We start from the raw sequence: 115,343 nt of genomic DNA, 5'->3' as shown, positions 1-115,343 counted from the left end.
TTCAGCAAGTCAATCGGTTTCATCGTTCCGCCAGCTTTTAAAACTTGTATCCAGCGCAGAACAGCAGGTTTTCCTTCTTCTTCAATCATTTGTGAAACTAAAGTTGAAGCGGTCAGACCTGCTGAATAGGTGTAAGGATAAAGTCCCATATAATAATGCGGCTGTCTCATCCAGGTTAAGGCTGCACCTTCATCTAATGTCACAGTATCTCCCCAAAACGAAGAAAGCACAGCTCCTTTTTCTTCACATAGCATTTTTGCAGTAATCGGCTTGCCTTTTTCAGCTGATTCATAAACACGGCGCTGAAACTCTCCCTCGAGCAAGTGGGTGACAAAGTTATGATAATACGTTCCCAGCAGCTGCAGAATGACCCAGCGTCTCATCCGTTTATCTTGGGTCTTTTTCAATAAATGCTTACCTAGAAGCATTTCGTTTAAAGTTGAAGGAGCTTCAACAAAATAAGTTGACGGTCTTGTATTCATAATGCGCTGATTTTTATTTGCCAAATAAAAGTGACCTGCATGCCCAAGCTCATGTGCCAGGACAAACGCACCTCGCATCGTATCCTGCCAAGTAATCAGTATATATGGATGAACACCGTATGGGCTTGAACAGAAAGCACCTGTTGATTTGCCGATATTGTCAGCTTGATCCACCCAGCGGTCAGCTAATGCTTTTTTCATAATTTGCGTATATTCAGGTCCCATTACTTCAAGTGCTTCTAAAATGACCGCACTTGCTTCGGCGAATGTCGTTTTTGGGTTAAATTCTGTGTCAAGCGGAGCCTTTAAATCACAAAAGCGCAGTTCATCAAGCTGCAGCACTCTTTTTTTCAAAGCAGCAAACCTGCGCATATGAGGAGAGAGTTCCTTTTGAATAATATCAAGCTGATTATGATACATTTCATTTGTCACATGCTGAGGCTTAAGCAGCATGTCTGTGACTGAATCATATTTTCTTATTCGTGAAAGTGTTACTTGTTTTTTTACTTCAGTAGCATAGGCAGCAGCAAAGGTGTTTTTGTATTTTTTCAGAGTTTCTACAAACGAATCGTATGCTTTTCTCCTTACTAGTGTATTTGGTGTAAACTCATAGCGGTCTTCATATAAAGCAAATGAGTTTGGCAGCTCGTTTCCATTTTCATCTGCAATTGCTGCAAAATCCAAGTCAGCTGATTTGCTTGTTTGATAAATTCTGTAAGGGGAACTGTGAATTTCTCCTAGTGCTGCAAGGACCTCTTCTGTTTCATCTGACAGCTGATGGGGCTTTGATTCAAGCAATTCATCAAGTTTAGTTCGAAACGGCTCTAAACCGCTTTGCTGCTTTATGTATGCTTCAATCGTGCCGTTTGGAAGTGCTGTAATTTCAGATTCAATAAATGATAAATCTGCGTTTGCTTTTGAATAGATTGAAGCAAAAGTCGAGTAATTCCCTTGATGGTCAGCATTCGTACCATCAGCAGATTGCTGCAGGCTAATATATGCTGCTGCTTTCGCCATTTTTTTTGAAAGGTTCTCCTCTGCTTCAAGGCATTTTAAAAGAGAATCTGCTCCATCTCTTAGAGTGCCCTTATATTGACGTATTTGGACTGCGGTTTTTTCAATGGATCTTAATTCAGATTCCCAATCTTCATGTGTTTCAAATAAATCCTCTAAATTCCATGTTAATTTTTCAGGGACTTCACTGCGTTTTAATCGTTTCTCAATTGTTTTTTCCACTTGACATTCCTCCATACTAAAAATGGTGTTTCGTGTTCCTAAATAATTATACATGATTCTAATGGTGTGTAAAAAGATTATTCAAAATTATCGGAAAATATATCTTTATCAAGATTAATAGGTTTCAATTCTAATTCAATGCGGGTATGTATAGGATATGAAATTAAATAAACAGGAGGTAAGATCATGACTATTTATAATACAAATCAAAATAATACGCTTGGTACAGAAACTGGAACCGGAGCTGTCACTCGAATCTCTAACAAAGAGACTAGCTCAGTTAAGGCAGTGCAGGATAAAAACAACAGCAAACTAGTAAAAGGTATTCTCGCAGGAGCAGTAATCGGCGGATTGGTCACATTATTTGACAGAAAAACGAGAAATCAAGTGAAAGACTCAGCTGTAAACCTGAAAGATTCATCAGTTGATATGTTTGCACAAGTGAAAGAAAATCCAGGTGAAGTAAAGAATCAAATGGTATCTCAATTTAAAAGCGCTGCTGATTCTTTAAAAGATGCAATAAATGAAGCAAAAAACCTGTATGATCGATTGAACAAAGACGTAAAGGATAATGTTAATGACGCCGTTGAAATTTCCAATGAAACATTAGCGACAGCGAAGGGGGCACAACAAGATCTTGCATCTATCGGATCTAAAGTGAAGGAAGCGGGCAGTGAACTGACTGGAAGCTCTGGGACATCAAAATCTGTTGCACCAGAAACACCTTCAAATTCAACATCCATTCCGGGAAGCAATGTAGGAAAATTTTAATTAAGCGAGAGCGGGCTTATGTCTGCTCTTTTTTTATGCAATTTTCTAGGAATAGATGTGAATTAATACGGCTTTGATATATGAATCTCAAATTTTATAATACTGAAAAATTAGAACAATATTTCTAGGAATAGATGTGAATTAATACGGCTTGATATATGAATCAAATTTTATAAAACTTAAAAATTAGAACAATATGATAATATAAGAGATATTTAACAGAAAGTAGGGGACCAGAATGTATTTACCATCTTTTAAGCTTGACAGCAAACTCGCAGTTATTACAGGAGCAGGACGAGGAATTGGAAGAGCACTGGCCATTGGCTATGCAGAAGCAGGAGCAGACGTTGTATTGCTTTCAAGGACGAAAGAGGACCTTTTTCAGGTCGCAAATGAAATTAAAGCTATTGGAAAAAATGCATATCCGATTGTTACAGATGTAACAGATAAAACTAGTATTCAGCACGCATTTAATGAAATGAAGGAACACAATCTCTCAATCGACATTTTAGTAAATAATGCAGGAATGAATATTAGAACACCGGCATTTGATGTAACAGAGGAAGAATGGGAAAAAATCATGAATACGAACTTGAAATCTGCTTTTTTTATGTCACAGAAAGCAGGAGAGATGATGCAGCAGCAAGGAAATGGAGGACGTATCATTAATATTTCTTCTGTAGCGGGACATACGGCTTTACGTACTGGAGTAGTGTATGCGTCTACAAAAGCGGCGATGATCCAAATGACAAAGGTGCTTGCTTTTGAATGGGGTCAGCATAATATTGGCGTGAATTCCATTGGGCCATGGTATTTTGAAACACCACTTACAGAAAAAATTCTTAATGATAAAAAGTACGTTGCGGAAATTTTAGCCGTTACACCGTTAAAAAGAATTGGACAGCTGCCAGAGCTGGTAGGACCAGCCGTATTTTTGGCATCAGATGCAGCCAGCTATATTACCGGGCAAACGTTATTTGTAGACGGCGGTATGACAATACACGGTTTTTAAGGGGGAATGAATCTTGGATACATACGCTGTTATTTTTACTTCACAACGTAACGAAAAGGATTCTGCGGGCTATGAGAGAATGTCTGAGTCAATGGTTGAAGCTGCAAAAAAGCAGCCGGGATTTCTTCGGGTTGAAAGTTTAAGAAATTCTGGCGGGTTTGGAATCACCATTTCTTATTGGGATTCATTGGATGCAATCAAAAATTGGAAAGAACACTCTGAACATTTGAAGGCTCAAAAAGCAGGAAAAGAAAATTGGTACGATTCGTTCAAGGTGGAAATATGTAAAATTGAAAAAGAGTATTCCTCATCATAACAAAGAAACTGTATTTCACTTGTTTTTTTGATTGCAATTAAGGGAAATATGGCTTATTGAATAAGCAGAAAATGCCGAAAAACATGTGATTTAAATGGATGATGACTTTATTTTAGAACCTTTGTCGACTTGCAGGAAATTGTTTATGCCCGTCTCGAATGATATAAAAACTAAAATTCAGAAAAGGCGGGGTTTTAATATGGCAAAAACAATAAATATTTCAAAGGTTGCTTCATTATTAGGGGAATCAACTTATATTTTAAAAATGTGGGAGCTTGAATTCGCTGCTTTTTTAGAAATTGAGAGAGATCACAAAAATGCTCGCGTATATACAGCTGAAAATATTGAAATGCTGCGGAAGATTAAGCACTTAAAGGATAGCCAGCTTGACCAGGCCACGATTACGCAAATGCTGAATATGAATAATGGCAAATCAGAGGCCGCTGCAGTTAAAGCTGATCCAGACATTGAAATGTCTGCAAAGAAAAATATAAAGGCTGCTCTTGAAGAAATCTTTAATTTAATTGAAGAAAAAGGGAAACAGGATATTTCCATTTTAGAACTGAAAATGGATCAGCTTGAACTCACTCTTATTGAACAGATGAAGCAAACGGTGAAACAAGAGCTTGCCTCACATTCAAAAGTACAGCTGAATGCTGCTAAAGGACAATTTTCAGCTCTTCATGATAAGCTAGATGTAATCCATGAAACCTCAAGCAGTGAAAGAGACATGTATCAAGAAGAACTCAAGTATGAACGGGAGCTTGCTAAAAAGCATATTGCAGCCCGCGAACAAAAGTTCATTGCGTTTGTTCAACAGCATCAAAAAGTTAGAGATGACAGAGCAGAGCGTAAATATGGCCTTTCAATGCTGAAGCAAATCATGGGATTTGCAAAATAATTAAATGGAGGCATTACCATGAATTCAAAATTGATTAATCATTTTTTATCTCATCGTTCGATCACGTTAGAATTAATTTCAAAAATCCAGCACGATGATCCAGAATTTAAGCCCTCTGAAACTTCAATGCCGACAAAAAAACTTGTGACACACATGCTTACTTCAATGTACAAATTCACAGCAGTCGTCAAAGAGGGAAATGCAAAGCCGCTTTTGGAGAAAGAAGAGATTTCGGAAACAAATCTATTAAAATTAGCTGAAAGCTATACAGAAAAAACAGTGCAAATACTAGAATCCTTGACTGAAGAAGACTTAACTCAAGTGATTGATTTGACAGACGTATTTGGATTTAAGGTTCCAGGATCAGCCCTTATCAAAATGGGGATTGAGCATGAAGTGAATCATAAAGGAAATTTATTTGTTTATGCCCGTATGCTCGGTCATACAGATTTACCGATGTACGTTAAGAAAATCTAATTGAAAAAGCCCGCTGATTTTATAATGTCAGCAGGCTTTTTTTGATTGCCCCTTTTTTACATTTTTGTTGAATTAAATTGGAAAGCGCGCGAATTAATCTGAAATGGCAACGAATTATTCGAATTAACTGAAATAGAACACTTTAAAAGGGACTGGCAATATAAAAAATAACCCATGGCATTGGTATTGTCATCCTCTTTCTTTTTCATAAGTATAAGTATATACTGATGGTATGAAAAGGAGGTGAATGCAGCAGATGATCTTAGAATTTACACATGATTTGACCCCATATTTATCGCTGTTAAGCATATTCTTTACCGTAGCAGCGATGTTTGCTTTCGGCTACTTGCTGAATCAGTCATTAAAGAAGCATCCTTCATTAAAGCCTGTTATGGAAAAAGAGCAGGAAAATCAATTTTCCTCTCAGCGGATGCAAAATGAAACGAATGCAATATCTTTGTGGATTACGATGCAAATGAGGCGTTATGACTCAGGTGATGATGTACCATCTAATATCCTTCTTGGAAAGCTAGCTCAAAATGGAAAACACCAAGGAGGATTTAAATGGAAAAGAAAGCTGCATTCATTTCACGGAAAACATTACTTGCACTGCTCGGTATCTCACTGCTGATTTTACTTGCCGGCTGTCAGCAGTCAAATGGAAACATTCAAGATATTACAGATCAGACGCCTGGTTTTTTTAATCATTATTTTGTGTATCCGTTCTCGGTATTGCTAAAAACGTTTGCCAATTGGTTTCAGGGAAGCTACGGCTTTTCAATCATTCTTGTCACACTGATGATCCGCCTCGTCCTTTTGCCGTTTGCTATGAAGCAATCAAAGGATCAGATGCAAATGAAAAGCAAGATGGAAAAAGCACAGCCTGAACTAAAAGCGCTTCAGGAGAAAATGAAAAAAGCGAAAGATGCTGAAACAAAGTCTAAGCTACAGCAGGAGACGATGAAGATTTACCAAAAGCATAATATTAATCCGCTGGCAACACTGGGCGGGTGCTTGCCATTGCTTATCCAGCTTCCGTTTTTGACAGGTTTTTATTATGCGATTCAAAGAACACCTGAAATTGCGGAACATTCGTTTTTGTGGTTCAACCTGGGAAATCCTGATTTAACTCTGACGCTGCTTGCTGCAGGAATCTATTATTTGCAGTCAAGAGTTTCAATTATCGGACTGGACGAGGCACAAAGAAAGCAAATGGCGATGTTCAGCTATCTGTCACCAATCATGATCGGTGTATTCTCATTGACAGCACCTGCTGCCCTGCCGCTTTACTGGACAATCGGAGGTATATTCGTAATTCTCCAAACGCTGCTTACGAAAAAACTGTTTCAGACAGATGCAGCTCCATTAACTGTTGCAAAATCTTAATGATAAGGCCAATTCTAAGCGAATTGGCCTTTTTTCCTGCTCAATAAAGGATTTAGCGCTTTCAAAACAGAATGTATTAAGGTAACAAAGGTGAATACATATAAAGGAGTTATCATGATGGAAGCACAAACTTTTAATAAAACTGTGACGAAGACTATAGATGTCAAGCTTTCATACCTAATAAAATTTCCTGCCAATTATGAAAACACAGCAGAAAATGTACCGCTTGTTTTATTTCTTCATGGGGCAGGGGAAAGAGGAACAGATCCCGGGCTTGTTAAAAGAATAGGTGTTCCTGAAGTCGTTGACAAGGGAGAATATCCGTTTATTTTGCTCGCTCCTCAATGCCCAATCTCGACAACAAGGAAAGCAAATTGGATTATGGAATTAGATGGAGTTGCTGCCTTGCTTGAAGAAATTGTGGAGAAGCATCGTGTAGATAAAAAGCGCATTTATTTAACAGGGATGAGCATGGGAGGTTATGGGGCATTTGAACTGGCTTCGCGGATGCCTGATGTATTTGCTGCATTGGCACCGATATGCGGAGGGGGTTGTCCTGAAAAAGCAGAACTGCTAAAAGAAATCCCCACATGGATATTTCATGGTGAGAAGGATGATATTATTCCAATTCAAGAGAGTTTAGACATGGTCCATGCTCTTGAAGCATGCGGAGGAAATGTAAGGTTTACTTCATATCCTGAAGCAGGTCACGATTCTTGGACAGAAACGTATCATAACCCAGCCTTTTTTACATGGCTTCTGCAGCAAAAAAAATAAAATAAAAAGGAGACGCTGTAAAAACAGTCGTCTCCTTGCGTTTGAGGCGAAAGACCACATGACCACATTCATGTGTGCAGATAACCGCGTGTCTCTCGGCTTACACAAATCAGCTCATCGCTCTAGTAATATACCATTTAATAAATATATACACAAGCTTTTTTTCTAAAAAAATTAGATTGGAGGTAAAACTTTATGAATTTAAAAAAGTTCACGAAAGACTTTAAGGAGTTTTCACTGGAATACGGCTGGACAGTTGTCATGCATAAAGATCATGAGCTTTTTAGAAGCAAGGATAAATATGCAATTATTGATGGAGAAGATGATGTGTTATTAAAGTTTTACCTTGAAAATGCGGATGTTGTATGTTTTAAAAAGACGATATGGAATTTAGATTGTAAAATAAATAGTGCAAATAAAGTGATTACCGTTTTTAATGAACCGGAAGATTTTGATGAATAAAAAAGCTCTTTCAAAAGAGCCGATAATGGGTCCTCATAGAGCATGAATGAATCCCAATTTTCATGAAATACTCGTATTTGGGACCTCAATGGGAATGAATGAATCCCTTTTTTCAGCAAAGAGCCGATAATGAGTCCTCATAGAGCATAAATAAAATCCCGTTTTTTAGGAAATACTCGTATTGGGGACCTCGATGGTATGAATGAATCCTAATTTTTAGCCAATATTCTTTTTTTGTTTCAATGTTGTAATCACAAATGATTAGTGTTTCGTAGTAAAACTCCATCGTTTTTGTTAGAAACGAGTTCTTTTATACTAAAATTGAAAGACGTCACTCATATAAAATATGTATGCAGAGCAACATTGTATTAGAATTGAGCTTTGTGAAAACTGACAGTAAATAGAAGGTTATGTCGATTTATGTTGACAACATCCAGGCTGGGATGTTTAAATTATCTATAAATTAATGGAGCGTAACGTTGAAAGGAATCATAGTAATCTTATTGTCCCTGTCGCAGAGAGCTGATGGTTGGTGTAAATCAGTACATACAAAAAAGATGAATTTCAATCCTGGAGTTTTAATTCCGACCTTTTGGAAGGGATTAACGGGTTGTCCCGATAAAGACTTTAGAGCCGGAGAATACCTCGTTATTCTCAACTAGGGTGGTACCGCGATGAAAAGTCGCCCCTATATTTTATAGGGGCGGCTTTTTTGCGTTCACATTAATAATAGACAGAATTTATGAGAGGTGCATAATGAAAGAAAGTCAGCAGTGGTCTTCAAAACTTGGATTTATTTTAGCAGCAGCGGGGTCTGCCATCGGTCTTGGAGCAATTTGGAAATTCCCGTATATCGCAGGCGTAAGCGGCGGGGGCGCCTTCTTTTTCATATTCTTATTGTTCACGATCTTGCTTGGATTGCCATTGCTTCTAGCAGAATTCGCAATCGGGCGAAGCACCCAAAAAGATGCGATCGAGTCATATAAAAAAATTGCACCAAAAACAAAATGGGCTTCAATCGGGTATCTAGGCATGATTACATGTTTTATCCTGCTCTCCTTTTATAGTGTAATTGGCGGCTGGATCATTTTATATTTAGTCAAAGCTATGACAGGCGGGCTGAATGGACTTAATCAGCAGCAGTATGGGGAGTTATTCGGTGCTACGATTTCAAATCCGCTGCTTAGCGTGGGAGCACACCTTGTATTTATGATCATTACCATTGCAGTTGTTGCAAAGGGTGTTCAAAATGGAATCGAACGCACAAGCAAATTTATGATGCCGGCCTTATTTCTTTTATTCATAGTCTTGATCGTCCGTTCCCTTGCTTTAGAAGGGGCAATGGAAGGTGTACGATTTTTATTTCAGCCCGATTTTTCAAAATTAACATCAGAAGTGATTCTTGCAGCACTTGGACAATCTTTTTTCACACTAAGTGTGGGTGTTTCCGTTATGGTCACCTATAGTTCATACTTGCCAAAGGAATCAAATTTGCCTCAATCAGCGATCTCGATTGTCGGTATGAATATTTTTATCGTTGTTTTAGCAGGATTAGCGATTTTCCCGGGTGTCTTTTCCTTTGGGCTGAAGCCTGATGCTGGTCCCGTATTATTGTTTAACGTTTTGCCGACTGTTTTTAATCAAATGGCATTTGGTATGGTGTTCTTTACGGCCTTCTTGCTGCTATTCTTATTTGCATCATTAACCTCAGCATTTTCGATGCTCGAAATAATTGTATCTGTGATTTCAAAAGGAGATACGGCCAAACGGGTAAAGTGGTCCTGGATCATTGGAATCCTTATTTTCGCAGTTGGCGTACCATCAGCTTTGTCGTTTGGAATTTGGAGTGAAGTTAGCATTTTTGGAAAAACGATTTTTGATGCAGCAGATTATTTGGTCAGCAACATCTTAATGCCGATTGGTGCACTTCTTATTTCCATTTTTGTTCCTTTGAAAATGAAAAAAAAGATGCTGTACGCAGAATTGGCTCACGGTTCTGCTTTATCTAAAGGTCTCTTCAACTGCTGGTTCTTTTTAATGAGATATGTAGCTCCAATTGCGATTTTCCTTGTCCTTTTGGATGTATTAGGTGTATGGAAGCTTTTATTTAAATAGATAACATCTTTTCAGTCATCCCATCCATATGTTAAAATTGGTAAAATTCAGATTATGGAGGGGAATGTTTTGGAGCAATTATCTTTGTTTGTCATTATGTCAATTTTATTAATCCTATTGCCTGGGCCCGATACAGCTATTGCGACAAAGAACACAATTGCCGGCGGCAGAGCAGGCGGAATGAAAACAGTGCTTGGCACGTTAACTGCACTTATGATTCATACATGTGCTGCAGTATTAGGGTTATCAGCACTTATTGTGAAATCAGCCTTTCTTTTTTCTATTTTGAAGTATGCAGGAGCTTGCTATCTCATATATTTAGGTCTCAAATCATTATGGTCATTAAAGAATAAGGACACATTTCAAGATGGTAAAGTACTAAATCATGAAGCCAAGCGTGTTAACTGTTTTAGACAAGGATTTTTAACAAATCTCCTTAACCCAAAGGTAGCTGTTTTCTTTTTAACGTTTCTGCCGCAATTTTTGGAGCCTGGATCCAATACATTCATCCAATTTATGATTATGGGATTAACGTATACGCTTTTAACATTAATTTGGTTCATCGTTTACATCTATTTGATTCATCAATTAAATGCTTTTATGAAAAAACCTGCTGTTCAAAAGTGGATGGAAGGCATTACTGGAACTGTGCTCATCGGATTTGGCATTAAATTAGCTTTGGAGAGAAAGTAAAGACATCAGAAATGGTGTCTTTATTATATTTGCACCTGCACATCTGAATTGCTCAATGAACCCAATGAAGTTGGGTTTTTTTTATGTTAGGCTGTTTTCGCATTGATTGTTGTTTTGGTTATTCATTGTACCCGTGGATTTACGCTGCAGGCACTTGCTTTCCGCGGGGAGGGATGGGAGCCTCTATTCCCGCAGGAGTCAAGTGCCTTCCGCTTCAATCCACTAAAGGTTTTAACCATTTTTTCTAAAAGCAACAAACTTTACGAAAAGAGCCTTATGTTAAGATATTTGATTTACATAATAATGAACTCTGAAAGGAATAATAATCCATACCAAATAAAAAGCTCGAGGAAAACTGAGGGATTGAATATGTCAAAACAATCTATTGAATTGTCTAAATCTCTAGAAGAAAACATGGCAATGATTAAAGCGAAACTAGGTGACAGTTCAGATATCCGATTTAAAGATATTGTGAATCAGGGCTAACGCTTTTCTATCGTATACATAGATGGGATTGTAGACAGTGAGCAGCTTTAAGAATCGATTTCCGCAAATACCGCATTAATGAGAAAAATAATTAGAGATTCTTCTTTGCGAATTGAAGATCAGACAAACATTAACTCAAATACAATGTTTAAATATAGATAAATAGTTGCAATTCTATCTAGAGAAGAGTAGACTTTGTATCATCAAATCAAATAAGATCGGGAGCTTGTGGAATCAGGCTGAGAGTACGGCTAACTGCCGTAGACCGAATGAACCTGTTGGATAATGCCAGCGCAGGGATGTGATTCAGGGATACCTATGAGCACTTTGCCGCGGCAGAGTGCTCTTTATTTTTTGGGAGGGAAAAATATGATAGAACCGAAAAAGATTGGTGCGATTTTAGAAAAACTAAGAACAGAAAAACCATTGGTGCACAATATTACAAACGTAGTGGTAACGAATTATACAGCAAATGGTTTGTTAGCTATCGGAGCCTCTCCAGTTATGGCATATGCAAAAGAAGAAGTGGCTGATATGGCCAAAATTGCAGGTGCACTCGTATTAAATATTGGCACCTTAAATAAAGAAAATGTAGCATCCATGCTGCTTGCAGGTCATTCTGCCAATCAGCATGGCGTGCCAGTCATTTTTGATCCAGTTGGAGCAGGCGCTACAAAATACCGTACAGAAACGGCACAAAAAATAGTAAAGGAACTGGACATTGCTGCAGTTAGAGGGAATGCTGCTGAAGTGGCAAATGTCGTCGGGGAGAGCTGGGCTATAAAAGGAGTCGACTCCGGTGATGGCGAAGGTGACTTAATCGCACTTGCTGTGAAGGCTGCCAAGCAGTTAAACACAATCGCGGTCATAACAGGAAAACAAGATATTGTTTCAGATGGTGAAACAACATATATATGCAAAAATGGTCATTCTCTTTTAACAAAAGTAACGGGTGCAGGGTGTTTACTAACCTCTGTTATCGGAGCATTTTGTGCAGTTGAAAAGGATTATGTTCTTGCTTCAGCCGCAGCATTATCGGTTTACGGAAGTGCTGCGGAACTTGCAGCTGAAGGAATTGAAGGCCCCGGAAGCTTTCAAATCGAGTTTTTAAATATGCTTTATAATATTTCAGCAGATGATATTCAAAAACTTTCTGCCCTTGAGGAGGTCAGCCATGTCAATTTCTAAAGCACTAACAATTGCAGGCTCTGACAGCGGCGGCGGAGCAGGAATTCAGGCGGATTTAAAAACGTTTCAGGAATTGAATGTATTTGGAATGTCTGCTATTACAGCGGTTACCGCTCAAAACACACTAGGTGTACATGGTGTGTTTCCATTAACTGCGGACGCGGTTGTGCAGCAAATTGAAGCGATTGGTTCAGACCTTGGAGCTGATGCCATTAAAACAGGAATGCTTTTTAATAGTGAAATTATTGAGGCTGTCTCTGACCAAATAAAGAGGTTCAACTGGAGCAGAGTAATTGTAGACCCCGTCATGATAGCCAAGGGAGGTGCATCCCTTTTACAGGATGAAGCAGTCGAAGCATTGAAAAATCATTTGCTTCCTCTTGCTTTAGTCGTTACACCGAACATACCCGAAGCCGAAGTGCTGACAGGAATGAAAGTTAACAATCTCGATGACCGTCAAACAGCTGCTAAAATCCTGCATTCTTATGGGGTTAAGAATGTGGTCATTAAGGGAGGACATGCTGACAGTGAAGAGCAGTTAGTAGATTTGTTGTTTGATGGAACCGAATTTAGCTATTTTACGAGCAGACGTATTGATACAAAAAACACGCATGGCACTGGATGTACATTTGCAGCAGCGATCACAGCAGAAGTGGCAAAAGGAAAGTCAATCTTTGATGCTGTGGAAACTGCGGTGGACTTTATCCAAGAAGCGATTAAAGAGGATATCGGGTTAGGGCTGGGACACGGACCGACAAATCATTGGGCTTACCAAATGAAAAGGCGGGGACAGCAGTATGTGGAATGAAAATGTCCGCGAGAAGCTAAAGCTTTATTTCATTATGGGGAGCATAAACTGTACGCAAGATCCTAAACAAGTCCTGCTTGAAGCTATCAAAGGCGGCATTACAATGTTTCAGTTCAGGGAAAAAGGAACAAGTGCTTTAACCGGAAGAGAAAAAACAAATTTAGCACGAGATTTACAGGAAGTTTGCAGGAAGCATGGAATCCCATTTATCGTAAATGATGATATAGAATTAGCTGTTGCACTAAATGCAGATGGCGTTCATATTGGGCAGGATGATGCGGATGCGAAGCAGGTCAGAGAGAAAATAGGTGACAAAATTTTAGGTGTTTCTGCACATACGCTGGCTGAAGTAAAAAAAGCAATGGCTGATGGAGCGGATTATATCGGTGCGGGACCGATTTATCCGACTCTGACTAAATTGGATGCAGAACCTGTGAAAGGGACCGCTCTCATTGAAGAAGTAAGAAATTCAGGCATTCTAGTCCCAATCGTAGGCATCGGGGGAATTCAAGCGGACAATGCCCATGAAGTGATCGAAGCAGGAGCAGACGGGGTTTCGGTCATAACGGCAATCAGTCTTTCTGAAAATGTGTATGAAAGTGCAGCTGCATTGAAGAAGGCAGTGAAAAACTTATAATATCTATCATAATATCTTGTTAAAAAGAACGAGCAGATTTTTTAATCTGCTCGTTTTTAACGTTATCTGGATTTTTTAACTAATTCGACCGCTTCTTTTGAAAGGTGGAAGGACTCTTTTGTCTGAATGGTAACGCCATCAAGCTCAATTTCTTTTCCATTAAGAATGACGATATTTTTGTTTACAGGAAATTCAGCCGTTGTTTTTCCTTTTTGTACGATAAAAACTGGATTATTTGCATCTGAACGATCATCTTTTATTTTTGCGCCTATTGCTTTAAAAGCAGTTTCGGCATTTACAAACATTTTTTCATCTAATTTTTTTAAGTCAAAGCCCATAGCAGATGCCGCTTTAAGTGCGATGTCCGTATTTTCAACTAATCCTTCTGGCTTACCGGGTCCGTATGAATACATGAAAAGATCTTCACCTGTATGTCCTCCGCTCGTAAATCCTATATTCGCACGGTTTGCAAGCAATTCAACAAGTGTTTTCCCTAAGTTTGCACTTTCATTAATGGCTTTTGTTTCGTCAGCAGAAGGGCTGTCAATTCCATAAAGTGCAGCAACTTCCAGTTTGTTCGATTGATCAGGTTTTAACTGCTTCAAAGCACCTTCAAGCGTCATTTTTGATTTTTTTAAAGGATCAATGTAATCAGCAACCGGAATAGACGGATAAGAAGAGGATGTGTTTTTGTTCCCTATTGATATACCGCTGTTCCCATGATCAGATAGCGCAATAATCATGGTGTTTTTATCTTTTTTGGCATACTCAAGTGCTTCTTTTACTGCAGCATCAAAAGCAAGAGTATCACTAATCATTCCGATAGGGTCATTTGCATGTGCAGCCCAGTCAGGTTTGCTTCCTTCAACCATCAGGAAAAACCCGTCTTTATCTTTAGAAAGAGTTGAAATCCCTTTTTTAGTCATCTCAGCAAGTGTTGGTTCATTTGGATTTGTTGTGGCACGGTCCATGTCATAGGCAAGAGCAGCAGGAGCAAAAGCACCCCATAGCTTGCTTGATTTGGATTTCATCAATTCATCTCGAGTTTCAACAAGATCATAGCCTTTTTCTTCTGCAACTTCAATTAAATTTTCTCCATCTTTCCTATTGTTTTTGGCTTGTCCAGGCAACAGCGAATCTTTTCCTCCGCCTAGAACGACATCCATTTCTTGATAAAGCTGCTGTTCGGCGATATTGTCATACTCACTGCGGTGGGAAACATGAGATGAAAAAGCAGCCGGTGTTGCATGCTGGATTTCAGAAGTCGAGATAATGCCAGTTGCTTTTCCGATTGATTTTGCACCTTCCAGTACGTTAGCCACTGGTTTATAAGCATTTTTCGCAAGTGAGGGGTCTACTCCAGGGCTATTTACTGTTTCAGGAAGAACCCCGACTAATTTGTCATTTGATTTGTTGCCGGTTGCCATGGCTGTACCGGCAGGAGCTGAATCTGTAATGGCTGATTCTGCCGAATAGGTTCTGACACCGCCGCTTAAAATCTCATCCATTGCAAGCGGTTCGCCCTTATACCATCTGGCAAGTGTTGTTGTGCTTGAACTGACGCCATCCATGACAAGAACAATGACGTTTTTAGCCTGTGCCTGATCTTTTTTTGCTTCAACCTTGCCAATATTAGCTGTAAAACCAAGTGAACCAACTGCCAGGGTTCCAGCTAAAGTAACACCAATCATCTTCTTATTGAATCCCATTTTAATTCCCTCCCGATCTTGTACTAACAATCTTAAGGTTAATCATTAATTATAAAACTAGTATGTAAATAATGTTAAGTCCCCTTTTATATAGTATTACTGTTATGTTAAGGTAGTTCGGAAGGAGTGGGTGAAAATACACATATAGATTAAATAAGGATGCGTTTTTATCAATAATATTATTATGTAAACAGTAGTTGGAAAATATTGATTCTTATATTAAACCAAATTGATTGCGAAATCGCAAAAAAATCCATGAAATTAAAGCCTCCAGGAGCTTTCTTATGAAATGGAAGAAGAGGTCCTTAAAATTGCAGACTTGTCTTACATCCTCACTATTTTCGTTTAGGAATAGCTTCGTCATTACTTGCTTATTTGTTGAATATTAAGCTTTTGGTTTTCTTGAAGCAAAGGAATTAGAAGTTGCACCCGAAGTAAATATAACAGTGTTTGAAAAAGTGGGAACAGATTAATCAAAATCTGTTCTCTTTTTTGATTTTTTTAATGAAAATGATTAGGTACGATGTGCTAATTCACTAGAATTTTTCCAGTAAATTCATAGGCAGGAATGACTGATTTTTCAGAAGTCATTGACATTGATAATCATTTTCAATTAATATTCATGTGTACTCACTGACAAGACAGTAAGGAGCTGAATCACATAGAAGACGTAATTGGATTCGATGCCATTATTGATGATAAGGAAATGAAACATCATATTTTACTTCGTCCTGTTAAAATGATCGATTTCGAAGTGTTATACATCTGGATGCAACAGACTCATATCGCACCATTCTGGAAGCTGAACGTAAATAAAGAAGAGTTTCAAGTCTACTTAGAAAGGACATTAAAAGCAGAACACAAACGTGTTTTTCTATGTTTTATAGATCATATCCCTGCAGGTTATCTGATTGCGTATTCCATCGAGCATGATCCAATAAAAGAGTATTATCAGGCAGAACCCGGTGATCTTGGCATGCATTTTTTAATTGGACCAAGGGAATTGTTGAACAAAGATGATGGTTTGATGATAGCAAGGGCAATGACAGCATTTTTGATGAAAAAATACAGCTGCAGCCGAATTATAGGCGAGCCTGATATTAGAAATCGGATAGTCATTCCAATACTAAAGGAAATGGGTGGATATGTTGCTGATACTATCTCCATGCCGCATAAAAAAGCAGCGTTAATTATTGGGGAAAAAGACCGTTTCCAAAAGTATATGTCAAACGTAAATGTGAATTTTGTCAAACTTCCGAACCAAGAGAAGGATTTATTAGCTGAGGAAGGCAGGAGCGTTATGTGAAAACCCATCACCCAATTGATGATGATATGAAACAACTGCTGGAAACGATTAGAGCACGTATGCTTGAACTCAATCATCCTGCTTTGACCGATTTATCCGCAGTGCAGTCAAGATATTTTTATAAAGAAGCACGAACCTTCTTTCAAGCATGTGAAATGAAGGACATCACAGTTTACAACAAAATGATAAAGTCAGCTGATCATACCATTCCTGTGAGAATTTATCAGCCGCAATCAGAAGAAATACTGCCAGTTCTGTTATTCATGCATGGAGGAGGATGGGTATTTGGTGATATCGACAGTGCAGATTCGATATGCCGTTATTTTGCAAGGCACGCAAATTGTCTCGTCGTTTCAGTAGGATACCGTCTTGCTCCAGAGCATCATTTTCCTGCAGCACTGATGGATGTTCTTGCAGTTGCAGAGTGGGCTCCTCAAAATGTGATGAAATGGAATGGTAATCCAGAACACATTTCGATTGGAGGAGAATCTTCTGGCGCTAACCTCGCAGCCGCAGCGGTTCATTGGCTAAATGAACAAGGAAAACAAGTTTTTGAGATGCAGCTTTTAATTACGCCTGTTTTAAATCACAATTTTGAAACAGAATCTTATCAATCTGGTTATTCGTTCAACTTAACAAAAGAAAAAATGGAATGGTTTTGGAATCATTACTTAAGTGAACCGGAACAAGGACTGAATCCTTATGCATCGCCATTGCTTGCTGAAATATTTGAAAATATGCCGAAAGCATTGATCGTGACGGTAGAATATGATCCGTTAAGAGATGAAGGAATGCAGTATGCTGAAAAGCTGGCAGTTGCTAACATTCCTGTTTCACATCTGCATTATGGCAGGCTTGTTCATAGCTTTCCAAATATGATCGGACGAGTAAACCGTACAGATCTTGCCATGATTGACATAACGAAGCAGCTTCAGGGTATGCTGAGAAAAAATTTTTAATTTTTTTAAATGATAATGAGAATTATTTTCAAATAGGAAAGGTGATAGATGATGTTAACGAATGAATTTTACTTAAGCAGCCAGCGCGCACGAGAATCCAATGCAAGATCCTACCCGCGCAGAATTCCAATTGCAATCAGCGAAGCAGAAGGGATTTACGTGAAGGATGTTGAGAATAAGACATATATAGATTGTCTTGCAGGAGCAGGAACACTGGCACTTGGACATAATCACCCTGTCGTGATTGAAGCGATGGAGAATGTGATAAAAGGAAAACGTCCGCTGCATACGCTTGATCTCACGACGCCAATGAAAGAAGAGTTTGTAGAAGAACTATTTGATGCACTTCCAAAGAAGTTTGCAGAGAATGCAAAAATTCAATTTTGCGGTCCTTCAGGATCAGATGCGATTGAAGCAGCAATGAAGCTCGTAAAAACGGCGACTGGAAGGGGAGGCATGCTTTCATTCCAAGGTGGATACCATGGCATGACGAATGGATCCCTTAGCCTGATGGGAAATCTTGGACCAAAAAGCAAAATTCCTAACCTGATGTCAGATGTTCATTTCCTCCCATACCCATACTCATACCGCTGTCCGTTTGGAATCGGCGGAGAGGCAGGAGCATCGATCGGATCTACTTTTATCGAACGCACATTGAACGATCCGGAATGCGGAATTGTGAAACCGGCAGGAATGGTCATGGAAATTGTTCAAGGTGAAGGAGGCGCAATTCCAGCACCAGATGAATGGGTCAGACAAGTCAGAAATATTACAAGTGATCAGCAAATTCCGCTCATCGTCGATGAAGTGCAAACAGGGTTTGGCCGCACTGGAAAAATGTTTGCCTTTGAACATGCAGGCATACAGCCTGATGTTGTTGTTCTTTCAAAAGCGATCGGAGGCACACTTCCGCTAGCCGTTGTTGTTTATCATAAGGATCTTGATCAATGGGAACCAGGAGCACATTCCGGTACGTTCCGCGGAAATCAGATCGCGATTGCGGCTGGCACAGCAACGATGAAATGGATAAAGCAGGAAAAACTTGATGAACAGGCTGCTATCCTTGGTGACTTCCTCATGCTGCGTTTAAAACAAATGAAGCAAGAAGTATCATCCATTGGAGATGTTCGGGGGTTAGGCCTGATGGTTGGTGCTGAAATCGTAGATAATACGGCGGATGCAGATGCGATCGGCAGTTATCCTGCTCATCCAAAGCTTGCGAAGCTTATTCAGCAGGAATGCTTTAAACGTGGCCTGATCCTTGAGCTTGGAGGACGTTTTGGCAGTGTGGTCCGGTTCTTGCCGCCGTTGATTATTACAAGAGAACAGCTTGATGGAGTTTGTGATATTTTCTTCGAATCCGTTAAAGCAGCAGAACAAGCTTTAAGTCCGAGTTTAGTTTAGGATGTGAACCTATTGACAGCCATTCAAGAGAAAACTGACTTTAAACATTTATTTTTAACAAATTCAAGCATTGAAAATTATGAATCACAAATGAATCACGCGATGAATTCTGTTACAGCAATAATGACATCCAGATTTCCATACAGCGGGCACAGTCCTTTAGATGTAAAAGTTGGGATTGAACGAGCTTTTCCTGAATTTCAGCCTATGATTAAGCAAAATCATCAAGCTGTTTTTGAAAAGCTCGCGCATTCCATCGCTGCAAATACAATTCATGTAAGCCATCCGGCATGTGCAGCACATCTTCATTGTCCCCCGATGATTTCAGGGCTTGCGGCTGAGGTGATTATTTCCGGGTTAAATCAGTCGATGGATTCCTGGGATCAAAGCGGTGCGGCAACAATGGTCGAACAGTATGTGATGAATGGGCTATGCAAGATGTTTCAGCTTCCAAAAGGAGACGGCGTGATGACGAGCGGCGGAACGCAATCCAATTTAATGGGATTGCTTCTTGCCAGAGAGAAGGCTGCAGCAAAGTTATGGGGCTGGAATATTAAAAAGCAGGGCCTGCCGAGAGAACACTATCGTCTAAAAATCCTCTGCTCAGAAGTCGCGCATTTTTCAGTACAGCAGGCAGCATCCATTTTAGGTTTGGGAGAAGATGCTGTTGTATTAGTAAAGGCAGATAAAAAGTACCGAATGTGTATGGAAGACCTGGCTTCCTGCATTGGATTGCTGAAACAGCAGGGTGACTTGCCATTTGCGCTGATCGGAACTGCAGGAACAACGGACTTCGGGAGCATTGATCCGCTTGATGAAATGAGCAAATTGGCTAAAGCTCACGATCTCTGGTTTCATGCGGATGCTGCTTACGGAGGAGGTCTTGTTTTAAGTGATACAAAGAAGCAGAGATTAGCAGGTATTGAGCAAGCCGATTCGATTACAGTAGATTTTCATAAAATGTTTTATCAGCCTATCAGCTGCGGAGCATTTCTAGTGAAGGATCGTGACTCATTCTCTTTTATCAAACATCATGCGGATTACTTAAATCCGATTGAAGACGAGGATGATGACATCCCGAATTTAGTATCAAAATCGATTCAAACGACACGGCGTTTTGATGCATTAAAGCCATTTTTGTCATTTCAATTAGTAGGACAGAATGAGTGGGCGGAAATGATTGATCACACGATGGAGGTGACACAGAAAACGTATGAGGTGCTGAGAAAGGATCCTGAGTTTGCTGTCTATCATCAGCCTGAGCTTAGCACGGTCGTTTTCAGATACATCGGAACCGGCATGCTTTCAAAAGAAAAACTGAATCAATTAAACTATCATATTCGCGAAATTCTCTTAAAAAACGGAGAAGTTGTCATGGCAAGGACAAAGGTGGGGGGCGAAGCATGCCTTAAATTCACCTTTTTGAATCCATTAACAACAATAAAGGATGTTCAAACGATTATCAGTAAAATGAAAGAAATTGGAGACTATGAATCAAGGAGGCTGCAGGATGAACAGAATTGAAGCAATCGCACTTGCTGAAAAGGCTACCTTGCAAAGCTATTTAAATTGCTATTTGCGAGAGACAAACAGCGGGAACATTATATCAAGTGAAATAATACCTGAAGAAATAAGCGAGAAGCATGATGGAAAGTGGATTCATATTTCTTTAACCAATCAAAAGTCGAACCTATTTATTCCTGTATTATACGTTTCAGAAACAGAACGTCATTTGTTTGATTACCCGGTGTATTGCGAGACAGCGGCAATCGACTACATAACATGTATAGAAAAAACACTGAAAGAATTGAATGCTGATCAATCTGCATCATGCGGAAAAAATGAAGAGCTGCTTTTGCGGGTCAAGCAAAGCTGTGAATCAATGGCTCACTTTATTCACGAGCGTGCGAAGGACGAGCTTTACCAGACTGCATTTGATTTTATTGAAGCAGAACAATCCCTGCTATTTGGCCATTTGCTTCATCCCACACCAAAAAGCAGACAGGGAATGACAGAAACGGATATGAAAGCATTTTCTCCGGAATTAAAAGGGGCTTTTCCTCTTCATTATTTTAGAGCTCACGTTTCAGCTATTCTGGAAAAATCAACATTATCTCATTCAACAATTGATCTCATTAAACAGATGGTCAAAGACGATCATGAAATCAGTCAGGATTTTAAAAAGAAATACGCTGGTCAAGATGAATATGCATTGATCCCGATCCACCCATGGCAAGCAGTGTATTTGCTTAAAGATCCGAATGTTCAAGCATTGGTGCAGGAAGGTAAACTTGAAAATCTGGGGCAGCATGGACGAGCTTTTTATGCGACATCATCCTTGCGAACCGTCTATCATCCAGACGTAAACTTCATGCTGAAGTTTTCACTCAACATTAAAATAACAAATTCAGTAAGGGCAAACCTTTTAAAAGAGCTTGAACGCGGAGTCGAAGTGAAAGAGCTGATGAGTACTGAACTTGGCCAAGAGTTATCAGACCGCTTTCCTGAATTTGAAATCATACAGGATCCGGCCTTTATCACATTAAAACTGAACGATCAGCAAGAGTCAGGATTTGAAGTGATTCTTAGAGAAAATCCTTTTTACAAGAAGAATGCTAAGCATGCTACGGCCATCGTGTCTTTATGCCAGGACGGCATTCAGCCTAAAACTTCAAGACTAGTAAGCATCATTCGAAACTTGGCGAAAACGGAAAACCGAACAACTGAAGAAACTAGCACGGATTGGCTGCAGAGGTATCTTGCAATCTCGTTAAGACCGATTCTCTGGCTCTATTTTGAAAAGGGAATTGCTCTCGAAGCTCATCAGCAAAATAGTGTTGTACATTTAGAAAACGGATATCCATCCAGATTTTATTACAGAGACAATCAAGGGTTTTACTTTTGTGAATCAAAAGAGCATGAATTAAAATCATACCTGTCTGGAATTGGTTCGAAAAGTGAGACGGTTTGTTCAGATGCTGTGGCAGATGAACGTTTGCGCTACTATTTCTTTTTCAACCATTTATTTGGACTTGTGAATGCTTTTGGCGCAGGAGGATTAGCGGATGAAACGGTTTTACTGAAGCTCATTCGGGAAGAATTGGAGAATCAGTCCATTTCAGCTGAACATCCCTCTAAATTGTTGAGTACACTGCTTGAAGATGAACAACTTCCTTGCAAAGCGAATCTATTAACGAGATTTCATGATTTAGATGAACTTGTAGGACCGCTTGAAACACAGTCTGTTTATGTTCATGTCCGTAATCCTTTATTTATGAAGAAGGAGGCATTTGCCGCAAAATGAATCAACTAGAGATAGGGTTAACCATTTCTTTTCGAAAAGCAGAATTTGAAAAGGACGCTGCGATGCTGCATAAATGGCACCATGAACCACATGTCATCCCTTATTGGAATCAAAATTTTCCATTTAGTCAATTTACGAAGCATTTGAAAAAGCTATTAGCTGATGATCATCAAACACTATGGATCGGGATGATTGACGGAAATCCGATGAGCTACTGGGAATCATATTGGGCGAAAGAAGACGTGATAGGGAAGCATTATGAAACGAAACAATATGATCAGGGTGTTCATTTGCTCTTCGGTGAACCTGCTTATCTTGGAAAAGGCCTTTCACTTCCAATGCTTCGTGAAATGGTAAAGCAGATGTTTACAGACAAGCGGACTGAACGGATTGTTGCTGAACCGGATAGCCGCAATGAGAAAATGATTCATATTTTTCAAAAATGCGGATTCAACCCGCAATATGAAATAAAGCTGCCAGATAAAAAAGCACTTTTTATGATTTGTACAAGGGAAGAATTCGAAAGGAGGCTAAATGATGGTATATGACGTAATCGGCATTGGACTAGGGCCATTCAACTTAGGCATGGCAGCCTTGCTGGATGATGCAGAGGATATAAATGCCCTGTTTTTTGATCAAAAGCCCCAGTTTAATTGGCATGAAGGCCTATTAATAGAGGGGACAACCTTACAAGTTCCGTTTCTGGCAGACACGGTATCTATGGTAAAGCCGACAAGCAATTACAGCTTCCTAAACTACCTGCACCATCAAAAAAGGCTCTATCATTTCTACTTCCTCGAATCATTTCACATCCCTCGGAGAGAGTATAATCACTATCTTCAGTGGATTGCAGCTGAATTGGAAAGCTGCAGGTTCGGAAAACGTGTGACAGATGTTGCCTATGAAAATGAAGTTTATAACGTGTTCGTTGAAGATGTTCTGACAGGAGAGACGGAAAAATATGCTTCCAGACATGTCGTTTTAGGTATGGGCAGTGCTCCATATCTTCCTCAATGGACAGCAAAAGGAAACGTTGAAAGCATTTTTCACTCTGCTGAATTTTTGCATAGGAAAGAAGAGGGCTTAAAAGCAGACTCGATTACCATTATCGGATCAGGTCAAAGTGCAGCTGAAATTTTCCTTGAGCTCCTTCAGGAACAAAAAGAACAAGGCTATCAATTAAATTGGCTGACCAGGTCTCAGGGTTTCTTTCCGATGGAATATTCAAAACTCGGTCTTGAACATTTTTCGCCTGACTATACGGAATATTTCTACGGCCTGCCTCAGGGATTAAAGGATACAATTGTGCCAAATCAGGATTCTCTTTATAAGGGAATCAGTGCCGATACAATTGCGTCTATCTATGACCTTTTATATGAAAGAACAATTGCAGGAAAAAAACCAGATGTGCATTTGCTGGCAAAAACGGCGGTTTCTGATATTACATTAGATGGAACGGATTTACTCGTGCAATGCCATCAATGGGAGCAGGGTGAGTCATTTGATCTTCACTCAGATCTCGTCATTGCAGCTACTGGCTATCAAACAGTGTGGCCGAGAGCTTTTTCAAATCTATCAAACTTAATGAAGTGGGACAGCAAAAACCGTCCAGTTATTTCAAAAGATTATGAAGTAGAGCTTCTCGAAAAGAGTATAAACAAAATCTTTATCCAAAATGGTGAAATGCATACTCATGGAGTAGGGGCTCCAGATCTCGGTTTAGGTGCTTACCGTAATGCAAAGATTATTAATCAGATCGCGGGGAGAGAAGTGTACGAACTCCCTGAAAAAAATGTCTTTCAGCATTTTGGAGCAGGACATATCGTTCGCAGTAAACTAACTGTATAGGAGAGTGAGAGATGTGACTACTAAACAAGTGTGGAATGCAGAGCATTGGAAAAAAGCAAGCAGACGGCTGCTTGCTAAAATGATTTCCGAATTTTTATATGAAGAAATGATTGCGGCAGAGATAATCGATGGGAAACATATGCTTACTTTTGATAGTGGAGTCTCCTATCGATTTATCGCAGAAGAAAGATTGATGGACAGTTTTTGGGTAGACGAGCATTCAATTGAAACGAATAAAAACGGTTTATGGGAGCAAGCAGTCAACCCTATTGAATTTTTACTGGAGCTGCAGAAACAAATCAAAATCAAACCATTTACAGCAGCTTATTTAATAGAAGAATATAAAAGAACATTGCTTGCAGATACTCATATTATTGCTAATCAGCAAAATCGTTCAACCAAGGACTTAATTGATATGGATTATGCGGAGCTTGAAGGGGAAATGACAGGGCATCCATGGATTACATATAATAAAGGGCGGATTGGTTTCTCCTATTCCGACTATCTGCAATATGCACCTGAACAAAAACAGCATACTTCATTAAGCTGGATAGCTGTTTCCCGGGTATGGGGTACATTCCATTCAACGGAAGAAGTTGATTATGAAAGTTTAATAGAAAGCGAGCTAGGGGAATCTGCATCAAAGGACTTCAAAGATCAATTAAAGAATGAAGGGTTGCTTCCTGAAGGTTACTTCTTTATGCCTGTACATGAATGGCAGTGGAATCATGTAATTGTTCCATTATTTTCAGAAGAGCTTTTTGAGAAAAGAATCATCTTCCTTGGCACCGGATCTGATCAATACTTGCCTCAGCAATCCATTCGGACATTTGTGAATATGGATCATAAAGAAAAGTACCATGTAAAACTGCCTATGAGTATTTTGAATACACTTGTTTATCGGGGATTGCCATCAGAGCGGGTGGTCCTGGCACCGGAAATAACAGCCCATATTCAAGGAATCCAGGATAACGATTCTTTTCTGAAAAATACTTGCCGCGTCATCCTGCCTGGAGAAGTAGCAAGCATGAATTACCATCATCCTGATTATGTCAAACTGAATGGCGCTCCATATCAATTTTTGGAAATGCTAGGAGTCATTTGGCGTGAAAGCATTTACTCATTTCTAGACGAAGGCGAACAGGCGATCACACTCGCTGCCCTTTTATATGTAGGGGAGGATGGAAAGTCGTATACACTTGAAATGGTTGAAAAGTCTGGACTTACGGTCAAGGAGTGGACAAAGCAGCTGTTTGACGTCCTATTGTCGCCGCTGCTTCATTATCTCTATCAATATGGAACTGTTTTTTCACCGCACGGGCAAAATACAGTTGTCATCTTAAAAGACTATAAACCGCATCGTTTAGCTGTAAAGGATTTCGTAGATGATGTGAACATCAGCGATCAGCCTTTGCCAGAGCTGAATGCAATTTCTGCAGACCTTAAACATGTGCTGAGAAGTGAAGCTCCGGAAGGATTATGCCAATTTATCTTTACAGGCTTATTTGTCTGTCATTTCAGATATTTATCAGATATCCTTCATAGAAAGGGAAATCTTGACGAGAAGGAATTTTGGAGTTTACTAAGGTCTACGATTCTTTCCTATCAGGAGCAATTCCCGCATCTTCAAGATCGCTTCCGGCTATTTGATTTACTGCGGCCTTCATTTAAAAAGCTGTGCCTGAATCGAAATCGCATGATCGAGTACGGTTACGGTGATGGAGATGACCGTCCGCATGCATCCGAATTTGGAAGAGTGAGGAATCCGTTGTCTGCTCCTGAAACTGTCATTGTATAAATTTAGAAAGGCTCTTTTCGAAAAGTTTGTTGCTTTTAGAGAAATGGTTAAAATCTTTAGTGGATTGTAGCGGAAGGCACTTGACTCCTGCGGGAAATATGGGGAATGGGAGACCCCACAGACATAGCCGAGGAGGTTCCCATCCCTCCCCGCAGAAAGCAAGTGCCCGCAGCGGAAATCCACGGGTAAAATCAAAAACAACAATCAATGCGAAAACAGCCATTAGAAAAAAAGAAGAGGCCTTCAAGGTCTCTTCTTTTTTATGCATAACACTTACCAAACTGCATAAATAACTTACATAACATTATTAAAACTTGAATATATTGTGCATAACAATTATAATCGCTTATAAGAGCTTAAATCTTAAATTATTGTACAAACATTTCTGAAAGTTAGGTGAGCATTTTGTATCAGGAAGAACGGTTAATTTCCATTCTTGACTATTTAAAAGAAAATAAACGAATCACAGCAGATCAAATCTGTTCCCTTTATGATGTTTCAAAGGACACAGCTCGCCGTGACCTTGTGAAGCTTGAAGAACAAAAGCTGATTATCCGCACAAGAGGCGGAGCCATATTGCCAAGTTCGCATAAAGAAATCAAAGATTACCACAATCGCCTTCTAACGGTGTCACATGAAAAAGAATTAATTGGACGGAAAGCTGCAAGCCTTATCCGGGAAGGAGACCGAATTATATTAGATGCATCAACAACTGTTCAGGCTTGTGCGGAATTTATTGACGTTACAAATGCTGCAATTATTACAAATTCAATCAATCAGGCCGATATTCTATCAACAAAGCCTGGGATACAGATTCATTTACTGGGTGGTGAGCTTCAGAAGGAGCATCGATTTTTATATGGATCCTCTGTTGTAGAAAAGCTTTCTAAATATCAGGTTGATAAAGTCTTTATCGGGGTTGTCGGTATATCAGAGAGAGGGTTATCGATTGCCCATGAAGAGGATGGCATGGTTAAACGGAAGATGATTAATCAGGCTAATCAGGTAATTGCGCTCGCCGATCATTCTAAGCTTGGTGTAACAGACTTTTTCTTATATGCAGATTTGCATGAAATTGATTTGCTTATAACAGATAAAGAACCTGAGAAGGCATTTAGAGACTTACTGGATAAAAATAACGTGGAATTGCTCGTAGCAGAGGAGGAAATGGAATGACAAAACTAATAGCCATTGATTTAGATGGAACATTATTAAACAGTCACAATGAAATAAGCGCTGAAAATCTGAAAGCGATAAAAGCTGCACAAAAAGAGGGAATCGAAGTTGTCGTAGCAACGGGGAGAGCGCAGTTTGATGTTGTTGAAATTTTTAAGAATTCAGGGGTTAAAACATGGATTATCGCTGCAAATGGAGCAACGATTCATAATCCGAATGGCGAATTGTTTCATTCTCAGCCAATGGAAAAGGAGACTGCAGGAGAAGCCCTTCAATTCCTGGAAGAAAATGATTATTATTACGAAGTGTTCGGCAAAGATGCCATCTATACCCCTCAAAGCGGAAGAGAGCTTTTAAGCATAGAAATAGACCGGGTGAAAAGTGCGAATCCCAAAACGGATCGAGCCATGCTTCTGCAGGCAGCTGAAAAACAGTATAGTCAGTCAGGCTTTGAGTTTGTCGATTCATTTACGAGTATTCTTGATAAAACAAGCGATATCTATAATATTTTAGCCTTTTCTTTTCATAAGGAAAAACTTGAAGCTGGCTGGGAAAGATTTAAAGACCGCGAAAATGTAACGCTTGTTACATCAGCAGCTCACAACTTTGAATTGGAGCACAGATTAGCTTCGAAGGGGATTGCACTTGAAAAACTGTCTGCACATCTGGGCATTGATCTTAAGGATACGGCAGCAATCGGCGACAGCATGAACGACAAATCGATGCTGGAGATTGCCGGTAAAAGCATTGCAATGGGAAATGCCCGCCCTGAAATAAAAGCGATCTGCCAGGATATTACCCTGACAAATGACCAGGACGGGGTAGAGCTTGCGATTAAACGAATGTTGGATGCTTTGCATCACGTATGACCTAATAATATCGTATTTTGTCGAATCGTCTTTATATTGAAAAATTCGGGCTTTAAATCTGGAATTTGGGGCTTTATATTTAAAAAATTCGAGCATATATTCTAGATTTTGGGCTATATTCAAAATTCCTGGCATAAAAGGAAGCACCTTTTAAACATTAAACCTATAAAAACAAAAAAGACCGGCCTCATGTCAGGCTGGTCTTCGTTATGTCCGCTGAACATCCTCATTTGCTAAAGGATACCGCAACCCTCGAACTGTTGTATGTCGCTGCGCTGTCTTGCTTTATGAGATTGTCTTTGCAAGCTGCAAGGATTCGCTTGTATCTGAAAAGATATTGACAGAGCTGTTTCATGATATTTGGCACAATCCTTTAAAATTTTCACAAGTACATATGTAACTGCAGCTATTCTTGCTGCCTGTAAGGAAAAAGTAAGAGAATGTCAGAACAGCCTTAAATCCTGCAAAACGAGTTAGCCTTCATTGCTTTGATAAATAGGTAGAAAAATTGTAAACGAAGTACCTGAATCAGGTTTACTTTTCACATGAATAGTTCCCTTCATCGCTTCAATGATGCTGTAAGACACCATCATTCCTAGACCTGTACCATTTGTTTTCGTCGAAAAATAAGGTTCTCCAAGGCGAATCACCTGTTCTTCAGACATGCCTTTCCCCTGATCTGAAATAATAATTTTAACGTGTGTGAGCCCTTTTGTTGTCTTCACCTCTAATGTACCTCCGGCAGAGTGGGACTCAATGCCATTTTTAATTAAATTAATCAGTGATTGTTTTAGCTTTAAAGGGTCGCCAAGAACTAGAATGTCATCTGAACAAAAATGTTCTATTAATTGCACGTTTTCCATTTGGGCAAGTGGACTCATAACATTCAGGCAGTTTTTGAGTTCTGAGTGAACATCAATTGGGTCATTATTTTCAGCTTCAGGCCTTGCAAATGTTAAATAGTCTTTAATGATGTTTGTCGCACGATCCAGCTCATTTAACGAAATTTCTATGTATTCTTCTTTTTTTTCCTGACTGATATCATCATCACGAAGAAGCTGCAAAAATCCCTTTGTAGTCGTTAAAGGGTTACGAACCTCATGAGAAATGCTGGCTGCTAAATGGCTGACTACTTCGAGCTTTTCAGCTTTGATGATCCTTTTTAAGAGATTGAAGTTTTGAACAATCGTTTCAAATAAGACGGTACCTATTACTGTGGCAATCAAATGCAAAACGAAGAGTTCAATGTAAAATTCTGAATGGAATGATAATCCATATGACAAATATATTTGAATGATCGTTAGTAGCATAGACAGCAAAACAATGGATACCGCTAGAATTAATTTCTTTCTCAGCCGGCTTTTTAAATAATAGGAAGAAAGCATTGGCACGAAAAGAACAAGCAAACCTGCCATCACAACGGTCGTAATGATGCCATTTCCTCCTATGATCACCCTGGTCGTAGTCGTAACAGCAAATAAAAAGATTCCGAGCGGATATCCACCGTACAATAACCCCATCACTAACGGAATTCTCCTGAAATCAAAGAAAAATTCATCTTCAATCTTAAATGGATAAAGCATGCTTAGAATGACCGCAAGAGCTGGCAATAAAGCAAATAACCATTTGTTCATTTTTTTGTTTGTCTCTTTTCTCATATACAACAGCTGTATAATCAACAGCGGGGAAAAAACGAGTAAAAAATTAAGTAATACGTCCTTCATATCCATTTCGCTTTCACCGTACCTGCATCAGTATAGGAAAATAAATCTATCTATTAAAATATATATCATATTCACTAGAGAATGATAGAATATTCTAAAAGACTTATAAAATCATAATCCAGGAGAGAATAAATGGGCCAACATTTTATAAAGCTGATAGATAAAGAAGAATACTCTCATGCAGCTGTGTTATTACAGACAGATCATGTCTTGAATGCCTTAATCATAGAAGACTTAACAGAAGAACATATGATGATTTACGGTCAATATCAGGAGGGCCATTTGAATGCTATTTTGATGATTTACCCAGAGAAAATCTATTATTACTGCGCAGTTCCAGATCTGCCATTGGGTGATTTTACAGTGATCATTCAGGAAAGCGGCATCCGGAAAATTGTTGGGAAAAAAGAAATAGTCGATCGCTTTAAAGATCACTTCAAAATGGATCTTGAAAGCGAATCCTGCATGCTTCGGTACAGCGGTTCCTATGATTTGCAATTTCCAAAAGGGGTCAAAAAGATTACCAGCCTTGAAGAGTGCAGGAGGCTATATGACTTGTTCATGGAGGTCGATGAATATAAAATGATTGGCCCGAATGAGGATTTCTTTGCCAGTGATCATTTTCAAAACATTGAATCAGGCAAATTAATAGTATTCTACCGGGAGGAAGAAGGAAAAATGGTGTCGACTGCTGGAGTTTTCATCGAAAGCAGTGAAACAGCGATTATTGTTGGTGTAGCTACTCCGCTCGTTTATCGCAGAAAGGGCTATGCATCAGACGTCATACAGGCGATCTGTCATGATCTGGCTGGAGAAAATAAGTCTATATATTTGTTTTATAACAACCCGGAAGCTGAAAATCTCTATAAGAATCTTGGATTCTATGAAGCTGCAAAGTGGAAGGTGCTAAGCATATCAGAAGAGTCCCTAAGCTGAAAATTCAATTGTAGTTTAGGAAATAATAAAAGGTAATAGATTGTGGAAAATAAAATAAAGTTATCTGCGTCGAGCTACCGCGCCAACCTCCCCGGCCAGAGCGGATCTGCCATGCCTGCGCTGACCAAGGCGCCTGCGCTTTTGTTCTGATGGTCTTAGTGTCAGATAATCTGCGATAAAATACTTGCACGAAAGCGAAACTTCAGATATGCTTAAAAACAATTATTCATTTATTTAAAAAATTTAATATTTTTAAGCGATAGGTGCTAATGGCAAGAAGAAGATTCTGTCTTAGCTTAAAAGGGAAGATCGGTGAAAATCCGACGCGGTCGCGCCACTGTAATGGGGAGAATTCTATAAGAGCCCACTGTTTTTCCGAATGAAAAATGGGAAGGGAATAGAATACAATGAACCTGAGTCAGGAGACCTGCCTATCGTATGCACTTCATGCCTACGCGAAATAGGGAGGGTGATGCGATATGTTGAAACCTGTCTTGTGTCTCAACACAAGTTAACTGTGTCCATCAAACTCTCTTCATGCAAGAGAGTTTTTTTATGCACATTGAAGTTGAGTAACGTTAAGAAATGGGGGAACGGCTATGAGCATTGTAAATTCAAATTTAGGCTATCCGAGAATTGGTGAAAAGAGAGAATGGAAAAAGACGCTTGAAACGTTCTGGAGAGGTGATTTATCCGAGGAGCAATTTGAACAATCCATGAAAGAAATCAGACTGACTCATTTGCAGAAGCAAAAGGATAATGGCATTAATCTCATTCCGATTGGAGATTTCAGTTATTACGATCATGTGTTGGATACGGCGGTCTTATTCGGCTTGATTCCAGAAAGATTTAAAGAGAAAGATGCCAATTCACTGCGTACATATTTTGAAATAGCCCGCGGAAGTAAAGAAGAAGTGGCAGCTGAAATGACAAAATGGTTTAACACAAACTATCATTATATTGTTCCTGAGCTTGATGAGTCAAAACCTAAGCTAACAAATAATCGGCTGCTGAAGCTATACCATGAGGCAAAAGAAGAACTGGGTATTAACGGCAAGCCTGTTATTGTAGGTCCGCTAACTTTAATCACTCTATCAAAAGGGACGAATAAGGAATCCGTCCTGGATAAACTAATTCCTCTCTATATCCAAGTGCTTCAGGACCTTGCAGATGCAGGTGCAGAATGGATTCAGATCGATGAACCTGTATTTGTAACACCAGCTGCAGATGCTTCTCTTTTTGCAAAAGCAAAAACTGTTTATGGAACCATTCGAAAAAAGGTAACAAAGACAAAGCTTCTTGTACAGACTTATTTTGAAACTGTTGACCACTTTAGCGAACTAGTTAGTCTGCCGGTAGATGGAATTGGTCTTGATTTTATTCATGACAGCGGAGCGTCGCTGGAAAAGCTGAAAACAGCTGGGTTTCCAAAGGATAAAGTACTTGCTGCAGGCATTATTGATGGACGAAATGTTTGGAAAGCGCCCCTTCAAAATACAGTAAAACTAGTAAACAGCATTCTAGAGACAGTTGACCGGGAACGATTGATCCTTCAGCCTTCATGCAGTCTTATTCATGTGCCGGTGACAGTCAAATCCGAAGAGAATCTTGATCATCTTGTCAAAGAAGGTCTTTCTTTTGCAGATGAAAAGCTTGCTGAACTAGAGCTTTTAACGAGATTTTTAAACTTTGAAGCTGAGGATGGAGCACTTTCCGATTACGATAAGGCGACTGAGAATTTATCTTCTTCTTCACTTAGAAACCAGATCGAAGTTGAGAAAGCGATGAAGCAGTTAGATACGTTCACAACTGAAAGACCCGAAGCTGAGCTTCGCAAAAAGCTTCAAAGCAAGCGATTTAACCTTCCGCTGCTGCCTACAACGACAATCGGGAGCTTTCCGCAAACAAAAGAGGTTCGTGCTGAACGGTTAAAATGGAGAAAAGGAGAACGTTCAGATGAGCAATATAATCATTATATAGAACAAGAAATAAAAAAATGGATTGATATTCAGGAAAATCTGGAATTAGACGTTTTTGTTCACGGAGAGTTTGAACGAACTGATATGGTAGAATTTTTTGGCGAAAAGTTAACTGGAATTGCGATTACAACGTTTGGCTGGGTTCAATCCTATGGCTCGCGGTGTGTCAGACCGCCAGTTATTTACGGAGATGTTTTACTTGAGGAGCCGATGACAGTAAAAGAAACCATTTTCGCTCAAAGTTTGACTGATAAACCAGTTAAAGGAATGCTGACGGGTCCTGTTACAATCTTAAACTGGTCATTCGTGCGAAATGATATTCCTAAAACGGATGTGCTCAACCAATTGTCGCTCAGTATCCGTAAAGAGGTTGAAGCTCTTGAACAGGCAGGAATTGCGATGATTCAAGTGGATGAACCTGCTATCCGCGAAGGTCTCCCATTAAAAACGCAGAACTGGGAGCAGTACTTATCAAATGCAGTAACAGCCTTTAAACGTTCAACTGCGTCCGTTCAGCCGGACACACAAATTCATACTCATATGTGTTATTCTAATTTTGAAGATATTATCGAAGCAATCGATGCTTTAGATGCAGATGTGATTTCGATTGAAACATCAAGAAGTCACGGTGAACTTATTGATTCTTTTGAGAAATACTCATATGAAAAAGGCATTGGACTTGGTGTCTATGATATTCATAGTCCGAGAGTGCCGACAGCAGAAGAGCTGGTCAAAAATATTGAAAGAGCCCTGCAAGTGTTAGATCCCGAGCTCTTTTGGGTCAACCCGGATTGCGGTTTAAAAACAAGGGGAATATCAGAAACTGTTGAAGCATTAAAAGTAATGGTTGAAGCAGCTAAAAGCTGCAGAGAAAAAGCTGGGAAAGCGGCAACTGTATAAGTAAAAAAGCAGCAGGGGTTAGAACCTGCTGCTTTTTTAAATTTATATTCCTAGCCTTTTTTGACATTTATAAAAAGGCCGTTAATTAATTCTAATTAACTGATTTCACCCTTTTTTCTATGCCGGGTTTTTCTTATAGAAGGGTTTTTAGAGAATATGCAGAATTTTTAAGTGAATAGAGAAGAGGGAAGCCGAACATGAAAATAGGATTGATCCGCCATTTTAAAGTGAAAAACAAACCGCCGCGTAAATGGATGACACCAACTGAACTGGACCAATGGTTTAGTGATTATGACACGTCAGATATTGAAATAGGAATAACAGAACCCTGTTCTGAATGGGATATATGCTATAGCAGTGACTTATTTAGAGCTGAAAAAACAGCGCAATCTATATATAAAGGAGAAATAATTACAGCTGAAGAATTAAGAGAAATTCCAGCTTATTCCCTGTTTCATGAGAAAATAAGACTTCCTTATTTTCTATGGATGGTTACGGTCAGAATAGCATGGCTTTTTAATCATAAATCACAGCTTGAGAGCAAAATAAATGCCAATAAAAGAGCTGAAGCCATTATTGATGTGATTTTATCGAAACAAAACAGGAATATTCTCATTGTAAGCCATGGGGGATTCATTCTTTTCATAAAAAGAGTCCTTTTGAAAAGAGGATTTAAAGGTCCTGGCATTCTGAGTCCAATAAACGGAAAGATGTATGTGTTTGAAAAGAAATAAAGCCTGTCCCGATAAGTGGGACAGGCTTTATTTAGGTGCCTTAACGAACACCTTTCATGTAACTTTGAATTTTAGGAGAAAGAATTAACATGAGAACTCCTAAAAGAACGGCAATACCGCCAATGACACCAAAATAGATCATTTCAGTTTCAGGCTTATAAAATTTAACAATTTGTGCGTTAATAGCTTGAGCAGATGCACTTGTCAGGAACCAAAGACTCATTGTCTGTGCTGAGAATGCAGCAGGAGCAAGCTTTGTCGTTGTAGATAGCCCAACTGGTGATAGGCAAAGCTCTCCAAGCACTACCAGGAAGAAGCTAAGTACGAGCCATAATGGGTTAGTCAGTGTATCTGTACCGTTCACGTATGCAGGAATAATCATAATCAAGAATGATAAACCGGCAAAAAACAATCCAAACGCAAATTTTTTCGATGTAGATGGCTGACGGTTGCCAAGCTTTACCCAAAGCCAAGCAAACACTGGCGCCAGGAAGACAACAAATAATGGATTTAACGATTGAAAAAATGATGATGGAATTTCGAAACCGCCAAATGTTAAATCAGTACGAGTATCAGCATAAGCTCCAAGAATAGTAGCACCCTGTTCCTGAATCGCCCAGAACACCATTGCCGCAATGAACAACGGAATATAAGCGATTAAACGAGAACGTTCAACATCTGTTGACTTAGGGCTGTTGTACATCACAATGAAGTATACCGTCGGGATTAGAATACCTAAGATACTAATTATGAATGTGAATTTAGAGATTGTCAGATAGCCGGTAGTAATTGAAATTGCGCCTAAGATAACAATGACGGCAAGTCCAATAGCTAATCTTCCGAAAACTTTCTTTCTCTCAGCAGGAGTCAGGGGATTCGGAACGGCAGTACCTGCCAATCCAAGGTTTTTCTTTTTCGTCAGCAAGAAGACGACTAATCCTAAGAACATACCTACAGCAGCTACACCAAAACCAAGATGGAAATTGTACTTTTGGCCAATTGTACCTACAATTAGCGGTGCAAGCAGTCCGCCCAAGTTGATCCCCATGTAGAAAATACTGAATCCAGAGTCGCGGCGGTTATCATCTTTACTGTAAAGATCACCAACGATATTTGAAATATTTGGTTTAAGCAATCCTGTACCGATTACGATGAAGAACATCGACACGAAGAACGCTGAAATACTTCCTGGGAAAGCAAGTATGATATGACCAAGCATAATGAGAACTCCACCATAAAAAACGGTGCGCGAATTCCCGAGCAATCTGTCAGAAATCCAGCCTCCGATGATTCCGGACATATAAACGAGGGAACCATAGATCGACATAATGGAAAGAGCAGTAGTCTGATCAAGACCAAGTCCGCCATCTTTCATGGAATAATACATATAATACAGTAGAATAGCTCTCATCCCATAATAAGAAAAACGTTCCCAGAATTCTGTGAAGAACAGGGTGAATAGTCCTTTAGGATGACCGAAAAAACCTTTTTGCGGTACACTTTGAACAATTTTATCTTTGTCAATCATTGACATGATGCAAGAAGCCTCCTTTTTACCATGTATAATAATACTACTATTAAAATTGAATTGTCAAAAAAAATGAGAGAAAATGCTATTCTATATGTTTTTTTAATATAATTTAACAAAAATAACAAATACACCAAAAAAATATTTATACATCAGCTGCTTTTCATTTTTTTTATAAGAAAAGCTCGAAATCAGGAGAGTTCAAAGTCAATAAACTTCAATTTCGGACATGATTCTCCTTTACAAACCATTGGTCTGTTTTCTACAATGTAGAAAGGAGGCATAAAAAGATGAAACAATTCGAAAAAAGAGTCCGTTCTGAAAAAATCCTGCTGGAAGCAACTTCAGCTCTAATAGTAGAAATCGGTTGTGCCAAAACGACACTTGCTCAGATCATGAAGCGAACAGGACTGTCGAAAGGGGCAATCTATCACTATATAAAAAGCAAAGACGAACTTCTCGCAAAAGTCCTTGAAACCAGAATTCATGAAACAAATGACCGATTTTTTGAGAGGATGGGCAGAAACAAACAAAAGATGGAGGATCCAATTAACGTTCTATCGGAGAGTTTTGAGGCGCTTCATCATCCAACGAACATTGCAAACCAAATCCTGATGTATTTTATAGGAAGGAAGGATCAGCCTGAAGCAATGAATGCACTTCGTGAATTTGATGAATGGATGTACGAGTTTTCTAAGCTTTGGATACGTTCAGGGCAGAAAAACGGTGTCATCAGTGATCAAATTGATGCCGATCAGACCTCTGAGCTCTTCGTCCTGATGTCATCAGGGTTTCGAATGAGAAGAGTACATAGCGATGACGACTTTTCTTTCCAGACAAGTCAATTTTCGTCTTTTATGAAAGATATATTTAAAGAAAGTCCTGTTTTAATGAAATAATCTTTATATTGAAATTATTGTTTGTACTAATACTTCAGATTTGATAGATAGATAGAAAGACAAAAAAAGAGAACCAGATAAGTTCTCTTTTTCTATTAATCCAGTATTTCAATCTTTACCGTTTTACGGCCCCATTTTCTTGCTTCTGCACTGTTTGGCATCAGAACATCAATCTTGTGATTAATAATGGCCCCGCCAGTGTCACCGGCTATTGCAACACCATATCCTTCAACCCAAACCTTCTTCCCTAAAGGAATGATTTTTGGATCAACTGCAATCAGCTTGATATTCGGGTTTTCTTTTATGTTGATGCCTGTCGCAGTAAAATCACTGGCTGTGTCTTCGTGACTATAAGCTGTTGCGCTTACATAAAAGATATTTCCTTCGTTGCTTTCTTCAGCAGGTTTTTCTTGTACAGGTTTGTTAGAAACTGGTTTTACCGCAGCTTCCTGCTTTTTAGCAGCTGCAATCTTGGCTGCTTCTTCTCTTGCTTTTGCTTCAGCAAGCATTGCTTCCTGTTCTTTCTTTTTAGCGGCTGCTATGCTTGCAGCTCTAGCTTTAGCAGCTTCCTGCTCTTTTTTTATGCTGTCTTCAATCGCTTTCATTTGGGCTTGTAGAGCTGATTTTTCCTGCTGGGCAAGTGTTACTTCAGCAGAGACTTTTTGATATTCCGTCTGCAGTGCGGCCATCTTGTTCTGTCGGTTCAATAACGCTTCCTCGAGCTTAGCTCCGCTCGCAGCAAGAGTTTGCTGCTGCTGCACCAATAGGGTTTCTTGCTTATCAATTTCTTTTTTATCTTCTTCAATTTTTTTTAAATCAGCCTGCTGCTGCTCTAAAATGTCATTGTCCGCATTGAGCAAAGTGGCAACTGCTCCAAGTCTTTCAAAAAAGTTAGAAAAACTTTCCGCATTAACTAACGTATGAATAACAATGTCAGCATGATCATTTTCCTGAAGGGCAACAAGTCTTGCATGCATGATTTCCCCGCGGCTGAATACCTTATCCTGCAATTCAACAATTTCCATTTTCTTTTCTTCGATAATCTGATTCGTCTTGTCGATATCTTTCTGAATATCTGCATATTCTTTTTCATTCTTTGCAACAAGAGATTCCATTACCTGCAGTTCGCTTTGCATTTTTTGAACAGCTGTATGTACAGATTGTTTCTCTTTTTCTTTTTGCTGGAGCACTTCCTGATGTTCATTCAGCTGCTTTTCTGCATGATGTAAAGTATCTTGGTTCGTTTGCGCTAAAACAGTATTATAGCTTGATAGAGTAGCGAAACCAACAGAAAGCGCGGCAATCATACGCATTGAAACTCTCATAAAACAACCCCTTTCTTGTATTTCAGTTATACCACAAAAAGGGGTGCTTTTAGATTACAAATCTGTTAAATAGTTCAAAATGCGACAAAATATCCAAAAGCGAGGCGCCTTGGTCAGCTGGAATTGACCAGGGAAGTCGCTTTTTGCCTTCTCTGGGCAATTGTCTTTTTCACAGCGAGCTAGGTGTAGGAGCTAGACGTAGATACCCTGAATTAGTTCATCACACTTAATAATATTATTTTCATCATATTAAAATGATGAAAAAACCTCTGGCTAAAAGTCATAGGCTGTCGGTTATTGATGCCATTCTCTTAACGTTTGATCGCCCGGAAGGAGGAATGCAAGCATACCTAAAACAGGAAGAACGGAAATGCCGATCATAACGGAAGTTAACCCGAAGGAATCGATTAATGAGCCTAAAGCAACCGATCCAATGGCACCCATTCCAAAAGCGAGGCCAACTGTCAGTCCAGACATCGTTCCGATTTTTCCAGGGATAAGTTCCTGTGCATAAACGACTGTAACAGAAAAACTGGAGCTTAAGATAAATCCAATGACCGCGATAAGCCCATATGCCGCGATTGGACCAGCAAAAGGCAGGATGAGTGCAAATGGAGCTGTAGCAAGCAAGGAACCAAGGATAATCGTACGTTTTCCAAATCGATCGGCAAGCGGACCGCCAGCAAAAGTCCCAAGTGCTCCCATGACAAGGAAGATAAAGATATACACTTGTGACTGGGCGATGCTCACATCATATTTTTCAATTACATAGAACGTATAGAAGTTTGAAATCGCGCTGCCATACCATGATCTGGCGAAAACGAGAAAGACAATGACAATAAGTGCAGAAACAATCGCTCTAGTCAGTTTGACTTCTTTTTTCTTTGATCCATTTTTCTTTTCTTCTTTTCTGATGGCTGCGAGTTTATATGTATACCAGTTAGCGATGTAAAAAAGGAAAATCACCGCGAGTGCAGCTGCAATCGTAAACCAGATGGCTCCAAACTGACCAAATGGAACGAGGATGAGTGCTGTAATGAGCGGCGCCGCAGAAGAACCTGTATTACCGCCCACCTGATAGATTGATTGAGCAAGGCCTCTTCTTTCACCAGCTGCCATATAGGCAACACGGGACCCTTCAGGATGAAATACGGCAGAACCAAGTCCGATAAAAAAGACACTTAATAAAATGGTTGAAAAGGAGGATGCAAAAGCGAGCCCTAATATTCCGAACAAGCTGCTCATCAGCCCAATAGGCAAGGCATAGGGCATTGGTTTTTTGTCTGTATACCAGCCAACAACAGGCTGCATGACTGAGGAAACCATGTTTAGCGTAAAAGCGATAAGGCCGAGCTGTGTAAACGTTAATCCCATCGATTTTTCCAAAATTGGAAACATAGCCGGAATAACCGATTGGATCGAATCATTCAATAAATGGCATAAACCAATAATAAAAAGAATGTTATATACGGTAGGTGATGGATTTTGAATCGGTTTTTTTAAAGAAGCTGCCTGGCTCATTTGCTACGTCCTTTCTCGGGTCTAATATTTCGGAATACGAAGATTATCTACTAGTCATAATATTATCAACGAATTGGAAAAATTCAAGTGAAAAAAGGCAGAAACAGGGCATGATAAAAACTCTCTGTAAAATTGTTAAAGAAATCCTTGATTGTTCCCATAAAAGGAGTAAAATAGATTTTAAAATTTACCTAAAAATTTAAAAATATTAGGGGATGTTCGCATGAAAGTTGTGAAGTTTGGCGGAAGTTCTTTAGCTTCCGGAGAACAGGTCGAAAAAGTGTTTGATATAGTCGTCTCCGATCCTGAACGGAAAATTGTTGTCGTCTCTGCACCTGGAAAACGATTTGCGGAAGATCGCAAGGTGACAGATTTACTTATTGAAATAGGAGAAAAGTGTCTGCAGGGACAAGATGCACCAGAATATACAGCTGCTGTTATTGCCAGGTACGCTCAACTTGCAGAGGAATTGAAATTAGGGCATGAAATCGTTTTCAATATCGAAAAGAACCTTCAGCAGCTTCTAAATGGAAATCAATCAAATCCAGCCAGATACATAGATGCCATTAAAGCAAGCGGAGAAGATAACAACGCAAAACTGATTGCGGCGTACTTTAAAAGCAAAGGAAATGAAGCTTCCTATATAAATCCGAAAGACGCCGGTTTGATTGTAAAAGAGATTGGCGGAACAGCTCAAGTGCTGGAAAAGTCTTATAAAAACCTTCAATCTTTAAAGAATCTCCCTGGTATTTTAATCTTTCCCGGTTTCTTTGGGTATAACGAAGATGGCGAAGTTGTTACATTTTCCCGAAGCGGGTCGGACATTACAGGTTCTATTTTAGCGAATGGCACTGGCGCAGGCCTGTACGAAAATTTTACTGACGTTGATGCAGTCTTTTCGGTTAACCCAAACGTTGTGCCAAATCCAAAAGAAATCCGTGAGCTGACCTATAAAGAAATGCGGGAATTATCTTATGCCGGATTTTCTGTGTTTCATGATGAAGCATTAATTCCGGCCTTTAAAGCAGGAATACCAGTTCATATTAAAAATACAAACAATCCGCAAGCAGATGGAACAAGAATTGTGAACGAACGAAAACATACAAACGGGCCGGTTATTGGGATTGCAAGCGATGATGATTTTTGCAGCATTTACGTGAATAAATATTTAATGAACAAAGAAGTGGGATTTGGCCGAAAACTGCTGTCTATTATAGAGGAGTTTGGTTTAACCTATGAACATAGCCCGTCTGGAATTGATGATCTCAGCATTATTTTAAGGCAAAAACAAATGGATGCAGAAACTGAAAAAAAGATTTTGGAACGCATTTATTCCGGTCTTCATCCTGATGAAGTGAAGGTTGAACATAATTTATCTCTCATTATGATGGTGGGAGAAGGGATGCGTCACAACATCGGAACGGCTGCCAGGGCTTCAAAGGCACTGGCTGATGCTGGAGTCAATATTGAGATGATCAATCAAGGCTCCTCTGAAGTAAGCATGATGTTTGGTGTGAAGGAAGCGCAGGAGAAAAAAGCCGTTCAGGCACTGTATGCAGAATTTTTTGTTGGGGTATATGCTTAATAGTGAGAGGGAGCACTGCTAATGTTGATTAGCAGTGCTTTATTTTATTCTTTTTTAATACCGATCAACATTAGCAGCAAATATGAGGAGACTTATACCTACACTCTTATCCTAATTAAGATATAATAAGAGAATATACCGATAATTCAGAAATAAGGAGTGAGCAGGAGATTGATAAAGAAGGTGGCTGTTATTGGATCTGGAACAATGGGACATGGCATTGCTCAAGTGTTTGCAAGTGCTCAATGTGCCGTTGCGGTTTTTGATTTGAAAGAAGAGCTTGTTATAAAAGCAGAGCGGATGATCGTCAAGAATTTAGATGTGATGAAAAATGAATCTTATATTAGTGACAAGGAGATACAGGAAACACTTAATAATCTTTCTTTTACTGCAGATCTCGAAGAAGCAGTTCAAGATGCCGATCTTGTTATTGAAGCAATTCCGGAAGTTCTGGACTATAAGCTGCAATTATTTAAAACTCTTGAACGATTAATAAAACCAACAGCCATCATAGCTTCAAATACTTCAACGTTTCCAATCACAAAGCTTGTTGCCCAATGTTCGTTTGCTGAGCGTATGCTCATTACCCATTTTTTTAACCCTGCACATTTAGTTAAGCTTGTTGAAATTGTTAAAACAGAGCAAACACTTCCATGGGTACTTGAAGAGGTTTTTATTCTATTAAACGCTGCCGGAAAAGAAGTTGTTGTACTGAATAAAGATATTCCCGGTTTTATTGCAAATCGCCTGCAGGCTGCTGTCATCAGGGAAGCTTTTTATCTGCTTGAGGAAGGAATTGCAAACGCAGATGACATTGATAGAGTCATGACTGAAGGGCCTGGAATGAGATGGGCCTTAAATGGACCGCTGCGCATCGCAGATTTAGGAGGACTTGATATATGGGAAAAAGTTACCGCTCATCTTTTCCCGGAGCTTGATGCCAGAACAGCACCGCCTGACTTTATTGTAGAAAGTGTAAAGCAAGGCAATCTTGGAGCTAAAACAGGGAAAGGCATCTATGAATATAGCGATAGTAAAAACATGACAGCTTTCAAACGAGATAAACAGCTGATCCATTTGCTTAAAATGAGTTTATAAATGTAAGCGTTTAATTACAAGGAGGGGAAAGATTGAACACTTTTTCAGTTTTAAGAACTCCAAAAACCATTATATACGGAAGAAATTCTTTTCAAAAAGCGGGACTAGAATCCACCCAATATGGCAAAAAAGTACTTATTATCAGTGACACAATAATGAAGGATCTTGGTTATGTGAAAGAGGCAGAAAAACTTATTCACGAGTGCGGCGGGGAGAGCAGCGTATACTTAGGTGTTGTTTCAGAACCGACCGACCTCTTTGTTCATGAGGCACTGGAACAATTCGAGAAGGATAATTGTGATGTGATTATGGCTCTCGGAGGCGGCAGCTGCATTGATACGGCCAAAGCCGTCGCCGTACTTGCTGCGAATGGCGGATATATAGGAGACTATATGGGAGGAAAAAAGATCGCAGATCAAGCTCCAATTCCGCTCATCGCTATCCCGACAACTGCAGGAACGGGGTCTGAAGCAACAGATGTTACCATCATTACAAACACAAATAATGATGTAAAAATGATGATTAAGCAGCCTGCATTTATGCCAGCATGTGCAATTATTGATCCGATTTTAACGATCTCATCTCCTAAACAAATCACTGCAGCAACAGGAATTGATGCACTGAGTCATGCACTTGAGGCATACATATCGAGAAAAGCACACCCAATGACGGATATGCTTGCGTTATCTGCCATAAAAAACATTCTGCCTCATATGCGGAATGTTTATGAAGATGGTCATCATATGCAGTCAAGAGAGGCGATGTCTTTAGGTTCTCTTCAGGGCGGAATGGCGTTTTCAAATGCTTCTGTTTGTCTCGTACATGGCATGTCCCGCCCAATCGGCGCGCTGTTTCACGTACCGCACGGCATATCGAATGCAATGCTGCTGCCGGCAGTACTTGAGTTCAGCATGGATCATTGCATTGAAAGACTGGCTGATGTCGGCAGAATTTTTTCAGAAGATAAAATGTCAGACAAAGAAGCTGCACAGCACGCCATCGATGAAATTAAAGCCCTTTGTCAGGAATTAAATATTCCAAACCTTAAAGGCTGGGGAATTCACCAGCAGGCATTTGAAAAGGCAATCCCTAAAATGGCCTATGACGCAATCGCAAGCGGAAGTCCGGGCAATAATCCAAAGGTACCGACATTGGAAGAAATAACGGAGCTTTATAAACAATCTTATACGTATTCCTTTCATTCTACAAAACTAGCTGCAGGAGGGGAAAAATATGAAAACAATTGAAAATTATAGGAACGGTGAATGGGTTGCTTCTCGTACAGGGAAATTTGATGAAGTTCCAAATCCTGCAACAGGAGATATTCTAGCGAGTGTCGCCATTTCTGGTAAAGAAGATGTAGATCTCGCAGTAAAATCCGCAAAAGAAGCATTTGAATCATGGAGCAAAACTCCCGTTCCAAAACGGGCTAGAGTTCTTTTCAGCTATCAGCAGCTGCTGATCAAACACGCAGAAGAGCTTGCAGAATTAATTACCTCTGAAAATGGGAAAAGCTTAGAGGAAGCACGCGGCGAGGTGCAAAGAGGAATTGAATGTGTAGAATTTGCAGCAGGAGCTCCGACTTTAATGATGGGGTCTGTTTTGCCTGACATCGCAACAGATATTGAGTCTGCAATGTATCGTTACCCTGTTGGAGTTGTAGGCGGAATTACTCCCTTTAATTTTCCGATGATGGTCCCATGCTGGATGTTTCCTCTGGCCATAGCGTGCGGAAATACATTTGTGCTGAAGCCTTCAGAACGAACACCGATTTTAGCATCCAGACTGGCAGAGCTCTTTTCAGAAGCAGGACTGCCTGCTGGTGTGTTAAATATCGTCAATGGAGCGCATGATGTTGTAAATGGCATACTGGAGCATAAAGGCATTAAAGCTATATCATTTGTAGGCTCACAGCCTGTAGCAGAATATGTTTATAAAACAGCTGCCTCGCATGGGAAACGTGTTCAAGCACTTGCTGGCGCAAAAAATCATTCGATTGTATTGTCTGACTGTGACATTGAAAAAGCGGTCACAGGGATTATTGGTGCAGCTTTTGGAAGTGCCGGCGAAAGATGCATGGCATGCTCAGTAGTGGCAGTTGTCGATGGAATTGCAGACGAATTCGTAGATAAACTCGTACAATCAGCCAATCAGCTGGCCATGGGAAATGGTCTAGATGATGATGTTTTCCTTGGTCCTGTCATTCGAAGCTCACATCTTGATAAGGTCTTAAACTATATTGAACTGGGAGAAAAGGAAAAAGCAAAACTAGTGAAAGATGGAAGAATCGATTCAAAGAAACATGAGAAAGGCTATTTTATCGGAGCAACCATTTTTGATAATGTCACGAAAGAAATGACCATTTGGAAGGATGAAATTTTTGCTCCCGTTCTGAGTGTTGTCCGAGTGAAAAGTCTGCAAGAAGCAATCGAACTGACAAATGAATCCGACTTTGCTAATGGAGCCGTTCTTTATACGTCAAGCGGCAAAGCAGTTCGGGAATTTCGTGAAAAAATCGAAGCGGGGATGCTCGGAGTAAATGTAAATGTGCCCGCACCTATGGCCTTTTTCCCTTTTTCAGGCTGGAAAAATTCATTTTATGGTGACCTGCATGCAAACGGGAAAGATGGCGTTGAGTTTTACACAAGGAAAAAAGTGGTTACACAGCGCTGGTTTAATTAACATGACTGTATAAGGTGTATCATGTATACTAAATAGTTCAGGCAGGCAAGCTCAGAAACAGGAGCTTGCCTCTTTTAAATGAACGGGGAAGTGGCAAGATGACAACAAGCACGTATTTAAAAGAATGGCAGCAGGCTCTCCAAATGGAGATCGGCTATTTAAAAAAATATGGCAGTACAAAATATCGGGTTACAAATGGTCACCTATTATCAAGTAATGATGCTTTTACTTATTATTTTGAAACAAACGGCTCAATTAAAATTCCAATAGGATCTGCAATTAAATTAGAATGGGACGGTGTCAAGCATGATGGACGAGTTTTGTCCTCTGAGGGAAAAAGCATTATTCTTTCATTTGAAAGAACGTTCGGCGATTTAATCCATGAAGCTTTTCTTTTCCATGATCCGTGGGAACTGCTTGAAGAATTAATTGCACGTTTAGATGAAATAAAGAAAAGCAAGAAAAAGCGCTCCAGAATTAAAAGATTGATGGATCCTTCAATGCCTGCGAAACATCCGGCAGACAAGGTTAAAAGCAATGTCCATGAATTGCTGCTAAGGTCAAAATACAATACTGTCACATTCGTTTGGGGACCTCCTGGTACAGGGAAAACTTATACACTGGCAAGAACAGCTGCAAATCATTATTTCAAAGGAAAACGAGTACTCATTCTATCCCACAGTAATAGCGCAGTTGATGTGTTAATGAAGGAAATCTCTGCTTTTATTCAAAAAAAGGAAAGATTTAAAGAAGGGGAACTCCTTCGCTACGGGTCTGGGAGCGGGGAAACCAGTTTCCCTGTTCCGATTACAACAAGTGACCTGCTGATTCAAAAAGATCCTGCTTTATCTGCGAACAAACAACAGCTTCTTGAAGAAAGAAAGCATTTAAAAAAGGATTTATCAGATTCGTTCAGCAAGAGGGATTCAAATCAGCTGCTTGATCTGGAAACGAAAATAAGCCGAGTGCTTGAGAAAATCCGCAAGCAGGAATCTGAGTTTGTAAAAGAAGCATTTGTAATCGGTGCAACGCTAGCAAAGGCAGCCAGTGATCCAGCTATCTATGAAGATGAATATGATGTGGTGATTGTAGATGAGACGAGCATGGCATACGTTCCCCAGGCGGCATTCGCTGCATCTCTTGCAAAGCGCGTGATCGTATGCGGTGATTTTAAACAGCTGCCTCCAATTGCCTCTTCTCGCCATTCCTTAGTAGAAAAGTGGTTAAAAGAAGATATTTTTATTCGGTCAGGAGTGGCTGATTTTACGAAACACTTGCACCCGCACATGCTTTTATTAAAAGAACAGCGAAGAATGCATCCTGATATATCAGCCTTTACCAATCAATATATCTATCAAAAAAAGGTAGGAGATCATGAAAGTGTAAAGAAAAGCCGAAATAAGATTGTTTCAGAAGCGCCTTTCCCTAACCGTGCTTCAATCCTGCTTGATACGAGCCATACGGGTGAACATTGTATGAAAGAAAAGACATCACATTCAAAATTCAACCTTTGGCAGCTGCTCCTGTCTTTTCAAAGCATTCATGAAACCTATCTTTCAGGAACACGTTCAATTGGATATGTAACCCCATACCGGGCACAGGCTGTTCTCATGCAGCAGCTGTTAGGAGACTTATATCAAGAAGAACTTCAAAATGCTGACATTCTTGCGGCAACGGTTCACAAATTCCAAGGCAGCGAGCGGGATGTAATGATTTTTGATACAGTTGATAGTTTTCCTGAGAACCGAGCAGGGATGCTGACAACCGGCAAAGACAGCGCGAGACTCATCAATGTTGCGATTACGAGAACGAAAGGCAAGTTCATCCATGTCAGTGATGCGGCTTTTATCCGTGAAAAAGTGTATCGCAGCAAACCGCTAAGGCAGCTTGTGGACCATCAGGAGGAAAATCATCAAAGCATTCCTCATCAGCAAATCGGCACATGGGTTAAACATCAGCATCAAAAGCTAAGGTGGATTCATGCTTTAAAAGATGATCAGCTCTTTGCTGACATTCAATCTGCTAAACAATCGGTTATCATTTCATTGCCTAAGTCTATGAACTTCTCAAATAAATGGCTGGAAGAACTTGCAAATGTAAAGCGTTCTATCAGACTTCACATTATTTCTGAAAACGACCCGCAAAATGAATTCAGATGTCAGTGGATACAGGAAAATCTTTCGTTTCCATTTGTCATAATCGATGATCATCTTTTATGGCTCGGTCAGCCCTTTGAAGGAGCAAACCGAGTTAAGCCTCCTTTTGTGTCAGCAAGACTTGAATCTAAAAATACGGTGAAGCATTTTATAAGTCAGATCCCCCTTTCGTGAAAAGAGGAACATTGGATTTTTTCACGAATTATTACCTTTTATAGACGTATTCAAAGGGTGAACTATCAATGGACTACAATGTAAAGCTCGCTGATGTTTCTGAAAAAATAATCGTGGAAAATTTACTGCAATATTACTTTTACGATTTCACAGAGTTTAACTCCGCAAAAGTAAACGAACAAGGCAGATTCAATGACTATCCATATTTCGAAAACTATTGGACCGAAGAAGGGAGATTTCCTTATTTGGTTAAGGTCAATGGAGAATATGCAGGTTTTGTGCTGGTAAGATATGATGCTCCAGGGGATTATTTTTCAATAGCGGAATTTTTTATTATGAAAAAATTCCGCCGATCTGGACTTGGAAAAAACATAGCTCAAGACATTTTTCGTTTGCACAAAGGAAAGTGGGAAGTCTTGCAAATTGAAAAGAACATATCGGCACAGGTTTTTTGGAAGAAAGTTATCCGAGAATTTACAGCTGGCCATTTTATTGAACGTGAGGAAAATGGCAATAGAGTTCAAGAGTTTCAGAATCCAGCAATATAAAAAACTAAATGGTTATTAAACAATCAACACTTCTGGCAAGAAGATTTAGCATTTATTTATAGATAAGGAGTGTCATCTCATGTTCCATACAGTAATTGAACCAAGAGTCTCTGAAACGGATGGAGTCGGCCACATAAACAATACAACCATTCCGGTCTGGTTTGAAGCAGGGCGCAATCAGCTTTTTTCCTTATTTAATCCAGACCTGTCTTTTCATAACTGGAAAATGATCATCCTGAATATGAATGTCGATTTTGTCAGCCAAATTTATTACGGAAAACAGGTAGATGTATATTCTTGGGTTAAAAGAATCGGAAACTCCAGTTTAGAACTCTATGAAGAAATGCATCAGAATGGGCAATTATGTGCAAAAGGCACGGTCATTTACGTTCATTACAATGTTCCACTGAAAAAATCGGAGCCTATACCTGATCCTATAAGGCAGCAATTAGAAACCCATCTATATAGAAACGAATGAAAAGATTAAATTTAAAGCTTGTTTTTTCTGAAATTTCAAAATACACTAGTAACATACCAACTGGTTAGTATTTTTATAATGGAAAGGATTGAAGGTTATGCACTTACGTTTAACTGACGAGCAAAGAATGGTTCAAAAAACAATTCGGAAATTTGTTGAAAATGAATTAATGCCGCTCGAAAATACCGTTCTAAGAAATGAATTAGAAGGAAAACCAAGTCTGTCAAAAGAAAAAATGGTGGAGCTTCAGCAAAAAGCGAAGCAGTCCGGCTTCTGGGGCATCAATACACCAGAAGAATACGGGGGTGCCGACATTGGCCAAATGATGCTTGCGATTGTGCAAATGGAAGTCTCCAAAACTTTCGTCCCATTCCGTTTTGGCGGATCTGCAGACAATATTCTTTATTATGCAAATGAAGAACAAAAACAAAAATATTTAATCCCAACGATCAATGGAGACAAAAAATCATGCTTTGCAATGACAGAACCAGCAGCCGGTTCTGATACAAGAAATATTCAAATGACGGCTGTAAAAGATGGGAATGAATGGGTATTAAACGGTGAAAAAACCTTTATCACTGGCGGTAACGAAGCTGATTTCGTCATGGTTATTGCGATTACAGACAAAGAAAAGCACCGGGCAACAGGCCGTGATGGCGTGACATGTTTTATCGTCGACCGCGACATGGGCTGGACATCTGAATACATTCATACAATGGGCGAATGGGGTCCTGCAAGCTTATTTTTCGATGGAGTCCGAGTGCCGGAAGAAAATATTCTAGGTGAATTGCACGGAGGCTACAAGCTTGGACTTGAGTGGATCGGATTTGCAAGATGGATTGTAGGCGCGACAGCTGTCGGAGCGGCAGAGCGTCTGCTTCAGATGGCGATTGACTATTCAAAAGAACGTGAAACATTTGGGAGACCAATCGCTGATCGCCAGGCAATCCAATGGCAAATCGCTGACTCGGCAACCGAAATCGAAGCTGCCAAATGGCTCGTATTAAATGCAGCTTTCACGCTTGATCAAGGAGAAGACAACCGTCACTTAGCCTCAATGGCTAAATTATATGGCTCAAATATGGGGAATCGCGTCGTTGACCGCGTCCTGCAAATTCATGGAGGCATGGGCTATACACGTGAACTGCCGATTGAACGCTGGTACCGCGAAGCACGCCTTTGGAGAATTTACGATGGAACCGATGAAATTCAGCGCTTAATCCTCTCCCGCAATCTCTTAAAAGGTAATGTAAAGATTGGTCAGTTTATTTAAAAGAGGGGGCGAGGTATCATGTTCAAGCAATTAATTGGAAGCGCTTCCGTTAGTGTGAAAAATACAATTGAAAGAGGAGCCGTCATCAAATTTGCTGATGCAATTGGTGATCTCAATCCGCTTTTTATAAACGAAGAAGCAGGTGCAAACTCGAAATACAAACGAAATCTTGCACCTCCTACATTTCCAATTACATTAAACTACGGAACAATTGAAGGCTTAGAGCTCCCTAAAAAAGGACTTATACATGGCGAACAATCGTTTCGCTATAACATTCCTCTTTTTGTAGGTGATATTGTTTTCTGCTCTGCCAGACTTGTAAACTACAAGGAACGATCGGGCAGCGGAGGAAGAATGGGTATGCTCACAATTGAAAGAATGGGAGAATCCGCTGAAGGCGAACGGATCTTTACAATGATACAAACTGTCATCATTACAGAAGCAGTCAGAAAGGTGATGAACGTATGATGATAGCTGACTTTAAAGTAGGACAACAATTAGAGAACATCACTCTGCCGCCGGTCTCAAGGCTTGATCTCATCAAATATGCAGGAGCTTCAGGCGATTACAACCCGATTCATACGATAGATGATGAAGCAGAAAAAGCAGAGTTGCCGGGTATTATTGCTCATGGAATGTGGACGATGGGCAATTTATCAAAGCTCTTTTCTCCATATTATGATGCAGGTTATATCGAAGACTACTCCATTCGCTTTAAGGGAATGGTGTTTTTAGAGGATGTCATAACGCTGCAGGCTGATGTTTATGAAATAAATGAAACAAAGGCAGCATTTCATGTCAGAGCAATTAACCAAGATGGGGCAGAGGTTGTGAAGGGAACCGCTGTGTTTAGAATCATTTAATAATCAAAATAAATAAGCCTCTTATCCAATGGATGGGAGGCCTTCTTTATCAAAACTGAAAACAGGTTATTTAAGATCAGGCAGCTTATCATCCAGCATAAATTCAGATATCTGCTTTTTTCCATGCTTCCACTTTTTAAATTTCATATACTCCTGAAAATCCTTAAAATCCTCTTTGCTTAGTCCATCTTTTATGGCCTTATTTAATAACGCTTTCCATTCCTCATCAATTGAGACCTCAGAAACACTCTTCTCAGTACCTAGAAGATATTCCAGATCAACATCGAGAGTAAATGAGATTTTTTGCAAAAACTGAATCGATGGGTTTTTTTGAATATCACGTTCAATGTAACTCAAATATGATTTAGAAACACCCGCCAGTTCAGCCAGCTCGCTTATTGAATATCCTTTTTCCTGCCGAAGCTCTCTTAATCGATCACCAACCATTTCTTGTCTCCTTAATCAGAAATAATGTAAATTGCTCTTTCATTATAAAAGACAAATCGTTCTTTATAAAATATCATAATTGTACGATAGAACGAGATATTAAGAGAAATAGAGCGGAAAATGTTCTTTTTAACGAAAAAACAATGAATTTTGGAAGTTTTTACAACTGGGTAAAATAGCATACATTTATAACATGAACTTTTCCTTCAACCGAGAGAAATGTCATTAATAGCAGAAAAGAAAAATAGAAAGAAAGAATATTTACAAAAAATTCATAATAATATAGAACTATTCGCTTGACACGTTCTTTATAAAGAACTAGAATAAAGAACATATAAAAGAAACGGACCAATCATTTTTTTGAATCTTACGTTCTTTATGAAGAACTATTCTTGTTTTGAAAGGTGGAACCTATGAAAAATCCAAATTTCCATGATGAGCCCATAATCTCCGGCAAAGAAAAGGAAATCGATTTAAAAGAGATCTTTACAGTCATCAAAAGGCGTTTCTGGATGATTGCCGTCATAACCATTCTTACAACTTTTGCAGCAGGTTTTTACAGCTTTATGTATACAAGCCCTTTATATGCAACTTCTACACGTATTGCACTAAATACAAATGCAGAGACACTTAATACATTAAATGTCATCATAAAGGATCCGGCAGTGCTTGAAAAAGTGTCTGCAAAGCTGAAACTAAATCGTTCAGGTGAAGCATTAAGCGGTCAAATAAATGTAGAAACGATCGGAACCTCACAAGTTATTAATATCTCTGTCATTGACTCTAATGCTGTTCTTGCAGCAGATATTGCAAACACAATTGCTGAAATCTTTCAGGATGAAATCCCTGATTTTATTGTCATTGATGGAATGAAGATAATGGCTGAAGCAAAACCTAACTATTATCCGATTAATGAAAACCACTCACGATACATCATGATGGGTGTCATTGCCGGCATCATCATCGGAGTAGGACTTGTCTTTTTGCTGGATTCATTGGATGACAGCATCCGCAGTAAGAGAGAGGTAGAAGAGATCTTTGATGCTCCAATTCTGGGTGCCGTTTCAAAAATGTCGAAGAGAAATACAACGAAAGGCAATTTAAAAAAGAAGCAGCCCTTAAGGAGTGAAACCATTGGTTCAAAATCCATTTAATACAGTTCCGCCGAGAAAGAAAAGCTTAATTTCTTACTTCAACCCAAACAGCATGATTTCTGATCAGTATCGGACGATTCTTACAAATCTGCAATTTGCATCCATTGACCAAAAGTACAGGTCGCTTCTTGTTACATCCCCAGGATACGGGGAGGGCAAATCTACAACTGTCACAAACCTAGCCGTTTCCTTTGCTTTACAGGGGGAAAAAGTTCTTCTAATCGATGGAGATTTAAGGAAGCCTGCGATACATAATGCTTTTAAACTTGAAAATAACATTGGATTAACAAACGTTCTTATTGGAAATGCAACACTAAAGGAAACCATTCACCAAACGGAGATCGGCAGGCTGGCCATTTTAACAAGCGGATCAATCCCGCATAATCCTTCCGAAATTATTGCATCCCAAGCAATGAAAGACTTAATGATAAAGCTGCTTGATCAATATGATTTAGTCTTGTTCGATTGTCCGCCAGTTTTGGATGTTGTGGACACCAAAATTTTAGCAAATGAATGTGATGGAGTTGTTTTAGTCGTAAATAATGGAAAAACAGATAAAGAGGAAGCTCTTGAAGCAAATAAGATTTTAACAATGGCCAGAGCTACATTGCTGGGAGTCGTCTTAAACGAATATAAATAAAAAATTTTACCATAATCGTTCTTGATAAAGAATAACTGGTGATGTCTCCTATCCACTATCAATGGAGGCACTCGATCACGCTGTGGGTTTAAAAACCTTAGACGCAAGTCGTCGGTAGTGTGGTGTGAGGAGGGGTTAAATGCCCCAATTAATATAGATTTTAACTTTATGCTTTTCGTTAGAAGAACATAAAGTTAAAACCTATATCCAATTAATAGCAGAAAGGAGTGTACACCTGGTGAAAGAGTTTGATACCTATCCGAAGTCATTAAAAAAAATGGTTCGCTATATAAAACAGGATGCAAGCTTGGAACAATTATATGAAATAAAGAAGCTCATTGATGGTTCGATTTATAAAAGATCCTTAATGCTTGAAAAAGGGATCCAGCGAAAAAAACAATATATAGGAGGGTAAGCTGATGACCTATCATCGGAGGCTGTCATTATTAATTATTATTGATTCCGTTATTGTTCTTTCAGCCATCTTCTTTAGCCGCTTTCTTCTAGAGGCAGATCTGCATGTTCTTACATGGCCATTAATCATCAGCTCATTGACCCTGTTAATAAGTCATCATATTTTTTCTTTTCTATATAAGCTTTATAACAAAGCATGGGAATACGCAAGCATCGGAGAACTTTTCATCATTTTTAAGGCGATTACCTTTTCCATTTTAACAACGGCTGTCATGCAGCAGCTTATTGAACAAGAAGCCCATTTCAGGCTGCTTGCAGTAACCTGGATGATACACATGCTGCTGATTGGGGGTTCGCGTTTTTTCTGGAGAATGTATCGGGACACTTACATAAACCGATCAAGCAGCAAGAAAAGAACGTTAATTATCGGGGCAGGTTCAGCGGGAACGATGGTTGCAAGACAGCTGAATAAGAGTGCAGATGCAGATATGCATCCTGTCGCATTTATTGATGATAATGTAAACAAACAAAAGCTCGACATACTTGGCATACCAGTTGTTGGCGGTGTCGCCACCATAGAAGAAAAGGTCCGCGATCTTGAAATTGAGAATATTATCATTGCCATTCCTTCTCTAAGCAAAAAAGGATTGCAGAACATTTTTAATGAATGCTTAAAAACAAAAGCAAAAACACAAATTATCCCGATGCTGGAAGATTTAATTACCGGTAAAGTTTCGGTTAATCAAATTCGCGAGGTTCGTGTTGAAGATCTTTTAGGACGCAAGCCAGTTGAACTTGACATAGACAGCATCTCTGAAAACATATCAGAAAAGACAGTGCTCGTAACTGGTGCTGGAGGGTCAATAGGATCTGAGATTTGCAGACAAATCATAAAATTCAGACCTAGCAAACTAGTTCTTCTGGGACATGGAGAAAACAGCATTTATTCGATTGAAATGGAGCTACGTGGCGAGGCAGAAGAACAAAAAATTGAACTAGTCACCGAAATCGCCGATCTTCAAGATGAGAAAAAAATGTATGACGTCATGAGCAGACATCAGCCTTATATCGTCTACCATGCAGCTGCACATAAACACGTGCCGTTAATGGAACGAAATCCTGAAGAAGCTGTGAAAAATAATGTGATCGGCACGCGCAATGTAGCAAGTGCTGCAAGATGGGCAAATGTTGGAATATTCGTCATGGTTTCAACGGATAAAGCAGTAAATCCAACAAGTGTAATGGGTGCTACGAAAAAACTGGCAGAAATGCTTGTTCAGCACTTCGATCAAATCAGTAAAACCAAATTTGTAGCCGTTCGCTTTGGAAATGTATTAGGCAGCAGGGGAAGCGTCATCCCTCTTTTCAAGAAGCAAATAGAAAAAGGCGGACCTGTAACTATCACTCATCCTGACATGGTTCGGTATTTTATGACCATTCCCGAAGCTTCAAGACTTGTCTTGCAGGCAGGAGCACTTGCACGAGGCGGGGAAATATTCGTACTTGATATGGGAGAGCCTGTGAAAATCATTGACCTTGCTAAAAACCTAATAAAAATGTCAGGTCACACACTGGATGACATTGACATCGAAGTAACAGGGATGAGACCAGGAGAAAAACTATTTGAAGAATTACTGAAGGATGATGAAGTTCATGATCATCAAGTATATCCGAAAATCTACGTCGGAAAAACGGCTACTCTTTATATAGAAGAAATACAGCATATCATTGATTCATTTTCAAAAATGGAAAAAAGTGAACTGCGTGAAAAACTTCTTAATCTGGCAAACCAAAGGGTGCCTGAAAAAGAACTATTGTCGATACCTAGTTAAAAAGGAGAGTACCTATGAAAGTCAAAAAAGCCATTATTCCAGCCGCTGGATTGGGGACAAGATTTCTTCCAGCAACTAAAGCAATGCCAAAAGAAATGCTCCCAATTGTAGACAAACCAACAATCCAATACATTGTAGAAGAAGCAGTAGAATCTGGGATTGAGGATATTATCATCGTAACAGGCAAAGGAAAACGAGCCATCGAAGATCACTTCGATAACTCATTTGAGCTCGAGCAAAACCTCCTTGAAAAAGGAAAGCTGGAGCTATTAAATGAAGTTCAAAAATCTTCAAAACTAGTAGATATTCATTATATCCGTCAAAAAGAACCAAAAGGATTAGGACACGCCATCTGGTGTGCCCGCAAATTTATCGGAAACGAACCATTCGCCGTTTTGCTTGGAGACGATATCGTGACAGCCGAAAAGCCTTGCCTAAAACAAATGATTGAACAATACGAACGCTATAACGCCTCTATTATCGGAGTACAGCATGTACCGGACGAAGAAGTTTCAAGATATGGCATTGTAGACGGATCCAAAATAGGAGAACGATTCTATAACGTCAACCACTTAGTCGAAAAGCCAAAGCTTGAGGAAGCACCATCTAATTTGGCCATCCTGGGCAGATACATTTTAAGCCCAAGAATCTTCGACCTATTAAACAATCAAAAACCAGGTGCAGGCGGAGAAATTCAGCTTACCGATGCCATTGCAGCACTCAATCAGATTGAAGCCGTATACGCCTATGACTTCGAAGGAATCCGCTATGATGTTGGCGAAAAGCTCGGCTTCATCAAAACAACCATTGAATTTGCCCTAAAACATGGCGAACTGAAATATGATTTACTTCACTACTTATCCGATCTCATGGAAAAAGAATTATCAAAAAAATAACGAAACGAAAACACTCCATTTTATGTGAGTGTTTTTCTTTCAAGTAGGGTGATAAACATGCCGAAAAAAGTGCTGTTCTCTGCAACGGTTGATTACCACTTTAAAAGCTTTCATCTTCCCATCTTAAAATGGTTCAAAGAACAAGGCTGGGAAGTTCATGTCGCTGCACTCGGTAATATCGAACTCCCATACGTTGATCAAAAATTCAACCTGCCGATTCAGCGGTCACCATTTAATAGAAGAAACTCAGCAGCATTTCGCCAGCTAAGGGACATTATCAATCAAAATCAATACAAAATCATCCATTGCCATACCCCAGTCGGAGGTGTTCTCACCCGGCTTGCTGCAAAAGAAGCAAGAAAACAAGGCACAAAAGTAATCTACACCGCACACGGCTTTCACTTTTGCAAAGGAGCACCCCTTCAAAATTGGCTGACTTATTATCCAATTGAAAAATGGCTATCTAATTATACGGATTGTCTGATTACGATTAACGAAGAAGATTATCAGCTGGCAACTGAGCGCCGATTTGGAGCGGGATCAGTTGAGCATGTCCATGGGGTTGGGGTGGATACTGAAAAGTTCAAACCTATATCGGAAGCAGAAAGAGCAGCTAGAAGGGAATCCTTCGGATATAAATCGGATGATTTCTTACTTTTTTATGCAGCGGAATTTAACAAGAATAAGAACCAGCAACTCTTGCTGAATGCAATTTCACGAATAAAAGAAAAGCTGCCAAACGCCAAACTTCTATTGGCTGGCGAAGGCACTCTATTAGATGAATGCAAACAGATGGCTAAAACGAAAGGCATTGAGAAAATGGTTCATTTCCTAGGATTTAGAAATGATATCGATACCATCTTGCCGATGTGCGACTTAGCCGTTGGATCAAGTCTTCGTGAAGGGCTGCCAGTGAATATTATGGAGGCTATGGCTTGTGGGCTGCCAGTTGTGGCTACTGAGAATCGGGGGCATGGGGAACTGGTGGAGGATGGCGTGAATGGATACCTTATTAAAAATCAAGATATTGACCTGTTTTCAAGGAAAATCAATGACATCTCACAATCAAAACTATTACACAGGAATTTAGGATCGATGAGTATAAAAAGAGTGAAAAATTATCAAATATCAAGTGTCAGTATAGAGCTTTCAGAAATCTACGCCAGATATATGTTGAGGGATACCAATGAAACCAAAGATCAGTATAATCGTGCCTATCTATAATGTGGAAAAATATTTATCCAGATGCTTGGACAGCCTTCTTTTGCAGTCATTTAAAGATTTTGAGATTATAGCCATCAATGATGGTTCAACAGATTCAAGCGGATGTATTTTAGATGAATATGCTAAGAGGCATAATGAAATTATTGCTATACACAAAAAGAATAATGGAGTATCCTCAGCTAGAAACGATGGATTACAAAAAGCAACGGGAACATATATAGGATTTGTTGATCCGGATGATTGGATTGACGAAAACATGTACCAAGTACTTTATCAAACTGCAGAAAAAGAACAAGCTGATATTGTCATGTGTTCGTACATTCGTGAATTCGGTACCCATTCAAAAGAGAAGATATTCGAAGTTGCTGACAATAGAAAATATGTGAATGAGGAATTGAAAACGAATATACTAAGAAGGCTTATTGGACCAATTGAAAAAGAAGTATCAAATCCAGAATATCTTGATGCCTGGGGTACTGTTTGGTCGAAGCTATATAAATCGGAACTGATTAAAGAAAATAAACTAGAGTTTGTCGATTTAAATGAAATTGGAAGCAATGAAGATACATTGTTTAATATCCAAGTTTTTTATCATGCCACTTCTTTTGTATTCCTTAATCAGCCCTTATATCATTACTGGCGTATGAACGAGACATCTGTAACATCAAAGTATAATCAAAAACTTGTTCATCAATTTGGAACTCTCTATACTAAAATGGAGATTTTCCTTCAAGAAAAAGAACTCAAAGGTGTATTTCAAACAGCATTAACGAATAGAATAAGCATAAATACACTAGGACTAGGGTTAAATACAATCAGCATAGGGAATAAAAGCTCAATTATAAAAAAAATAATTGAGTTAAATCATATATTAAAAAGCAAGCATATAAAACGTTCTTTAAACCAATTTGACATGCAGCACTGTCCAATTGTTTGGAAAACGTTTTTTTTCTTTGCAAAAAAACGCATTGCATTAGGATTATTTATGATGTTAACATCCATAGAATTTCTAAGAAAAACGGTGCGTTAGGAGGGAAAAGATGAAACCGATGCGTGTTTTGCAGGTAGTTACTATCATGAATCGCGGTGGACTTGAGACTATGCTGATGAATTATTACAGGAAGATGGATAGGAACAAGATTCAATTTGATTTTATGGTACATAGAAATGAAAGAGGAGATTATGATTCGGAGATTGAGAAATTAGGTGGAAGAATTTACAGATTGCCTTCTATAAGACCTGGAAATTACAAAAAATATTTTAAATCCTTGGACCAATTTTTTATAAAAAACTCTGGCTATAAAATAGTTCATTCTCATATAAATGAAAACAGCTCATTTGTATTAAGAGCAGCAAAAAAAGCAAACATTCCTTGTAGAATTTCTCATAGTCATTTGGCAGGTTTGCCAATAGATTATAAATATCCTTTTAGATTATTCGCCAAAAGATACTTAAATGAAAATGCAAATAAATATTTTGCTTGTTCAGATGAAGCAGGCAAGTGGTTGTTTGGAAAAGGTATTAATTCTATCATATTTAAAAATGCAATCGACTGTACCGAATTCGAATTCAATCAAGATACAAGATTGAGAATGAGATCTGAGCTAAATATAGAAGATAAATTTGTTATTGGACATGTAGGAAGATTTAATCCTCAAAAAAATCATAAGTTTCTAATAGAAGTTTTCAATGAAATTTATAAGAAAAATAAAAAGGCAGTTCTCATGTTAGTTGGTGAAGGAGATCTTCTAAATGATTCAAAAAGACAGGTCTCTAAGTTGGGGCTTGATAAAGTAGTAAGGTTTTTAGGTTTAAGAAATGATGTTGCCAATTTAATGCAATCAATGGACCTATTTTTATTTCCTTCGTTATATGAAGGCTTAGGTGTCGTGTTAATAGAAGCACAAGCAAACGGCTTACACTGTATTACCTCTACAGGAACACCTTTAGAAGCGAAAGTAACAGAATCTATAGAATTTCTTAGTTTAAACATGACAGTACATGAATGGGCGGAACACATTATTAATATCCGAACAAAAAGATATATTCAGAAAATTAATATTGCAGACAGAGGATATGATGTCAACGATAATGTAAAATGGTTAAGTGAATTTTACACCCAGCAATCAAACTTAAGTGAGGTGAATTGAATTTGGCAACTCTTACAATTTTCACACCAACTTATAATAGATCGTACACTTTATACAAATGTTATGAAAGTTTGTTAAGACAAAGCTCTCATGACTTTGTTTGGCTTATTATTGATGATGGATCTACAGATGATACAGGAAAACTTGTAGATGGATGGATAAATGAAAATAAGATAAAAATAACTTACTTCTACCAAGATAATCAAGGGATGCATGGAGCTCACAATACTGCATATGAAAAAATAGAAACCGAATTAAATGTTTGTATTGATTCAGATGATTATTTGGCTGATGACGCTGTTGAAAAGATTGTTGAATATTGGAAGAAGTACGGTGGTGAAAAATATGCAGGACTTGTCGGTCTTGATGCTACTCCTGATGGGGAAATTATCGGAACTAAAATGCCTGGTAATTTAAATGAGTCAACATTATCTAATTTGTATGCGAAATATAAAGTAAAAGGGGATAAGAAATTAGTTTATAGAACTGAACTTATCAAAAAGACACCTCCTTATCCTATCTTTCCGGGGGAAAAATATTGTCCGTTAAGTTACAAGTACGTGCTTATTGACCAGATGTATCCATTATTAGTTATGAATAAAATTTTATGTCATGTTGAATATTTGCCAGATGGTTCTAGCATGAACATGATGAGTCAATATAAAAGAAATCCCAAAGGGTTTGCTTTTTATAGGAAAATTGGTATTCAATATTCACCGACTTTTAAAGACCGTTTTAGAGAATCGGTCCATTACGTTTCGAGTAGCTTGATGATAAAAAATAAGAGGTTTCTTATAGATTCACCGAGGTTTCTAACTACACTTTTAACCGTACCACTGGGTATAGTCTTGTATTTTTATATTATAAACTCTGAAAAAAGAATATTTTAATAAGGGAATTATTATCGAAAGGATGTAGATATGACAATATTGTGGATAAATTTAACTGCTGTATACATTTTTTCTTTTTTTGCACGATATTTTTCTAAACCCCTTTCATTTAATAATACATATCAAAAGCTCAATCCATTTTTAGTAATACTAACAATTTCTTGTTTAGTAATTGTATCTGGACTTAGAAATAATATTGGTGACACTCCATTTTATGTGCACTCTTATATCCTTTTCAATTATAGTCTCTATGAACTAGATTATACTGGTGACTTCGGCTTTAGTATTTTACAACTTTTATTGAAAAATATTTCTAATGATCCTCAAATACTATTATTTGTTACAGCTCTTATAACGAACAGCTTAATTGTAATAGTTCTTTATAGATATTCACGAATCTTCGAACTTTCAATATATGTATACATTACTTCTGGTATGTACACCGTTTCCATGAATGGTATTCGTCAATATTTCGCTGCAGCAATAGTTTTCTTGGGTACAAAATTTATATTGAATGGAGAAATAAAAAAATATCTATTAACAATAATTATTGCTTCAACTTTTCATAAGAGTGCCATAGTGTTATTACCTATTTATTTTATAGTAAGAAGAGAAGCTTGGACTAAAATGACTGTTAGTATTCTTTTAACTTCTATTCTAATAGTTATTGGTTACAATGAATTTTCAACAATTCTATTTACAGCGCTTAAGACCACACAATATGCCCATTATAGTGAATTCCAAGAAGGAGGAGCTAGCTATCTTCGGGTAGCTGTAAATATTGTACCTCTAATCATTGCTTATATAGGAAAAGAGAAACTTAAATCTCTATGGCCAAAAAGTGGCTATATCGTAAACTTATCAATTATTAATTTTTTATTCTTAGTAATCTCTACCCAAAACTGGATTTTCGCAAGATTTAGTATTTACTTTGGACTATATAATTTAATTTTAATATCATGGTTAATAGTTTTGTTTAAAAATAGAAATAAAAGAATAATATATTATTGTATTTTGATATTTTATATAATTTATTTTTATTACGAACATGTTTTAGCACTTGATGTTTTTTATGAGAGCAACTACTTATGACAAATAATTTAGGGAGAAAAATATGGTTCAAAAAAAAATTAAGGTCGTACAAGTTCTTGGAGGGTTATTTTGTGGTGGTACTGAAGCTTTTGTAATGAATATTGCTAGAAATATTGATAGAGAAAAAACAGAAGTTGATTATATTATTCATGATGCATCTAAAGGACATTATGATGATGAAGTTTTATCCTTGGGAAGCAAAATTATCAGAATTCCGGATAGGACTGAAGTAGGGGTGTTTAAATACTTCAAAGTTTTGTTTAAAACTCTTAAAGAGATTAAACCAGACGTCGTTCATGCACACGCAATGTTCAATTCGGGTGCAGTAATGCTAGCGGCTAAATTAGCAGGAGTAAAAATACGTATTTGTCATGCTCATGGTGGAGGAGATGAGGGAGAAAAAAAGATAAGCAGAAAAATTCATAGGTTTTTTATGAGGAAGTTAATAAATTTTTGCTCTTCATCTAGAGTTGCTTGTAACGAGAAATCTGCTTACTTTTTATTCGGAAAACACAGTCTACTAAAGGATGTAAATTTTTTATCCAATAGTATAGATGTTGATAGGTTTACAATAATAGATAATAATTCAATAACCAAACTTCGAAAAGAATTAAATATTTCAGAAGATAAATATGTTATTGGATTTGTTGGAAGATTAGTTGATGTAAAAAACATACTATTCTATGTAAAGCTTTTTGACAAAGTAAAATCTTTAAACGAAAAAAGTGTATTAATAATCGTTGGTGAGGGACCACATAGATCAAAAATAGAGGAGATATTGATTAGTAAAGATTTGCAAAGTAATTCAAGAATCTTAGGCAATCGTAGTGATGTTCCTGATTTAATGGCTCTATTCGACCTTCTAATTCTTCCTTCTCGTTTTGAAGGTATTCCTTTTGTTGCTATTGAAGCACAGGCTAAAGGAATACCTTGTTTAATTTCAAGTAATATTGAAAAAACAGTTGATCTGGGATTAGGATTGATAAATTTTTTACCATTGGAAAAAAGGGATGAATGGATTAAATATTCAACTGGATTTTTAAAAAAGGAGAAAGATGTAAAGAGAATAAAATCCGTCTTTGAGAAAGAGGGCTATGATTTTAGTAAAACTTTAAAGCAAATTTCAAGATTATACGAACTAGAAAGATAGATGCCCACGGTCTTAAAGAATTAATACAAAGTAAAAAGCAGATGATTAGAGCCTTAATTGAAAATCATACAAGAAGGGAGCTATATATGACTAGTATTGAAACGTTAGATTCAGCTGCTAAGATTCCTAAGATAATCCATTATTGTTGGTTTGGTAAAAAAGAAAAACCAGCAATTATAAACAAATGTATTGAAAGCTGGAGGAAGAATTTACATGGTTATGAAATTATAGAGTGGAACGAAGATAATTATGATATTAATTCTTATTCATACGTAAAAGATGCATATCACGCAGGGAAGTATGCATTTGTAAGTGATTATGTGAGATTATACGCACTTTATCATTTTGGCGGAATATATTTAGATACTGATGTTGAAGTTTTTAAACCATTCGATGATATTCTTTATCATGAATCATTTTGGGGATTTGAGCAAGAAAACTTCATAGCTACCAGCACTATAGGAGCTGTTAAGGGAAACCGTTTCATTAAGAATTTTTTAGATTCATATGAAAGTAAGAAGTTCATAAAGCAAGATGGATCATTTGACAGCTTAACAAACGTTGCTGTAGTTACAAAATTATTAGAAAGTAAAAAACTAATGCTTAACGGAGAGTATCAAGTAATAGACGGAATAGGTGCCTTTTTTCCTCAAACATATTTTTCACCTTATGACTATATAAACGGAAGAAAATTCTTAAGTGAAAACACATATGCAATCCATTATTTTTATAAGAGTTGGCTACCACTAAGGGTTAAAGTTAAGGGAGTTATCAAAGGGAATATTGTAAAAGTATTAGGAGGAAATAACTTTGCATATCTTAGAGAACTTATTACTAGAAGTGGGAGATAAAGATGAGAAAAGTATTGTTCACTTCGTTTGATATGGAAATTGGCGGTGTAGAGAGAAGTTTAATTAGTTTATTGGATAACTTTAATTATCAAGATAATCAAACTGATCTAATGTTATTTAGACATAAAGGTGATTTACTGAATTTGGTTTCAAAGAATGTAAATATGTTGGATGAAATACCCAAATACACTTCTTTTAGAAAATCTATTATGGAAGTATTTAGTGAAAGGTACTATTCACTTGGATTCATGAGAATTATTGCAAAATTGATTGCTACGAGCAAATCTAGAAAAATGACTGACTCTGGATATTTACAGATGCAGCTTATGTGGAAATATTCATTGCGATTTCTTCCAAAGTTAAATAAAGAATATGATGTTGCAATAAGTTACCTTTGGCCACATTATTTTGTAGCAGAAAAGGTTAAGGCTAAAAAAAAGATTGCTTGGATTCATACTGATTATTCCGTCATTGAAACAGATATAGACTCAGATATCAAAATGTGGAAAAAATTCGACTGTATTGTAGCAGTTTCTGAAGACTGTAAAAAAGCATTCTTATCTAAATACAAAGAATTTGCTGAAAAAATTATAGTTATAGAAAATATAAATGAACCAAATTTTGTAAGAAATTTAGCGGGAGAAACGGTTAATAATCCAATGCTTTTAGATAATCGTTTTAAAATTGTCACAGTTGCAAGGTTATCTCATGCTAAGGGAATTGATATGGCTGTTGAAGCATTAAAAAGAGTAAAAGAACAAGGTAATAACGACATCTGCTGGTATGTCGTAGGATACGGCGGAGATGAGAAAAAAATAAAAAACTTAATAAAGTTATATAATTTAGAAGACAGTTTTATCTTATTAGGAAAAAAAAGTAATCCATACCCATATATTAAAGCTGCGAATTTATATGTTCAGCCTTCAAGATATGAAGGTAAAGCTGTTACTGTGACAGAAGCGAAAATATTAGGTAAACCGATTCTCATTACTAAATATCCTACAGCATCTAGTCAAATTCTAAATGGCGTCGAAGGAATAATATGTGATCTAAGTATTGAAGGTTTATCCGACGGAATAGAAAAACTTTATTCAGAAACAGACATCCGTAATGAATTTATAGAAAACGTTTCAAATCGTAATTACGGTAATACTATAGAATTAGAAAAACTATATAAAATAGTAAGTGCATAAAGGTGAGATTTATATGAAAATTAAAGTGAGTGTTATCATACCTGTCTATAATGCAGAAAAATATTTAAGTGAATGTATTGATTCACTTCTAAATCAGTCCCTTAAAGAATGTGAATTTATTTTTGTGAATGATGGCTCTCATGACAAGAGTAAAGAAATAATTGAAAGTTATAGAATTATTTCAAATAAAATCAGACTTATTAACCAGAAGAATAGAGGAGTAAGTGCAGCAAGAAATGTTGGTTTAAAAATAGCTTCAGGTGAGTATATAGGGTTTGTAGATGCTGACGATTCCATTAATACAGACATGTTTGAAACTTTATATAACAAAGGTTCAATAAGTAATTGTGATGTTGTCATTTCCAATATAATAAGCCAAATAAATGATAAAAAATTAATAACTAAGTATTCTTTTCCTGAAAACACTATTATAAATGAAAAATTTATTAAAAATGAAATTTTAACTCATCTTATAAAATCCGACAACTTCAATAGTGTAGTTAATAAAATATTTAAAAGCAGTATTTTGAAAAGTAGAAATGTAATGTTCCCGGAAAATGTAGTATTAGGAGAGGATGGATTATTTAATATTAATTTCTTTAAAATTGCATCAAGTGCAATATACATAGATTACGCCGGGTATAACTATAGAGAGGTAGAAGGCAGTGCCACAAGAAATATTTCAGAAAAAGATTACTTTAAAAGAGTTTTAGAAATATACAGTGATAATATAACGGAATCTCTTTTACCGCATTTGGAAAAAGAAAAGATCAAGAAATTGAAATCAATGAAATTTATTAATAATATTTTATCAATTATTCATATTTATCTATCACCCAGTAAAGATATTAACTTAATTAAAAGATATAAATATGTAGAAAATATGATAGGGAATAGTTCTACTATAGAAGCATTGTCTATTTTTTATAAAGAAAATTATGATGCATTAGGAAGATATGAAAAATTTATTATTAAAATGATAGAGAAAAAATTTACTCTTGGGATATATTGTGCTGTATTTTACAGCAGATTCAGAAATCGATACTAAAGGTGGTAATACTCATGGAAATCATGATGTTTGCTCATGGTGGCAGCACTAACAGAGGCTGTGAAGCAATAGTTCGTTCTTCAACAACAATAATAAAAGAAAAAATAAATGATTCTAGAGTTTACTTAGCATCTTATAGACCGGAGACAGATACAATAATAAATAATCTAGATGGTATATATGATGGTTCTAATAGTCCGATTAAAAAATTTTCATTTGATTGGGCTGTTTCCTCATTGAAAGTAAAATTATTCAGAGATGAATCTTATGCTTATGGGAAGATTCATCAGAAAGTCATCAAACTGATAAAAAATAAAGATGTCTGTCTTTCAATTGGAGGAGACAATTACTGCTATGGGGAACAACCTGGCTGGTATGAGGTGAATAAAAGAGTAAAAGCTCAAGGGAAAAATCTAGTCTTGTGGGGATGCTCTATTGGTGAAGAGGATATGTCTTCTAGAAAGTTAGAGGATTTAATGCTTTTTGATCTTATTCTTGCCAGAGAGTCTTTAACATACAAAATGTTACTCAGGAAAGGCCTTAAAAATGTTAGATTATGTGCGGACCCAGCTTTTACAATGGAAAAAGAAGAATTAGAATTACCTGCAGGTTGGCAAGAAGAAAATACTGTAGGCCTGAATTTCAGTCCCCTTGTAATGAATCGAAATAAACAGTCTAAATCTTCAGTAAGAGAATTAATTGAACATATTTTATCGACAACTTCAATGACAATCGCATTAACACCTCATGTAATTGATCAAGGAAACAATGATCATGAAATATTAAACGAGTATTATATGGAATTTGAAAGCTCTGGCAGAGTCATTCTTTTACCGGACCATTTAAATGCAATCCAATATAAGGGGTACATAGCAAGAATGAGATTTTTCATTGGAGCCAGAACACATGCTACAATTGCAGCTTATTCCAATTGCGTACCCACAATCGTATTAGGATATAGTGTCAAATCGAAAGGAATTGCACTAGATTTATTTGGAGAAGAAAAGCTAGTGTTAAATCTAAATGAAATATCAAATAGCAAAAAATTAATTACTGCTTTTAATGAAATGGTAAATGAAGAAAAAGAACTGAAAAACAAGTTACAAGAGACGATTCCTAAAATAAAAGAAATGTCGTATAAAGCTGTTGATTACTTATATGAGATTTCTAAGTAACTGAGGATGCCCATGAAAAAGAACTTATTATTTGTTATCCCGGGTTTAGATGCTGGAGGCGGAGAAAAGAGTTTAGTAAATTTATTAACTCAAATTGATTATACATTATACAATGTTGACTTATTATTATTTAACCAAAACGGGATTTTTATGAAATATCTCCCTAAAGAAGTTATCATATTGCCATTGCCAAAAGAGTATATCGATTTTGCATTGCCAGCAACTGAATCTATAAAAAAATTTTTCTTGTCTGCAAATTTATATATGGCCTACCAGAGGATATTATTCGCAATAACTAATAAAACTATAAAAAACATTTCCAGAAAAGAACAATATAGTTGGAAGTATTTTTCAAAGTCATTTCCGATAATTAACAAAAAATACGATGTAGCCATAGGGTTTTTAGAAAAATCATCGACTTATTTTTGCGTGGATAAAGTCCAAGCATGCAAGAAAATTGGGTGGGTGCATATTGATTATGACAAGCTGGGAATGGATCCTAAATATGATATAAGCTATTTTGAACAATTAGATCATATCATTACAGTATCAGAAGAGTGCAGCAATATTTTGTCATCAAGATTTCCAAGTCAAAAAGAAAAAATTGGTGTGATTTATAATATCGTTTCCCCTAAAGTGATTATGGATATGTCTTCTCAATTAGTAGATGATGATTTGTTCAACAAAAAAGCTGATGAAATATCTATCCTTTCAATTGGAAGGCTTCACTATCAAAAAGGATTTGATTTGGCGATCGAAGCCTGCAAAATTTTAAAAGATAGAGGAATAAATATTAGATGGAATATCATTGGAGAAGGTGAAGAAAGAGATAAACTTGAAAAGTTGATAAAAATAAATCAATTAGAAAAACAATTTATTCTATTAGGATTAAAACCAAATCCTTATCCTTATATTAAAAAAGCTGATATTTACGCACAAACATCAAAATTCGAAGGTAAATCAATTGCTATAGACGAAGCAAAAATACTAAAAAAACCAATTATTGTCACTAATTTCAGTACTGCAAAAGATCAAATAGAAAATGAATTTGATGGTCTGGTAGTAGATATGAATTCAATGGCAGTAGCAGATGGTATAGAAAAATTGATAGAATATCCAGACCTAAGAAACAACTTATCAATGAATCTATCTCAGCAAAAACTCGGCACTGAGAATGAAATTAATAAACTTTACAATTTAATTAGGATGTGATTATTTTGAAAAAAATGTTATTCGTTATGAATAATTTAAGCTCAGGAGGAGCAGAGAAGTCTCTGAGTTCGTTATTAAGAAATATTGATTTTTCAAAATATGAGGTAGATTTGTTGTTGTTTAAATCTGGAGGGATATTTTTTCAAGACCTTCCCAATAAAATTAATATACTTAATGAACCAGAAGAATATAAATTTTTTGATATGTCTATAAAAAAAGCTATTAAAGATAGTATAAAAATGGGTAGAGCAGACATTGCATTTTTACGTGCTAAAGCAAGCTATATTTTTAGAATGGAACAAAATAAAGCTAGATGTGAGCAGCGTGCATGGAAGTATGTAGGTGCCACTTTAAAAAGAATGGATAAAAGATATGATGTGGCGATTGGCTATTTAGAAAAATCTTCAATATATTACGTTATTGAAAAAGTAAATGCAAAAAAAAAAATTGGGTGGATCCACACTCACTATACAAATTCAGGAATGGACAGAAAAATAGATGTTCCTTACTTTCAACAACTTGATCATATAGTTACAGTTTCCGAAGAATGTGCAAATTCATTATATGAGAACTTTGAGTATCTTAAACCAAGAATAAAGGTAATAAAAAATATAGTATCACCAACTACTATTAAGGCATTATCTAAAATTGAAAAAAATTTACTGAATTTTGACCCTAGATACATAAACATTGTTACTGTTGCAAGATTGAGTTTTGAAAAAGGGATTGATATGGCGGTTGAGTCATGCAAAATACTAGTTAATAAAGGGCTAAAAATAAAGTGGTATGTGATTGGTTTTGGAAATAATACAGAACTTGATGAAATTAACAAACTGATTGCTCAGAAAGACTTGAAAGAGTCATTCTTATTATTAGGTGTGCATGGAAATCCTTATCCATATATAAAAAACGCAGATATTTATGTTCAGCCATCAAGATATGAAGGAAAATCAATTGCGATAGATGAAGCTAAGATTCTTGAAAAACCAATAATTGTTACTAATTACTCCTCAGCGAAAGATCAAATCGAGAATAATGTAAATGGAATGATAGTAGAGATGTCTGCTAAATGCATAAGTGAGGGTATTAATACTCTTTTAAAAAATAAGAACAAGATGGATTTTTTTTCAAAATCATTATCAAAAGAAAATTTAGGTACTGAGTCTGAAATAAAAAAGCTGTATGAAATTAGTTAAAAAGTTAAACTAATTTTACAGGGAGGAATTATATTCCATATGGATTTATTATTACTAAGCATTGTAATATTGGTTTTTATTATTCTGTTCATTGACATTTTCCCCATACTAAAAAATTGGACATTAAGAATTCACATAGGAAGATATAATAACTATGATGAATGGGAAAATGCAATTACAGAAAGAGGAATAAAATGGCTTTCTAAAACACCGAAAATAAAATTAAAAGATCAGTCTAGATTAATATTATTGGATATCATAAGAGGGAATTATTCCAAAGATGCTATACAGCATTGGCAGCAGGCAGCATTATTACTAGGATTAACAGAAAATTACAAATTAACAGATAATAATAAAATTTATGTTGAAATAGTCCGATTTTTAGACATGAATTTTGACAAAGATGGTAACTGGATAAAAAAACCTGAATATGTGGATGCTGCAATTCTTTCATATTCCGTTATGAACTTAGAGAATGTTGACTTAGATAAATATAAACCTGGATTTGATCAAATATGGGAAATGATTAACTCTCATATTGGAGAAGACGGAACGGTTAAATACAGAATATTTATGAGTAATTACAGGTATGTTGATACTATTGGTTTTATTTGTCCATTTTTAATTAAATATGGAACAAAATTTAATAAAAATGAGTGTATTGATTTAGCAATAAATCAAATTAAAAAATTTAACGAATATGGAATGGTTGATTCTTTTAAACTGCCATTTCATGTATATAAAATAAACGACGATAAAGCACCTATTGGAATGATGGGGTGGGGGAGGGGACTAGGATGGTATGCAATAGGATTAATTGATGCATGGGGTGAACTATCGGCTGGCAGTGAAAATAAACCAATACTAGAAAAACTCATAATTGAATTTGCTAACAAAGCTCTTAAACTTCAGCAGAAAAACGGAAGTTGGAATTGGACGGTAACCAGAAATGAATCAAGAGCGGATTCTTCTGCAACAGCCACTATTGGATGGTTTATGATAAAAGCTTCTGAAATTGAAATTGAGGAAGTTTCAAAAGAATGCTTAGAAAGTGCAGAAAGAGCGATATCATACTTGATGCAAGTTACAAGAAAAAATGGATCTGTGGACTTTTCTCAAGGTGATACAAAAGACATTGGAGTATATTCATCCTCATTTGATATCTTACCATTTACACAAGGATTTTGTATGCGATTAATTAGCTACTACAATAAAAAGAAAAAACATGAATATGAAGCTGAAAAAAGGTTCTTACAACTTAAAAAATAAAATCATATTCAAATTAAGCATCAAATAATAATGAAGGTGCTACAAACATAGATAAAACAATGAGTACTTTATCATTTTTATGTCATACTTAAAATCGGAGAATATATATGAGAGTAAAAAATTCATTAATAAATATATCCGCAGGCCTAGGAAATCAAGTCATAATTACTCTACTAAGCTTTTTTTCAAGGACTGTTTTTATCTATAGCTTAGGAATAGAGTACCTTGGTTTGAATGGCTTACTAACTAATGTTCTTGGAATGCTGACATTGGTCGAGGCTGGTTTTGGGGCCAGCATTATGTACAGCTTATATAAACCTGTAGCAGATAATGATCAAAAAAAGATAAGTGCATTAATGAATTTATACAAAAGAGTTTATTTAGTGATAGCTTTTGTGGTTCTTGCTCTTGGTTTGCTGCTTCTGCCGTTTTTAAGTTTTATTATTAAAGATATAAACATTGAAAACGTTACGTTAATCTATCTCATTTTTCTTTTAAATACTGTTCTGCCATACCTTTATGTACATAACAGCTCTTTTCTGAATGTTTGCCAAAAGAACTATATTGTTACTGGTTTTTATACAGTTTCAGCCATTATATCTACATTGCTCAAAATTCTGATTTTGCACTACACACAAAATTATTTGCTGTTTTTAGGGATAGAAAGTGTTATTACATTTGTTACATCGGTTTCATTAGCTTTGGTAGTAAATAGGATGTACCCTTTCTTAAAAAGTAAATCAAGCCAGAGAATTGATAAGGATACAAGTGATCATATTATTAAAAATGTTAAAGCTATTATACTCCAGAATATTGGTGTTTTTCTTATTTTCGGAACAGATAATATCATTATTTCTTCCTTTGTGAGTGTAGCTGCTGTCGGATTGTACTCTAATTATCACATGCTCATCGAAATTTTCAGAACATTCACTTATCAAATCTTTAACAACCTTTATCACAGTGTAGGAAACTTGGTGGCGAATGAAAGGAAGGAAAAAGTATATCAAATCTTTAAAGTTACTATGTTTTTGAATTTTTGGCTGTATTCCTTTTTTTCAATAATAATGTTTATCCTCATAGAGCCTTTTATTTCTTTGTGGATAGGGTCTGAGTATTTGTTGGGAACAGGGGTTTTAATCGTTCTCATTATCCTTTTTTACGAAAGAGGTATGAGAAACTCAATAACTACTGTGAAGACAACCGCAGGGATTTTTCATGAAGATCGATTTGCACCTCTTATTCAGGCTTGTATTAATCTTTTCTTTTCAATTTTGCTTGTTAAACATTTAGGGCTAATCGGGGTTTTTATAGGAACGTTAATTAGTACAGTACTTGTTCCTTTCTGGACTACGCCGTACCTTGTTTATAGAAGGTTTTTCAAAATTTCCATTTGGAAATATTACAAAAGTTATACTTTTTTCACTTTAATTGCAATTGCTGCTTTCTTTCTAACTTATACCTTATCAAGCTTTATTAAAGCAGATACCTTTTTAATGCTCGCTCTTAAAGGAATCGTTTGTTTTATCGTACCAAATGCTTTGTACATTATATTATTTAGAAAAAGTGAGGAATATATTTATCTGTCTAATATCTTAAAAGGTTTATTTTACAAGCTTTCAAGAAAAATAAAAGGAAATGTGAAAAATTCTCAAATCAGCCAAAGGTTAGATGTGTAGGAGGACGAAATGAAAAAGATGATCTTTGATGTTACTTTGGCATTTATTTCTCTTATCTTTCTTTTTTTAGCAATAATCATCATTGCAGTATTGGTTAAGTATAAACTTGGTTCTCCTGTTATCTTTAAACAAGTAAGGCCAGGTTTAAATAATAAACCATTTTCTCTTTATAAATTCCGCACGATGACGGATGAAAAAGATGAAAATGGTTTATTATTATCTGATGAAGAGAGGTTAACATCTTTTGGGTTTTTCCTGAGAAAGTATAGTCTGGATGAATTGCCTCAATTGTTTAATGTTCTTAAAGGGGAACTAAGTTTAGTCGGTCCAAGACCTTTGCTGATGGAGTATTTGCCTTTGTATACGGAGGAACAAGCAAAAAGGCATCTAGTGAGGCCGGGTATTACAGGATGGGCCCAAGTTAATGGCAGAAACGCAATTTCATGGGAAGAAAAATTCGATTTGGATGTTTGGTATGTAAACAATAAAAGCTTATTACTGGATATAAAGATTTTGCTATTAACGATAATGAAAGTAATTAAATCTGATGGAATCAATCAAGCAGGTTTTGCAACCATACAAAAGTTTAAAGGAGCAGGACATGAATGAAAAAGTGAAAATTGCTGTTATTGGCCATGGGGGACACAGTAAAGTTGTCTGTGACATTATAAAGGAGCAAAATATCTACCAGATTGCTGCAGTGCTTGATGATAAATTTAAAACGACTAAAGAATTTGAAAGTGTAATATATGGTCAGCTCACAATCTATTATACACTTTTAAGCGAGTACCCGGATATTAAATTTATTGTTGCTATTGGAAATAACAATATTCGTATGAAGATTGTAAGAGAGTTAAACCTGAACTCAAATCAATTTGCAACTCTCATTCATCCTGCTGCAATTGTAAGTCAATCTGCTGAAATAGGACCAGGAACTGTATTAATGCCGGGCTGCGTTGTAAATGCAGACACAAAAATTGGTGAACATTCCATAATAAACACAGGGTCTATCATAGAACATGATAACTTTATTCATGATTTTGTGCACATTTCACCCAATGCAACTTTAACAGGCAGTGTGTCTGTAGGAACGGGTTCTCATATAGGAGCTTCAGCAACCATTATACCAAATAAAACGATTGGAGAATGGGCTGTTGTAGGAGCCGGGTCAGTAGTGATTCATGATATCTCAAAACACAGAACAGCTGTGGGGAATCCGGCGAGGTACCTTTCAAATAATGGCAGAAAGGAGAATATATATGAAGAAGAGAATCTACTTGTCTCCTCCGCACATGAGCGGACGTGAGCAAAAGTATATAAACCAGGCTTTTGAAAGCAATTGGATCGCGCCTCTAGGACCAAATGTAGATGCATTTGAAAAGGAAATGGCAGACTATGTGGGGGCCAAGAGTGCTGTAGCACTGAGTTCAGGAACAGCTGCAATCCATTTAGCCCTTAAATTATTGGAAGTGAAAAAGGGGGATTATGTTTTCTGCTCTACACTTACATTTGTGGCGAGTGCAAATCCAATCCTTTATGAGGGCGCCATCCCAGTTTTTATAGATTCTGAACCTGACACTTGGAACATGTCTCCTGAAGCATTAACACAAGCACTTATTGATGCAGAAAAAAGAAATCAATTACCTAAAGCTATCATTGTGGTAAATCTTTACGGACAAAGTGCAAAAATGGATGAAATTACTGCCATTTGCGACTTTTACGCTGTTCCAATCATTGAAGATGCAGCAGAATCACTCGGCTCCACTTATAAAGGGAAAAACAGCGGCACTTTTGGTAAATTCGGCATTTTTTCCTTTAATGGAAATAAGATTATTACCACATCGGGTGGGGGTATGCTTATTTCTGATGAAGCTGAGTTGCTTGAGAAAGCTAGATTTCTTGCTACTCAAGCTAGAGACACTGCTCCTTACTATGAACACAGTGAGACAGGATACAACTATCGTTTGAGTAACATTCTTGCTGGTATTGGGAGAGGACAGTTAGAGGTTTTAGATGATCGAGTGAGGTCAAGAAGAGAAATCTTTGAATTTTACAAGGAACAACTTTCTGAACTCCCAGGAGTTCATTTAATGCCAGAGTTAGCTGAAACAAAATCAAATAGGTGGCTTACAGCTATAACCATTAATGAAGAAGAATTTGGAAAGAATGCAGCGGCATTAATTCAATTGCTTGAAAAAGAAAACATTGAGGCGAGGCACATTTGGAAGCCATTGCATATGCAGCCATTATTCTCAGATGCATTATTTTATCCTCACAGTGAAAAACAAATTGTCTCCGAAGAACTTTTTAACAGAGGAATTTGTCTTCCCTCAGGATCGGGAATGGCGAGAGAAGATCAATTGATCATTATTAACTGTATCAAATCAGCTATAGTTACAAGTTCTATTGCCGGATAAAAATATATGATCTATACATTTTTCAACATGTCATATTTGATGAGATGTTTATTTGCATTTGCTGGAAGGAGCGAGAGTATTGAAAATTTTAGTGACAGGCGGAGCTGGATATATCGGATCTCATATTTGTGTGGAATTGCTGGATGCCGGGTACGACATAGTTGTAGTTGACAATTTCTGCAATAGTCATCCTGAGGCCCTTGATCGTGTAAAGTTGATTACTGGCAAAGATTTTGTAAGTTATGATTGTGATTTAGGTCATAAGGAGGAAGTAGAAAAAGTTTTTTCTAAGAATGATATAACTGCTGTAATCCATCTTGCAGGGTTAAAAGCAGTTGGTGAATCCGTTACAATACCTTTAAAGTATTACCAGAATAACCTGATAAGCACGCTTAATCTTTGTGAAGTGATGGAAAAATATGAAGTCTATAATCTGGTTTTTAGTTCTTCTGCAACTGTTTATGGTACAAATGTTAGTATGCCACTTAAAGAGGAATTACCTTTGCAAGCAACTAATCCATACGGACGAACAAAATTGATGTCAGAAGAAATTCTAAGAGATTTGGGAATTTCAAATAGTAGATGGAGTATTTCAATTTTAAGATACTTCAATCCTGTTGGTGCACACATCAGCGGCCTAATAGGCGAGGACCCGAATGGTTTACCAAATAATCTTGTTCCATATATCACACAAGTAGCAGTTGGAAAGCTGAAAGAATTAAGCGTATTCGGCAACAATTATCCAACCCCAGATGGCACTGGCATTAGAGACTATATCCATGTTGTTGACTTAGCTGAAGGTCACTTAAAAGCTTTAGAGAAAACATTAATAACTAACGGTGTTGAGTCCTATAATCTTGGTACTGGAAGCGGATCAAGCGTTTTAGAAGTAATAAATGTATTTGAGAATGTATCACAAAAGAAGATCCCCTTTACTGTTACAGATCGCAGAAAAGGAGATATTGCCATTAGTTATGCAAATTCAGAAAAAGCAGAAGCAGAGTTAAACTGGAAAGCAGCTAAATCTCTCCATGATATGATTGAAGATTCTTGGAGGTGGCAAATAAGGAATCCCAATGGATACTCAGACCCAGTAAAAGTATTACAGTCTTAATAGCTGTGCAAAATTATTGCTTTTTAAACATCTTTTCTACAAAAAAACGTTGTGTTCTTTTTAAAAGTATAGTATCGTTCTTAATATAGAATATATTTAATATTCGAGTCTTTAGTACTATGGGAAATAGTTGGTTAGTTGTCTCAAATGTAAGTAATTAAAATCTTTTTGTTCTCTATTGAGAATGAGTTAAGGGTGTAATAATGAGCGCTATCACAGGAATTTACCAGTTTAATAATGCTCCGATCAAACATAATCATGTGAGAGTAATGATGGCTGGATTCAATAATTTTCCATCTGATGATATCCAAATATGGATAAATCAGCATATATTTTTGGGATGCCATGCTCAATGGATAACTCCAGAGTCGATATGTGAAATTTTACCTTATTATGATTCAACAAGAAAACTGGCGATAACAGCTGATGCGATCATTGATAATCGTGAGGATTTATTTAATAGGCTTGGAGTAAAGCAAGACCAAAGAAAAACGATGACAGATAGTGAATTAATCTTACTTTCCTATGAGAGATGGAAGGAGGATTCCCCAAAATATTTGGCAGGTGATTTTGCCTTTGTCATCTGGGATGAAAAACAGGAAATGATTTTTGGAGCAAGGGATTTCTCAGGAAGCAGAACTCTTTATTATTCTCACAGTAATAATGAATTTTGCTTTAGCAGTACCATTAAACCTTTAATAAAAATAAGCCAAAATAAAAAGAAACTTAACGAGCAATGGATAGCTGAGTTTTTGGCTATTTCAGGCATGGTTGATACAGTAGACAATTCAATCACTCCCTACCAAAATATTAATCAATTGCAGCCATCGCACAGTTTCATAGTTAAGAATGGAAAGGTCTATACTCATCAATTTTGCACTTTGAGTGATTTTAAAACCATTCGCTATAAAAACGACAAAGATTACATTGAATCATTTAAGGAAGTTTTTCAGGAAGCGGTTTCATCACGTTTAAGATCACATAAGGAAATTGGCGCTCAATTAAGCGGTGGATTAGATTCTGGAGCAATTGTAGGATTTGCTTCTAGAGATTTAAAAAGGACTGGGAAAAAACTTTATACATATAGTTATGTACCTCCTGAAGATTTTGTTGACTTTACACCGAGTAACCTAATGCCAGATGAAACGCCTTTAATCAAATCAACTGTAAATTTTGTAGGCAACATTAAAGACTACTATCTTTCTTTTGAAGGAAGGGATCCCTACTCAGAGATAGATCCTTTTTTAGATGTTATGGAAATGCCTTATAAATTCTTCGAAAATTCATTTTGGCTTAAAGGAATGTTTGAAGAAGCTGCAAAAAATAATGTTGGAATTCTTTTAAATGGGGGAAGAGGGAATTTAACCATTTCATGGGGTTCTGCAATGGATTACTATTCCAGCCTTCTTAAGAAGTTAAAATGGATTAAATTAATGCGGGAACTTCATTTATATAGTCTAAACGTAGGGGGCAGCAGGTATAAAAGAATTCCCAGTATTGCTCAAACTGCATTTCCTGCACTTAATAAAATCTTACCAAGTAGATCACCTTATGAAATTCCTAATCCTCTGAATGATGACTTAGCCATTAAAACAAGAGTATATGAAAAACTTAAACATTATGGATTTGGAGATAATGGCTGGTTTCTTGATGATAATATTTTTAATCAAAGAAAAAGCCACTTTAAAGAGGTTTTTCATTGGAATGCTAGCAACACGCTTGCTTCTAAGTTATCTATGCATTACTCATTGTGGAAGCGGGATCCATCAAATGATTTGCGAGTAGTTCGCTATTGTTTATCTCTGCCGGAAGAACAGTATGTACAAAACGGTTTAGACAGAGCTTTGATCAGAAATGCTACAAAAAACTATTTGCCAAATGATATCCGATTAAATCAAAAAGTAAGAGGTGTACAAGGGGCAGATTGGGTACACCGCATGAATAGTCAATGGAAGAAACTAAGAATTGAAATAGATGAAATGGTAAATGACCATAGTACAGAACACATTTTCAATGTTCCTGTTCTTAAAGAAGCCGCTGAGAATTTGAATTTTGGACCAATTCCAGAAAAGGCAATTGATCCAAATTATAAATCTTTAATGAGATGCTTAGTTGTATACCGGTTTATTAAAAATTTTATTTGAAGGGAGGTGAGAAAATGAAAAAAGAGTGGCAAGCTCCTGTATTAGAAGTTCTTGATGTGAAAATGACTATGGCTTCAACTGTACATGGCCCATATACTGATGAGGCTTATGTTCCAGGTACTCCTGTGGATCCTAATAACCAAGGAACATGGAAGAGATTCACAAGCTAATACTAAATATTTTAAATACTTATAACTAGCAATAATAGGTTTGGAAGTCCCCTGGTAAAGTTTTTAGGGGACTTCATTCACAAAATAATTAGATAATATTGGAGTGAGTCATTTGAGTGAAGTAATAAGATATTTAGCTTTCGGATATACAATCTATAGTGATATTAGATTTGAGGAACTTCCGATTAATAAAAATCAAATTAACTTCCCTGAACTAAATATCTTATTAGTTGACTTAAGCTGTGAGATGAAAAGGTTTATTGAGAATGAAGAAATTCAGTTTCTTATAAACGAGGAGCAAGTGTGGCTTTTCATTCCAAACATAGCCGTTTTTTACATAGCGCGTGCCTGTACAATAAAAGTCCATATCTTAGATGAACAGAGAATGGATGTTGTAAAGATGTTTATTTTGGGAACTTGTATTGGCATCTGTCTGCTGCAAAACAAAATCCTGCCTCTACATGGAAGTGCCATTGAAATAAATGGAAAAGCTTATGCGTTTATTGGCCATTCCGGAGCTGGTAAGTCAACTCTTGCTTCTGCTTTTATTCAAAAGGGCTACAAACTTATCTCGGATGATGTAATACCTGTGAAATTAGATGACAGAAATATACCTGTTGTAATTCCAGCATATCCGCAACAAAAACTCTGGAAAGAAAGCTTAGATCAATTTGGAATTGATTCAATGCGCTTAACTCCTCTCTTTGAAAGGGAAACAAAGTTTGCAATTCCTGCAGGTGATCATTTTTTAAACAAAGAGGTTCCATTAGGCGGAGTTTTTGAGCTAACCAAAACAGCAGAAAATAATGTAATAGGAATTAATTCAATAACTAAATTACTTGCATTTAAAACACTTTATGTGCATACGTATAGGAATTTCCTACTCAACGACATGTGTCTGTTAGAGTGGCACTTTAAGTTTACTGCAAACATAATAGAGAGAACTTTTGTTCATCAAATCATCAGACCGATTTCAAGGTTCACACCAAATGAACTAGTGAATCAAGTTTTAGCAAATATACCTAAGGAGGAAATGCAAGTTGCAAACATTTAATCTTGAACTGCAAAGCATTGTCTGTCAAAAGCCTGGTTTTATAGTAAGTGATATGGATGGAGATAAAGTCATGATGAGTGTTGAAAACGGAAAATATTATAGTCTCGGATATGTAGGCGGAGAAATTTGGGATATTATTTCTGAACCAATCGTAATAGAAACAATTATTGAAAAACTTACTTCAAGTTATAAAGTTGAAGCTGCTCAGTGTAAAGAGCAAGTCGTTTCCTTTTTATCATCTCTGCATATGGAGCATCTAATTATTGTGAAAAATTAGGGGATATAAATGAATCGAGTAAAAAACATATTAACACTTAATAGACAAATGAAATTATTAATAGTGGAAGCTTTTATTTTTTTAGCGTTTGCCAGAGTAATTAAATGCCTGCCATTCTCCAAAACTTCTAAATACCTAGGTGAAAGGAATAAAGAATCTTCAATAACAAATTATGAGGCGAATTTAGATACTTTGAAAAATATATCTAGTGCCATCCATGTAGCTTCTAAGTATGCTCCATGGGAAACCATGTGCTTAGTAAGGGCAATTGCTTCTATGAAAATGCTACAGCGCAGAGGGATTGAAAGTACATTATATTTGGGCACTTCTAGAAACCATTTAAAGGAACTAACGGCTCATGCTTGGCTTCGGAGCGGAAAATACTATGTTACAGGGGCAGATGAAAGGCATCTTTTTACTATTACATGTACATTTGCAAAACGATTTGGCTGAAATTAGGTGAAAATATGGAGAAAATAAAATTAAATACTGATCAACTATCCTATGAACTGACATTAATTCTTCAAATCATAAAAAATGAAAATGATATGCTGAGAATTGACCCTGCCAAAAATATTGACTGGGACCTATTCGTCGAATTGGCTCTGCACCATCGTGTTTATACACTTCTTTATCCAAAGTTGAAATTAATTGACGGAGTTCCTACTAATACTTTGAATACCTTAGCATTTTTCTTCAAACAAAATTCAATTAATATGCTGCATCTTAGTGGACAAATGAAAAAAATCAGTCAATATCTTCTTGAAGAAAGTGTAAATGTGCTTTTTTTGAAGGGACCTGTATTGTCAGTAGATCTATATGGAGATCTTTCCCTTAGGACATCCAGCGATATTGATATACTTATCCCAATAGGTGATTTGCAAAAAGTTGACATGTTACTTACTAAAATAGGTTTTATAAAAGATGAATATATTACTAGTATTCTTGATGATTGGAAATGGAGACACCATCATGTCAATTATGAACACCCAGACACCGGAGTGAAATTAGAAGTGCACTGGAGACTCAATCCTGGCCCGGCTAAAGAGCCTCCTTTCTTCAATTTATGGGAAAGGAAAAGAAAAAGCAGTTTAACAGATTATCCTATTTATTATCTGGGCAGAGAAGATCTTTTTATGTTTCTTTTAACTCATGGTGCAAGACATGGCTGGTCGAGGTTAAGATGGTTAATTGATATTGACAGGCTTTTAAAACAAAACGTGGACTGGATATTATTATTGAAGTTGTTAAGAAAGTACCAATATTCACATATTTGCGGTAAAGCGATTATTTTAGCAAACTCTCTTCTTCAAACTCCTGTACCTAATCAATCTAGACAATTAATTACTAAACACACATTGAAATTATCTGATCTTACTATATTCTATCTAGAGAGAATGGTTAACCTCCATTCACCGCCTTTACCTGAGGCTGTAGAAAAGTACCATGCCAGGTATCTATTTTTAATTAAGTCTCTCAGTCACAAAGCTCTTTATTTAGTAAGCTGTCTATTTCCATACCCTAAGGATAAGGAAGTAATCAAGCTGCCGTCCTGCATGCACTTCTTGTATATTCCCTTGAGGCCTATAATATGGGCTATGAGAAAAAGCAGAAAAATTGCTTGAAGAGAGGAGGGGATTTTTATGGAGTCTGTGTCTTACTTTATGAAACAGCTTCACAAATTTGCAGGCAGATCCCTCTATTACAGTTTTTTTGGAATGATTGTCATAGGCTTTTTAGATAGTATAGGAATTTTTTTACTAATTCCTTTATTATCAATAACAGGAATTTTTAATATGGAAACCAATCAGTCATTTCCCTTGTCAGATTTTTTTACCTTCTTTCAAACTTTTCCGCCAAAGTATAGTTTAATCATTGTATTGGGATTATACATATCTATTATCCTTGCGCAAAATATTTTTCAGCGTCAGCTGTCTATGCTAAGCACAAGTATACAACAGGGTTACCTAAGGCATTTAAAAGAAGAGGTTTATAGAGGGCTATTACAGGCTAGGTGGAAATATTTTCTTTATAAGAGAAAATCAGATTTGAATAATATTATGGCCTCAGAAATCAATAGAGTAGCTGGGGGGACTCATTTTTTTCTTCAGTTCATTGCTTCGCTTTTATTTACAGCAGTACAAGTAGCTATAGCCTTGTGGTTATCGCCTTTGTTAACTGGGCTTGTCATATTTTTTGGAATTATATTAAGCTTCTTCTCCCGAAAATTGATTAAACAGTCCAAAAATCTTGGCGGGGAAACATATGAGCTATCAAAAGCCTATTTCGCAGGTATATCCGATCATATGAATGGAATCAAAGATATTAAAAGCAATAACCTTGAAGGATTTCATTACAACTGGTTTAGAAATATATCAATTAAAATGGAATCAAATGTTAATGAATTGGCAAAAGTCCGGGCAAATTCACAATTTCTTTATAAAGTGTCTTCTGGCACTTTGATAGCAATATTTATGTACTTTGCTATATCGCTGTTTTATGCGAAAACAGCAGAATTGATGCTTATCGTTCTGATTTTTTCAAGGCTATGGCCAAAATTTACTGGAATTCAGTCAGATTTAGAGCAAATTGCTGCCACTATTCCTTCTTTTAAAGCTCTCATTTCACTTTTGAAAACATGTGAAGAAGAAAGAGAAATTCTAAATTGGGATCAGAATTCAGAACATTCCTTGGAAGTTAATATAGAAATAAAATGCACAAACGTAAGTTTCAGATATCATGAAAATGATTCTGAATACGCATTACGTAATATTAATCTGTCGATTCCGTCTAATCAAATGACTGCTATTGTAGGCCGTTCCGGTGCGGGCAAAAGTACACTTATCGATATCTTAATGGGATTAATGACTCCGAAAGAAGGTCTGGTGAGCATCGATGGTACTCCTTTAGGCGATAAAAACTTGTTGATGTTAAGGAGAACCATAAGTTATGTCCCTCAAGATCCTTTCTTATTTAATACAACAATCAGGGAAAACCTGCTGCTTATTCGACAAGATGCTACAGATGTAGAAATATGGGAGTCGCTAGAATTCTCTTCTGCAGCTGATTTCGTAAAAAAACTGCCAAATGGGTTAGATACAATGATAGGTGATCGAGGTATCAGGCTATCAGGAGGAGAGAGACAAAGACTCGTTTTAGCTAGGGCCATATTAAAAAAGCCTTCCATTTTAGTTTTAGATGAAGCAACGAGTGCTCTTGACACTGTTAATGAAGCCAAAATACAACAAGCTCTTACAAGAATAAAAGGAAAAATGACAATTATTGTAATCGCTCATCGAATGTCCACCATTAGAAATGCCGACCAAGTTATAGTTTTGGAGAACGGAGAAGTTATACAGACCGGGGGATATCACCAGCTTTCTCTGGATAAAAAAGGTATGTTCCGTCAGCTTCTAGGAAATCAGTTAAAGGCTAATTCTTAAGGCACTCAAATAAGAGTGCCTTTTACTTTAATAAATATCTTTTGTCCAATCACCTTATTATTAAATTCATATTTTATATAAACTACTTTAATAAGGATTGATATGTTAACTATTCTTATTTTGAAAGGGAAATTTGTATGTATTTAATAGAATTGGTGAGATGGAACATTACACAAGGAATTCCTAACAAACCTTATACTAATGCAGACTATGTAAAAGCAGACACTAATATACAAGGCATTAACAACGCTATTCAGTATGCAAAAAACAACGGTTACTCTGGTGTTATCCTACCAAAAGGCACATATGCAATTTGCTATCCTAGAGTAATAAAAATGGTAAGTAACTTAACATTTGATCTTAACGGATCTACGTTAAAGGTTATTTACGATTCAGATAGAAAATCTCCCTTTGATACAAGAACAACTTCTGATTACTATAATTTTAAAGGTAATAGTATCGAATTCGACAATGTTAGTGATGCCCATTTGACTGGAGGAACTATCATTGGCTGCAGAGATGATAGAAGCTTCTCAAATGCTGCTCAGGAGCGGCGTATGGAACACACATATGGTGTGGTCTTTACGAAGAGCACAAGATATTGTTCAATTAAAAACTGTATTGTAAGAGATTATATGGGGGACAATGTTACATTTACAAGTTCATCTATAAGAGAACTAGCGGAATTTAATCTAGGCCTAACTTTAAATAACTTAGACTATACCTCTGGACAACCGATTTCTTCCTCGAACACTTTAGCCTCTTCTTTTATCACTATACCAATTGATGCAACATTTTCATCGTTCCTTATAGCTGGAGCTGGATATACGAGATTGACTGCTTTAACAACAAAAGATGTAGATGTCTTTTTTTACAGATCAGACAATTCTTTTATTGGCGTTTTGAAAAAAAGAAAGATATACAATGACATCTCAATACCACTTGGTGCCGCTAAAATGAGATTTGTCTTTTTTAATGAAACCAATCCTCTTAAAAACATGCAAATTACCCTTAAATTTGGTTTAATTCCACATCATAACATTGTTGAATACAACGAAATCTTTAACGGACATCGTGGAGGAATCTCTCTTGGAGGCAGTTACAATATTGTTCAGCACAACACAATACGAGATAATGGGAAGGGCACCAACAGTTTCTTGGATGGAAAACCCATCTTTAGTGATCCTACAAGATATGGAATTAATCAGGAAGACTCATACGGGGATAATTGTATTATTAGAAATAATTTAATTTATGGAAGCAATCATGGCATTTTAGCAGGCTGTTATTCGATACAAATTGAAAACAACCATATTTACAATATGGACGGGATTGGGATTAATTTGTATAGTTTACTGTTCGCAAATATTAAAGGAAATGTAATATATAATTGTACAACCAATATAGGTCTTATGAGCTCAAACTTTGGAAATGCGTTTGTAAACATTAAAGGAAATAGTTTTACAGGCGGCAACCTGTCATTTTTCGGAAACACTTCTTACCAAGTGAATTTTACAGATAACAATCTTATAGACGTGACTAATGTAAATATGGGTACTAATATTGTAAATAATGTCTTTAGAAATAACCGATTAAAGTTTACAAATGTTTCTGGAACCCCTTCGATTACTGCTAATGTGATAGAAGATTGTATCATTGACTCAGCTGTTCCTAGAGATTTTCTGTTGCGTGTATACAAGTACAAAAATTGTATATTTAATAATTTAAGAATGACTGTTCAAACGGTTAATGGTACTACAGTTAGTGAGAAGGTTAAAATTAACGACTGCGAATTCTTAAATTGCACTCTTACAAATTTAGTGTTTGGGACGAAAGATCGAGAAATGCATATAATCAATTCAAAACTTACTGATACAATTGTTAAAGTTGGAAATATAAATACTCAGGGATTTCCAGCACAAACATTTCTAGATAAATGTGAAATCATTTCAAACTCACTGACATATCTATTTGCTACAGACTTTAACCAGCCTAATGGTTTGATCAAAATTGTTGATTGTTGGATTACTATTTCAAATTCTTCTTTTTCTTACTTCATCCACCACGATAAACCAACTGTATGGTCAGTGTTCACCTTTTTCATGAAAAATTCAAAAGTGCATTATACAGGTTCAAACTCGTTATCTCCCAATTATTACAATAACCCAAGACCGATAATTAATTTTATTTCTGCAAACAACAGCTACAATAATATCAATCTCCCACCAGGAGAAGCTGGTATCTATATAGGATATGATGTGGACGACACGTATAAATCAGCCATTTCTTTACTGCCTGATGGTAATGGGTTTTCAGCTACCGTTAATCATAATCTTGGTTCATCAGAATTGTATGTAATATGTTTGTCATCGTCTAATGAAATCGTTTATCCTGCTATCACCTTATTAAATTCAAACTCATTATTAATCAAATCATCTACAAATATTCCTCTGAACCTTACTGTCAAAAAAATATAAATTTATCTCACTCACTTGGTGAAAGGGAGTGAATTCTTTTGGTATAAAACTCTTTAACAGTTCTAAATCTATGTTTTCCATTTTCATAACTAAGATATTCAAAGTCGAAAAAATCCAAATAAACCCTCAAACTCCGATACTCCCGATCCCTAATCTTCTTATATTCCCACCATTTACCGTAATTCTTTGGTACCGATAGTTGTTCTGGATATTTTATTTCACCAAATACCCTATAAACGATTCTCAACGTTCTCTGAACTCTTTTCAAAGTTTTATCTTTTTTTGCTTGTATAAACAGAGATTCAAAGCAAATCTTGTTAGCTAAAACGTACACCGTTTGAATCACATCAATAAAATGCCTCAGTGAATCTAAATTATGACGCCATGCATGAAGCACAATCATATAAAAAGCTTGCTGGTGGGAGAGTTCTTTAATATGCTGATAAGCCATTATAGGAACCGCATCATTCCAAAACTCAATAATGTCCAGATCTGAGGTATTTTCTTTTAATAGGTTCCAATGTATTTCGACTCTTAATGGAATGGAGGAACCAGGAAAATCCAATCTGTAGATGCAGTGAAAGTGATCTTTAGGACCCTCATCTTCATAGATAAATCCTCGGTTTCTTAGTATTCCATCAACCGTTTGTCTGTCTTTTTGATGGATCAGTAAGTCAATATCAGAAGTAGATCTTGCAGCGATATGTCCAAAGTATTTTTCCGCAAAATAGACACCTTTTAAAGGGATGGTGTCTATTTTTTGAGTTTCAAATAATTTTAATATCTTTTCCATTTGCACTTTAATAAAAAGGTTTTGAAGCAAGATTTGATCTGTTGCTTTCTTTAAGTAGTCAGTGAAAAAAGCAGGTGTTTCATTCAGACGGTCATGTTGTTTTAATAGATGATAAACTTGAGGTTCAATTGAAAAGTGATGGATGTCTTCTATTAAAATTTGATAATCGCTTTCTTTTTTTGGTAATTTAGTTTGATTATATAATGATTGTAAAAAGTGTATGATCATCTTTCATCCACCCCTTATTGAGAGATTGCTTGTAATGAAGGTAGCTTTTCTTTTGCTTTAAATTGCAGGTGTGATAATTTCCTATATAGACCATCTTGAGTAATCAACTCCTCATGTCTCCCCATCTGAACAATTTTTCCCTCATCCATAACAACAATTAGGTCTGCATCCTGAATCGTTGATAATCGATGGGCGATAATGAGTGTCGTTTTGTTTTTGATTGCGGCTAATGCTACTTTGACAAATTGTTCACTCTCACTGTCCAAAGCAGAGGTTGCTTCATCTAATAACAGAATAGGTGCATTTTTCAGGATGGCTCGTGCGATAGAAAGTCTTTGTTTCTGCCCTCCTGAAAGGCGGACGCCTCTTTCTCCGACTTGCGTGTCATATTGATTTGGCAATGTCATGATAAAATCATGGATATTTGCTTGTTTTGCTGCAGTGACGAGTTCTGAATTTGAAATACTTGGCTTAGCGAGCAGAAGGTTATCTTTGATTGTTCCAGAGAAAAGGAATGTTTCTTGCGCAACAAATGCGAAAGAACTTCTTACCACAAAGGGCGGAAGGTGTTCTGCTGGAGTGTGATCCAGCATGATCATTCCACTTTCTGGCTTATAGAACCCTTGGATGAGGTGAAAGAGTGTTGATTTTCCTGCACCGCTTGGACCGACAATCGCAACTGTTTTTCCTTCAGGTATGTCTATTGTGAAGTTTTCTATTGCCTTTTTTTGCTGCTCGTAGCTAAAATGAACGTTTTTTAGTTGTAAAGATCCTTTGATTGACTTAGCTGAAACATATTCTGGCAGGTTTTCTACTTCAGTAGTCTCGTTTAATATGCTTGAAAGTCTTTCAACTGCTGTTGCTGAACTTTGGAAGCTGCCCCAAATTCCTGCTAAACCAGTAAGCGGGGAGATCAGATGATGCATCAGAGTAACGAAGGTGAGCAGCGAACCAACTGTAATCATTGATTTAGAAACAAAATAAGCACCTAGGCAAAGTCCAGTTATATAAGTGATGGAAGTAATGGCTTCTCCGCCAATATAAAAAAAGCCGCGAAGCTTCGTATTTTTCATTTCTAATTCAAAGAGTTCCTGGTTTTGGGTGTTTTGCTTTAGAGACATCTTTTTCTCTAATAGAAAAGATCGAATAACGGATAACCCCTGAAAGATTTCATTAAGAGTACTGTTTATGTCACTGATTTGAGTAAACATTTTTCTGCTGCTGTTTCGGAGAAGGATGCCAAAAACAGCTCCGATAACAATAGCCAGTGGAATAACGGTGAATCCTATAAAAGCTAACTGCCAGTTGATCATAAACATGTAAATAGAAACAGCCGTAAATGTTAAAGGGAGCTGAATGAGGTACAGCAGGTTGCTCCCGATGACTCCTTCGATACAGTTGACATCGTTTGTGAAATGAGTCATAAGGTCTCCTGTTCGCATGCTTGATGTTTTTTTTACAGGCAGAAGGAGAATGTGTTTTAATAATAGTTCTTTAAGTTCAAGCTTAACTGTATTGATTGTCTTGGACTCTAGATAAGTATAAAAATAGGAAGCTGCTAGGCTTACACCTATTAAGCTGATGCCAATCGGCACGAGCCATTTAAGTTTTTCTGCCTCGTTTTGAACAGCAGCATCTGTAATGGTTCCGAAAAACCATGCAAAACCGATTGTAAGAAAGATTTGAGCGAACATAATCAAAAAAAGACATGCATAGGATTTTTTATACTTTAATAGATAAGGCCCTAGCAGAGTATATGTTCTATGAATATCTTCTATTAAAAACATGTTTTTGAAAGTAATTAATTTCTTAATAATCATGAGAGATCCCCAAGTTTTCTTCTTAAATAATACCGAAAAAGCCGTGCTGAAAAAGGGAAACCAACAATTACTTTACTAAGCAGGGAAGCAAAAGGCTTATGCATACTCATCATTTGTTTTTGCTTTTGAACAGACTCCAAGTATCCTATAACTTGAGAAGGCAGTACTGGCTCATCCAGGCATTCGTTTGTATCGCCTTTAAGTAAGAGCTGACCTTTATCCACTCGGTAGAATCGGTGAGCAATCAACTGCCCTAATTTTGTGTGAAAAAGAAGGATATCACCTTTTTTTAATGCGTTATCATTAAATTTCGTAAATCTGCAAATCTCACCTTTCTGAATAAAGGGATACATGCTGAAGCCTTCAGCAGGAAGGTCTATCCATCCATGCTTTTCAATTGTCGCTTTCAAGAGATTAATTGTTTTCTGGTCAAACTGCATGTTCAATCAGTCCGCATTCTACTAGTTCTGAAAGAAAGCCCTGAAGCTCATTTTTTGTTTTATGATTGTTCTTCTTATACTGATTTTCATAAGACAGAACCAGTTCGTCAATTGTGAGTGCTTCTTTTAGCAATGACCAGCAGAATCCGCCAGTTTCATTTAACTTCGTAATGGTGAATTGTTCGGAGTGCAGAATCATCCATTCGCCATCGACTTCTACTGTCTCGCAATCCGGTGCTTGTTTATAATGTGTTGTCATGAAATCATCTCCCAAAATTGATTATTCTTTTGAAAATAAAGATCATAGATGTCAACTTGTTCTACAAGAAATCGCAGCATGGTTAGAATTCTTTTCGTTTCTTCTTTATTGCTGGGCCAATAGAATACTTTATCAAATAGTGCTAAAAGGGCAGATGATTTATCAACCCGGTTTCTTTTTATTGAAAGAGATTGATGGAGAAGGTCAATGCTCAGCAGTTTAATATTAGAAACAGGAGCGTGTCCATACAATTCGCTTCTGAATGGTGAGTCATAGGCTAGAATTCTGTCTTTATCAATTTTTATAATGGTTGCCTCATCTGACAAAAGAGGGCGGGGAGCTGATAGTTTGGCTGCTGTTGATTTTCCTGCACCGGAATGTCCTGTAAAGATGTGAGCCCCGTCATTTTCAAGGACACAAGATGAGTGTAGAAGTATGCCCCAGTTTTTATAAACGATAAAAGAGCTGTAAAGATTCATTATGGCATGTTTCAAAGCTAAATCGCTGTGAGCTAATATTTGGGCTGATTTGTATGCATAATCAACATTAATTTTGTAATCCGCTCTTATAAATTCAATTATATTTGAGTGGTTTTGTATGTAGACGTCATAACTTGTAAAAGGCAGTTCAGATCCTTTATGAATTGTTATCGTCATGTCTAAAAAAGGATTTCCATTAAAAGGAGTAAATTGTTTTGTTAACAGATTAAATATTTTCTCTTCTATCCATACAAACTTTATATAGTGATCTCCGATTCTAACGTTTAAGTCTTTCATAAGCAGCTCCTTGGATTAAAAATAGAAAAGGCCAAGATAAAACTTGCCTTTTCTGATTTCATTTTGTTACTTTTTACCATGACCTTTACCCGGAGTTCCCGCGCCACCAGGGGGATTTGGATTCCCCGGTGGAAAGTTAATACCATCATTTCCTGTCCCAGGATGATCTCGATTTCCTCTGCCGGGATTCCAACTCTGAGCAGTCTCAAATCGAACCGTTTGATGACTCAAAACCATTGGACGAGAAACAGTTATCCCATGTTTATCACTCATACTTGGTCCTCTTTTCTGTAATAAAATTCTTTATAAAGAACAAACAGAGCAAACATCATTAAGTAAAATAAATGAATCCATCCTATTCGTTCTTTATAAAATCAATTATAGTTCTTAAAAACGTTCATTGGTAGTGTTATTATTCGACAAATAAGACTAATTTCAAGAATTAATGTATTTCATGGTTCTTTATATAATAGAACAATCTAAAAGTTTGACCATACAATCGAACTCCTGCTATATTAGCTTATATAATCGAACTTTCAGGAGGTACCCCACATGCCCCAACACCCAGCATCAATCTTCATCATGGACATCCAAAACTCCTCCCAGGAAGGAATTGGAGAAGAACTTTCTGCCTATTTAGAAAAAATGGTAAAATGGATAAAGACATGGACAACCGATGATCTTATCGTCAAACACCGCAGGGGAGATGAAATCATCTTGATTGCTGATGGATATTCTGCTGCCTATACAATCGCTCATTTCATCAGTATCATCTGGAAATTTCCAAACAATCCGCCATATTTCGGACTATCTTACGGAGAGATAAACAAAGAGCTGAAGGATATTGATATCGAGGCCTGGATTCATCCTATTATCAAACAGGCTCGCGAAGCCAATGAAACTTTGAAAAGTGAGGCAGCCAACAGAGCCCAATTCAGGTTTCATTTAAATGAAAAACAAGCTGAATTTCAAATGTTAATTAATTCTCTGTTGATTTTGCAGAAAAAACTTATCAATGAACAAACAGACATACAGAGGTTCGTTTTTTCCTTATTTGAGATTTTCAACCAGCAAAGAAAAGTCGCCAGTTTCCTGGAAAAATCACCATCCACCATTTCAAGTCATTTCAAAAAAGGCAGCGGCGAGGAATTATTAATGATTTTCAACAATTTAATTAGTGTCATGCAATCCATGCAAGTAAAAGCTTTCCCAGATTCTAGTTCCAATCATGATTCACTTCAAAACTCAATCCGAACCCATTTACAGCAGCATATCAACGAAATATATCCAAAAGAGTAACGAAAGGGGAACCTATGATTTTATTAAGTCTCATTCTGGCTCATTTAATCGCTGATTTTTTTCTCCAATCGGATGAGATGGTGAGAGAAAAGCTAAAGAATTTGAAAAAGCATATGCTGCATCACTTTATTGTGCTATTGCCAGTAACTATCCTGTTTTGGGGTCTGTCATTTGATTTTGTTAATCCCCTGCAATACGTTGTGCTGCCAATTCTGTTCTTGTTAGGTACTCATTTTATAATCGACTTTCTAAAAATAAAACTGCTGGACAAGACAACAGACCAGCAAAACATGAAGAAGCTGCTTTATTTCATAACGGATCAGTTTCTTCATTTAGTCATGATTATTTTAGCTTGTCATTTGTTCTTCATGCTTCCGATTAATCGACTGCTGGAAAAGGGAATTGCGCTATTAACAGAGAATTCTTCTTTAAGTGTATTCAATTCTGTTCTTTTTATTTTCATCATTGTGATTCTGGTGACAAGTGTGAGCGGTCATATTATCCGCATTTTGCTTGGGACGCTGCCGACTCAGCTGCTTTCGTTTGAGGGAAGATATGCGTTTAAGAATGAGAGAAGAGAGGAGCAGATGAATTCTGCCGGCGGGCTGATTGAAGAGTACAATTATTTTACATTCAATAAGCATGATCTTTCACGCGGAAAGCTGATTGGATACATCGAGAGGCTGCTTGTGATTATTTTGACTTTTTATAGTGCATATCCTGCCATAGCGTTTATTGTGACGGCTAAGTCGATTGCCCGTTTTAAACAGATGGATGATCGCAATTGGGCTGAGTATTTTCTTCTTGGGACTTTGACATCCATGCTGCTCGGCATTTCCCTGGGCTTGTTGCTGAGGGAGGTTTTGAATTAACAAGAGGAGATGGTGTGAGTGAGGCAGATAATTGCGATGGGCGGCGGAGGTTTTTCGATGGAGCCTGAAAATCCTTTGCTTGATGAATACATATTGAAACAAAGTATGAAGGATCTTCCGAAAATTTGTTTTGTGGCAACGGCAAGCGGTGATCAAACTCAATATATTGAGCGGTTTTATGATGGCTTTCATTCACTGCCTTGTGTTCCTGATCATTTAGCATTATTTGATCCTCATTTTAAGGATTTGGAGGACTTTGTGCTGTCACAGGATATTTTATATGTAGGCGGCGGAAGTACGAGAAACCTGCTAGTTTTATGGAAAGAATGGGGCTTGGACCTGCTTTTTAAAAAGGCCTATGAGAACGGGATCATTCTTGCAGGACTGAGTGCAGGTGCGATTTGCTGGTTTGAAGAAGGGCTGACAGATCCAATGAATGCTCCGCTGTACAAATTAAATGGACTTGGCATTTTAAATGGCAGCTGCTGTCCGCATTATGACGGAGAAGAAAAACGCAGACCTGCTTTCCACGATCATATTTTGTCCGGGAAAATAAAGAATGGCTACGCTCTTGATGATGGAGCCGCCTTGCATTTTATCGATGAGCAGGTTCATAAAGTAGTCAGTTCTAGGCAATCTGCAAAAGCATTTTATGTAAAAAAATCAGAAGATTTCATTTTCGAAGAAGAAATCAATCCAATATATTTGGGAGATGGCAAGAGATAAAATAAAGGCTAGTTTACCTAGCCTTCACATTAAAACGATTCATTAACTTCCCAAGCCTCGACCAATTGATAAGCGGCGTTGTAATCGTAACCTTTTCCGAGCAGAAAGGACATGGCGGCAACTTCCATTAAAGCATGTTCATATGAAGTGAAGTGCGCTTCTTTTAAACCATGCTGGACAAAGGGCAAAACGGCAGATAATGTGGACTTTTTTAACTGTTGCATAATTGGCTCAGGGTATCGCTGGTATGAATATGGCGAGTAATAATACATGAAATGACCTCCTAATCATAGTCATCATTAGAGTATGCAGGTTATATAACTAGGTTCCTTCAAAGATCCGTATTATTTTTATTGAATAGTGCAGATACTATCAGAAAAATGATAAGGATGTTGTTGAAAATGGAAAAAACTATGATTAGGTGGCTGTTTGCACTTAATGCCATCCTGTTTCCTTTTGTGATCCGCAAGCCAAATATAAAGGAGATGCTTATTGTCTTTTTTGCAAAAGGAATTTTATCGACGGTAATTGATGCGTATGTGGTGAATACGAAGCGAGTAGCATATCCTGTTCGTCCTTTTCCTAAGATTTTCAAAACGAATATTCTATATGATTTGGTGTTTTTTCCATTGCTTAGTGTTGTTTGGGTTCGCCAATCATATAGGGATAAATTACCGATGATATTATTGAAAAGTTTAACTTGGAGTGTGCCAATGTCATTGACACAATGGTATTTTGAAAAAAACACTCGCTTGTTTAAATGGAAAAAGTGGTCTGTTTTTCATACGTTCGCAAGTATCAGTTTTACTCTTCTCACGATTAGGGGTCTCGTAGCCTTAGTGAAGAGAAGTCAAGATAATTTGGAAAAGTAATAAAAGAGGAAGTTACAAAAAATGGAATGGTAGATGCCTGCAATTACAATTACGGCTGCTTCAAGCGAACGAGGAAAAAGGCGGGGAGCTTTTCCGATCATTAAGTAAGGTCGCTAAATCATCAAGAGAAGAGAATGGCTGTATTCAATATGTCCTGCACCGTTCTTTAGAAGATGAAGATGTCTATGTATTATATGAGACATGGACAGATGAAGAGGCATTACATAACCATATTCAATCTGCTCATTACCAAACATACCGATCAGAAATTGAGCCTATTGTGAAAGACAGAAGCGTTTATAAGCTGGAGAAGCTGGGATCTTAGGCAGACCCCAGCTCTTTTTTTACTGCAGAAGCATTCATTTCTTCTTTGCGGTCAATCGTTAAATTGAAGACTAATCCAAATAATACAAGCAAGCCTCCAATTATTTTCCCCATTGATAATTCTCCTAATGTAATGAAATCGATTACGATTCCGGCAAACAGCTGTCCAATAAAGATGAATAACGTTAAATAAAAGGCAGAAACTTTCGGTGTTAGGAAGCTTGACATCAAAATCACAATAACCCCTGCAGCTCCTCCTAAATAGGCCCATACCGGTACATCAAGCCATGCTGAAGAAAAAGTGATAGCCTCGCTGCTGAAAAAAAGAAAGATGCACGATAAGAGCAGTCCGGTTACAAAATTGATGAGCGTGCCTTCAAGCAAGCCAATTTTTTCTGCCAGGTTTGAATTGATGATTCTTGCGATAACAATAGATACGCCAGCTAAAATAGAGATGATCAGATAAACCGCCATATTAACTCCTCCTAGAATAATGTCATAACTGCGCTGCCTAACAAAATGAATGCTAAACCAATGGATTTTGTTTTATTGAATTTTACGACCTTCATTCCCATCAGTCCGTAATGATCAATGATAATCGCCGCAAGAGATTGTCCGAGCAGTCCAAGTGCAATCGTGACGGATACTCCAAGGGATATGAAGCTTATGTTTGAAAAGAGAACGGTCAGAACTCCAATTGCTCCTGCACTATACAAATAGAGGGGGAGTCCTTTTTGGAACTGTAAAGGCTTTTTAATGAATAAAATCACAAACGCAATTGCAAGAAGTCCAACGAGATGAATGATAACGCTTGATGTATAATTACCGATACCATTTGATAGCGCCCCATTAAATACAATCATGATTGCAATAATGGCGCCGACAGCAGCTGAAACCAGGTTGTACAAAAATGCTCACTCCTTTTACAAATGTCTTATTTCATTATCCATATATAGAAAGGGTATAATGATGACATATGTCATATCAAACGAGGTTTTCATGAAAAAAATAAATAACGAGCAAAAACTTAATAACTATCTTTCTTTAAATAAGATTGAGGATTATTTTACTGCAGACATGAAAAATTGGATGGAGCTTTTCCTCTTTACGAAAAATGAGCATTTATGCAGAGAAGGCGAGGAGATGAATTATCTCTATTTTTTTGTGGAAGGAAGAGCTAAGGTATATACAACACTGAGTAATGGCAAATCACTGCTTTTATCTTTTTATGAGGGATTTAAAGTTCTTGGTGATGTTGAACTTTTCCAGACTCATGGAGCTGCTTCGAGTGTTCAAGCTATAGATGATACTTATTGCGTGGGTATCTATATTCCTGCCGTTCGGGAATACTTGCTTCAGGATTCAGTGTTTTTAACCTTTATGGGTAAAGCATTATCCGAAAAACTGAACATGCTTTCAAAAAATAGCTCCATCAATTTGTACTATCCGCTTGAGCATCGGCTTTCAAGTTATATTTTGGCAACTGGCGTAAAAGCGGAACGTATCATTTTTAAAGAAAACCTAACGTATCTGGCCGAATTGCTGGGCACGAGCTATCGTCATCTTTTGCGCTCACTCGATATGCTATGCAAAAAAGGAATGTTACGAAAAAGAGAGAATGGTTATGAAGTGATCAATGAAATCGAGCTGCGGAATCTTGCAGGGGATATATATAGGTAGGGCTTATTTGCGAGTATAAGGTTAAATAGCCGTAATAAAATAGATCCTCCACTGAAGAAGGATCTATTTTTCATGATAAAGCAAATAATTTAACACGATATTCAACAGAAATATCAATAAAATAAAGGCAACTCCCGGTCCTAACACAATCCAAGGTGCTGTCATCAAATCAAACTTGCTTTGCCCAATCATGCCAGCCCATTCACCAGATTGTGACAAGGATCTGCTGCTTTCTTCATCTCCAAAAATCCCGCCTGGTTTATCTCCGCCAATAAAGAGTTCGAAGACGCCTAAATAGATTAACAGCAGCAGCACCTGAATGATTTGCTGAAAAAAGAGAATAAAAATTCTTTTTCTTAATACAGGCAATATATGTTTGAACATAATATGTTTATTGCTTGCTCCTAAATGATAGGAAACTTGTATGTATGGCTCCTTAAGAGTTTGCTGGATTTCACTGGACATAAGCAGCATAACCGGAACAATTCCGACTAAAACAATGACGAAAAACTGATAGATAATCATTGGTGTGTACCCAATATCATTCTTTATTAGTTCCATTGGCCAAATCAGGACAAGAACCAAGATGAAGGAAGGGATATATTGATAGGGAATAAAAAAGGGCTTCGCCATGGATTGCAGGGTTCTCGGTAAAAATGTAAAGAAAGATCCAGCGAATACTCCAGCCACTATTCTGAGAATGGCAGCTCCTAAAGCAAATAAGATGGTATATTTCGCTCCCTCCAATAATCGAAGACCTAAATCATTTGCATTTCTGTCGGTGCCAAACGGCTGCAGCAGAGAAGGCGGAAATGGGGCTCTGCCTGCTAATTCACCATTCTCATCATATTTAATCATCTCTGGTTTCACCTGGTTTTTAAATCCAAACTCATATACAAAACTTGCAAGAAGCAGCAATGCAATAAGAATACAAGGGACAATGACAAATAGAATCTTTTTTTTATTCATAGGAGCTGCCTCTTATGACCAAGGAATAACATGTTTTAGAAAGCCACATGATGAAGCCGAATGGAATTAGAATAAGCAAAATACCTATTGCAATAACAGTTTGTTCTTTGTACGCATAAATAAATCGTGTGATGCCCTCCATCTGAAACAGAAATTCGACGACCACAAGGCTTGACAGCATAAACCAATAAATGGCGGACATGTGCTGGTGCATAGAGAGGACTACATTACGCAGCACATGCTTAATGAGAATCTGGAAAGAAGAAATTCCTTTTGCTTTTGCAAACTCAACATATAATTTCTCGTGCTCCTCTTCTAAAATATTGATAAGAGAGCGAATCATCATGGCCGCAGGAACTACACTGAGACATAAAATAGGAAAAAGATAAACCTTATCTTCTAGACCATAAATTTGCAGCATTTTATATCCTGTTTCTTTAAAGATTGAGATAACACCATATTGCAGGGCTAAAATTAAGATAACATCTGGGATTGATTCAAAAAACATCAAAATACCTCGAAAGATTTTTCTCATCGGAGAGGGAGAAAGTATGTATAAAATGGAACAGCAAAATGCAGCCATTAGTGCAAGACTAAACGCACAGAACAAGATGCAGATGGAATAAAAATAGGCTTCAAGGATAAATGGAAATAAGCTCATTTCACCGCCTCTGCTCATGAATGTTAAGTCAAATGGGGAGATAATCTGACAGACGATTTGAAAAAGGGATTTGAAATATGCTACAGGAAATAGTCCAAATTCTTCCGGAAAACCTTCCATCTCGGTAAATACCAAAGAAGGCAATGCCGCAATGCTGCTGATGCCTACTAAAATAAGGGAAATTTTTAACAAGAGTAACCATGATTTTGTTATTGCAGTATTTTTTGACATAAATGGAATACACATCCTTTGGTAATTTCCATTGTATCAAATTTACATGTGAAATACCGTAATAATTCATATTGTGATAGAATGTAAATTGTATAGTATTGCAGCAATTTTCATTCTTAAAACCCATTTCGATGTCCTTTACTTAAGATTTAGATAGATACATAAGATTTATTTGCAAGAAATAGGGGTGCTTTTACATATGCCGGCTTCAAAAGAATTAATTCGATTTTTAGATGAAAACATCTCTACCTTTATTGCCGATTGGCGGCAGAAAGTAACAATTTCAGAGGATGATCTTCATAAGGAAGAAGTAGAGAAAAATGGGATGAGGATGTATGAACTTGTAAAGAAAACAATCCAAAACCCTTTAAGTTCAGATGAAATAGATTTTCTTGCAAGTAAAGTAGCTTTAGAAAGAGTAGAAGCCAATGTGAATCTTGGAGATTTTATTAATAATGTGAACCTTGGAAGGCGTGAAGTCATTCGGTATATCGTCAGCTCAGGTATTCTTTCGCATGAACTTCAGCCGTATATTGAAGAAATAAATGTCTTATTTGATCAATTTTCTTATTTTGCCGTAAAAAAGTACACTGAGGTCAAAGAAGAAATTCTGCAGGAGAAAATCTCTTTCATTGACCAAAGTCACAAAGAGAGACTGACTATACTGGGACAGATGTCTTCAAGCTTCGTGCATGAATTCAGAAATCCGCTGACATCGGTAAAAGGATTTATCAAGCTTATGCAGAATGATCATCCTGATCTAAAGTATTTGGATATCATCAGTCATGAAGTGGACCAGCTGAATTTTCGGGTTTCCCAATTTCTCCATGCTTCCAAAAAAGAGACCATTGAGAGTAAGCGGGAAGTTTTTGATCTGAATGAATTATTAGATGAGGTCCTTTCATTTATGTATCCTAGTCTTCTGGATGGCAGTGTGAAAATCGAACCGATCTCTCAAAGAGAAACCCGTGTTTTCGCCAGCAAGGATGAACTGAGGCAGGTATTTTTAAATCTTTTACTCAATTCAATAGATGCACTTCAAAAGGTTGAAACGAATAGAATCATCACGATTGAAATTGAAGTCATTGAAAACGATGTACATATACATATTTCAAACAACGGACCAATCATACCTCCTAAACAAATCGAAACGATTTTTGAACCATTTTTTACGACGAAAGAATTAGGCACTGGAATCGGCCTTTACGTCTGCAGAAAAATTGTCGAAAGCCATCAAGGGACGATCGAATGTTCGTCAGACGAGCAATCTACCTGTTTCTCGTTATCACTTCCGCTTATCACCGCATAGGATTAGACCTGGATACGTGAATCCAGGTTTATTTTAAATTTTTGACTAGTTTAGATGTTAGGAGAGCCATAAATAAAGTACTGATAATAAATCCAGTCAGCATTTCAGACGCTGCAATTATATTGGATAACATTCCAATAGAAGTAATATCCCCAAATCCTGTCGTTGTGAACGTTGTAATACTATAGTACATAAAGTCATTTCCTGAAAGCTCTTCTCCCGAAAATTTAAATGCTTTCTCACCCTTCATTCTGTAAACTTGCAGATAGAGGTTTGCGTAGGTTGTGATGATTAAACTAATAAGAAGGCCAGATCCAGTAAAGATGCTTTGCAGACTCTCCTCTGTTTTCGGAATGGAAATTATGAATTCAAACAGAAGATAGATGCAGACACTTAATAATACAAACAAGATGAATAGGAAGAACACAGGGATGTTCATGTGAAGAAATGTTTCAGCGAGCAGAAGTGCTATCATGACTAAGTTAAGAGCAACGTAAATAAAAAGCTTCTTTTTATTGAATTCTCTTTTTCCAAACATAGTTCCCTCGGCAATATGTATTTTTCATTATTTTCTCCTCATATGAAAAATCTCATACAGTATACTTTTTATCACTATCTATCATAAAAGTTCGTACTTGTTAAATGCGCTTATTTATCTAATAATATTATTATCAAGGTAAGAGAAAGAGAGGGGTTTTATGCAACTTAGAGTATCAGCTGTTCAATATGATCTTCATACAATAAATTCCTTTGGAGAATTTGCAGATCAAGTGGAGCATTATATGAAAACAGCAGAAGAATTCGGATCTGATTTTGTGCTTTTCCCTGAGTTTTTTACAACTCAGCTTATGTCCATAGGAGATGCAGAGGGAAATGCTTTAACTATAAACGATTTGCCTGATTTTACAGATCAGTATCGGGAATTATTTATGAATCTTGCAAAAAAAACAGGCATGCATATTATTGGCGGTACACATGTTATTAAAAGAGAAGATCGCCTGTATAATGTTGCTCACTTATTTTATCCGGATGGAAGAGTGGCTGAACAGGCAAAGCTTCACATTACACCGACTGAAGTTTATGAGTGGAATATGACGCCTGGAGATGATCTTGAAGTATTTGAAACAGAAAAAGGAACAATTGCCATGCTGACTTGCTATGACATCGAGTTCCCCGAAATCGTCCGTATTGCAAAAGCAAAGGGGGCAGATGTTATTTTTTGTCCGTCATGTACCGATGATCGTCACGGTTTTCATCGGGTTCGTTATACAAGTCATGCCCGGGCAATTGAAAATCAAGTATATGTTGTAACAACTGGTACTGTTGGATCTCTTCCAACTGTTGACTTTATGAGAGGAAACTTTGGTCAAGCTGCTGTGATTACGCCGAATGATGTACCTTTTCCTCCAAAAGGGTTAGCGGCTGAAGGTGAAATCAATCAGCCTATGATTGTTACGGCAGATCTTGATCTTGAGCTTCTTTATAAAGTTCGTGCGAGCGGTTCAGTTACAACATGGCGTGATCGCCGCACAGATTTATACCCTGATTGGGAAGCGAAGCAGGGGGATCGGACTCTGCTATAAGGAGGAGTTCACTTGTATTTTAAAGAATTTTTTGTTTTTGATAGTGACAAGCCTGTAAAAGCAGTCGTTCGAAACTACACGGAAAAGGATTTTGATGCATTAATCCTCATTCAGCAAGAGAGCTTTCCTCCTCCATTTCCACCTGAGCTTTGGTGGAATGAAGAACAGCTGAAAAACCATATCACGCTCTTTCCAGAGGGAGCACTGTGCATTGAAATAAATGGGGAAGTCGCGGGTTCAATGACAGGACTGCTTGTACAGTTTGATCCAGATCACCCTGAACATACATGGGAAGAGATCACCGACAATGGGTATATCCGCAATCATGGTCCAAATGGAAATACTCTTTATGTCGTTGATATTGGTGTTCGTCCCGCATACAGAAAGTTAGGACTTGGAAAATGGCTGATGTTTTCCATGTATGATGTGGTTGTACACAAAGGTTTGGATAGACTCCTTGGCGGGGGAAGGATGCCTGGTTATCAGCAGCATTCAGATAAATGGTCGCCAGAGCAATATCTTGAACGTGTGGTAGAGGGAAATGTAAAAGATCCAGTTCTCTCATTTCTGCTTCGATGCGGAAGAACGCCTGTCCGAGTTGTACCCAATTATTTAGAGGACGAGGAATCGTGCAATTATGGCACGTTAATGGAATGGAAAAATCCTTTTAAAAAATAGGAATGGGGAAGTATGGAATATTAAAGAATAAATAGCATTACCAAATCCGTTGTTCAAGTCAATGCATGAATGAATGCAATAAGTATTCCCTCCTGAGGAAGTACTAGAATTTATCTTTGGAAAGAACCGCTTGAAGATTCGGGTATTCGTGTTTTAGCTGCTGTTCACAATGGAGAGGTTGTGGGTGCAACAGAATACCGTTACGATGAGGATTTTAATGTTGCTATGACTGATTTTACGATTATTGGACAGCATGGCCTGGGCATTGGACCATTTTTGGCTCAAAAGCGACTGGCAGACCTTCAAACATTAGCAGCAGAAAACGGAAAAACCTTAGCTGGGATGTTTGCCGAAATCTATGATCCTTATCAAGTAGAAAACTACGAGTTTGGCGGTGTTAAGCCTATGGACCCTTTTGTGCGCCGCGAGGTATTAAGTCACCTAGGATACAAACGTCTGGATTTTACTTATGTTCATCCATCTTGGAACAATGATGGTGAAGCTGTCACAGGACTCGATCTAGGATTTCTTCCAATGACAGAAAGAAGTGACGTAGAGACAGATCTTATCGTAAGCTTTTTAAAACGGTATTATACTGTGCTTTCAAACAAACCTCAAAAATGGGTAGTAATGATCGAAAATTTGAAGGCAAAAGAAAAAGCAGACTTACTTCCATTATAATGAACAAAAAATCCTCGTTTGATGACGAGGATTTTTTTGTACTAAAACGTGTTATAAATATTATCACATTCACCAGCTCTAGGCTGATAAAAACAATGCAGCTTGTAGCGCGCTACGAGCGGCTGATTATACCATGTAGGAGGGCAGTCTCCAGGCGGCCTGAAATACCATAAGCTGAATTTTGCAGGCCAATACCGTTCTCCCGCAATACTCCGCCTCGCCAGCCTCTTTTCCTTTTCTCTTGCTCTTTGGTAAAAATAACCGTGCTGTACAGCTTCAAAGGCGTGTTCTTGATACACCATTTGAGGAATGGTCCGAATGTTTTTAAAGTCCGAACAATTTGCTCTAACCCGATTAACCCCTACATTTCCCACCAGCTGCATGCCTCTAATTCCTTCGCCTTCAGCTTCGGCTCGAAGCAATCTGGCCATTAAATCGATATCTGAGTTATTTGCTTTTACAACTGCCATGATTTCGCCTCCATCTTCTTGCATATTATTATATTCCAGTAGGCTTGGGGGTTTACGTGTCAATTACATTTTTCAAAAATAGGGAAAAACAAATAATTCACTTTTTTGAAAATAAGCATCTTAGTTTACAAAAATCAATACAAAGAGTATGGTTAAAAGATGGATTTAATCCGACTAATTTTATAAGAAAAGGAGATTATAACGATGGCAGAAACAACTTTAAACAAGGCTGCTGCTTTTAAACCTAGAACAACGGTTGTATCGGAATTAAATCCGATGCAAAAACCGCTTGTTGCGGCAGGTTTATTTGCAGCAATTATTTTATTCATTGCGATTTTTAGTACAACTAATATGACTCAAGCTGTGTTATATGTTATTGGAATTTTGCTTGGTGTTACCTTGCTGCATGCCCGTTTCGGATTCACATCCGCTTTCCGGCGCCTGATGTCTGTAGGAAACGTTCAAGGTCTCCAGGCACACATGCTTATGCTTGCAGTTGCTTCAACATTATTTGCTATTATTTTAAGCACCGGCTTTAGCTTTACTGGAACAACTCCAGCTGGATATGTATCGCCTGTTGGGGTAAGTGTTATTTTCGGTTCATTTATCTTTGGAATAGGAATGCAGCTTGGGAATGGATGTGCTTCTGGCACCCTTTACTCTGTTGGCGGCGGTTCCTCCTCAATGATTTTAACGCTGATCTCATTTATTGCGGGTTCTGTCATAGGAGCGTACCATTTTACATTCTGGATGGAAGATATGCCAGCACTTCCGCCTATTTCACTCGCCACTTCAACAGGACTAGGCTATTTCGGCGCACTTCTCGTCCAGTTAGCAGCATTTGCAATCATCTATTGGATTACCGTACAGATTGCTAAAAAGAAAAATCCGCCAATGATGAAGCCTCTTCCAACTACTCAAGGCTGGAAAAAAATCATAAGAGGTTCATGGCCGTTGTTCGCAGCAGCTATTATATTGGCACTATTAAATGCATTAACTCTATCAATTAGAGGCAATCCGTGGGGAATAACTTCAGCTTTTGCTCTATGGGGAGGGAAGGCGTTAATGGCTTCAGGTGTTGATGTTTCAAGCTGGGGTTATTTTGCAGGTGCGAATGGAGATGCACTTACGAAAACAGTGCTAGCTGATTCCACCAGTGTTATGAATTTCGGCATTATTCTCGGAGCATTCATTTCCGCAGCTGCTCAAGGGACATTTAAGCCTGGTAAAATTAAGCCGGGAGTTGCAGGTGCTTCAATTATCGGCGGATTACTAATGGGTTATGGAGCACGTCTGGCATTTGGCTGCAATATTGGAGCGTACTTCGGCGGAATTGCTTCCTTCAGCCTTCATGGATGGATTTGGATGGTAATGGCAATGTTAGGAACATTCCTCGCTTTATTCATTCGTCCACTGTTCGGATTGAAAAATCCTAAATCGACTGATTCAATTTGCTGATTAAATGAGAGCTCTCTTTGGAGGGTTCTTTTTTGTATGGAAAAATTCACTCGGTTCATTGGATTGTTATTTCGGCTGATTGACTGTACATTTTGGCCTGTTGATATTTATATTGGCTCGTTGGAACCCGATGGTGGCTCGTTGGGAAAACATAGTTGAAGTGAAGGCATTTATTTTGAAATGATAATGAAAAAGAGCCTTCTCTAAATGATAAAAAGATATTAAATACTGTTTAAAAGGGATTTATATGTCAAAGAGTCTAATTACGCAACTTTCTCACCTTAAAAATCGATCTTTGTGTAAGTCTATCAAGGCTTTAGTTTTCTTTCTTGGATAATGGGACAAATTTGTTTGTTGACATAAAAACACCTAATTCTTTGGTATAGTGGAATTGCAGAGAAACAATAACCACAAAGAATAGGTGCCTTACTGATGCGACCCTATTTTCGTCCAAGAAGAGCGATTTTTTTCCAGGAAAGGATATCCGGTTTTTAAATCACTCTGAATTGCTTGGCGCAATTTTTTTACGCACTTTAGTGCAGATTTCATTCAATAAGTCGGTGTTCCTGCATCGAAAGGCCGTCCTAAAGTGCTTATCATCGATGAAATTTGAGTGAATAAATAAAATAATAAGGATTTTACTTGTTCAATTTAATAAAAATGTTGTTCTGTGGAGTTGGATTTTTTATTAGATTGCTATTTTTATCAAACACAGGCGATAAATAATCATCTTGGTTATGATTACCTAAAGCTTCATACCTTGAGGCCAAAGTAGAGTCCCAAAGTGAATATTGAGTGAAGTGAACAACCAATAAACCTTGGGGATTGATCAGATTATCGAGCTCCATAATCTGCCGTTCAAACTTTTCAAAAGGATAGATTTTTTTTAGACTACTTATGCCTTTTTCTGCAATATAATGCGGTTTTCGTTGCAAAACAGCCATGCAGAAAATCGCATCGAAATCCCCATATTTTTGGATTTCACTAATTGTAGAATATATAAAAGTAATTTTCTCGTCTACAGGAAGCTTTCTACATATTGCAAGGTTATGTTTATTAATATCTGCGCCTATTATGTGCGCATTAGGGAAATATCTACGAAGTGTCAGAACTTCTTCGCCTGTCGAGCATCCATAAGAAAGTATCTTTAGATCTTGTTTGCCATCAAAATAGTCACGGCATGCTGAAAAAATAGTAGGATACCGATCCATATAGGTAAGGGAGGTCGTTTGATGAACATTTTTAGAATTTAACAACTCTAAAAGGAAGATTGAGCGAAAACCCTTATCTCCACATATCCGTATCGCAGTTTTGGTTGCACTCCACAAAACATACAAGATTGATACTACAAGTCTAATAATTGGACTTTTGGAAGAACGGTATTCCTTAACCGTCTGCTTCGCAGTTCCAATAATTTGCATACCTATTTTAGCATTCATATCCCCAAATCCCTTCTAATTTTAAATAAAACCAGAAATACAATTATTAAGTTTTTATATAAGTAACTCCCTATATATAGATAACTAATTTTACCATTGTTCTTAATTAAGAACAATAGAAATAAATAAATGTTAATAATTGTGTGCTGAAAAGATACAAAATATACTAAAAAATCATTAGAGGTAACACATAGTTTATTAAGAAATATGATGTGGTATTTCTACCACAGATAACATGTCAATTCATATTATTTCTATATTCGAGTTTTGGTTTATAACGGCCAAACATAACAGGAAGAATAACTTAGTAGAAAAAGGGAATGGAAAAATAAAGTATATTTCTTTATAAAGAACATGATATGATATTAAAAAGAACGGTTAATCAAAAGCATAAGCTTATATTACTTTCTGATATAGGTAAAGGTTACTTTTGACGCATTTGTGAATTGAACAGGAGGAGGAAGGCGGAAAAATGAGGAAGTTTTACTGGAATTTCTCTAAGACAAACGAATTGTTAGAGGGGAATGTATCAATTTATTTAGACTTAATTAGAGGAATATCGGCTATTTTAGTAGTAATGGAACATTTGAGTTCTCGATTGTTTGTTGGATACGGTGATATAGAAAATCAGAGTTTATTAGCTATGCTTCTCTATCTACTAAATATTCTAGGAGGTCCAGCAGTAATCATATTTTTTGTTCTTAGTGGCTTATTCATCTCAAGGTCCGTTCTAAAAGCAGTATATGAAAATAAATGGTCATGGAAATCATATTTGATCAACCGTTTTTCAAGACTGTTAGTTGTGTTAATTCCTGCATTAATACTTACGTTTATTTTGGATAGTATTGCCGCCAGCTTCTTTGGATACGAAAGTTATACTAACGCTTATAGTAATCTAAAAGATTTTATAGGGAATATATTTTTTCTGCAAAATGTATTTGTAGGAGTATATGGTTCAAATGCACCTTTATGGAGTCTTAATTATGAGTTTTGGTATTATATGCTATTTCCAATATTGTTACATTTATTTTTTAATAAATAGGGCAAAATTGTTAAGCTCGTTTACTTATTGATAGTCTTCTTTATTATTACATCAGTTGGAACACGAATGAACTCCTATTTTTTAATATGGTTAATAGGAATGATTGTCCTGATAATACCAAGAATAAATTTTTTAGTACGAGGGTACATTCCCATCCTTGCTCTTATATTAGTATTTTTAGCTATGCTTGTTAGACCTCTTGTCATGACTGGAAGGCTATTTACAGAGAATTGGACAGAGGATTTATTCGCTATAGACCTTTTTATAGGATTAACCTTTGGTTTTTTAATTTATGCGTTACTACATAGTTTATCAGATAGATTAAGGAAAGCTGAACTTAGAAGGCTAGGAAAGATTTCTAAGTTGATTGCTCGTTTTTCATTTAGTCTTTACCTAATTCACTATCCTATAATAAATACATTATATTATTGGATTGCTAAAAATGGTTTTTCAGGCTTACAGCCTAATTTAATATCAATAGTTGTGGAAATACTAATTGTTATACTTATTTGTATTTTCGCGTTTTTCTTCTCCAAAGTTACGGAAGCTCAAACCCATGATGTTCGGAAGTTTCTTCAGACAAAAACTAATTCACTTATTAATAGTCGTCGTAATAGAGTACTAAACAAGCAAAATGAAGTAGGATAACAAAAGGGAATTGCACCGACATTTAAATATGTCGGTTTTTTATTTATAAGTATAATCCTGTTCTTACTTCGAAGGACCTTCCTAAAGTCCATATCATCAATCACAAGACGTTTGATATTAATCGAGGTAAACAGGTCGAGTTGTATACCTTTTTTAAATGCTTAAAACTGGTAAGATATCAAACGTTCCTGCCAAACGACTTCTCTTTATCAGTTCAAAAATATCGTATTTAATTGGATCAATGAAGAAGTATTTAAGCCGTGAATAAACGCCGCAAGGAGGCGTTACGGTCCCTAATCACAACCCTGCGATCCGGAAGTTGCAAAATTATTTAAAAAAATGAATCTTATTCATTTACGAAATCGCTTTCTTCAACTACTATACAAAGGAAGGCAATAAAGGGGAGGAACCAAAATGACATATCAAGCAAGTTCAGAACGTTATCAAACTATGAAATACAATCGATGCGGCAATTCAGGTTTGCTTCTTCCGGCTATATCACTTGGATTATGGCATAATTTCGGAGGGGTTGATTCGTTTGAAAATGGACGTGCCATGCTGCGCCGTGCATTTGATCTAGGGATAACGCATTTTGACCTGGCCAATAATTATGGACCGCCTCCAGGATCTGCAGAAGAAATGTTTGGACAACTATTAAAAACGGATTTTGCCCCGTATCGGGATGAATTAATTATTTCTTCAAAAGCAGGCTACCATATGTGGGATGGTCCTTATGGGGAATGGGGATCAAAGAAATATTTGACCGCAAGTTTGGATCAAAGCTTGAAGCGTATGGGTCTGGATTACGTTGATATTTTCTATTCTCATCGTCCTGATCCGAATACACCTCTAGAAGAAACAATGAGTGCTTTAGATCAAATCGTCCGTCAAGGAAAAGCTTTATATATAGGAATTTCAAGCTACACGGCTGAACAAACGGAAGAAGCAGTGAAGATTTTGAACCGTCTTGGCACTCCTCTTCTTATCCATCAGCCGAGCTATTCCATGCTGAATCGCTGGATAGAAAATGGCTTACAGGATGTGCTGCAGGAAAAACGAGTTGGCTCCATTGCTTTTTGTCCGCTTGAACAAGGATTATTAACAAGTAAATACTTATCAGGTGTACCATCTGATTCAAGAGCTGCTAAATCAACTGGTGCATTAAATCAAGATCGTGTAACGGAAGAAATGATCCAGAAAATCAAACAGCTGAATGACATTGCATCACAGCGGGATCAGAACCTTGCACAAATGGCATTAGCATGGGTTCTTAGAGAAGGCCGTGTTACATCTGCTCTTATCGGTGCCAGCAGAGTAAGCCAGATTGAGGAGAATGTGGCTGCTTTGAATCATCTTGAATTTTCAAATGATGAACTAGCCAGGATAGAAAGCATTTTATCTGATAAATAAGTCAACCAAGCCTTGCTTTCTAGCAAGGCTTTTCTTTATAAAATCTAGTCAGAAAGATACAATTCAAAAAATAGTTACCCGAAAAAGAGGATTTTTCAATTGAAAGACTAATTAGTGATTATAATGACAGTACTTTTATAACAACTACTATTATTAGAAAGCTGGTGATCTGAGATGAAAGAAATTCGAGTTGGGATGATTGGCTATAAGTTTATGGGAAAAGCACACAGTTTAGCTTATCGAAATGTTCCTTTTTTCTTTCCAGGAGTGGCGAAACCTGTACGTAAAGCAATTGCTGGACGAAATAAAGAGGGTGTGAAGCAGGCAGCGGAAGAGCTTGGATGGGAAAGCTATGAAACAGACTGGCGTAAAATGATTGAAAGAGACGATATTGATTTAATAGATATTGTCACACCAAATAATTCTCATGCTGAAATGGCTATTGCAGCTGCAGAAGCGGGAAAGCATGTGATCTGTGAAAAGCCGTTATCATTAAATGCCGAACAGGCAGAAAGAATGCTTGAGGCTGTAACTAGAAATAAAGTGATTCATATGATTTCTCATAATTATCGATTTGCTCCTGCCGTACAATATGCAAAGAAACTAATTCAGCAGGGACGCTTAGGAAGAATTTATCATGTTCGGGCGACATATCTTCAGGACTGGATTATGGATCCCGATTTCCCGATTGCATGGAGATTAAAAAAAGAGGTAACAGGTTCAGGTGCACTAGGTGACATTGGTGCACATATCATTGATCTTTCAAGATTTTTAGTAGGTGAAATTTCAGAAGTTGTCGGTTCAATGGAAACCTTTATTAAAGAAAGACCAATTGATGAAATGTCTGATAAAAAAGAAAAAGTGGATGTAGATGATGCAGCTTCATTTATTGCCAAGTTTGAAAATGGGGCAATGGGAGTATTCGAAGCGACACGATTTGCAGCAGGAAATCGAAATCGAAATAGTTTTGAGATCAATGCTGAATTTGGTTCGATTAAATGGGATCTTGAAAATATGAACAATTTACATGTCTACTTAACAGAGGATGATAAAGGTCTGCAAGGTTTTAGAGTGATTAATTGTACTGAAGAAGTGCATCCGTATGCTGATGCATATTGGCCAGCTGGTCATATCATTGGCTATGAGCATACCTTCGTCAATTTAATGTCTGAACTTATGAAAGCGATTTCAAATAATAACCTTCCGTCCCCTAATTTCTACGATGGTTTACAGAACCAGCTCATACTCGATGCGATAGAACGATCATCAGCAGAAAAAAGATGGATCACCATCTCAAAGAAAATAGAACAGCTGCAGTAAAGCGGGAGGAAACCCATTTTTTTATTAATTATATGAATATTCCTAGTTTTCTTATAAAAATGCTTTTCTAAAGAAGGATTAGTTGTTATATTGAATATATCAACCGTTGAAAGGTGACGCTATGACAACTTTTAATCCTCTTTATCTAAAAGTATACAATGTACTATTAAATCAAATACAGAGCGGGAAACTAAAACATGGTGATAAGGTTCCTTCAGAAAAAGAATTAGCAGATCAATTCGAGGTCAGCAGGATTACATCGAAAAAAGCATTGGATTTGCTTTCAGAAGAAAAATTAATTGAAAGAATACAAGGCAAGGGCTCGTTTGTTATTCATTCAAATGCTGAGATAGATGCTTCTTCCAAAACAAAGTCAGCTATAGCTAATCGTAAATTAATCGGATTTATTTTACCTGGATTTGATGACAGTTATGGGATGGAGCTTGTAAAAGCGGTTGAACAGAGGTGCAGTGAACTCGGAAGTAATTTGCTGTTAAAATTCAGCTATGGAAGCAAGGAAGTTGAAGAACAAGCAGTGAACGATTTTTTGCAAATGGGAGCAGAAGGACTTATTGTCTTTCCTGTTCACGGTGAGTACGTAAATAACAAGCTCCTAGAATTAGTTTCAAGGAATTTTCCAATTGTATTGATCGATCGATTCATTAAAGGAATTCCTGCTTCATTTGTGTGTACCGATCACAGAAAAGCAACGATTGAGATAACGAGTTACTTATTTCAATTAGGACATACAGAGATTGGTTTCATTTCACCGCCTTATGAGGGTACTACGGCAATAGAGGAACGAGTGATGGGGTTTCATATCGCTCACTCGGAGCATGGCATAAAGCTAAATAGAGATTACATCCTGACTGAAATAAAAAATAGTTTGCCGGTTCATGAAAAGACCAATACTCTTTTGAATGAGGAACGGGTTGTTTTAGACAGATTCTTGAAGAAACATCAGAGCATTACTGCAATTGTGGCCTGTGAACATTCAATTGGGGAACAAGTAATGGCAAGTTTGTCAAAGCACGGGAGAAGTGTCCCAGATGATGTATCTATAGTTTGTTTTGATTCTCCAGCGAATTCAAAAATTTTGTTTACTCATATCAAGCAAGATGAGCGGAATATCGCTTTAAAAGCTGTCAATCTTCTGCATGAAAAAATATCTAACTCAGCGTCTACTGTACAGCAGATTTTTATATCCCATTCCATTGCAGAAGGGGAAACAACTAAATCTTTTGCTCTAAAATAGGTCTGAATAATCAGGCCTATTTTATTTATTTTTAAAAATTCTGAAAAATATATTGACTTGCAAATTCATAAGATATTAATATAGTACCTATAAAACATAACAACATGACATGTCATTATGTTATTTGTAAGCGCTTTATTTCTAACTTATTGGAAAGGAGGACTCGGTTTTATTAATCATCATCACATATAAATTAAAGGGGGATTTTTCATGAGGCACTTTAAAAGCATTATTTTATTAGCCGTTTCATTTTTGCTCCTTTTGGCAGGCTGCAGTTCAGAGTCATCATCAAGCAAGGAAACCGCAGATGGCAAAACAACGATCACATTCTGGCATCCAATGACAGACATTACTGGAGATGCAGTCAAAGAAGTGGTAAAAGCATTTGAAAAAGAAAATCCTGATATTAAAGTGAAATCGGTTTATATTGCCAATCAAGGTGAAGGCTCAAACGAAAAACTCCTATCTTCCATTGCCGGCGGAAACCCTCCAGATGTCGCTTACTTCGACAGATTTGAGATTGCATCGTGGGCAGCACAAGGCTCTCTTGAAGATCTGACTGATCTAGCGAAGAAAGATAGCATCACTAAAGAAAACTTTTACCCATTTGCCTGGGAAGAAGCAACCTACGAAGATAAACTTTACGGATTACCCACAACGACAGATTCCCGCTTAGTATACTACAACAAAAAACATTTCGAAAAAGCTGGACTAGATCCAGAAAACCCTCCTAAGACTATTGCAGAACTTGAAGAAGCAGCTGAAAAACTCACAATTAAAAAAGGTAAAAGATTCTCGCAGATCGGATTAATCCCTTGGCTTGACCAAGGCTGGTTCTACGGCTGGGGCTGGGCATTCGGAGGAGACTTTTACAACCCTGAAACACAAGAAGTAACAGCTGATGATCCTAAAAACGTTGAAGCGCTTAAATGGATTACAGATTACGCAAAAAAATACAATATTGAGGACATCACAGCTTTCACAAATTCACAAGGAACAGGTGCGATGGATCCTTTCCTTACTGAACAAATCAGCATGAAGGTAAGCGGTCCATGGACTGTATCAGCGATTAATAAATTCAAGCCTGATTTAGAGTATGGTGTATTCCCGATGCCTACTCCTACAGGCGATAACTTTACAACCTGGTCTGGCGGCTGGTCGACAGTTATCCCAAAAGGTGCAAAAGAAAAAGAAGCTGCCTGGGAATTTTTGAAGTTCTTTAGCGGAGAAGAAGGACAAAAAATATTCAGCGGAATTGCAAAAGACTTTTCTATTATTGATTCTGTGAATGAGGAATTAGGATACAAGGATGATCCAATTCTTAAAGAGTTTGTTGATATTCTTCCTTCAAGCAATCACAGGCCGGTTATGACACAGGGAAGCTTGTATTGGAACGAACTGGCAAGTGCTGTCGAAAATGCAACAAGAGGAAACGGCACACCTGAAGAACTTCTGAAAAAGGTAGATGACAAAGTGACGAAATCATTGAAATAAGGCTGCAGAGGGATTCTCCATCTGGGGAATCCCTGATAAAAACCAAAGGAGGTATGTTTCATGCAGCAGCCAGTGATAAAGGAGTCAGCCAGCATAAATGAAATTCCTGTTGTAAAAAAGAAAAGGTGGAGAAATAAATCTTCCTTATATGGTGTCCTTTTTGTCACACCCTGGATTTTAGGACTTATTATTTTTTATGCTTTTCCATTAATATCATCCATTTACTTCAGCTTTACAACATATAGTATCCTTCAGCCCGGTGAGTTTGTCGGATTGCAGAATTATAAAGAGCTGATGAGTGATGACCTCTTTTGGAAGTCGGTATCTAATACCATATATTTCGCTGTCTTTTATGTCCCTCTGAGCATCATTTTCGGAGTATGTTTGGCAATGATCCTGAATTTGAAAGTGAAAGGCATGACGGTTTACCGCACAATTTTCTTTTTGCCTACACTAGTGCCGCAGGTAGCTCTAGCGGTGCTTTGGATGTGGCTCTTAAATCCGCAGTTTGGTTTAATCAATGGCATGCTGGATCTTATCGGAATTCAAGGGCCTGCATGGTTAGGCAGTGAAACCTGGTCGAAGCCATCGATCGTTATAATGTCCCTTTGGGGAATTGGGCAGGCTGTCGTCATCTATTTGGCAGGATTAACGGATATTTCCGAGGATTACTATGATGCTGCTGAAGTAGACGGGGCAAATTGGTTCCAGAAAACGATACATATTACCTTGCCGTTATTAACTCCCGTCATCTTTTTCAACCTCGTTATGGGTGTTATTGGCGCTTTCCAGCAGTTTGCATTGCCGTACGCGCTGACTGGCGGACAGGGAACTCCAGCAAATTCATTAACCTTTTATGTCATGTATTTATATGACAATGGATTTAAGTTTTTTAAAATGGGATACGCCTCTGCGATGGCATGGATCCTCTTTGCTATCATCATGATTTTAACAGCGGTTATTTTCTCTACTTCAAAAAGATGGGTTCATTATCAAGGAAAATAAGGAGGGATTCGAATGAGAACGAAAACGTCAAAAAGCATATTCGCCCATACATTTCTGATATTGATATCCATTCTCTTTTTAGTTCCATTTTTCTGGATGCTGTCTACCTCTTTAAAGGATCAAACACAGATTTTTTCGTTTCCGCCTGAATGGATTCCCTCACCGTTTAAGTGGAGCAACTATCAGGAGGCTGTCGACTATATACCATTTTTCAGCTATTTGAAAAACACTGTTGTGATTACTGTGTTCAGTACAATTGGAGCAGTCATTACATGCCCGTTGGTAGCATACGGGTTCGCGAAATTAAGATTTAAAGGCAGCAATGCTCTATTTATTGTGACGATTGCCGTCATGATGATTCCGGGACAAGTCACAATGATCCCGCTGTTCATCTTGTTTGAAAAACTTGGCTGGGTCGGCAGCCCGCTTCCGCTGATCATACCTGTCTTTTTCGGAGTTCCTTTCTATATCTTTTTACTGCGCCAATTCTTTCTCGGCTTGCCGGATACGTTAATGGATGCCGCGAGAATTGATGGAGCAGGTGAGTTTCGCATCTACTGGCAAATTATGCTTCCACTGGCAAAACCGGCTGTACTTGCAGTAGGACTGTTTCAATTTATGGGAAGCTGGACTGATTTTTTAGGACCGCTGCTTTATTTAACAGACGAGACATCCTATACCCTTTCACTCGGCCTGCAGCAATTCCAAAGTCAAAAAGGAACAGAATGGGGATTAATGATGGCGGTCTCAACATTAATGACGCTTCCAATTATTGTTTTGTTCTTCTTCCTGCAAAAAACATTTATTAAAGGGATTACATTTAGCGGTATTAAAGGATGACAGGAGATGAGTTAATGTGAATAAGATTAGAATTGGTTTTATTGGCTCTGGAGGAATAGCCCATTACCATGCCTCACATTTAAGAGAATTAGAGAATGTACTCATTGCTGCAATCGCCGATCCGAATCCCGAAAGCAGACACAGCTTTATTCAAACACAGGATGTTGAAGCTCTAGAATTTGATGATTTTGAAGAAATGCTGAATCATTCAGAATTAGATGGAGTTATTATTTGCTCTCCGCACACTCTGCATTACCAACATGCAAAAACGGCTCTTTTAAAAGGCTGTCACGTATTACTTGAAAAGCCGATGGTGTGTTCTGTCGAAGAAGCGGAAGAACTTATCGCGCTTTCAAAAGAGAAGAAATGTGTGCTGCAAATCTCGTATCAGCGGCATTATCAGCCTGAATTCATCCATATTAAAAAGCTGATCGAAGAAAATCAAATCGGAATTCTTACTAGTGTAAATGCTTCTCTCTATCAGGATTGGATTTACCTATCAGCAGGAACATGGAGGCAAAAGCCAGCTTTGTCAGGAGGGGGTATGCTGTTTGATTCGGGAAGTCATATTTTAGATGCCATTCTATGGATTACAGGACTTACCCCGATAGAATCCAAATCATTTATCCATCAGCGCGGTACAGAGGTAGATATCGATTCATTTACAACTGTCAAATACACACAAAATGTAATGGGTACAATCACCATTGCAGGCATGTCACCTTGCTGGCATGAAACGTATTCTTTTATAGGAGATAAGGGAGCCATTTTCTACGAAAACGGTCAGGTTTCTCTCGTTCGAAATGGAGAAGCTCCAGTAAATCAAAGTATAGAGGTTGCTGATAATAATACAGATAAAAGCTTCATAGATGCCATACTTGGGATAAAAGAGGTTGAGGTTCCTGGTGAATTTGCCATACGGGTTTTAAAGTTTACAAAAGAAATCTATGAAGCAGACAGTGCAAACTTGCAGAAAAAATAATAATTCTGAGATTGAGAGGGATAAATGTGAACAATCCAATCGGCATGAGAATACCCCCGCATTTTGGAAAAGAAGGAATTGAGTACACAGCAAAATGGGCAAAAGAAAATGGAATTGAAGTTCTAGATCTTCCTATCCTGGATGAATCAGTAAAAAATATATTATCAAGCTATCAAATCGGCATTGGTTCCATAGATGGAAAAGGGTGTGTTGGAAACACCGATATTTTAAGCGAGGATGAAGGCAAGCGCTGGAATGCAGTGCTCTCATTAAAGGAGCAGTTCGAACAAGTTTCAGCATTGGGAGGCAGCGTTATTTTTATGTGCCTCGTACCTGAAAACAGCCTTCTTCCTAAAAAAAGAAGCTTAGAAATTTGGAAAGAAACGTTTCCGGAGGTTGTCGGCTTAGCAGAAAAAAACAATCTTTATATTGCATTGGAAGGGTGGCCGGGTCCTGCACCTGCATATCCAACGCTCGGAACCACTCCAGAGGTGCTCAGATATATGTTCAATGAGGTGCCGTCAAAGCATTTCGGGGTAAATTATGATCCTTCGCACTTAGTCAGACTGGGAATTGATTACCTGAGGTTCCTAGATGAATTTGGAGAGAAAGTGCTTTACTGTCACGGAAAAGATACTGCGTTATTGGCTG

The 115,343-nt window shown here is 37.3% G+C and carries 108 protein-coding genes, 2 pseudogenes, 2 riboswitches and 1 other annotated feature (1 of these 113 cut by a window edge); of the genes and pseudogenes, 89 read left to right on the top strand and 21 right to left on the bottom strand.

Annotated elements, in window-relative coordinates; genetic code table 11:
• On the bottom strand, positions 1-1,718 hold the 5' portion of the coding sequence (gene pepF / locus CYJ36_RS07495) for an oligoendopeptidase F (RefSeq protein ID WP_101566370.1). Its footprint begins 97 nt before the window's first position; 1,718 of the gene's 1,815 nt are visible here — the first part of the coding sequence; its start codon is at positions 1,716-1,718; its stop codon lies beyond the left edge, outside the window.
• 186 nt (positions 1,719-1,904) lie between these two features.
• Here pepF and CYJ36_RS07490 point away from each other — a divergent pair, with 186 nt between their 5' ends.
• The 14 genes from CYJ36_RS07490 to thiE all read left to right on the top strand — a co-directional run bounded on the left by CYJ36_RS07490 (position 1,905) and on the right by thiE (position 13,747).
• Positions 1,905-2,489, top strand: coding sequence for a YtxH domain-containing protein (locus tag CYJ36_RS07490; protein WP_101566368.1), 585 nt, complete (start codon positions 1,905-1,907; stop codon positions 2,487-2,489).
• A gap of 238 nt (positions 2,490-2,727) precedes the next feature.
• Positions 2,728-3,501 carry an SDR family NAD(P)-dependent oxidoreductase gene (locus CYJ36_RS07485; protein ID WP_101566366.1) on the top strand — a complete coding sequence of 258 codons (774 nt, stop codon included), beginning with the start codon at positions 2,728-2,730 and terminating at the stop codon, positions 3,499-3,501.
• Between the two features lie 13 nt (positions 3,502-3,514).
• The gene (locus CYJ36_RS07480) at positions 3,515-3,817 is read left to right on the top strand and encodes an antibiotic biosynthesis monooxygenase family protein (protein ID WP_101566364.1); all 303 of its coding nucleotides are present in this window, start codon (positions 3,515-3,517) and stop codon (positions 3,815-3,817) included.
• Positions 3,818-4,016: 199 nt separating this feature from the next.
• Positions 4,017-4,718, top strand: a complete 702-nt coding sequence (locus CYJ36_RS07475) for a helix-turn-helix domain-containing protein (RefSeq protein WP_180850134.1) — start codon at positions 4,017-4,019, stop codon at positions 4,716-4,718.
• Positions 4,719-4,730: 12 nt separating this feature from the next.
• Positions 4,731-5,195, top strand: a complete 465-nt coding sequence (locus CYJ36_RS07470; protein WP_101566359.1) for a DinB family protein — start codon at positions 4,731-4,733, stop codon at positions 5,193-5,195.
• Between the two features lie 256 nt (positions 5,196-5,451).
• The gene (locus CYJ36_RS07465) at positions 5,452-5,826 is read left to right on the top strand and encodes a hypothetical protein (protein WP_142382687.1); all 375 of its coding nucleotides are present in this window, start codon (positions 5,452-5,454) and stop codon (positions 5,824-5,826) included.
• Positions 5,760-6,581: a membrane protein insertase YidC gene (yidC, locus tag CYJ36_RS07460; protein ID WP_101566355.1), complete on the top strand. Its 822-nt coding sequence runs from the start codon at positions 5,760-5,762 to the stop codon at positions 6,579-6,581. Before CYJ36_RS07465 ends, yidC begins: the two co-directional genes overlap by 67 nt.
• Before the next feature lie 117 nt (positions 6,582-6,698).
• Positions 6,699-7,358 (top strand): prolyl oligopeptidase family serine peptidase, encoded by a 660-nt coding sequence (locus CYJ36_RS07455; protein ID WP_180850132.1) that lies wholly within the window; start codon positions 6,699-6,701, stop codon positions 7,356-7,358.
• Between the two features lie 195 nt (positions 7,359-7,553).
• Positions 7,554-7,820 (top strand): hypothetical protein, encoded by a 267-nt coding sequence (locus tag CYJ36_RS07450; RefSeq protein WP_101566350.1) that lies wholly within the window; start codon positions 7,554-7,556, stop codon positions 7,818-7,820.
• A gap of 470 nt (positions 7,821-8,290) precedes the next feature.
• Positions 8,291-8,513: a binding site (T-box leader), on the top strand.
• Between the two features lie 63 nt (positions 8,514-8,576).
• Positions 8,577-9,935 (top strand): sodium-dependent transporter, encoded by a 1,359-nt coding sequence (locus tag CYJ36_RS07440; protein ID WP_101566346.1) that lies wholly within the window; start codon positions 8,577-8,579, stop codon positions 9,933-9,935.
• 54 nt (positions 9,936-9,989) lie between these two features.
• Positions 9,990-10,628, top strand: a complete 639-nt coding sequence (locus CYJ36_RS07435; protein WP_101566344.1) for a LysE family translocator — start codon at positions 9,990-9,992, stop codon at positions 10,626-10,628.
• Positions 10,629-11,322: 694 nt separating this feature from the next.
• Positions 11,323-11,431: riboswitch (TPP riboswitch) on the top strand.
• A 52-nt stretch (positions 11,432-11,483) separates the two neighbouring features.
• Positions 11,484-12,302 carry a hydroxyethylthiazole kinase gene (gene thiM, locus CYJ36_RS07425; RefSeq protein ID WP_142382685.1) on the top strand — a complete coding sequence of 273 codons (819 nt, stop codon included), beginning with the start codon at positions 11,484-11,486 and terminating at the stop codon, positions 12,300-12,302.
• Positions 12,289-13,110, top strand: coding sequence for a bifunctional hydroxymethylpyrimidine kinase/phosphomethylpyrimidine kinase (gene thiD / locus CYJ36_RS07420; protein ID WP_101566340.1), 822 nt, complete (start codon positions 12,289-12,291; stop codon positions 13,108-13,110). The genes thiM and thiD overlap by 14 nt, the downstream gene beginning before the upstream one ends.
• Positions 13,100-13,747 (top strand): thiamine phosphate synthase, encoded by a 648-nt coding sequence (gene thiE, locus CYJ36_RS07415; RefSeq protein ID WP_101566338.1) that lies wholly within the window; start codon positions 13,100-13,102, stop codon positions 13,745-13,747. The genes thiD and thiE overlap by 11 nt, the downstream gene beginning before the upstream one ends.
• 62 nt (positions 13,748-13,809) lie before the next feature.
• Here the strand turns inward: thiE and CYJ36_RS07410 are convergent, their stop codons facing one another.
• Positions 13,810-15,456 carry an alkaline phosphatase gene (locus tag CYJ36_RS07410; RefSeq protein WP_101566336.1) on the bottom strand — a complete coding sequence of 549 codons (1,647 nt, stop codon included), beginning with the start codon at positions 15,454-15,456 and terminating at the stop codon, positions 13,810-13,812.
• Positions 15,457-16,162: 706 nt separating this feature from the next.
• On the opposite strand from CYJ36_RS07410, the gene CYJ36_RS07405 reads away from it, so the two are divergent.
• From CYJ36_RS07405 to CYJ36_RS07355, 10 genes are all read left to right on the top strand, one after another.
• Positions 16,163-16,762, top strand: coding sequence for a GNAT family N-acetyltransferase (locus tag CYJ36_RS07405; RefSeq protein WP_101566334.1), 600 nt, complete (start codon positions 16,163-16,165; stop codon positions 16,760-16,762).
• Positions 16,759-17,721: an alpha/beta hydrolase gene (locus tag CYJ36_RS07400; protein WP_257962416.1), complete on the top strand. Its 963-nt coding sequence runs from the start codon at positions 16,759-16,761 to the stop codon at positions 17,719-17,721. Before CYJ36_RS07405 ends, CYJ36_RS07400 begins: the two co-directional genes overlap by 4 nt.
• A 48-nt stretch (positions 17,722-17,769) precedes the next feature.
• Entirely contained in the window at positions 17,770-19,125 is a 1,356-nt protein-coding gene (locus CYJ36_RS07395; RefSeq protein WP_374702788.1) for an aspartate aminotransferase family protein, read from the top strand.
• Positions 19,126-19,137: 12 nt separating this feature from the next.
• On the top strand, positions 19,138-20,649 hold the full coding sequence (locus CYJ36_RS07390) for a pyridoxal phosphate-dependent decarboxylase family protein (RefSeq protein ID WP_101566330.1): 1,512 nt from the start codon (positions 19,138-19,140) through the stop codon (positions 20,647-20,649).
• A complete protein-coding gene (locus CYJ36_RS07385) occupies positions 20,636-22,429 on the top strand; it encodes an IucA/IucC family protein (protein ID WP_101566328.1) in 1,794 nt (597 codons plus the stop codon). The genes CYJ36_RS07390 and CYJ36_RS07385 overlap by 14 nt, the downstream gene beginning before the upstream one ends.
• Positions 22,426-22,977, top strand: a complete 552-nt coding sequence (locus CYJ36_RS07380) for a GNAT family N-acetyltransferase (protein WP_374702787.1) — start codon at positions 22,426-22,428, stop codon at positions 22,975-22,977. Before CYJ36_RS07385 ends, CYJ36_RS07380 begins: the two co-directional genes overlap by 4 nt.
• Positions 22,967-24,277: a lysine N(6)-hydroxylase/L-ornithine N(5)-oxygenase family protein gene (locus tag CYJ36_RS07375; RefSeq protein ID WP_257962415.1), complete on the top strand. Its 1,311-nt coding sequence runs from the start codon at positions 22,967-22,969 to the stop codon at positions 24,275-24,277. The genes CYJ36_RS07380 and CYJ36_RS07375 overlap by 11 nt, the downstream gene beginning before the upstream one ends.
• A 13-nt stretch (positions 24,278-24,290) precedes the next feature.
• Positions 24,291-26,075 (top strand): IucA/IucC family protein, encoded by a 1,785-nt coding sequence (locus tag CYJ36_RS07370; RefSeq protein WP_224773289.1) that lies wholly within the window; start codon positions 24,291-24,293, stop codon positions 26,073-26,075.
• Between the two features lie 405 nt (positions 26,076-26,480).
• Positions 26,481-27,251, top strand: a complete 771-nt coding sequence (locus tag CYJ36_RS07360) for a DeoR/GlpR family DNA-binding transcription regulator (protein WP_101566322.1) — start codon at positions 26,481-26,483, stop codon at positions 27,249-27,251.
• The gene (locus CYJ36_RS07355) at positions 27,248-28,120 is read left to right on the top strand and encodes a Cof-type HAD-IIB family hydrolase (RefSeq protein ID WP_101566320.1); all 873 of its coding nucleotides are present in this window, start codon (positions 27,248-27,250) and stop codon (positions 28,118-28,120) included. The genes CYJ36_RS07360 and CYJ36_RS07355 overlap by 4 nt, the downstream gene beginning before the upstream one ends.
• Positions 28,121-28,593: 473 nt before the next feature.
• Here the strand turns inward: CYJ36_RS07355 and CYJ36_RS07350 are convergent, their stop codons facing one another.
• Positions 28,594-29,778 (bottom strand): ATP-binding protein, encoded by a 1,185-nt coding sequence (locus tag CYJ36_RS07350; protein ID WP_257962428.1) that lies wholly within the window; start codon positions 29,776-29,778, stop codon positions 28,594-28,596.
• A gap of 198 nt (positions 29,779-29,976) precedes the next feature.
• Between CYJ36_RS07350 and CYJ36_RS07345 the strand changes: the two genes are divergently transcribed.
• From CYJ36_RS07345 to CYJ36_RS07335, 3 genes are all read left to right on the top strand, one after another.
• Positions 29,977-30,780 (top strand): GNAT family N-acetyltransferase, encoded by an 804-nt coding sequence (locus CYJ36_RS07345; protein WP_101566316.1) that lies wholly within the window; start codon positions 29,977-29,979, stop codon positions 30,778-30,780.
• A 244-nt stretch (positions 30,781-31,024) separates the two neighbouring features.
• A riboswitch (cobalamin riboswitch) is annotated at positions 31,025-31,229 on the top strand.
• A 150-nt stretch (positions 31,230-31,379) separates the two neighbouring features.
• Positions 31,380-33,659 (top strand): 5-methyltetrahydropteroyltriglutamate--homocysteine S-methyltransferase, encoded by a 2,280-nt coding sequence (gene metE, locus CYJ36_RS07340; protein ID WP_101566315.1) that lies wholly within the window; start codon positions 31,380-31,382, stop codon positions 33,657-33,659.
• A 197-nt stretch (positions 33,660-33,856) separates the two neighbouring features.
• A complete protein-coding gene (locus tag CYJ36_RS07335) occupies positions 33,857-34,393 on the top strand; it encodes a histidine phosphatase family protein (RefSeq protein ID WP_101566313.1) in 537 nt (178 codons plus the stop codon).
• A gap of 40 nt (positions 34,394-34,433) precedes the next feature.
• On the opposite strand, the gene CYJ36_RS07330 is transcribed toward CYJ36_RS07335, so the two are convergent.
• A complete protein-coding gene (locus tag CYJ36_RS07330; RefSeq protein ID WP_101566311.1) occupies positions 34,434-35,927 on the bottom strand; it encodes a peptide MFS transporter in 1,494 nt (497 codons plus the stop codon).
• A 284-nt stretch (positions 35,928-36,211) separates the two neighbouring features.
• On the opposite strand from CYJ36_RS07330, the gene CYJ36_RS07325 reads away from it, so the two are divergent.
• On the top strand, positions 36,212-36,820 hold the full coding sequence (locus tag CYJ36_RS07325) for a TetR/AcrR family transcriptional regulator (protein ID WP_101566309.1): 609 nt from the start codon (positions 36,212-36,214) through the stop codon (positions 36,818-36,820).
• A 95-nt stretch (positions 36,821-36,915) separates the two neighbouring features.
• Here the strand turns inward: CYJ36_RS07325 and CYJ36_RS24630 are convergent, their stop codons facing one another.
• Positions 36,916-38,145, bottom strand: coding sequence for a 3D domain-containing protein (locus CYJ36_RS24630; protein WP_101566307.1), 1,230 nt, complete (start codon positions 38,143-38,145; stop codon positions 36,916-36,918).
• Positions 38,146-38,439: 294 nt separating this feature from the next.
• On the bottom strand, positions 38,440-39,666 hold the full coding sequence (locus tag CYJ36_RS07315; RefSeq protein WP_101566304.1) for an MFS transporter: 1,227 nt from the start codon (positions 39,664-39,666) through the stop codon (positions 38,440-38,442).
• A 223-nt stretch (positions 39,667-39,889) separates the two neighbouring features.
• Between CYJ36_RS07315 and CYJ36_RS07310 the strand changes: the two genes are divergently transcribed.
• The 10 genes from CYJ36_RS07310 (at position 39,890) to CYJ36_RS07265 (ending at position 50,523) form a co-directional block, all read left to right on the top strand.
• Entirely contained in the window at positions 39,890-41,251 is a 1,362-nt protein-coding gene (locus tag CYJ36_RS07310; protein ID WP_101566302.1) for an aspartate kinase, read from the top strand.
• Positions 41,252-41,422: 171 nt separating this feature from the next.
• Entirely contained in the window at positions 41,423-42,349 is a 927-nt protein-coding gene (locus CYJ36_RS07305; RefSeq protein ID WP_101566300.1) for a 3-hydroxyacyl-CoA dehydrogenase family protein, read from the top strand.
• 32 nt (positions 42,350-42,381) lie between these two features.
• Positions 42,382-43,596 carry an iron-containing alcohol dehydrogenase gene (locus tag CYJ36_RS07300; protein WP_101566298.1) on the top strand — a complete coding sequence of 405 codons (1,215 nt, stop codon included), beginning with the start codon at positions 42,382-42,384 and terminating at the stop codon, positions 43,594-43,596.
• Positions 43,583-45,031 carry a CoA-acylating methylmalonate-semialdehyde dehydrogenase gene (locus CYJ36_RS07295; RefSeq protein ID WP_101566296.1) on the top strand — a complete coding sequence of 483 codons (1,449 nt, stop codon included), beginning with the start codon at positions 43,583-43,585 and terminating at the stop codon, positions 45,029-45,031. The genes CYJ36_RS07300 and CYJ36_RS07295 overlap by 14 nt, the downstream gene beginning before the upstream one ends.
• 98 nt (positions 45,032-45,129) lie before the next feature.
• Complete coding sequence (locus CYJ36_RS07290) at positions 45,130-47,361, top strand: AAA domain-containing protein (protein ID WP_101566294.1); 2,232 nt, start codon at positions 45,130-45,132, stop codon at positions 47,359-47,361.
• Positions 47,362-47,429: 68 nt separating this feature from the next.
• Positions 47,430-47,909, top strand: a complete 480-nt coding sequence (locus tag CYJ36_RS07285; RefSeq protein ID WP_101566292.1) for a GNAT family N-acetyltransferase — start codon at positions 47,430-47,432, stop codon at positions 47,907-47,909.
• A gap of 79 nt (positions 47,910-47,988) precedes the next feature.
• On the top strand, positions 47,989-48,387 hold the full coding sequence (locus CYJ36_RS07280; protein ID WP_101566289.1) for an acyl-CoA thioesterase: 399 nt from the start codon (positions 47,989-47,991) through the stop codon (positions 48,385-48,387).
• 97 nt (positions 48,388-48,484) lie between these two features.
• Positions 48,485-49,660, top strand: a complete 1,176-nt coding sequence (locus tag CYJ36_RS07275) for an acyl-CoA dehydrogenase family protein (RefSeq protein WP_101566287.1) — start codon at positions 48,485-48,487, stop codon at positions 49,658-49,660.
• Positions 49,661-49,678: 18 nt separating this feature from the next.
• Complete coding sequence (locus CYJ36_RS07270) at positions 49,679-50,128, top strand: MaoC family dehydratase N-terminal domain-containing protein (protein WP_101566286.1); 450 nt, start codon at positions 49,679-49,681, stop codon at positions 50,126-50,128.
• Positions 50,128-50,523: a MaoC/PaaZ C-terminal domain-containing protein gene (locus tag CYJ36_RS07265; RefSeq protein WP_257962414.1), complete on the top strand. Its 396-nt coding sequence runs from the start codon at positions 50,128-50,130 to the stop codon at positions 50,521-50,523. Before CYJ36_RS07270 ends, CYJ36_RS07265 begins: the two co-directional genes overlap by 1 nt.
• Positions 50,524-50,589: 66 nt before the next feature.
• Here the strand turns inward: CYJ36_RS07265 and CYJ36_RS07260 are convergent, their stop codons facing one another.
• Positions 50,590-50,970 carry an XRE family transcriptional regulator gene (locus CYJ36_RS07260; protein WP_101566282.1) on the bottom strand — a complete coding sequence of 127 codons (381 nt, stop codon included), beginning with the start codon at positions 50,968-50,970 and terminating at the stop codon, positions 50,590-50,592.
• A 413-nt stretch (positions 50,971-51,383) separates the two neighbouring features.
• Here CYJ36_RS07260 and CYJ36_RS07255 point away from each other — a divergent pair, with 413 nt between their 5' ends.
• The 31 genes from CYJ36_RS07255 (at position 51,384) to CYJ36_RS07115 (ending at position 85,128) form a co-directional block, all read left to right on the top strand.
• Positions 51,384-52,124 (top strand): YveK family protein, encoded by a 741-nt coding sequence (locus tag CYJ36_RS07255; protein ID WP_101566281.1) that lies wholly within the window; start codon positions 51,384-51,386, stop codon positions 52,122-52,124.
• Positions 52,096-52,764: a CpsD/CapB family tyrosine-protein kinase gene (locus tag CYJ36_RS07250; protein ID WP_374702786.1), complete on the top strand. Its 669-nt coding sequence runs from the start codon at positions 52,096-52,098 to the stop codon at positions 52,762-52,764. Before CYJ36_RS07255 ends, CYJ36_RS07250 begins: the two co-directional genes overlap by 29 nt.
• A 238-nt stretch (positions 52,765-53,002) precedes the next feature.
• Entirely contained in the window at positions 53,003-53,179 is a 177-nt protein-coding gene (locus CYJ36_RS23575) for a hypothetical protein (protein ID WP_180850128.1), read from the top strand.
• Positions 53,180-53,183: 4 nt separating this feature from the next.
• Entirely contained in the window at positions 53,184-55,010 is a 1,827-nt protein-coding gene (locus CYJ36_RS07245; protein ID WP_101566279.1) for a polysaccharide biosynthesis protein, read from the top strand.
• Positions 55,011-55,024: 14 nt separating this feature from the next.
• Positions 55,025-55,906, top strand: a complete 882-nt coding sequence (galU, locus tag CYJ36_RS07240; RefSeq protein ID WP_101566277.1) for a UTP--glucose-1-phosphate uridylyltransferase GalU — start codon at positions 55,025-55,027, stop codon at positions 55,904-55,906.
• A gap of 57 nt (positions 55,907-55,963) precedes the next feature.
• Positions 55,964-57,130: a glycosyltransferase family 4 protein gene (locus tag CYJ36_RS07235; protein ID WP_101566275.1), complete on the top strand. Its 1,167-nt coding sequence runs from the start codon at positions 55,964-55,966 to the stop codon at positions 57,128-57,130.
• Positions 57,093-58,160: a glycosyltransferase gene (locus tag CYJ36_RS07230; protein ID WP_101566273.1), complete on the top strand. Its 1,068-nt coding sequence runs from the start codon at positions 57,093-57,095 to the stop codon at positions 58,158-58,160. The genes CYJ36_RS07235 and CYJ36_RS07230 overlap by 38 nt, the downstream gene beginning before the upstream one ends.
• Positions 58,161-58,170: 10 nt before the next feature.
• Positions 58,171-59,280 carry a glycosyltransferase family 1 protein gene (locus CYJ36_RS07225; protein ID WP_101566270.1) on the top strand — a complete coding sequence of 370 codons (1,110 nt, stop codon included), beginning with the start codon at positions 58,171-58,173 and terminating at the stop codon, positions 59,278-59,280.
• A 2-nt stretch (positions 59,281-59,282) separates the two neighbouring features.
• Positions 59,283-60,170, top strand: coding sequence for a glycosyltransferase family 2 protein (locus CYJ36_RS07220; RefSeq protein WP_101566268.1), 888 nt, complete (start codon positions 59,283-59,285; stop codon positions 60,168-60,170).
• A gap of 30 nt (positions 60,171-60,200) precedes the next feature.
• Positions 60,201-61,262, top strand: coding sequence for an EpsG family protein (locus tag CYJ36_RS07215; RefSeq protein ID WP_101566266.1), 1,062 nt, complete (start codon positions 60,201-60,203; stop codon positions 61,260-61,262).
• A gap of 22 nt (positions 61,263-61,284) precedes the next feature.
• On the top strand, positions 61,285-62,412 hold the full coding sequence (locus tag CYJ36_RS07210; protein ID WP_101566264.1) for a glycosyltransferase: 1,128 nt from the start codon (positions 61,285-61,287) through the stop codon (positions 62,410-62,412).
• Positions 62,391-63,263, top strand: coding sequence for a glycosyltransferase family 32 protein (locus CYJ36_RS07205; RefSeq protein ID WP_308315273.1), 873 nt, complete (start codon positions 62,391-62,393; stop codon positions 63,261-63,263). The genes CYJ36_RS07210 and CYJ36_RS07205 overlap by 22 nt, the downstream gene beginning before the upstream one ends.
• A gap of 2 nt (positions 63,264-63,265) precedes the next feature.
• A complete protein-coding gene (locus CYJ36_RS07200) occupies positions 63,266-64,456 on the top strand; it encodes a glycosyltransferase (protein ID WP_101566260.1) in 1,191 nt (396 codons plus the stop codon).
• A 13-nt stretch (positions 64,457-64,469) separates the two neighbouring features.
• Positions 64,470-65,504 carry a glycosyltransferase family 2 protein gene (locus CYJ36_RS07195; protein ID WP_101566258.1) on the top strand — a complete coding sequence of 345 codons (1,035 nt, stop codon included), beginning with the start codon at positions 64,470-64,472 and terminating at the stop codon, positions 65,502-65,504.
• A 14-nt stretch (positions 65,505-65,518) separates the two neighbouring features.
• Entirely contained in the window at positions 65,519-66,679 is a 1,161-nt protein-coding gene (locus tag CYJ36_RS07190) for a polysaccharide pyruvyl transferase family protein (protein ID WP_101566256.1), read from the top strand.
• Between the two features lie 12 nt (positions 66,680-66,691).
• Positions 66,692-67,891, top strand: coding sequence for a glycosyltransferase (locus CYJ36_RS07185; RefSeq protein ID WP_101566254.1), 1,200 nt, complete (start codon positions 66,692-66,694; stop codon positions 67,889-67,891).
• Between the two features lie 2 nt (positions 67,892-67,893).
• Positions 67,894-69,087 carry a glycosyltransferase gene (locus tag CYJ36_RS07180; protein WP_101566534.1) on the top strand — a complete coding sequence of 398 codons (1,194 nt, stop codon included), beginning with the start codon at positions 67,894-67,896 and terminating at the stop codon, positions 69,085-69,087.
• A 39-nt stretch (positions 69,088-69,126) separates the two neighbouring features.
• Positions 69,127-70,356: a glycoside hydrolase family 88 protein gene (locus CYJ36_RS07175; RefSeq protein WP_101566252.1), complete on the top strand. Its 1,230-nt coding sequence runs from the start codon at positions 69,127-69,129 to the stop codon at positions 70,354-70,356.
• Positions 70,357-70,463: 107 nt separating this feature from the next.
• Positions 70,464-72,032, top strand: a complete 1,569-nt coding sequence (locus tag CYJ36_RS07170) for a lipopolysaccharide biosynthesis protein (RefSeq protein ID WP_101566250.1) — start codon at positions 70,464-70,466, stop codon at positions 72,030-72,032.
• Positions 72,033-72,050: 18 nt separating this feature from the next.
• Positions 72,051-72,641: a sugar transferase gene (locus CYJ36_RS07165; RefSeq protein WP_257962426.1), complete on the top strand. Its 591-nt coding sequence runs from the start codon at positions 72,051-72,053 to the stop codon at positions 72,639-72,641.
• A gap of 4 nt (positions 72,642-72,645) precedes the next feature.
• Positions 72,646-73,338, top strand: coding sequence for an acetyltransferase (locus CYJ36_RS07160; RefSeq protein ID WP_180850149.1), 693 nt, complete (start codon positions 72,646-72,648; stop codon positions 73,336-73,338).
• Entirely contained in the window at positions 73,292-74,449 is a 1,158-nt protein-coding gene (locus tag CYJ36_RS07155; RefSeq protein WP_101566244.1) for an aminotransferase class I/II-fold pyridoxal phosphate-dependent enzyme, read from the top strand. Before CYJ36_RS07160 ends, CYJ36_RS07155 begins: the two co-directional genes overlap by 47 nt.
• 79 nt (positions 74,450-74,528) lie before the next feature.
• On the top strand, positions 74,529-75,563 hold the full coding sequence (galE, locus tag CYJ36_RS07150) for a UDP-glucose 4-epimerase GalE (RefSeq protein WP_101566242.1): 1,035 nt from the start codon (positions 74,529-74,531) through the stop codon (positions 75,561-75,563).
• A gap of 203 nt (positions 75,564-75,766) precedes the next feature.
• A complete protein-coding gene (locus CYJ36_RS07145; RefSeq protein WP_101566241.1) occupies positions 75,767-77,707 on the top strand; it encodes an asparagine synthase-related protein in 1,941 nt (646 codons plus the stop codon).
• 14 nt (positions 77,708-77,721) lie between these two features.
• Entirely contained in the window at positions 77,722-77,877 is a 156-nt protein-coding gene (locus CYJ36_RS23375) for a paeninodin family lasso peptide (RefSeq protein WP_142382684.1), read from the top strand.
• 112 nt (positions 77,878-77,989) lie between these two features.
• Entirely contained in the window at positions 77,990-78,931 is a 942-nt protein-coding gene (locus CYJ36_RS07140; RefSeq protein WP_101566239.1) for an aldolase, read from the top strand.
• The gene (locus tag CYJ36_RS07135) at positions 78,918-79,208 is read left to right on the top strand and encodes a lasso peptide biosynthesis PqqD family chaperone (protein ID WP_257962412.1); all 291 of its coding nucleotides are present in this window, start codon (positions 78,918-78,920) and stop codon (positions 79,206-79,208) included. Before CYJ36_RS07140 ends, CYJ36_RS07135 begins: the two co-directional genes overlap by 14 nt.
• 9 nt (positions 79,209-79,217) lie before the next feature.
• Positions 79,218-79,661 (top strand): lasso peptide biosynthesis B2 protein, encoded by a 444-nt coding sequence (locus CYJ36_RS07130; protein WP_101566237.1) that lies wholly within the window; start codon positions 79,218-79,220, stop codon positions 79,659-79,661.
• Between the two features lie 14 nt (positions 79,662-79,675).
• Positions 79,676-80,833, top strand: a complete 1,158-nt coding sequence (locus tag CYJ36_RS07125) for a nucleotidyltransferase domain-containing protein (protein ID WP_101566532.1) — start codon at positions 79,676-79,678, stop codon at positions 80,831-80,833.
• A gap of 18 nt (positions 80,834-80,851) precedes the next feature.
• Complete coding sequence (locus CYJ36_RS07120; RefSeq protein ID WP_101566235.1) at positions 80,852-82,651, top strand: ABC transporter ATP-binding protein; 1,800 nt, start codon at positions 80,852-80,854, stop codon at positions 82,649-82,651.
• A gap of 137 nt (positions 82,652-82,788) precedes the next feature.
• Positions 82,789-85,128: a right-handed parallel beta-helix repeat-containing protein gene (locus tag CYJ36_RS07115; RefSeq protein ID WP_142382683.1), complete on the top strand. Its 2,340-nt coding sequence runs from the start codon at positions 82,789-82,791 to the stop codon at positions 85,126-85,128.
• Between the two features lie 7 nt (positions 85,129-85,135).
• Here CYJ36_RS07115 and CYJ36_RS07110 read toward each other — a convergent pair whose 3' ends face one another.
• From CYJ36_RS07110 to CYJ36_RS07085, 6 genes are all read right to left on the bottom strand, one after another.
• Positions 85,136-86,149 carry a nucleotidyltransferase family protein gene (locus CYJ36_RS07110; RefSeq protein WP_101566233.1) on the bottom strand — a complete coding sequence of 338 codons (1,014 nt, stop codon included), beginning with the start codon at positions 86,147-86,149 and terminating at the stop codon, positions 85,136-85,138.
• A gap of 14 nt (positions 86,150-86,163) precedes the next feature.
• Positions 86,164-87,969: an ABC transporter ATP-binding protein gene (locus tag CYJ36_RS07105; RefSeq protein WP_101566231.1), complete on the bottom strand. Its 1,806-nt coding sequence runs from the start codon at positions 87,967-87,969 to the stop codon at positions 86,164-86,166.
• Positions 87,966-88,409 (bottom strand): S24/S26 family peptidase, encoded by a 444-nt coding sequence (locus CYJ36_RS07100; RefSeq protein ID WP_219621074.1) that lies wholly within the window; start codon positions 88,407-88,409, stop codon positions 87,966-87,968. The genes CYJ36_RS07105 and CYJ36_RS07100 overlap by 4 nt, the downstream gene beginning before the upstream one ends.
• Positions 88,399-88,668, bottom strand: coding sequence for a PqqD family protein (locus CYJ36_RS07095; protein WP_101566227.1), 270 nt, complete (start codon positions 88,666-88,668; stop codon positions 88,399-88,401). The genes CYJ36_RS07100 and CYJ36_RS07095 overlap by 11 nt, the downstream gene beginning before the upstream one ends.
• On the bottom strand, positions 88,665-89,444 hold the full coding sequence (locus CYJ36_RS07090) for a hypothetical protein (RefSeq protein ID WP_101566225.1): 780 nt from the start codon (positions 89,442-89,444) through the stop codon (positions 88,665-88,667). Before CYJ36_RS07090 ends, CYJ36_RS07095 begins: the two co-directional genes overlap by 4 nt.
• Positions 89,445-89,510: 66 nt before the next feature.
• Positions 89,511-89,717 carry a hypothetical protein gene (locus CYJ36_RS07085; protein WP_101566223.1) on the bottom strand — a complete coding sequence of 69 codons (207 nt, stop codon included), beginning with the start codon at positions 89,715-89,717 and terminating at the stop codon, positions 89,511-89,513.
• Positions 89,718-89,996: 279 nt separating this feature from the next.
• Between CYJ36_RS07085 and CYJ36_RS07080 the strand changes: the two genes are divergently transcribed.
• The 3 genes from CYJ36_RS07080 to CYJ36_RS07070 are packed head-to-tail and all read left to right on the top strand — an operon-like array spanning position 89,997 to position 92,341.
• Positions 89,997-90,743 carry a hypothetical protein gene (locus CYJ36_RS07080; protein WP_101566221.1) on the top strand — a complete coding sequence of 249 codons (747 nt, stop codon included), beginning with the start codon at positions 89,997-89,999 and terminating at the stop codon, positions 90,741-90,743.
• Between the two features lie 14 nt (positions 90,744-90,757).
• Positions 90,758-91,615, top strand: coding sequence for a DUF3307 domain-containing protein (locus tag CYJ36_RS07075; protein WP_101566219.1), 858 nt, complete (start codon positions 90,758-90,760; stop codon positions 91,613-91,615).
• A gap of 18 nt (positions 91,616-91,633) precedes the next feature.
• On the top strand, positions 91,634-92,341 hold the full coding sequence (locus CYJ36_RS07070; protein WP_101566217.1) for a peptidase E: 708 nt from the start codon (positions 91,634-91,636) through the stop codon (positions 92,339-92,341).
• A gap of 29 nt (positions 92,342-92,370) precedes the next feature.
• Here CYJ36_RS07070 and CYJ36_RS07065 read toward each other — a convergent pair whose 3' ends face one another.
• Positions 92,371-92,613, bottom strand: coding sequence for a hypothetical protein (locus tag CYJ36_RS07065; RefSeq protein ID WP_101566215.1), 243 nt, complete (start codon positions 92,611-92,613; stop codon positions 92,371-92,373).
• 129 nt (positions 92,614-92,742) lie between these two features.
• Here CYJ36_RS07065 and CYJ36_RS07060 point away from each other — a divergent pair, with 129 nt between their 5' ends.
• Positions 92,743-93,213: a CBO0543 family protein gene (locus CYJ36_RS07060; RefSeq protein WP_101566213.1), complete on the top strand. Its 471-nt coding sequence runs from the start codon at positions 92,743-92,745 to the stop codon at positions 93,211-93,213.
• A complete protein-coding gene (locus CYJ36_RS07055; RefSeq protein WP_308315272.1) occupies positions 93,197-93,538 on the top strand; it encodes a putative quinol monooxygenase in 342 nt (113 codons plus the stop codon). The genes CYJ36_RS07060 and CYJ36_RS07055 overlap by 17 nt, the downstream gene beginning before the upstream one ends.
• Here the strand turns inward: CYJ36_RS07055 and CYJ36_RS07050 are convergent.
• Together CYJ36_RS07050 and CYJ36_RS07045 are read right to left on the bottom strand one after the other, a co-directional pair.
• Entirely contained in the window at positions 93,535-94,011 is a 477-nt protein-coding gene (locus CYJ36_RS07050) for a DMT family transporter (protein WP_101566212.1), read from the bottom strand. The two genes, CYJ36_RS07055 and CYJ36_RS07050, sit on opposite strands and share 4 nt — an antisense overlap.
• 11 nt (positions 94,012-94,022) lie before the next feature.
• Positions 94,023-94,445: a DMT family transporter gene (locus CYJ36_RS07045; RefSeq protein ID WP_101566210.1), complete on the bottom strand. Its 423-nt coding sequence runs from the start codon at positions 94,443-94,445 to the stop codon at positions 94,023-94,025.
• A 91-nt stretch (positions 94,446-94,536) separates the two neighbouring features.
• Between CYJ36_RS07045 and CYJ36_RS07040 the strand changes: the two genes are divergently transcribed.
• Positions 94,537-95,217: a cyclic nucleotide-binding domain-containing protein gene (locus tag CYJ36_RS07040; protein WP_101566528.1), complete on the top strand. Its 681-nt coding sequence runs from the start codon at positions 94,537-94,539 to the stop codon at positions 95,215-95,217.
• Between the two features lie 63 nt (positions 95,218-95,280).
• Here the strand turns inward: CYJ36_RS07040 and CYJ36_RS07035 are convergent, their stop codons facing one another.
• Positions 95,281-96,186 carry an ABC transporter permease subunit gene (locus CYJ36_RS07035; RefSeq protein WP_101566208.1) on the bottom strand — a complete coding sequence of 302 codons (906 nt, stop codon included), beginning with the start codon at positions 96,184-96,186 and terminating at the stop codon, positions 95,281-95,283.
• Complete coding sequence (locus tag CYJ36_RS07030; protein ID WP_180850126.1) at positions 96,179-97,078, bottom strand: ABC transporter permease subunit; 900 nt, start codon at positions 97,076-97,078, stop codon at positions 96,179-96,181. Before CYJ36_RS07030 ends, CYJ36_RS07035 begins: the two co-directional genes overlap by 8 nt.
• A 199-nt stretch (positions 97,079-97,277) precedes the next feature.
• On the opposite strand from CYJ36_RS07030, the gene CYJ36_RS07025 reads away from it, so the two are divergent.
• A complete protein-coding gene (locus tag CYJ36_RS07025; protein WP_101566204.1) occupies positions 97,278-98,387 on the top strand; it encodes a histidine kinase N-terminal domain-containing protein in 1,110 nt (369 codons plus the stop codon).
• A 28-nt stretch (positions 98,388-98,415) separates the two neighbouring features.
• Here the strand turns inward: CYJ36_RS07025 and CYJ36_RS07020 are convergent, their stop codons facing one another.
• Positions 98,416-98,925, bottom strand: coding sequence for an ion channel (locus CYJ36_RS07020; protein WP_101566202.1), 510 nt, complete (start codon positions 98,923-98,925; stop codon positions 98,416-98,418).
• 160 nt (positions 98,926-99,085) lie between these two features.
• Between CYJ36_RS07020 and CYJ36_RS07015 the strand changes: the two genes are divergently transcribed.
• From CYJ36_RS07015 to CYJ36_RS07005, 3 genes and pseudogenes are all read left to right on the top strand, one after another.
• Complete coding sequence (locus tag CYJ36_RS07015; RefSeq protein WP_101566200.1) at positions 99,086-99,970, top strand: carbon-nitrogen hydrolase family protein; 885 nt, start codon at positions 99,086-99,088, stop codon at positions 99,968-99,970.
• A gap of 12 nt (positions 99,971-99,982) precedes the next feature.
• Positions 99,983-100,648, top strand: a complete 666-nt coding sequence (locus CYJ36_RS07010; protein WP_101566198.1) for a GNAT family N-acetyltransferase — start codon at positions 99,983-99,985, stop codon at positions 100,646-100,648.
• Positions 100,649-100,721: 73 nt separating this feature from the next.
• Positions 100,722-101,329, top strand: a pseudogene (locus tag CYJ36_RS07005) (GNAT family N-acetyltransferase).
• 41 nt (positions 101,330-101,370) lie between these two features.
• Here CYJ36_RS07005 and CYJ36_RS07000 read toward each other — a convergent pair.
• Positions 101,371-101,799 carry a cell wall hydrolase gene (locus CYJ36_RS07000; protein WP_101566196.1) on the bottom strand — a complete coding sequence of 143 codons (429 nt, stop codon included), beginning with the start codon at positions 101,797-101,799 and terminating at the stop codon, positions 101,371-101,373.
• A gap of 204 nt (positions 101,800-102,003) precedes the next feature.
• Between CYJ36_RS07000 and CYJ36_RS06995 the strand changes: the two genes are divergently transcribed.
• On the top strand, positions 102,004-103,257 hold the full coding sequence (locus CYJ36_RS06995; protein WP_101566194.1) for a YeeE/YedE family protein: 1,254 nt from the start codon (positions 102,004-102,006) through the stop codon (positions 103,255-103,257).
• Between the two features lie 638 nt (positions 103,258-103,895).
• Here the strand turns inward: CYJ36_RS06995 and CYJ36_RS06990 are convergent.
• Positions 103,896-104,696: a class I SAM-dependent methyltransferase gene (locus tag CYJ36_RS06990; protein ID WP_101566192.1), complete on the bottom strand. Its 801-nt coding sequence runs from the start codon at positions 104,694-104,696 to the stop codon at positions 103,896-103,898.
• Between the two features lie 472 nt (positions 104,697-105,168).
• Between CYJ36_RS06990 and CYJ36_RS24335 the strand changes: the two are divergent.
• From CYJ36_RS24335 to CYJ36_RS06940, 9 genes and pseudogenes are all read left to right on the top strand, one after another.
• Positions 105,169-106,386: pseudogene (locus CYJ36_RS24335) on the top strand (acyltransferase family protein).
• Between the two features lie 414 nt (positions 106,387-106,800).
• Positions 106,801-107,796: an L-glyceraldehyde 3-phosphate reductase gene (gene mgrA, locus CYJ36_RS06975; RefSeq protein ID WP_101566186.1), complete on the top strand. Its 996-nt coding sequence runs from the start codon at positions 106,801-106,803 to the stop codon at positions 107,794-107,796.
• Positions 107,797-107,970: 174 nt separating this feature from the next.
• Positions 107,971-109,116 carry a Gfo/Idh/MocA family protein gene (locus tag CYJ36_RS06970; protein WP_219621073.1) on the top strand — a complete coding sequence of 382 codons (1,146 nt, stop codon included), beginning with the start codon at positions 107,971-107,973 and terminating at the stop codon, positions 109,114-109,116.
• A 106-nt stretch (positions 109,117-109,222) separates the two neighbouring features.
• A complete protein-coding gene (locus tag CYJ36_RS06965) occupies positions 109,223-110,371 on the top strand; it encodes a GntR family transcriptional regulator (RefSeq protein WP_219621072.1) in 1,149 nt (382 codons plus the stop codon).
• A gap of 210 nt (positions 110,372-110,581) precedes the next feature.
• Positions 110,582-111,865 carry an ABC transporter substrate-binding protein gene (locus tag CYJ36_RS06960; protein WP_101566183.1) on the top strand — a complete coding sequence of 428 codons (1,284 nt, stop codon included), beginning with the start codon at positions 110,582-110,584 and terminating at the stop codon, positions 111,863-111,865.
• A gap of 60 nt (positions 111,866-111,925) precedes the next feature.
• The gene (locus CYJ36_RS06955; protein WP_101566181.1) at positions 111,926-112,870 is read left to right on the top strand and encodes a carbohydrate ABC transporter permease; all 945 of its coding nucleotides are present in this window, start codon (positions 111,926-111,928) and stop codon (positions 112,868-112,870) included.
• A 12-nt stretch (positions 112,871-112,882) separates the two neighbouring features.
• The gene (locus CYJ36_RS06950; protein WP_101566179.1) at positions 112,883-113,710 is read left to right on the top strand and encodes a carbohydrate ABC transporter permease; all 828 of its coding nucleotides are present in this window, start codon (positions 112,883-112,885) and stop codon (positions 113,708-113,710) included.
• 16 nt (positions 113,711-113,726) lie between these two features.
• Complete coding sequence (locus CYJ36_RS06945) at positions 113,727-114,692, top strand: Gfo/Idh/MocA family protein (protein ID WP_101566177.1); 966 nt, start codon at positions 113,727-113,729, stop codon at positions 114,690-114,692.
• Between the two features lie 26 nt (positions 114,693-114,718).
• The coding region (locus tag CYJ36_RS06940) for a sugar phosphate isomerase/epimerase family protein (RefSeq protein ID WP_101566175.1) at positions 114,719-115,343 on the top strand (625 nt) is incomplete at its 3' end.

Source organism: Bacillus sp. UMB0893, from assembly GCF_002858905.1.
Classification (GTDB): Bacteria; Bacillota; Bacilli; order Bacillales; family Bacillaceae; genus Bacillus_P.
This window is presented reverse-complemented; position numbering and strand designations above follow the sequence as displayed.

Bases quoted from the DNA above. Each gene is read 5' to 3' on its own strand.
- CYJ36_RS07025 (WP_101566204.1), top strand. From the start codon at position 97,278: ATGCCGGCTTCAAAAGAATTAATTCGATTTTTAGATGAAAACATCTCT.
- CYJ36_RS07165 (WP_257962426.1), top strand. From the start codon at position 72,051: ATGATCTTTGATGTTACTTTGGCATTTATTTCTCTTATCTTTCTTTTT.
- CYJ36_RS07085 (WP_101566223.1), bottom strand. From the start codon at position 89,717: ATGAGTGATAAACATGGGATAACTGTTTCTCGTCCAATGGTTTTGAGT.
- CYJ36_RS07405 (WP_101566334.1), top strand. From the start codon at position 16,163: ATGAAACATCATATTTTACTTCGTCCTGTTAAAATGATCGATTTCGAA.
- CYJ36_RS07035 (WP_101566208.1), bottom strand. From the start codon at position 96,186: ATGAATAAAAAAAAGATTCTATTTGTCATTGTCCCTTGTATTCTTATT.
- CYJ36_RS07175 (WP_101566252.1), top strand. From the start codon at position 69,127: ATGGATTTATTATTACTAAGCATTGTAATATTGGTTTTTATTATTCTG.
- CYJ36_RS07255 (WP_101566281.1), top strand. From the start codon at position 51,384: ATGAAAAATCCAAATTTCCATGATGAGCCCATAATCTCCGGCAAAGAA.
- CYJ36_RS07290 (WP_101566294.1), top strand. From the start codon at position 45,130: ATGACAACAAGCACGTATTTAAAAGAATGGCAGCAGGCTCTCCAAATG.
- CYJ36_RS07350 (WP_257962428.1), bottom strand. From the start codon at position 29,778: ATGAGAAAAGAGACAAACAAAAAAATGAACAAATGGTTATTTGCTTTA.
- CYJ36_RS07265 (WP_257962414.1), top strand. From the start codon at position 50,128: ATGATAGCTGACTTTAAAGTAGGACAACAATTAGAGAACATCACTCTG.
- CYJ36_RS07410 (WP_101566336.1), bottom strand. From the start codon at position 15,456: ATGGGATTCAATAAGAAGATGATTGGTGTTACTTTAGCTGGAACCCTG.
- CYJ36_RS07465 (WP_142382687.1), top strand. From the start codon at position 5,452: ATGATCTTAGAATTTACACATGATTTGACCCCATATTTATCGCTGTTA.
- CYJ36_RS07105 (WP_101566231.1), bottom strand. From the start codon at position 87,969: ATGATTATTAAGAAATTAATTACTTTCAAAAACATGTTTTTAATAGAA.
- thiE (WP_101566338.1), top strand. From the start codon at position 13,100: ATGTGGAATGAAAATGTCCGCGAGAAGCTAAAGCTTTATTTCATTATG.
- CYJ36_RS07490 (WP_101566368.1), top strand. From the start codon at position 1,905: ATGACTATTTATAATACAAATCAAAATAATACGCTTGGTACAGAAACT.
- CYJ36_RS07000 (WP_101566196.1), bottom strand. From the start codon at position 101,799: ATGGCAGTTGTAAAAGCAAATAACTCAGATATCGATTTAATGGCCAGA.
- CYJ36_RS06960 (WP_101566183.1), top strand. From the start codon at position 110,582: ATGAGGCACTTTAAAAGCATTATTTTATTAGCCGTTTCATTTTTGCTC.
- CYJ36_RS24630 (WP_101566307.1), bottom strand. From the start codon at position 38,145: ATGAGAGTTTCAATGCGTATGATTGCCGCGCTTTCTGTTGGTTTCGCT.
- CYJ36_RS06970 (WP_219621073.1), top strand. From the start codon at position 107,971: ATGAAAGAAATTCGAGTTGGGATGATTGGCTATAAGTTTATGGGAAAA.
- yidC (WP_101566355.1), top strand. From the start codon at position 5,760: ATGGAAAAGAAAGCTGCATTCATTTCACGGAAAACATTACTTGCACTG.
- CYJ36_RS07440 (WP_101566346.1), top strand. From the start codon at position 8,577: ATGAAAGAAAGTCAGCAGTGGTCTTCAAAACTTGGATTTATTTTAGCA.
- CYJ36_RS07380 (WP_374702787.1), top strand. From the start codon at position 22,426: ATGAATCAACTAGAGATAGGGTTAACCATTTCTTTTCGAAAAGCAGAA.
- CYJ36_RS07385 (WP_101566328.1), top strand. From the start codon at position 20,636: ATGAACAGAATTGAAGCAATCGCACTTGCTGAAAAGGCTACCTTGCAA.
- CYJ36_RS07295 (WP_101566296.1), top strand. From the start codon at position 43,583: ATGAAAACAATTGAAAATTATAGGAACGGTGAATGGGTTGCTTCTCGT.
- CYJ36_RS07245 (WP_101566279.1), top strand. From the start codon at position 53,184: ATGACCTATCATCGGAGGCTGTCATTATTAATTATTATTGATTCCGTT.
- CYJ36_RS06955 (WP_101566181.1), top strand. From the start codon at position 111,926: ATGCAGCAGCCAGTGATAAAGGAGTCAGCCAGCATAAATGAAATTCCT.
- CYJ36_RS06995 (WP_101566194.1), top strand. From the start codon at position 102,004: ATGGCAGAAACAACTTTAAACAAGGCTGCTGCTTTTAAACCTAGAACA.
- CYJ36_RS07335 (WP_101566313.1), top strand. From the start codon at position 33,857: ATGAAAATAGGATTGATCCGCCATTTTAAAGTGAAAAACAAACCGCCG.
- CYJ36_RS07195 (WP_101566258.1), top strand. From the start codon at position 64,470: ATGAAAATTAAAGTGAGTGTTATCATACCTGTCTATAATGCAGAAAAA.
- CYJ36_RS07345 (WP_101566316.1), top strand. From the start codon at position 29,977: ATGGGCCAACATTTTATAAAGCTGATAGATAAAGAAGAATACTCTCAT.
- CYJ36_RS06950 (WP_101566179.1), top strand. From the start codon at position 112,883: ATGAGAACGAAAACGTCAAAAAGCATATTCGCCCATACATTTCTGATA.
- CYJ36_RS07020 (WP_101566202.1), bottom strand. From the start codon at position 98,925: ATGTTTGGAAAAAGAGAATTCAATAAAAAGAAGCTTTTTATTTACGTT.
- CYJ36_RS07125 (WP_101566532.1), top strand. From the start codon at position 79,676: ATGGAGAAAATAAAATTAAATACTGATCAACTATCCTATGAACTGACA.
- CYJ36_RS07325 (WP_101566309.1), top strand. From the start codon at position 36,212: ATGAAACAATTCGAAAAAAGAGTCCGTTCTGAAAAAATCCTGCTGGAA.
- CYJ36_RS07285 (WP_101566292.1), top strand. From the start codon at position 47,430: ATGGACTACAATGTAAAGCTCGCTGATGTTTCTGAAAAAATAATCGTG.
- CYJ36_RS07030 (WP_180850126.1), bottom strand. From the start codon at position 97,078: ATGTCAAAAAATACTGCAATAACAAAATCATGGTTACTCTTGTTAAAA.
- CYJ36_RS07200 (WP_101566260.1), top strand. From the start codon at position 63,266: ATGAGAAAAGTATTGTTCACTTCGTTTGATATGGAAATTGGCGGTGTA.
- CYJ36_RS07280 (WP_101566289.1), top strand. From the start codon at position 47,989: ATGTTCCATACAGTAATTGAACCAAGAGTCTCTGAAACGGATGGAGTC.
- metE (WP_101566315.1), top strand. From the start codon at position 31,380: ATGAGCATTGTAAATTCAAATTTAGGCTATCCGAGAATTGGTGAAAAG.
- CYJ36_RS07450 (WP_101566350.1), top strand. From the start codon at position 7,554: ATGAATTTAAAAAAGTTCACGAAAGACTTTAAGGAGTTTTCACTGGAA.
- mgrA (WP_101566186.1), top strand. From the start codon at position 106,801: ATGACATATCAAGCAAGTTCAGAACGTTATCAAACTATGAAATACAAT.
- CYJ36_RS23375 (WP_142382684.1), top strand. From the start codon at position 77,722: ATGAAAAAAGAGTGGCAAGCTCCTGTATTAGAAGTTCTTGATGTGAAA.
- CYJ36_RS07210 (WP_101566264.1), top strand. From the start codon at position 61,285: ATGGTTCAAAAAAAAATTAAGGTCGTACAAGTTCTTGGAGGGTTATTT.
- CYJ36_RS07230 (WP_101566273.1), top strand. From the start codon at position 57,093: ATGAAACCAAAGATCAGTATAATCGTGCCTATCTATAATGTGGAAAAA.
- CYJ36_RS07050 (WP_101566212.1), bottom strand. From the start codon at position 94,011: ATGGCGGTTTATCTGATCATCTCTATTTTAGCTGGCGTATCTATTGTT.
- CYJ36_RS07015 (WP_101566200.1), top strand. From the start codon at position 99,086: ATGCAACTTAGAGTATCAGCTGTTCAATATGATCTTCATACAATAAAT.
- CYJ36_RS07185 (WP_101566254.1), top strand. From the start codon at position 66,692: ATGAAAAAGAACTTATTATTTGTTATCCCGGGTTTAGATGCTGGAGGC.
- CYJ36_RS07130 (WP_101566237.1), top strand. From the start codon at position 79,218: ATGAATCGAGTAAAAAACATATTAACACTTAATAGACAAATGAAATTA.
- CYJ36_RS07330 (WP_101566311.1), bottom strand. From the start codon at position 35,927: ATGTCAATGATTGACAAAGATAAAATTGTTCAAAGTGTACCGCAAAAA.
- thiM (WP_142382685.1), top strand. From the start codon at position 11,484: ATGATAGAACCGAAAAAGATTGGTGCGATTTTAGAAAAACTAAGAACA.
- CYJ36_RS07115 (WP_142382683.1), top strand. From the start codon at position 82,789: ATGTATTTAATAGAATTGGTGAGATGGAACATTACACAAGGAATTCCT.
- CYJ36_RS07120 (WP_101566235.1), top strand. From the start codon at position 80,852: ATGGAGTCTGTGTCTTACTTTATGAAACAGCTTCACAAATTTGCAGGC.
- CYJ36_RS07095 (WP_101566227.1), bottom strand. From the start codon at position 88,668: ATGACAACACATTATAAACAAGCACCGGATTGCGAGACAGTAGAAGTC.
- CYJ36_RS07190 (WP_101566256.1), top strand. From the start codon at position 65,519: ATGGAAATCATGATGTTTGCTCATGGTGGCAGCACTAACAGAGGCTGT.
- galU (WP_101566277.1), top strand. From the start codon at position 55,025: ATGAAAGTCAAAAAAGCCATTATTCCAGCCGCTGGATTGGGGACAAGA.
- CYJ36_RS07315 (WP_101566304.1), bottom strand. From the start codon at position 39,666: ATGAGCCAGGCAGCTTCTTTAAAAAAACCGATTCAAAATCCATCACCT.
- thiD (WP_101566340.1), top strand. From the start codon at position 12,289: ATGTCAATTTCTAAAGCACTAACAATTGCAGGCTCTGACAGCGGCGGC.
- CYJ36_RS07485 (WP_101566366.1), top strand. From the start codon at position 2,728: ATGTATTTACCATCTTTTAAGCTTGACAGCAAACTCGCAGTTATTACA.
- CYJ36_RS07355 (WP_101566320.1), top strand. From the start codon at position 27,248: ATGACAAAACTAATAGCCATTGATTTAGATGGAACATTATTAAACAGT.
- CYJ36_RS07155 (WP_101566244.1), top strand. From the start codon at position 73,292: ATGAAGAAGAGAATCTACTTGTCTCCTCCGCACATGAGCGGACGTGAG.
- CYJ36_RS07215 (WP_101566266.1), top strand. From the start codon at position 60,201: ATGACAATATTGTGGATAAATTTAACTGCTGTATACATTTTTTCTTTT.
- CYJ36_RS07235 (WP_101566275.1), top strand. From the start codon at position 55,964: ATGCCGAAAAAAGTGCTGTTCTCTGCAACGGTTGATTACCACTTTAAA.
- CYJ36_RS07275 (WP_101566287.1), top strand. From the start codon at position 48,485: ATGCACTTACGTTTAACTGACGAGCAAAGAATGGTTCAAAAAACAATT.
- CYJ36_RS07110 (WP_101566233.1), bottom strand. From the start codon at position 86,149: ATGATCATACACTTTTTACAATCATTATATAATCAAACTAAATTACCA.
- CYJ36_RS07145 (WP_101566241.1), top strand. From the start codon at position 75,767: ATGAGCGCTATCACAGGAATTTACCAGTTTAATAATGCTCCGATCAAA.
- CYJ36_RS07260 (WP_101566282.1), bottom strand. From the start codon at position 50,970: ATGGTTGGTGATCGATTAAGAGAGCTTCGGCAGGAAAAAGGATATTCA.
- CYJ36_RS07040 (WP_101566528.1), top strand. From the start codon at position 94,537: ATGAAAAAAATAAATAACGAGCAAAAACTTAATAACTATCTTTCTTTA.
- CYJ36_RS07090 (WP_101566225.1), bottom strand. From the start codon at position 89,444: ATGAAAGACTTAAACGTTAGAATCGGAGATCACTATATAAAGTTTGTA.
- CYJ36_RS07065 (WP_101566215.1), bottom strand. From the start codon at position 92,613: ATGTATTATTACTCGCCATATTCATACCAGCGATACCCTGAGCCAATT.
- CYJ36_RS07170 (WP_101566250.1), top strand. From the start codon at position 70,464: ATGAGAGTAAAAAATTCATTAATAAATATATCCGCAGGCCTAGGAAAT.
- CYJ36_RS07310 (WP_101566302.1), top strand. From the start codon at position 39,890: ATGAAAGTTGTGAAGTTTGGCGGAAGTTCTTTAGCTTCCGGAGAACAG.
- CYJ36_RS07435 (WP_101566344.1), top strand. From the start codon at position 9,990: ATGGAGGGGAATGTTTTGGAGCAATTATCTTTGTTTGTCATTATGTCA.
- CYJ36_RS07475 (WP_180850134.1), top strand. From the start codon at position 4,017: ATGGCAAAAACAATAAATATTTCAAAGGTTGCTTCATTATTAGGGGAA.
- CYJ36_RS07075 (WP_101566219.1), top strand. From the start codon at position 90,758: ATGATTTTATTAAGTCTCATTCTGGCTCATTTAATCGCTGATTTTTTT.
- CYJ36_RS07455 (WP_180850132.1), top strand. From the start codon at position 6,699: ATGGAAGCACAAACTTTTAATAAAACTGTGACGAAGACTATAGATGTC.
- CYJ36_RS07080 (WP_101566221.1), top strand. From the start codon at position 89,997: ATGCCCCAACACCCAGCATCAATCTTCATCATGGACATCCAAAACTCC.
- CYJ36_RS07375 (WP_257962415.1), top strand. From the start codon at position 22,967: ATGGTATATGACGTAATCGGCATTGGACTAGGGCCATTCAACTTAGGC.
- CYJ36_RS06990 (WP_101566192.1), bottom strand. From the start codon at position 104,696: ATGAATGCTAAAATAGGTATGCAAATTATTGGAACTGCGAAGCAGACG.
- CYJ36_RS07060 (WP_101566213.1), top strand. From the start codon at position 92,743: ATGGAAAAAACTATGATTAGGTGGCTGTTTGCACTTAATGCCATCCTG.
- CYJ36_RS07100 (WP_219621074.1), bottom strand. From the start codon at position 88,409: ATGCAGTTTGACCAGAAAACAATTAATCTCTTGAAAGCGACAATTGAA.
- CYJ36_RS07270 (WP_101566286.1), top strand. From the start codon at position 49,679: ATGTTCAAGCAATTAATTGGAAGCGCTTCCGTTAGTGTGAAAAATACA.
- CYJ36_RS07225 (WP_101566270.1), top strand. From the start codon at position 58,171: ATGAAACCGATGCGTGTTTTGCAGGTAGTTACTATCATGAATCGCGGT.
- CYJ36_RS07395 (WP_374702788.1), top strand. From the start codon at position 17,770: ATGATGTTAACGAATGAATTTTACTTAAGCAGCCAGCGCGCACGAGAA.